93 protein-coding genes, 1 tRNA gene and 3 pseudogenes (1 of these 97 running past the window's edge) are annotated in these 100,819 nt (G+C 63.4%); 73 read left to right on the plus strand and 24 right to left on the minus strand.

The window, feature by feature from the left end; genetic code table 11:
- The 24 genes from flgG to NKH03_RS11805 all read left to right on the plus strand — a co-directional run.
- Window positions 1–104 carry the 3' end of a flagellar basal-body rod protein FlgG gene (gene flgG, locus NKH03_RS11690; protein ID WP_352863388.1) on the plus strand. The gene continues 685 nt to the left of window position 1, outside the view, so the window shows 104 of its 789 coding nt (coding positions 686–789); its start codon lies beyond the left edge, outside the window; it ends in the stop codon at window positions 102–104.
- Between the two features lie 6 nt (window positions 105–110).
- Entirely contained in the window at window positions 111–635 is a 525-nt protein-coding gene (flgA, locus tag NKH03_RS11695) for a flagellar basal body P-ring formation chaperone FlgA (RefSeq protein WP_352968553.1), read from the plus strand.
- The gene (locus NKH03_RS11700) at window positions 632–1,873 is read left to right on the plus strand and encodes a flagellar basal body P-ring protein FlgI (protein WP_352968491.1); all 1,242 of its coding nucleotides are present in this window, start codon (window positions 632–634) and stop codon (window positions 1,871–1,873) included. The genes flgA and NKH03_RS11700 overlap by 4 nt, the downstream gene beginning before the upstream one ends.
- Before the next feature lie 3 nt (window positions 1,874–1,876).
- Window positions 1,877–2,464 (plus strand): MotE family protein, encoded by a 588-nt coding sequence (locus tag NKH03_RS11705; protein ID WP_502910870.1) that lies wholly within the window; start codon window positions 1,877–1,879, stop codon window positions 2,462–2,464.
- Window positions 2,461–3,171 carry a flagellar basal body L-ring protein FlgH gene (flgH, locus tag NKH03_RS11710; protein ID WP_352863380.1) on the plus strand — a complete coding sequence of 237 codons (711 nt, stop codon included), beginning with the start codon at window positions 2,461–2,463 and terminating at the stop codon, window positions 3,169–3,171. The genes NKH03_RS11705 and flgH overlap by 4 nt, the downstream gene beginning before the upstream one ends.
- 19 nt (window positions 3,172–3,190) lie before the next feature.
- Window positions 3,191–3,685: a flagellar basal body-associated FliL family protein gene (locus NKH03_RS11715; RefSeq protein WP_352863378.1), complete on the plus strand. Its 495-nt coding sequence runs from the start codon at window positions 3,191–3,193 to the stop codon at window positions 3,683–3,685.
- On the plus strand, window positions 3,682–4,413 hold the full coding sequence (gene fliP, locus NKH03_RS11720; RefSeq protein ID WP_352863376.1) for a flagellar type III secretion system pore protein FliP: 732 nt from the start codon (window positions 3,682–3,684) through the stop codon (window positions 4,411–4,413). The genes NKH03_RS11715 and fliP overlap by 4 nt, the downstream gene beginning before the upstream one ends.
- A 233-nt stretch (window positions 4,414–4,646) precedes the next feature.
- On the plus strand, window positions 4,647–5,642 hold the full coding sequence (locus tag NKH03_RS11725) for a flagellin N-terminal helical domain-containing protein (RefSeq protein WP_352863374.1): 996 nt from the start codon (window positions 4,647–4,649) through the stop codon (window positions 5,640–5,642).
- A gap of 262 nt (window positions 5,643–5,904) precedes the next feature.
- On the plus strand, window positions 5,905–6,972 hold the full coding sequence (locus NKH03_RS11730; RefSeq protein ID WP_352877934.1) for a flagellin N-terminal helical domain-containing protein: 1,068 nt from the start codon (window positions 5,905–5,907) through the stop codon (window positions 6,970–6,972).
- A gap of 134 nt (window positions 6,973–7,106) precedes the next feature.
- Entirely contained in the window at window positions 7,107–8,753 is a 1,647-nt protein-coding gene (gene fliF / locus NKH03_RS11735) for a flagellar basal-body MS-ring/collar protein FliF (protein WP_352863371.1), read from the plus strand.
- Window positions 8,754–8,755: 2 nt separating this feature from the next.
- The gene (locus NKH03_RS11740; protein ID WP_352968492.1) at window positions 8,756–9,382 is read left to right on the plus strand and encodes a hypothetical protein; all 627 of its coding nucleotides are present in this window, start codon (window positions 8,756–8,758) and stop codon (window positions 9,380–9,382) included.
- Window positions 9,379–10,719 (plus strand): MotB family protein, encoded by a 1,341-nt coding sequence (locus tag NKH03_RS11745; RefSeq protein WP_352968494.1) that lies wholly within the window; start codon window positions 9,379–9,381, stop codon window positions 10,717–10,719. Before NKH03_RS11740 ends, NKH03_RS11745 begins: the two co-directional genes overlap by 4 nt.
- A complete protein-coding gene (locus NKH03_RS11750) occupies window positions 10,716–12,080 on the plus strand; it encodes a MotC family chemotaxis protein (protein WP_352968495.1) in 1,365 nt (454 codons plus the stop codon). Before NKH03_RS11745 ends, NKH03_RS11750 begins: the two co-directional genes overlap by 4 nt.
- Entirely contained in the window at window positions 12,077–13,480 is a 1,404-nt protein-coding gene (fliK, locus tag NKH03_RS11755; RefSeq protein ID WP_352968496.1) for a flagellar hook-length control protein FliK, read from the plus strand. Before NKH03_RS11750 ends, fliK begins: the two co-directional genes overlap by 4 nt.
- The gene (locus tag NKH03_RS11760; protein ID WP_352968497.1) at window positions 13,413–13,997 is read left to right on the plus strand and encodes a transglycosylase SLT domain-containing protein; all 585 of its coding nucleotides are present in this window, start codon (window positions 13,413–13,415) and stop codon (window positions 13,995–13,997) included. Before fliK ends, NKH03_RS11760 begins: the two co-directional genes overlap by 68 nt.
- Window positions 13,998–14,187: 190 nt before the next feature.
- Window positions 14,188–14,856, plus strand: coding sequence for a response regulator transcription factor (locus NKH03_RS11765; RefSeq protein ID WP_352632692.1), 669 nt, complete (start codon window positions 14,188–14,190; stop codon window positions 14,854–14,856).
- Window positions 14,857–14,935: 79 nt separating this feature from the next.
- On the plus strand, window positions 14,936–16,195 hold the full coding sequence (locus tag NKH03_RS11770; protein WP_352877924.1) for a flagellar hook protein FlgE: 1,260 nt from the start codon (window positions 14,936–14,938) through the stop codon (window positions 16,193–16,195).
- 27 nt (window positions 16,196–16,222) lie between these two features.
- Complete coding sequence (gene flgK, locus NKH03_RS11775) at window positions 16,223–17,674, plus strand: flagellar hook-associated protein FlgK (protein WP_352968498.1); 1,452 nt, start codon at window positions 16,223–16,225, stop codon at window positions 17,672–17,674.
- Window positions 17,675–17,677: 3 nt separating this feature from the next.
- Complete coding sequence (locus NKH03_RS11780) at window positions 17,678–18,721, plus strand: flagellar hook-associated family protein (RefSeq protein WP_031260869.1); 1,044 nt, start codon at window positions 17,678–17,680, stop codon at window positions 18,719–18,721.
- Window positions 18,722–18,752: 31 nt separating this feature from the next.
- Window positions 18,753–19,100, plus strand: a complete 348-nt coding sequence (flaF, locus tag NKH03_RS11785; RefSeq protein ID WP_352829119.1) for a flagellar biosynthesis regulator FlaF — start codon at window positions 18,753–18,755, stop codon at window positions 19,098–19,100.
- Window positions 19,097–19,540, plus strand: a complete 444-nt coding sequence (gene flbT / locus NKH03_RS11790) for a flagellar biosynthesis repressor FlbT (RefSeq protein ID WP_352654661.1) — start codon at window positions 19,097–19,099, stop codon at window positions 19,538–19,540. The genes flaF and flbT overlap by 4 nt, the downstream gene beginning before the upstream one ends.
- Window positions 19,540–19,947 (plus strand): flagellar hook assembly protein FlgD, encoded by a 408-nt coding sequence (flgD, locus tag NKH03_RS11795; protein ID WP_352863353.1) that lies wholly within the window; start codon window positions 19,540–19,542, stop codon window positions 19,945–19,947. Before flbT ends, flgD begins: the two co-directional genes overlap by 1 nt.
- Before the next feature lie 24 nt (window positions 19,948–19,971).
- A complete protein-coding gene (gene fliQ, locus NKH03_RS11800) occupies window positions 19,972–20,238 on the plus strand; it encodes a flagellar biosynthesis protein FliQ (protein ID WP_023761707.1) in 267 nt (88 codons plus the stop codon).
- A gap of 280 nt (window positions 20,239–20,518) precedes the next feature.
- Entirely contained in the window at window positions 20,519–22,162 is a 1,644-nt protein-coding gene (locus tag NKH03_RS11805) for an MFS transporter (RefSeq protein WP_352968499.1), read from the plus strand.
- Between the two features lie 46 nt (window positions 22,163–22,208).
- Here NKH03_RS11805 and NKH03_RS11810 read toward each other — a convergent pair whose 3' ends face one another.
- Window positions 22,209–23,990, minus strand: a complete 1,782-nt coding sequence (locus NKH03_RS11810; protein ID WP_352968500.1) for a chloride channel protein — start codon at window positions 23,988–23,990, stop codon at window positions 22,209–22,211.
- Between the two features lie 112 nt (window positions 23,991–24,102).
- Window positions 24,103–24,402: a putative quinol monooxygenase gene (locus NKH03_RS11815; protein ID WP_352968501.1), complete on the minus strand. Its 300-nt coding sequence runs from the start codon at window positions 24,400–24,402 to the stop codon at window positions 24,103–24,105.
- 148 nt (window positions 24,403–24,550) lie between these two features.
- On the opposite strand from NKH03_RS11815, the gene flhA reads away from it, so the two are divergent.
- The 3 genes from flhA to NKH03_RS11830 are packed head-to-tail and all read left to right on the plus strand — an operon-like array spanning window position 24,551 to window position 27,767.
- On the plus strand, window positions 24,551–26,638 hold the full coding sequence (gene flhA / locus NKH03_RS11820) for a flagellar biosynthesis protein FlhA (RefSeq protein ID WP_352968502.1): 2,088 nt from the start codon (window positions 24,551–24,553) through the stop codon (window positions 26,636–26,638).
- Window positions 26,635–27,387: a flagellar biosynthetic protein FliR gene (gene fliR / locus NKH03_RS11825; protein ID WP_352863345.1), complete on the plus strand. Its 753-nt coding sequence runs from the start codon at window positions 26,635–26,637 to the stop codon at window positions 27,385–27,387. Before flhA ends, fliR begins: the two co-directional genes overlap by 4 nt.
- Window positions 27,388–27,389: 2 nt before the next feature.
- Window positions 27,390–27,767, plus strand: a complete 378-nt coding sequence (locus NKH03_RS11830) for a hypothetical protein (RefSeq protein ID WP_352968503.1) — start codon at window positions 27,390–27,392, stop codon at window positions 27,765–27,767.
- Between the two features lie 70 nt (window positions 27,768–27,837).
- Here the strand turns inward: NKH03_RS11830 and NKH03_RS11835 are convergent, their stop codons facing one another.
- Together NKH03_RS11835 and NKH03_RS11840 are read right to left on the minus strand one after the other, a co-directional pair.
- Window positions 27,838–28,692: a DUF1194 domain-containing protein gene (locus NKH03_RS11835; protein WP_352968504.1), complete on the minus strand. Its 855-nt coding sequence runs from the start codon at window positions 28,690–28,692 to the stop codon at window positions 27,838–27,840.
- Window positions 28,676–29,674: a DMT family transporter gene (locus tag NKH03_RS11840; RefSeq protein ID WP_352968505.1), complete on the minus strand. Its 999-nt coding sequence runs from the start codon at window positions 29,672–29,674 to the stop codon at window positions 28,676–28,678. The genes NKH03_RS11835 and NKH03_RS11840 overlap by 17 nt, the downstream gene beginning before the upstream one ends.
- 294 nt (window positions 29,675–29,968) lie before the next feature.
- On the opposite strand from NKH03_RS11840, the pseudogene NKH03_RS11845 reads away from it, so the two are divergent.
- The 7 genes and pseudogenes from NKH03_RS11845 to NKH03_RS11875 all read left to right on the plus strand — a co-directional run.
- A pseudogene (locus NKH03_RS11845) lies at window positions 29,969–30,028 on the plus strand (hypothetical protein); the annotation flags it as partial.
- A 123-nt stretch (window positions 30,029–30,151) separates the two neighbouring features.
- Window positions 30,152–31,189: a BTAD domain-containing putative transcriptional regulator gene (locus NKH03_RS11850; RefSeq protein ID WP_352968554.1), complete on the plus strand. Its 1,038-nt coding sequence runs from the start codon at window positions 30,152–30,154 to the stop codon at window positions 31,187–31,189.
- A gap of 5 nt (window positions 31,190–31,194) precedes the next feature.
- Complete coding sequence (locus NKH03_RS11855) at window positions 31,195–31,812, plus strand: tetratricopeptide repeat protein (RefSeq protein WP_352968506.1); 618 nt, start codon at window positions 31,195–31,197, stop codon at window positions 31,810–31,812.
- A gap of 77 nt (window positions 31,813–31,889) precedes the next feature.
- Window positions 31,890–32,501: a rod-binding protein gene (locus NKH03_RS11860; RefSeq protein ID WP_352968555.1), complete on the plus strand. Its 612-nt coding sequence runs from the start codon at window positions 31,890–31,892 to the stop codon at window positions 32,499–32,501.
- Window positions 32,502–32,601: 100 nt separating this feature from the next.
- A complete protein-coding gene (locus NKH03_RS11865) occupies window positions 32,602–33,027 on the plus strand; it encodes a hypothetical protein (RefSeq protein WP_352968507.1) in 426 nt (141 codons plus the stop codon).
- A gap of 85 nt (window positions 33,028–33,112) precedes the next feature.
- Window positions 33,113–33,628, plus strand: coding sequence for a hypothetical protein (locus tag NKH03_RS11870; RefSeq protein WP_352968508.1), 516 nt, complete (start codon window positions 33,113–33,115; stop codon window positions 33,626–33,628).
- 199 nt (window positions 33,629–33,827) lie between these two features.
- Window positions 33,828–34,112 (plus strand): SCP2 sterol-binding domain-containing protein, encoded by a 285-nt coding sequence (locus tag NKH03_RS11875; RefSeq protein WP_027144782.1) that lies wholly within the window; start codon window positions 33,828–33,830, stop codon window positions 34,110–34,112.
- An 82-nt stretch (window positions 34,113–34,194) separates the two neighbouring features.
- Here NKH03_RS11875 and NKH03_RS11880 read toward each other — a convergent pair whose 3' ends face one another.
- Both NKH03_RS11880 and odc2 read right to left on the minus strand, forming a co-directional pair.
- Window positions 34,195–34,794, minus strand: coding sequence for a GNAT family N-acetyltransferase (locus tag NKH03_RS11880; protein ID WP_352863330.1), 600 nt, complete (start codon window positions 34,792–34,794; stop codon window positions 34,195–34,197).
- Between the two features lie 96 nt (window positions 34,795–34,890).
- On the minus strand, window positions 34,891–36,024 hold the full coding sequence (gene odc2, locus NKH03_RS11885; RefSeq protein WP_352863328.1) for an ornithine/lysine decarboxylase: 1,134 nt from the start codon (window positions 36,022–36,024) through the stop codon (window positions 34,891–34,893).
- Window positions 36,025–36,564: 540 nt separating this feature from the next.
- On the opposite strand from odc2, the gene NKH03_RS11890 reads away from it, so the two are divergent.
- The 5 genes from NKH03_RS11890 (at window position 36,565) to NKH03_RS11910 (ending at window position 41,377) form a co-directional block, all read left to right on the plus strand.
- A complete protein-coding gene (locus tag NKH03_RS11890) occupies window positions 36,565–37,761 on the plus strand; it encodes an amidase (RefSeq protein ID WP_352968510.1) in 1,197 nt (398 codons plus the stop codon).
- A gap of 2 nt (window positions 37,762–37,763) precedes the next feature.
- Entirely contained in the window at window positions 37,764–38,660 is an 897-nt protein-coding gene (locus tag NKH03_RS11895) for a LysR family transcriptional regulator (RefSeq protein ID WP_352863324.1), read from the plus strand.
- Between the two features lie 89 nt (window positions 38,661–38,749).
- A complete protein-coding gene (locus tag NKH03_RS11900) occupies window positions 38,750–39,418 on the plus strand; it encodes a DUF1007 family protein (protein WP_352968511.1) in 669 nt (222 codons plus the stop codon).
- Complete coding sequence (locus NKH03_RS11905; RefSeq protein ID WP_352968513.1) at window positions 39,415–40,608, plus strand: nickel/cobalt transporter; 1,194 nt, start codon at window positions 39,415–39,417, stop codon at window positions 40,606–40,608. The genes NKH03_RS11900 and NKH03_RS11905 overlap by 4 nt, the downstream gene beginning before the upstream one ends.
- Window positions 40,609–40,765: 157 nt before the next feature.
- Window positions 40,766–41,377, plus strand: a complete 612-nt coding sequence (locus NKH03_RS11910; RefSeq protein WP_352968515.1) for a hypothetical protein — start codon at window positions 40,766–40,768, stop codon at window positions 41,375–41,377.
- A gap of 22 nt (window positions 41,378–41,399) precedes the next feature.
- On the opposite strand, the gene denD is transcribed toward NKH03_RS11910, so the two are convergent.
- From denD to NKH03_RS11930, 4 genes are all read right to left on the minus strand, one after another.
- Complete coding sequence (gene denD / locus NKH03_RS11915; RefSeq protein WP_352968517.1) at window positions 41,400–42,377, minus strand: D-erythronate dehydrogenase; 978 nt, start codon at window positions 42,375–42,377, stop codon at window positions 41,400–41,402.
- Between the two features lie 16 nt (window positions 42,378–42,393).
- Complete coding sequence (locus tag NKH03_RS11920; protein WP_352632630.1) at window positions 42,394–42,606, minus strand: hypothetical protein; 213 nt, start codon at window positions 42,604–42,606, stop codon at window positions 42,394–42,396.
- A 78-nt stretch (window positions 42,607–42,684) separates the two neighbouring features.
- Window positions 42,685–43,668, minus strand: a complete 984-nt coding sequence (locus NKH03_RS11925) for a cation diffusion facilitator family transporter (protein WP_352968518.1) — start codon at window positions 43,666–43,668, stop codon at window positions 42,685–42,687.
- A gap of 26 nt (window positions 43,669–43,694) precedes the next feature.
- Window positions 43,695–44,381 carry a GNAT family N-acetyltransferase gene (locus tag NKH03_RS11930; protein ID WP_352968519.1) on the minus strand — a complete coding sequence of 229 codons (687 nt, stop codon included), beginning with the start codon at window positions 44,379–44,381 and terminating at the stop codon, window positions 43,695–43,697.
- An 83-nt stretch (window positions 44,382–44,464) separates the two neighbouring features.
- Here NKH03_RS11930 and NKH03_RS11935 point away from each other — a divergent pair, with 83 nt between their 5' ends.
- Both NKH03_RS11935 and NKH03_RS11940 read left to right on the plus strand, forming a co-directional pair.
- Window positions 44,465–45,649, plus strand: a complete 1,185-nt coding sequence (locus NKH03_RS11935) for a pyridoxal phosphate-dependent aminotransferase (protein WP_352968520.1) — start codon at window positions 44,465–44,467, stop codon at window positions 45,647–45,649.
- Window positions 45,650–45,699: 50 nt separating this feature from the next.
- Window positions 45,700–46,074: a YciI family protein gene (locus NKH03_RS11940; protein ID WP_352877893.1), complete on the plus strand. Its 375-nt coding sequence runs from the start codon at window positions 45,700–45,702 to the stop codon at window positions 46,072–46,074.
- On the opposite strand, the gene NKH03_RS11945 is transcribed toward NKH03_RS11940, so the two are convergent.
- The 3 genes from NKH03_RS11945 to trhO form a co-directional block, all read right to left on the minus strand.
- Window positions 46,075–46,830 (minus strand): SDR family oxidoreductase, encoded by a 756-nt coding sequence (locus NKH03_RS11945; protein WP_352877890.1) that lies wholly within the window; start codon window positions 46,828–46,830, stop codon window positions 46,075–46,077.
- 310 nt (window positions 46,831–47,140) lie between these two features.
- A complete protein-coding gene (locus tag NKH03_RS11950; protein ID WP_352968521.1) occupies window positions 47,141–47,878 on the minus strand; it encodes a tellurite resistance TerB family protein in 738 nt (245 codons plus the stop codon).
- A 124-nt stretch (window positions 47,879–48,002) separates the two neighbouring features.
- Window positions 48,003–48,923, minus strand: a complete 921-nt coding sequence (gene trhO, locus NKH03_RS11955) for an oxygen-dependent tRNA uridine(34) hydroxylase TrhO (RefSeq protein WP_352968522.1) — start codon at window positions 48,921–48,923, stop codon at window positions 48,003–48,005.
- A 200-nt stretch (window positions 48,924–49,123) separates the two neighbouring features.
- On the opposite strand from trhO, the gene NKH03_RS11960 reads away from it, so the two are divergent.
- Window positions 49,124–49,762 (plus strand): 2-dehydro-3-deoxy-phosphogluconate aldolase, encoded by a 639-nt coding sequence (locus NKH03_RS11960; RefSeq protein WP_352863303.1) that lies wholly within the window; start codon window positions 49,124–49,126, stop codon window positions 49,760–49,762.
- Window positions 49,763–49,943: 181 nt separating this feature from the next.
- On the opposite strand, the gene NKH03_RS11965 is transcribed toward NKH03_RS11960, so the two are convergent.
- Together NKH03_RS11965 and NKH03_RS11970 are read right to left on the minus strand one after the other, a co-directional pair.
- Window positions 49,944–51,773 carry a peptidoglycan L,D-endopeptidase MepK gene (locus tag NKH03_RS11965; protein ID WP_352968524.1) on the minus strand — a complete coding sequence of 610 codons (1,830 nt, stop codon included), beginning with the start codon at window positions 51,771–51,773 and terminating at the stop codon, window positions 49,944–49,946.
- Window positions 51,774–52,133: 360 nt separating this feature from the next.
- Window positions 52,134–53,669, minus strand: a complete 1,536-nt coding sequence (locus tag NKH03_RS11970) for a sigma-54-dependent transcriptional regulator (RefSeq protein WP_352968525.1) — start codon at window positions 53,667–53,669, stop codon at window positions 52,134–52,136.
- 160 nt (window positions 53,670–53,829) lie between these two features.
- Between NKH03_RS11970 and NKH03_RS11975 the strand changes: the two genes are divergently transcribed.
- The 13 genes from NKH03_RS11975 to NKH03_RS12035 all read left to right on the plus strand — a co-directional run bounded on the left by NKH03_RS11975 (window position 53,830) and on the right by NKH03_RS12035 (window position 68,485).
- Window positions 53,830–55,677, plus strand: a complete 1,848-nt coding sequence (locus NKH03_RS11975) for a M3 family oligoendopeptidase (RefSeq protein WP_352878039.1) — start codon at window positions 53,830–53,832, stop codon at window positions 55,675–55,677.
- 363 nt (window positions 55,678–56,040) lie between these two features.
- Window positions 56,041–56,820 (plus strand): helix-hairpin-helix domain-containing protein, encoded by a 780-nt coding sequence (locus NKH03_RS11980; protein WP_352968527.1) that lies wholly within the window; start codon window positions 56,041–56,043, stop codon window positions 56,818–56,820.
- A 202-nt stretch (window positions 56,821–57,022) separates the two neighbouring features.
- A complete protein-coding gene (locus NKH03_RS11985) occupies window positions 57,023–58,168 on the plus strand; it encodes an aminodeoxychorismate synthase component I (protein ID WP_352968528.1) in 1,146 nt (381 codons plus the stop codon).
- A complete protein-coding gene (locus NKH03_RS11990; protein ID WP_352968529.1) occupies window positions 58,117–58,779 on the plus strand; it encodes an aminotransferase class IV family protein in 663 nt (220 codons plus the stop codon). Before NKH03_RS11985 ends, NKH03_RS11990 begins: the two co-directional genes overlap by 52 nt.
- Before the next feature lie 14 nt (window positions 58,780–58,793).
- Window positions 58,794–59,081, plus strand: coding sequence for a YciI family protein (locus tag NKH03_RS11995; protein WP_352968530.1), 288 nt, complete (start codon window positions 58,794–58,796; stop codon window positions 59,079–59,081).
- The gene (locus tag NKH03_RS12000; protein ID WP_352968531.1) at window positions 59,078–60,010 is read left to right on the plus strand and encodes a heme-dependent oxidative N-demethylase family protein; all 933 of its coding nucleotides are present in this window, start codon (window positions 59,078–59,080) and stop codon (window positions 60,008–60,010) included. Before NKH03_RS11995 ends, NKH03_RS12000 begins: the two co-directional genes overlap by 4 nt.
- 129 nt (window positions 60,011–60,139) lie before the next feature.
- Window positions 60,140–61,585, plus strand: coding sequence for a homospermidine synthase (locus NKH03_RS12005; RefSeq protein ID WP_352968532.1), 1,446 nt, complete (start codon window positions 60,140–60,142; stop codon window positions 61,583–61,585).
- 186 nt (window positions 61,586–61,771) lie between these two features.
- Window positions 61,772–62,149, plus strand: coding sequence for an outer membrane lipoprotein Omp10 (gene omp10 / locus NKH03_RS12010; protein ID WP_352968533.1), 378 nt, complete (start codon window positions 61,772–61,774; stop codon window positions 62,147–62,149).
- Between the two features lie 190 nt (window positions 62,150–62,339).
- On the plus strand, window positions 62,340–64,373 hold the full coding sequence (locus NKH03_RS12015; protein ID WP_352968534.1) for a 5'-nucleotidase C-terminal domain-containing protein: 2,034 nt from the start codon (window positions 62,340–62,342) through the stop codon (window positions 64,371–64,373).
- A 136-nt stretch (window positions 64,374–64,509) separates the two neighbouring features.
- Window positions 64,510–65,574, plus strand: coding sequence for a ferrochelatase (hemH, locus tag NKH03_RS12020; RefSeq protein ID WP_352877874.1), 1,065 nt, complete (start codon window positions 64,510–64,512; stop codon window positions 65,572–65,574).
- Window positions 65,575–65,725: 151 nt separating this feature from the next.
- Window positions 65,726–66,970, plus strand: coding sequence for an NAD(P)/FAD-dependent oxidoreductase (locus tag NKH03_RS12025; RefSeq protein ID WP_352968535.1), 1,245 nt, complete (start codon window positions 65,726–65,728; stop codon window positions 66,968–66,970).
- A gap of 88 nt (window positions 66,971–67,058) precedes the next feature.
- Window positions 67,059–68,009, plus strand: coding sequence for an SPFH domain-containing protein (locus NKH03_RS12030; RefSeq protein ID WP_352863281.1), 951 nt, complete (start codon window positions 67,059–67,061; stop codon window positions 68,007–68,009).
- 11 nt (window positions 68,010–68,020) lie between these two features.
- Entirely contained in the window at window positions 68,021–68,485 is a 465-nt protein-coding gene (locus NKH03_RS12035) for an NfeD family protein (RefSeq protein WP_352968536.1), read from the plus strand.
- 4 nt (window positions 68,486–68,489) lie between these two features.
- Here the strand turns inward: NKH03_RS12035 and NKH03_RS12040 are convergent, their stop codons facing one another.
- Entirely contained in the window at window positions 68,490–69,491 is a 1,002-nt protein-coding gene (locus NKH03_RS12040; RefSeq protein ID WP_352968537.1) for a KpsF/GutQ family sugar-phosphate isomerase, read from the minus strand.
- Between the two features lie 251 nt (window positions 69,492–69,742).
- Between NKH03_RS12040 and NKH03_RS12045 the strand changes: the two genes are divergently transcribed.
- Window positions 69,743–71,530: an outer membrane beta-barrel protein gene (locus NKH03_RS12045; RefSeq protein ID WP_352968538.1), complete on the plus strand. Its 1,788-nt coding sequence runs from the start codon at window positions 69,743–69,745 to the stop codon at window positions 71,528–71,530.
- A 52-nt stretch (window positions 71,531–71,582) separates the two neighbouring features.
- Here the strand turns inward: NKH03_RS12045 and galU are convergent, their stop codons facing one another.
- On the minus strand, window positions 71,583–72,485 hold the full coding sequence (gene galU / locus NKH03_RS12050; protein ID WP_352968539.1) for a UTP--glucose-1-phosphate uridylyltransferase GalU: 903 nt from the start codon (window positions 72,483–72,485) through the stop codon (window positions 71,583–71,585).
- Window positions 72,486–72,694: 209 nt separating this feature from the next.
- Here galU and NKH03_RS12055 point away from each other — a divergent pair, with 209 nt between their 5' ends.
- The gene (locus tag NKH03_RS12055; RefSeq protein WP_352877865.1) at window positions 72,695–73,915 is read left to right on the plus strand and encodes a lytic murein transglycosylase; all 1,221 of its coding nucleotides are present in this window, start codon (window positions 72,695–72,697) and stop codon (window positions 73,913–73,915) included.
- Window positions 73,916–73,989: 74 nt separating this feature from the next.
- Entirely contained in the window at window positions 73,990–75,204 is a 1,215-nt protein-coding gene (locus NKH03_RS12060; protein WP_352968540.1) for an SGNH/GDSL hydrolase family protein, read from the plus strand.
- A 133-nt stretch (window positions 75,205–75,337) separates the two neighbouring features.
- On the opposite strand, the gene NKH03_RS12065 is transcribed toward NKH03_RS12060, so the two are convergent.
- Both NKH03_RS12065 and gltB read right to left on the minus strand, forming a co-directional pair.
- A complete protein-coding gene (locus NKH03_RS12065) occupies window positions 75,338–76,792 on the minus strand; it encodes a glutamate synthase subunit beta (protein ID WP_352968541.1) in 1,455 nt (484 codons plus the stop codon).
- Between the two features lie 140 nt (window positions 76,793–76,932).
- Window positions 76,933–81,684 carry a glutamate synthase large subunit gene (gene gltB / locus NKH03_RS12070; protein ID WP_352877859.1) on the minus strand — a complete coding sequence of 1,584 codons (4,752 nt, stop codon included), beginning with the start codon at window positions 81,682–81,684 and terminating at the stop codon, window positions 76,933–76,935.
- Between the two features lie 503 nt (window positions 81,685–82,187).
- On the opposite strand from gltB, the gene NKH03_RS12075 reads away from it, so the two are divergent.
- Window positions 82,188–83,237, plus strand: coding sequence for a threonine aldolase family protein (locus NKH03_RS12075; RefSeq protein ID WP_352968542.1), 1,050 nt, complete (start codon window positions 82,188–82,190; stop codon window positions 83,235–83,237).
- 70 nt (window positions 83,238–83,307) lie between these two features.
- Here the strand turns inward: NKH03_RS12075 and NKH03_RS12080 are convergent, their stop codons facing one another.
- Window positions 83,308–83,775, minus strand: coding sequence for an Hsp20 family protein (locus tag NKH03_RS12080; protein ID WP_352863269.1), 468 nt, complete (start codon window positions 83,773–83,775; stop codon window positions 83,308–83,310).
- A gap of 479 nt (window positions 83,776–84,254) precedes the next feature.
- Between NKH03_RS12080 and NKH03_RS12085 the strand changes: the two genes are divergently transcribed.
- Window positions 84,255–85,232: an alpha/beta fold hydrolase gene (locus NKH03_RS12085; RefSeq protein WP_352968543.1), complete on the plus strand. Its 978-nt coding sequence runs from the start codon at window positions 84,255–84,257 to the stop codon at window positions 85,230–85,232.
- Window positions 85,217–85,472 (plus strand): annotated as a pseudogene (locus NKH03_RS12090) (AraC family transcriptional regulator); the annotation flags it as partial. The gene NKH03_RS12085 and the pseudogene NKH03_RS12090, both read left to right, overlap by 16 nt.
- Before the next feature lie 9 nt (window positions 85,473–85,481).
- On the opposite strand, the gene hisN reads toward NKH03_RS12090, so the two are convergent.
- Window positions 85,482–86,255 (minus strand): histidinol-phosphatase, encoded by a 774-nt coding sequence (gene hisN, locus NKH03_RS12095; RefSeq protein ID WP_352968544.1) that lies wholly within the window; start codon window positions 86,253–86,255, stop codon window positions 85,482–85,484.
- A 355-nt stretch (window positions 86,256–86,610) separates the two neighbouring features.
- Window positions 86,611–87,552 (minus strand): N-formylglutamate amidohydrolase, encoded by a 942-nt coding sequence (locus NKH03_RS12100; protein ID WP_352968545.1) that lies wholly within the window; start codon window positions 87,550–87,552, stop codon window positions 86,611–86,613.
- A gap of 163 nt (window positions 87,553–87,715) precedes the next feature.
- Between NKH03_RS12100 and cpdR the strand changes: the two genes are divergently transcribed.
- Together cpdR and NKH03_RS12110 are read left to right on the plus strand one after the other, a co-directional pair.
- Complete coding sequence (gene cpdR / locus NKH03_RS12105; RefSeq protein ID WP_010911372.1) at window positions 87,716–88,078, plus strand: cell cycle two-component system response regulator CpdR; 363 nt, start codon at window positions 87,716–87,718, stop codon at window positions 88,076–88,078.
- 116 nt (window positions 88,079–88,194) lie between these two features.
- Window positions 88,195–88,269 (plus strand) — tRNA-Val (locus tag NKH03_RS12110).
- Window positions 88,270–88,418: 149 nt separating this feature from the next.
- Here NKH03_RS12110 and NKH03_RS12115 read toward each other — a convergent pair.
- Window positions 88,419–88,628, minus strand: coding sequence for a hypothetical protein (locus tag NKH03_RS12115; RefSeq protein WP_352968546.1), 210 nt, complete (start codon window positions 88,626–88,628; stop codon window positions 88,419–88,421).
- A gap of 228 nt (window positions 88,629–88,856) precedes the next feature.
- Window positions 88,857–90,011 (minus strand): dihydrodipicolinate synthase family protein, encoded by a 1,155-nt coding sequence (locus NKH03_RS12120; protein ID WP_352968547.1) that lies wholly within the window; start codon window positions 90,009–90,011, stop codon window positions 88,857–88,859.
- Between the two features lie 240 nt (window positions 90,012–90,251).
- Here NKH03_RS12120 and NKH03_RS12125 point away from each other — a divergent pair, with 240 nt between their 5' ends.
- The 10 genes and pseudogenes from NKH03_RS12125 to NKH03_RS12170 all read left to right on the plus strand — a co-directional run.
- Window positions 90,252–91,310, plus strand: a complete 1,059-nt coding sequence (locus tag NKH03_RS12125; protein ID WP_352877856.1) for a LacI family DNA-binding transcriptional regulator — start codon at window positions 90,252–90,254, stop codon at window positions 91,308–91,310.
- Entirely contained in the window at window positions 91,307–92,323 is a 1,017-nt protein-coding gene (locus NKH03_RS12130) for a Gfo/Idh/MocA family protein (RefSeq protein ID WP_352968548.1), read from the plus strand. Before NKH03_RS12125 ends, NKH03_RS12130 begins: the two co-directional genes overlap by 4 nt.
- The gene (locus tag NKH03_RS12135; protein ID WP_352968549.1) at window positions 92,320–93,921 is read left to right on the plus strand and encodes an acyl CoA:acetate/3-ketoacid CoA transferase; all 1,602 of its coding nucleotides are present in this window, start codon (window positions 92,320–92,322) and stop codon (window positions 93,919–93,921) included. Before NKH03_RS12130 ends, NKH03_RS12135 begins: the two co-directional genes overlap by 4 nt.
- Window positions 93,914–94,690 (plus strand): enoyl-CoA hydratase/isomerase family protein, encoded by a 777-nt coding sequence (locus NKH03_RS12140; RefSeq protein WP_352968550.1) that lies wholly within the window; start codon window positions 93,914–93,916, stop codon window positions 94,688–94,690. Before NKH03_RS12135 ends, NKH03_RS12140 begins: the two co-directional genes overlap by 8 nt.
- Before the next feature lie 9 nt (window positions 94,691–94,699).
- On the plus strand, window positions 94,700–96,211 hold the full coding sequence (locus NKH03_RS12145; protein ID WP_352968551.1) for an aldehyde dehydrogenase family protein: 1,512 nt from the start codon (window positions 94,700–94,702) through the stop codon (window positions 96,209–96,211).
- A 58-nt stretch (window positions 96,212–96,269) separates the two neighbouring features.
- On the plus strand, window positions 96,270–97,523 hold the full coding sequence (locus NKH03_RS12150) for an ABC transporter substrate-binding protein (RefSeq protein ID WP_352863254.1): 1,254 nt from the start codon (window positions 96,270–96,272) through the stop codon (window positions 97,521–97,523).
- Window positions 97,524–97,612: 89 nt separating this feature from the next.
- Window positions 97,613–98,569, plus strand: a complete 957-nt coding sequence (locus tag NKH03_RS12155) for a carbohydrate ABC transporter permease (RefSeq protein WP_352863252.1) — start codon at window positions 97,613–97,615, stop codon at window positions 98,567–98,569.
- Complete coding sequence (locus NKH03_RS12160; RefSeq protein ID WP_352863250.1) at window positions 98,566–99,510, plus strand: carbohydrate ABC transporter permease; 945 nt, start codon at window positions 98,566–98,568, stop codon at window positions 99,508–99,510. Before NKH03_RS12155 ends, NKH03_RS12160 begins: the two co-directional genes overlap by 4 nt.
- 4 nt (window positions 99,511–99,514) lie before the next feature.
- Window positions 99,515–100,630, plus strand: a complete 1,116-nt coding sequence (locus NKH03_RS12165; RefSeq protein ID WP_352863249.1) for an ABC transporter ATP-binding protein — start codon at window positions 99,515–99,517, stop codon at window positions 100,628–100,630.
- A gap of 5 nt (window positions 100,631–100,635) precedes the next feature.
- A pseudogene (locus NKH03_RS12170) lies at window positions 100,636–100,819 on the plus strand (GMC family oxidoreductase); the annotation flags it as partial.

Here is a 100,819-nt window from a genome sequence, read left to right on the forward strand (position 1 = left end):
AAATCACCGAGCTGATCTCGGCGCAGCGCGCCTATGAGATGAACTCCAAGGTCATCCAGGCCGCCGACGACATGGCCTCCGTCGTCTCCAAGAACATCAGGTAACGGATGATGGCCATGCCGATCTCCTGCTCAGCATTCCGCCGCACCGCGCTCGTCCTTGCGCTGGTGACCGGTGGCATGCCGGCGTTTGCCCAGGAATCGACAAACCAATCAGCCACCCAGATCGCCAGCAATCAACCTGTCGGCGAGGTGGTGCTGATACCCAACCGGGTCATCTATCCCGGCCAGACCATCGAACTTACGGCCTTGAAACAGGTGATCCTCATCGCCGGCAAGCACAAGCCGGACGGAGTCGTCACACGGGCCGAGGAACTCGACGGCAAGGTCGCCAAGCGCACCCTGCTGCCCGGCCGCTACATCCCTTCCACCGCCATCCGCGTGGCCTGGCTGGTCGAACAGGGTGCGTCCGTGCAGGTCTTCTTCATCGCCGGCGGACTGACGATCTCGGCGACCGCCGTGACGCTGCAGCCGGGTGCCGCGGGCGACCTCGTCAAGGTCCGCAACATCGACAGCGGCAAGATCCTGTCCGGCACGGTGATGGCGGATGGAACCATCCAGGTCAGCGCTTCATGATGCGCGGACTTACCCTGGTATTGGCAGCCGTGCTTGGCCTGCAGCCGGCACTGGCCGACGGCCTGACGCCGAAGGCCAAGCGCGAGCTCGCCGCCAAGAATGGCGGCGTCTACAACGATCCCGAATATGATCCGGCCACCACCAGCCGCATGTTCCGGGTTTCCACCGGGCCGAGTTCCCTGCCGCCGGGCCAGGTCGCCTCGCGCATCAAGGACATCGCCCAGCTGCAGAGTTCGCGCGACAACCAGCTGGTCGGCTACGGCCTGGTCATCGGCCTTGCCGGATCGGGCGATAGCCTACGCAACTCGCCGTTCACCGAACAGTCTATTCGCGCCATGCTCGAAAATCTCGGCATCGCCACCGAAGGCGGCCGCGCGCGCGCCAAGAACGTCGCCGCCGTCATTGTCACCGCCAACATGCCGCCCTACGTGCAGTCGGGCGCCCGCATCGACATCGACGTCTCCTCGATGGGCGACGCGACCTCGCTCGCCGGCGGAACGCTGATCATGACGCCGCTGAAGGCGGCGGACGGCGAGATCTATGCCGTTGGACAGGGCTCGGTGATCGTTTCCGGCTTTACCGCCAAGGGGCAGGCCGAGCAGCTGACGCAAGGCGTGCCGACCTCCGGCCGCGTGCCGAACGGTGCCATCGTCGAGCGTGCTGTCCAGGCCGAGTTCGACGATCAGGCAACACTGACGCTGCAACTGCGCAATCCCGACTTCTCGACCGCCATTCGTATCGCCGATGCCATCAACGATTACACCAGCCAGCGCTTCGGCGCGCGGGTGGCGGCCGAGCGCGATTCACGCACCGTGCAGATCAGAAGGCCAAAGGGTGTTTCGGCGGCCCGCTTCTATGCCGAGATTGAAAACCTGGTGGTCGAATCCGACACGCCGGCCCGTGTCGTCATCGACGAGCGCACCGGCACCATCGTCATCGGCAACGACGTCAAGATCTCGCGGGTCGCCATCAGTCACGGCACGCTCACCGTGCGCATCACCGAAGCACCGCGCGTCGTGCAGCCCGAGCCCTTCTCCAAGGGCGAGACCGCCGTCGAACCGTTCACCGCCATCGAAGCCAGCCGGCCCGATGCCCGCGTTGCCGTGCTTGATGGTCCCGATCTCCAGACCCTGGTTTCCGGCCTCAACCGGCTCGGCGTCAAGCCGGACGGCATCATTGCCATTCTGCAGGGCATCAAGTCGGCCGGCGCCCTGCAGGCCGACCTGGTTCTGCAATAGGCTATGCCGATGACGCGCTCGTTCTCACGCCATGAAAGATATCGCCCCGTCGCAATCCTGCTCGTGACCGCCGTTCTCGCGGCGCTGCCCTTTGCCAGCGATACCGCACGTGGTGAGGAGGCGGTCCGCCAGGTCTTGCCGGGAGCACCGGTCGTAGCGCCCCCGCAGCAATTGGCGCGAGAGAAGGCACCCGACCAAAGCGAGATCGAGCGTTTTTGCTCCAATATCGCCGACGCCGCCCGCGACCGCCGCTATGTCTTGCAGGCGGAGGAACTGAAGCAGCTCCAGGCCGGCATCGACCAGCGCATGAAGGCACTGGAGGAAAAAAAGGCCGAATACGAGACCTGGCTGAAGCGACGTGAGGTTTTCCTGGCCCGGGCCGAAGACGGCGTGGTCCAGATCTATGCCGGCATGAAGCCTGACGCCGCCGCCGAGCGGCTGGCCATCGTCAACGCCGATCTGGCGGCGGCCATATTGATGAAGCTCGATTCCCGCAAGGCGAGCGTCATCCTCAACGAAATGGACCAGAAGGCGGCGGCGACGCTCACCGGCATCATGGCCAGCGCAGCCCGAAGGGTAGACCCGTCATGATCCGCAAGATGCTCGTCCTGTGCGCGGTCGCCATGTTGTCCGGTTGTGGAACCAACCTGAAGGAGGTCGGCAGGGAACCGGCTCTGTCACCGGTCGGCTCCGGCATCGACGACGGCAGCGCCTCTTCCCTCTATCGCTATCCGGAAACGCCGCCCGCGCCGCCCAGGAAATTCTCGTTGTGGGATGACCGCCAGAGCCGATTGTTCACCGATCCGCGGGCGCTGTCCCAGGGCGACATCCTGACCGTCAAGATCAGGATCAATGACCGGGCCAACTTCAAGAACCAGAACGACAGGAGCCGCACCGCCAACCGCAAGCTCGGTTTCGACATCAGCGCGCAATGGGACAAGATCGGCAGCACCGCCGGCAAGGGTGCTGGCGCTCTGAACTCCACCACGGACACGACGGCCGATGGCGAAATCAAGCGATCGGAAACCCTGGAGCTCAATGTCGCCGCCATCGTCATCGATGTCCTGCCGAACGGCAATTTGATGATCAAGGGATCGCAGGAAGTGCGCGTCAACGCCGAACTCAGGGTGCTGACCATCGCCGGCATCGTGCGGCCGGCCGATATCGGCGCCGAGAACACCATCCCCTACGAACGCATCGCCGAAGCGCGCATCTCCTATGGCGGACGCGGCCGCATCACCGAGGTCCAGCAACCTGCCTATGGCCAGCAGGTTCTCGACCAGGTTCTTCCGTTCTAGGATTGGGGAACACCGCGCCGTGGCAAATGTCGAACAGGTTCAGCCCCGCAAGGGTCCTTCGCTCGCCGTCCAGGGCGGCATGCTGCTGGTGGTGACGGCGGCCGCCATCGGCATGGGCTGGATGTCCGGCGGCTATCTCAAAGGCGTCGATGCACCTGCGTCGGTACCGGCGGCGCCTGAGAACGAAGGCAAGGCCGAGCAGCCGGCTTCGGCCGACCAGCCAGGCGTGGGGCCGACGCTCGTCGTGCTGGCGCCGATCACCACCAATATCGCTTCGCCCGCCGATACCTGGATCAGGATGGAGGTGTCCGTCGTCTATGATGGGCCGCAGCCACAGGCAATGTCGGACGACATCCACCAGGATCTTCTGGCCTTGGTGCGCACCTTGAAGATGCATCAGATCGAGGGCGCCAGCGGCTACCAGCACCTGAAGGCCGATCTCGAGGAACGCGCCTCGATCCGCAGCCAGGGTCACGCCAAACAGGTTCTCATCAGGACATTGCTGCTCGAATGAGAAAGTTCCTTCTCGCCACGGCGATGATCGCCGCCGCCACCTCCGTCGCGGCGGCCCAGCAGCTCGATCTCGGCGGCATCGGCAAGGCCGATGGCACCACCGTCGGCTACATCATCCAGATGTTCGGCCTGCTGACCGTGCTGTCGGTGGCCCCGGGCCTGCTGATCATGGTGACCAGCTTCACCCGCTTCGTCATCGCCTTCTCGATCCTGCGCGCAGGCATCGGCCTGCAGTCGACGCCGGCAAACCTAATTTTGATTTCTCTGTCGCTGTTCATGACCTTCTATGTCATGGCGCCGACCTTCGATCAGGCCTGGAACACCGGCGTCAAGCCGCTGATGGACAACCAGATCACCCAGACCGAAGCCTTTGACAAGATTTCCGATCCGTTCCGCACATTCATGCTGCGTAATGTGCGCGACAAGGACTTCGACCTTTTCGCCGATCTCGCGCGTGAGCGCGGCCAGACCGTTTCGCGTGACACCGTCGACCTGCGCATCCTGGTACCCGCCTTCATGATCTCGGAGATCCGGCGCGGCTTCGAGATCGGCTTCCTGATCGTGCTGCCATTCCTGGTCATCGACATGATCGTCGCGACGATCACCATGGCGATGGGCATGATGATGCTGCCGCCGACAGTGGTGTCGCTGCCGTTCAAGATCCTGTTCTTCGTCCTGATCGACGGCTGGAATCTGCTTGTCGGCAGCCTTGTGCGCTCCTTCAACTGACCCCGGCAACTGAATCCCGCAGCGCCGCTCTGGCGCGCTGCTCCGGCGCAGAATTCACGCAATATATTTTCGATTAACCGTCCGGTTTAGCCCTTTGGTAGGGACTTGCCCGCATATTCGCTCGCAGATGGCGGGTGATCGAATTCCAGAGATCATTGGCATGATGCCGCACCGTCATACCGGTAGAGCCGGTATGTCAAAAAAACACGTGTAAAATCAGGGTACGAGTAGCCATGTCCAGCATCATGACGAACACTGCCGCGTTGACGGCACTGCAGAGCCTGAACTCCACCAACAAGAACCTCGAAGCCACCCAGTCCCGCATCTCGACCGGCTACAAGGTCTCGCAGGCCTCGGACAACGCCGCTTACTGGTCGATCGCGACCACGATGCGTTCCGACAACCAGGCAATGTCCACCGTTTCGGACTCGCTCGGCCTCGGCGCCTCGAAAGTCGACACCGCCTACACCGGCATGAACAGCGCGATCACCACCATCAACCAGATACAGCAGAAGCTGACTGCATCTTACGGCCAGACGGATGCCTCCAAGGAAAAGACCCAGGTCGAAATCGCCGCTCTTCAGAAGCAGTTGAAGGCCTATGCCGATGGCGCCACCTTCTCCGGCACCAACATGCTGTCCGTAAACAGCGGCGCGACAGCCACGACGGCGGCCGACGTCAAGATCGTTTCGGCCTTCAACCGCAGCGCCACCGGCGCGGTTTCGATCTCGACGATCGACGTCAACGTGGAAAGCATCAAGCTGTATGAAGCTGGTACCACCGCGACACTCGCGAAGGGCATCCTCGACACGCTCCGCGTTGGCTCCACCGGTACGGCCACCCTTACTGCCTCGGCCCCGACCCTGGGCGCCGCGGCTGCAGGCACCGACACCTATTCGGTCGCCTCGCTGACCATCTTCGCGGGTGGCGTCGCTGCCAGTGATAGTCAGATCGCGCAGCAGATGACCGTCGTCGACGCGGCGCTCAAGGACATGACCAACGCCGCCACCAAGCTCGGCGCGGCCAAGAGCAGTATCGACCTGCAGAAGACCTTCACCTCGAACCTGATGGACTCCATCGATCGCGGCATCGGCCAGCTCGTTGACGCCGACATGAACAAGGAATCGACCCGTCTGCAGGCCCTGCAGGTCCAGCAGCAGCTCGGCATCCAGGCGCTGTCGATCGCCAATGGCTCGTCGCAGTCGATCCTGTCGCTCTTCCGCGGCTAATCGCTCTCAATCGACTACAGCTAGACAATCGGGCCGCGCCAAAAGCGCGGCTCGATTTGCGTTTTTGCTCCAGCCCCGCGCAACCGTCACTCCTTAACTCTCGAAAGCCAGCGCTTAACAAGCTGTTAACCATGTCGCGCTAGTTATGGTTAACCAATAGCTTACAACAGTTGGCGAATCGGCCCTACCGGCACGATAGCAGCGTTGAACGGGCCTATCCGGCATGTCTGAGCATGTCGGCTTTTGAGAAGGAGCGACTTTCTTGGCGAGCATCATGACAAACGCTTCGGCGTTAACCGCGCTTCAAAGCCTCAGCGCCACCAACAAGTCGCTCGAGCAGACGCAGGCTCGTATATCGACGGGCTATCGGGTCTCGCAGGCCTCCGACAACGCCGCCTACTGGTCGATCGCCACCACGATGCGCTCGGACAACCAGGCCCTGTCGACGGTGCAGGATGCGCTCGGCCTCGGCGCCTCGAAAGTCGATACCGCCTATACCGGCATGAACAATGTGCTGACGACCATCGGCCAGATCAAGACCAAGCTGCTTTCGACCGTCGGCCAGACGGATGCAGCCAAGGCAAAAACCCAGACCGAGATCAAGGCGCTTCAGGCGCAGATGAAGTCCTTTGCCGATGCGGCCACTTTCTCCGGCTCCAATTTCCTTGCGGTGACCTCCAAGCAGGTCGCGGCCAACTATGACGGCGTCCAGCCCGACTCCCAGATTGTTTCTTCATTCAATCGCTCCTCATCCGGCGCCATCTCGATCGGAACGATCGACATCGATGTCGAGAGCACCAAGCTCTTTGACTACGGCCTTGCCACCGACGTGAAGAACTATGGCACCCTCGATCGCCAGACTTCCATCTATTCCACGGGAGCCGCCCAGACGGAGTATGACACAGCCTATGCTGCCGCGATCGCCGGCGGAGGGACTGATATCGCCGCGAACACCGCGGGCCAAGCCGCTGTTACCGGCACCCCCGCCAAGGTCGACAACATCTCGGCCTACAACCTCGACATCACCGCACCTGGGATAACCGACGATATCATCACGCAGATGGTGAACAGGATCGACAAGGTCATGGCTCAGCTGACCGACTCCGCCACCATCCTCGGCTCCGCCAAGAGCAGCATCGACCTGCAGAAGACCTTCACCCAGAGCCTGATGGACTCCATCGATCGCGGCGTCGGTCAGCTCGTCGATGCCGACATGAACAAGGAATCGACCCGCCTCCAGGCGCTGCAAGTGCAGCAACAACTCGGCGTCCAGGCGCTGTCGATCGCCAACAGCGCCTCGCAGTCGATCCTGTCGCTGTTCAAGAACTAGTCACTGGCGCCACCGGCGCGATCCCTACTCATCCCGATTGACGGGCCGCGCCGCAAGCGCGGCCCGATTTCATTTTCGCACAAGCTTCGAGGACTACTGTTCCGGCGGACAATCATGCTGGGAGTCGTCGAACCGTGCCGGAACAGATCCAGAGCATCATCTCGAATCTCCGCGGGTTTGGCGTGAAGCGCCTTGCCATGCTGGCGGGCATCGCCGTTCTGGTGATGGGCGTCATCGGCATCGCCTCGGTCTATCTCAACCGCCCCGCCTACGACACGCTCTATGTCGGGCTCGACCGCGCGGACGTGAACCAGATCGGGCTGGTGCTGGGCGAAGCCGGCATCGGCTTCGACGTCGGCGCCGACGGAACCTCGGTGCTGGTGCCGGCCGGCACCACCGCGCAGGCGCGCATGCTGCTTGCCGAAAAGGGCCTGCCGACGAGCGCCAATGCCGGCTACGAACTGTTCGACAATGTCGGTTCACTCGGCCTCACCTCCTTCATGCAGCAGATCACCCGCGTGCGCGCGCTGGAAGGCGAGATCGCCCGCACCATCCAGTCGATATCGGGCATCAAGGCGGCGCGCGTCCACATCGTCATGTCCGAACGTGCCAATTTCCGCCGCGACGAGCAGCAGCCTTCCGCCTCGGTGGTCATCCGCTACGCCGGCATCGACGCCGAGAAGAGCGCCATGTCGATCCGCCATCTGGTCGCCGCCGCCGTCCCTGGCCTGTCGGCCGACAAGGTGACGGTGCTCGATTCCAGCGGCAATCTGCTGGCCGCGGGCGATGATCCTTCCAACACCAGCGCCGCCCGCACGCTCGGCGTCGAGCAGACCGTCGAAGCGCAGATCGGCGACAACATCCGCCGTGCCCTGACGGCCTATCTCGGCCCTGACAACTTCCGCGCCAGCGTCAAGGCCGAGGTCAACACCGACACCCGTCAGACCGAAGAAACCATCTTCGATCCGAACTCCCGCGTCGAGCGCTCGGTGCAGTCGGTGCGCGCCAACGAGAACAACAACCAGAAGCAGGCCTCGACCCCGGCCAGCGTCGAGCAGAACCTGCCCGAGACCCAGGCAACCGCCACCGATGGTCCACAATCTTCTTCGCAGAACGACCGCAGGGAAGAGATCACCAACTACGAGATCAATTCCAAGAAGATCGCCACTGTCTCCAACGGTTACACCGTCACCAAGATGTCGATTGCCGTCGTCGTCAACCAGCAGCGGCTGATGACCATACTCGGCAAGGACGCCACGCCGGAGCAGATTGCCAAGCGTGTCGCCGACATCCAGAAAATGGTGACCTCGGCCACCGGCCTGGACGAGAAGCGCGGCGACGTCATCGACGTCTCGGCTGTCGAGTTCATCGACGGGCTGGATGGCGAGGCGGTCCCTCAGGCTGGAATGCTCGATTCCATTGGCCAGCATGCCGGCACTTTGATCAATGCCGGCGCTTTCATCGTCGTCGTGTTCCTGGTCGCCTTCTTCGGTCTGAGGCCGATGGCGTCGGCGCTGACGGCGAAGGCGACACCGGCCCTGTCAGGTCCCAGCTTCGATGACGTGCAGCGCTCGCTGCCGACGCCGGAAGCAACGGCCGCCGCCGACAATGCCGCGGTCGCCGCCCTGCCCGGCTCGCGCCCAGGTCCGACGCCGCTCGACGATCTTCGCCAGAAGATCAGACCTGCGCCGCAGGATCGGCTTGCCCGAATGGTCGACCTCAACGAGGAGCGCACCGCGCAGATCCTGCGTAAATGGGCAGCCCAGGAAGTTGCGGTGTAACCATGCCCTCCGCAGCCCTCTTCGACCTTCTGCCTGATTTCGGCACACGCACGCAACGTGCCAGCAAGGCCCAGGCCACGGTCGATCCCCAACACAATCCGGAGACGCCGGCCCCGCAAGCCGATATCGGCACGCTGATTGCGGAAGCGGTTGTCCAGGCCGAGGCTGCGCTTGAGGCGCGCCTTTCGGTTGCGCATGAAGCAGCGCTCGAAGCCGAACGCCAGGCCAATGCAGAGGAAGCAAGGGTATTTCTAGAAAGCCTCGGCGACGATGTCGGCAGGGCGGTCTCGTCGCGCATCGATGCCATGGAGGCGCGTGTCACCGGGCTTGTCGCCGCCACGGTCGCCCGCATCATCGGCGGCATCGTCAGCGACGACTTGCAGAAACGTTCGATGGAGGCACTGGCCGGCGCCGTACGCGAAGCGGTCGGCGATGCCGAAGCGGTGCGCATCGTCGTGCGCGGGCCTCTCTCACTGTTCGAAACACTGAGGGCATCGCTTGGGCTCCGCGCCGCCAATCTCGACTTCGTCGAGGCACCGGGTTTCGACCTCACCGTCGCCATCGACGAGGCGGTGTTCGAGACGCGCATGGCCGAATGGTCGACGACCCTTTCAGAGGTCCTGGCATGAGCGTCGCCGAGGCCGGACACACACCCCACGAAATCATCATAGTGCGGCGTGGTCATGACGACCATGACGAGGCCCACCATGGCGGCGTCTGGAAGATCGCCTTCGCCGATTTCATGACGGCCATGATGTGTTTCTTCCTGGTCATGTGGCTGATCAACGCCGCCAACGAGCAGACCAAGGCAGCCGTCGCCAGCTACTTCAACCCGGTCAAGCTGGTCGACCGCAATTCGAGCCGCAAGGGCCTGGAGGATCTCGGCGACGGTCCGCGCGCGATCGGGACGACGGCCGACAATCCGAAGAAGGCGACCAACAAGGCCGGTCAGGACGGCGACGGCTCGGCGGACCGCAAACAGGACAAGCAAGAACTCCCGCAGGCGGAACACTCCGACGAGCATCTGTTCGCCGATCCTTACGCGGTGCTTTCGGAAATCGCCACCGATACCGGTGTCATGCAGAACGTCAGTCAGAAGGGCGACGGCGGCGCGCAGGCCGCCGGCCCGGCGACAGGCGCCTCCGGCGGCGCCTCCTATCGCGATCCCTTCGAGCCTGATTTCTGGTCGCAGCAGGTGGCGGCGCCCGCCGCCGAGGCTAGTGCCGAGCGCACCAGGATCGAGGGCGATCCGGCCAAGCCCGGCGACAAGGCCGCCGAAACGCAAGTGCTCAAAGTCAAAGCCGTACCGCCTGTCGCGGCCGCACCGCTCGAGCCGCTGGCCCAGGATGCGACCGGCAAGCAAGCCATGAACCTCGCCAAGGCCGGCGACACGAAGCCAAGCGAGATCAAACCGGACGAGATGAAACCGGACTCAGCCAAGGGCGAGCCCGAAGCGCAGAAGGCCGCCAAGCCCGACGCCGGCGAGAAGGCGCCGACCGCCGCCGCCATCAAGGCCGCGGCCGACGTCAAGCGGCAGTTGGCCGATGCCTTCAAGCCCGGCGACAAGCTGCACGACGGCGTCTCGGTTGAAGCCACCGACAAGGGCGTCGTCATCTCGATCACCGACCAGTTCGACTTCGGCATGTTCGAGGTCGGCTCGGCGCTGCCGCGCCGCGAACTTGTGCTGGCGATGGAGAAGATCGGCCGCATCGTCAACGCCCAGAAAGGCACCATCAGCATCAACGGCCACACCGACGCCCGGCCGTTCCGCAGCGATAGCTACGACAATTGGCGACTGTCGACGGCGCGTGCGCATTCCGCCTACTACATGCTCGTGCGCGGCGGCGTCGACGAACGTCGCATAACCGAGGTCGCCGGCTTCGCCGACCGCCATCCGAAGGATCCCAAGGATCCATTGTCGGCCGTGAACCGCCGCATCGAAATCCTGATGGCGACCGGCGGATGAGGCGAGCAGCCGTCACCAGCCGGTTGATTGGCCTGCTGCTGCTGGCCGGCGGACACCCGTCGACCGGCTTCGCCCAGGACGCGCTGCAGCCGTATCAGCTGGTGCGCTCGCTGCAGCTCATCCAGGACCGCATAGCCGTCGGCGATCATGCCGCCCTGCCGATGCAGGCCAAGCTGCTGGAGATGGCGGATGCGCGCCTGCGCGCGGCGGATGCCGAGGATTACAAGGATCCCAGGAACTTTCGCGCCCTGCTTGTCTACGGCATGAGCGGCGGCAATCCGGTGACCGTCGAGGTCGCCACGTCGCGCGCCACGACGGACCCGCAAAGCCTTGTCATAGCCAAAGGCGTGATCGACTACCTGACCGGCCGGCCCGGCGAGGCGATCGAAGCCTTGAGGCCGATCGATCCGCTGGCACTGCCTCCCGATCTCGGCGCTTTCCTTGCCCTGGTCAAAGGCTCGCTGCTTGCCGGCGACCAGCCGGCGGCCGCACTCCGTCTGCTCGATGAGGCAAGATTGCTCGGCCCCGGCACGCTGGTCGAGGAAGCGGCACTTCGCCGTTCGGTCGGCATTGCAGTCGCGCAAGGTGACGCGGCACGCTTCGCGCTTGCCTCCACCCAGTATGTCGAGCGCTACCTCCATTCGCCCTATGCCAGCCAGTTCGCCGACTCCTTCGTCTCCGGCGTCATCGCGCTGCATATGTCGATCAGCCAGGACAAGCTGGGCGACATCACCTCGATGATGGATTCCGAGCGCGAGAAGGTGATCTATCTGCGCATCGCCCGCCGCGCCGCGATCGATGGCCTGAACGACCTGTCGGCTTTTGCCTCGGCGCGGGCCGAGCAGGGCCGCGACGGCAACACCAACCAGGACGATCCTCGCGCCCTGCTCTATGCCAGCCTTTCCACCGTCACCTCGGGCACCATCGAGGACGTCCGCGCCAAGCTTGGCAAGATCGACCGCAGCCGGCTGTCGGAAGGCGATCGCGCCTTGCTCGACGCCGCGCAAGCTATTGCCGGCGAAGTCGTCGCGCCGCCCGCCGCCGTTCCCGAGGAAAGGCCTGCCCCTGTCGCGGCCGAGCAACCACCGGTGCCCGAGATCGCCACGGCGCAAGGCGCCGATGACAGCGGACTGCCACCGGTCGAAGGCGCGATCCCGGAGCAACCCGCCGTCACCGCGGCTTCCAACGGACCAGCCGCCAATGCGGCGGTTGCGGCGGCGTCTGGCGACGTGGCGACTGTCGTGCCGGCCTCGGCGCCATCGCCCGCTGCCGAGCCCACCGATCCGACCGACGCCGCCATGACCAGAACACGTCGACAGCTCGACCTTATCGACCAGATGCTTGGAGCCGCCCCCAAATGACCACCAGCCTCGGCTCGGCCCTGCCAGGATTTGCCTCCACGCGCGCGACGTCGGAGCAACCGGCCGCGAATGGCAGGAACGACGACGACGGCTTCGGCAAGATGCTGCACGGCGACACCGGTCCCGCCCGCCAAGAACGGCAGCCGACGACGGAAGCGGGATCTCGCGACCAGCGCTGGGGCAAGCTCGCTGCCGGTCTTGCCGGGCATGCCGGCAAGGCCGAGCCGCCATCGGCCGATCCAGAAAAGATCGCCTCGGTTAAAGGGCCGACCGTGAAAGCCAGCAAGGATGACCTGGAAGCAAAGTCGCACAAGGACGATGCCGACGCCGAAGAGACGGCTCCGGACGCCGATGCCGAGCCGCTTCAGGACGACCTGCCGCTGCTGATCGCATTTCATGACCTGCGCCATTTCTCGACATCGTCCAAGGCAGCCGGGCGCGATGCGGCACTGGGCGAGAGCCCGTCGGACCCGGCGCTCGACCGGCAGGCTCCACCGCCAAAGACCCACCGGTCAAAGTCCACGACCGGACAAGAGGCTCTCGAAACCATGTCGAAGCCGGAGCAGGCTTCGATCGCCGACGGACCTCTGACGGAACTTGACGCTCAGCCACAGAGCGCCGCCGGTGCTGTCTCGAGTGCGCCGAAACGCGACAACACGGTGGCAACCCAGAAGCAGCCGGACGCGCCGGCTGCCGACGTGCCCGGCGTACGGCCGAGGCACGCCGCATCGACGATGAAGAGTATCGAGGATGTCCAGTCCGCGATGCGGCCCGAGGCGGGAAAACAATCCCTGTCCGCCGCTCGCATCGACGTGGTGTCCGAACAGAGCTACCCGGCACCGCCGCAAAGTCCCATCAGCCAGGCAGCCCTCGATGTGATCAACGCCATAGCCGCCGACAACGGCCCGCAAAAGGCGCTTTCAGTCTCATCCGCGGCCACTCAGCCGGCCAGCCCTGTGGCCGTTCCGACACATGTGTTGAAGATCGAACTTCACCCCGCCGAACTCGGCATGGTGACGGCCAATCTTCGCCTCTCCGGAGAACAACTTTCGATTGAGCTGAAGCCCCAAACACATGACGCCTACCGTCGGCTGTCCGCCGACAGCGAGGCCATCGTCAAATCGCTGCGCGGGCTCGGGTTCGAGGTTGACAAGGTCACGATCCTGCAACCTTCGGTAGCAGTTCCCTCCACTGCCCGCACCGATGCAACCGCCCCTTTGCCGTCGGCAACAGGCCGCGATCCATCGTCCTTTCAACCGGGGAATTCGGGAACTGGCAGTAGTGGAGCCGGCGGCCAGCAACCGGGCCGGCAGTCCACGGGGAACCGCAACGATGACGCGCAGGACTACGGCCGCGGCACTTCGCCTTCTCGCGAGCGCGCTGGCGATATCTTTATCTAGCGTCGCGAGTGCCGCCGCTGCCACCACCAACCCATGCGAGCCGGAGATCCTGCGCGCCGCCGATCGCTATGGCGTGCCCGCCGGCATCCTCTACGCGGTCGGCTTGACGGAGACCGGCAACAAGGGCAGCCTTCAACCCAATGCCTTGAATATAGAGGGAAAAGCGGTCTTCCCACGAAGCCGGGCCGAAGCGCTTGCCGCCTTCGCCGACGCCCGCCGCGAGGGCAAGACGCTGATCGACCTGGGCTGCATGCAGATCAACCATCACTACCACGCGTCGCATTTTCGCAGCGTCGAGGACATGCTCGACCCACGCCAGAACGTCGACTACGCGGCGCGCTTCCTGGCCAGCCTCCATGCCCGCCACGAGACCTGGTCGATGGCCGTCGCTCGCTATCATGCCGGTCCCGACAACGATCCCGCGCAGAAGACCTATGTCTGTCGCGTCATTGCCAACATGGTCGCCACCGGCTTTGGAAAATGGACCGCGAACGCCCGCGGCTTCTGCAACCCATAAGCGTATTTTCAGCTTCTAATAAAGCAACCGCACAACCCCCCGAAAGCATATCTGGCTGCGAGCTAATGCAACCGATACGATTCCAGACTCCCAAGAAACTAGCTACAAGAAATGACGGTTGTTCAGGATTCTCCCCAGCGGTTACGCCTCTTTTCACGGGGCAAATGATTTGATTCGGAAGGCGGGGCCGATGATTGTGATCGTTGACGAGCGCGAGCTCGTAACAGAGGGATACAATTCACTTTTCGATCGTGAGGGCATCGCCTGTGCAGGCTTTGCATCCGGCGAATTCGGTGAGTGGGTGAGCTCGGCCGCCGACACCGATCTGCGCTCGGTCAGGGCCTTCCTCATCGGCGACTGCCGCGAAGGCTCCATCTCTCCCCGTCAGATCCGCGACCGCACCGGCGCTCCGGTCATTGCGCTCAGCGAGCAGCATTCCCTGGAGAACACGCTGCGGTTGTTCGAGAGCGGCGTCGACGACGTCATTCGCAAGCCCGTCCATATCCGCGAGATACTGGCCCGCATCACCGCCATCCGCCGTCGCGCCCAGGAAGACGTCGCCTACACCGAGATCGGCGCCATGCGCATCTTCATGGACGGCCGTGACCCAGAGATCGACGGTCAGCCTCTGCCCCTGCCGCGTCGTGAGCGCCGCATCCTCGAATATCTGGCGAGCAATCGCGGGCGTCGCGTCACCAAGACCCAGGTTTTCAACGCCATCTACGGCATCTTCGACGAAGAGGTCGAGGAGAACGTGGTGGAAAGCCACATCAGCAAACTGCGCAAGAAGCTGCGCGAAAAGCTGGGCACCGACCCGATCGATTCCAAGCGTTTCCTGGGATACCGGCTGGTCTTCTGATGCAGCGCCGCGCCAGCCTCGCGCAAGAAAACACGCGTAGCCTCGTAGCCAGTGGCATGGACACAGCGGAGACGTTTCGATGAGCCTCTATGGAATGATGCGGACCGGCGTGTCCGGCATGAACGCGCAGGCAAACCGCCTGTCGACGGTCGCCGACAACATCGCCAATTCCGACACCACCGGTTACAAGCGGTCCTCCGCCGAATTCTCGACGCTGGTCATGCCGTCGACGGGCGGCGCCTACAATTCTGGCGGCGTCACCACGACGATCCGTCAGGCGGTCAGCGATCCGGGCGTGCTCCAGTACACGACCTCGGTCTCCGACCTTGCCGTCAGCGGCGATGGTTTCTTTGTCGTTCAAGATCCGAGCGGTACGCCCTACCTGACCCGCGCTGGCGCCTTCGTTCCCGATGGGCAGGGCAGGTTGGTCAACTCGGCCGGCTTCCAGCTGATGGCCTACAGCTACGACAACGGCGTACCGGCGGCAACGGTCAACGGTTTCGAGGGATTGGTCCCGGTTGTCATCTCCGACCAGGGAATGACCGCGACGCCGAGCACCGAGGGTAGCTATGCCGGCAACCTGCCGGCGGGCGCGACACCGGTCGCGACCGCCAACCTGCCCGCCGCCAACGCTGCGGGCGCGCAATACACGTCGAAATCCTCGATGGTCGCCTACGACAACCTCGGCAACAAGAAGTTGCTCGACGTCTATTTCACCAACACCGGCGCCGGCACCTGGCAGGTGGCGGTCTTCGATCAGTCGAAGGCCACCCCTGGAACATCGTTCCCCTATACCGCCGGCGGCTTGCTGGGCTCGGCCAACCTGACCTTCGACACCACCACCGGCAAGCTCACCGGCACTCCCACCGGCGTTTCATTTACCGTGCCGAACGGCGCCAGCCTCAATCTCGACCTGTCGGCGCTGACCCAGCTCGGCACCGGCTTCACCGTTTCCGATGCCCAGGTCAACGGCAACGCGCCGAGCACCATCGACAAGGTCCAGATCAGCAAGGACGGCACCATCTACGCCCAGTACAAGGACGGTTCCACCAAGCCGCTCTACAAGATCCCGCTGGCCGACGTGCAGAGCCCGGACCAGCTCACCGCACTGCCCGGCAACGTCTACTCGCAGGGCACCGAATCGGGCGCGGTCCGTGTCGGCTTCGCCAATGAAGGCAAGCTCGGCTCCATCATCTCGGGCGCGCTCGAGAATTCCAACGTCGATATCGCCGAAGAACTGACCAACATGATCGCGGCGCAGCGCAGCTACACCGCCAATTCGAAAGTCTTCCAGACCGGTTCCGATCTGATGGACGTCCTTGTCAACCTGAAGAGATAAGACGGGCGCCGCCCGCGAAAGACCCGCATGTCACTGTCTACCGCATTGAGTATCGCCCAGTCGGCGCTTATGAACACCGCGCGACAGACCAGCGTCGTCTCGCGCAACGTCGCCGACGCTTCCAATCCGGACTATTCGCGCCGCCAGGCCATCGTCACCAGCACGGCGCCGGGCGCGCGTTCGGTTGATATCCAACGCGTCACCAACGACCTCTTGTTCCGCCAGAACCTCGGCGCGCTGTCTGTCTGGAGCGGCCAGAACGCACTCTTCAGCGGCATGGATCAGCTGGGCGTTGCGGTCAACGGCGTCGACAATGCGTCCTCGCCCTCGACCGCGATCGCCAACCTGCAGCAGGCGCTGCAGCTCTACGCCACCTCGCCGTCCAACCAGAACCTCGGCGCCAGCGTCATCGACGCCGCCAAGCAGGTTGTGCGTTCGCTGAATGAGGGCTCCAAGGCCGTCCAGGATTTCCGCACCCAGACCGACGGCCAGATCGCCACGGCGGTCGACGACCTGAACTCGCTGCTCAGCCAGTTCCAGGATGCCAACACGGCGGTCATGTCCGGAACCCGCTCCGGCAACGACGTTTCCGACGCGCTCGACCAGCGCGACGCGCTTTTGAAGAAGATTTCGAACTATGTCCCGGTATCGACCTTCACGCGTGGCGACAACGACATGGTCATCACCACCGGCGACGGCACGACATTGTTCGAGACGATACCGCGCGCGGTCAGCTTCGCGGCGTCGGCCGGCTACACCGCGGGCGCCGCCGGCAATGCCGTCTATATCGACAATGTGCCGATCTCGGCGGGAGCAGGCGGCAACACCAGCGCCAGCGGCACGCTTGCCGGCCTGCTGCAACTGCGCGACGGCGTCGCCACGACCATGCAGAGCCAGCTCGACGAGACCGCGCGCGGCCTGATCACGGCCTTTGCCGAAACCGCACCGGCAATGCCCAATGCCGCGGGCCTGTTCACATGGTCGGGCGCGCCGGCCGTGCCGGCAGCGGGCACGCTGATCAACGGCCTCGCCGCATCCATCAGCGTCAATGCGGCGATGGACCCGAGCGCCGGCGGCAATCCGACGCTGCTGCGCGATGGCGGTGCCAACGGCGCGGCCTATGTCGTCAACACCGGCGGCGCATCCTATTCCACCCTGCTGATCGCCTATGGCGATCGGCTCGACCAGCCGATGACCTTCGACCCCGCCGCCGGGGTTTCGGCAACGTCCAGCGTTTCCGATTACGCGGCCAACTCGATCGGCTGGTTCGAGGGCGTGCGCCAGCAGGCATCGACCGCTTCCGACGCCAAGGAAGCACTGGCCTCGCGCAGCGCTGAGGCGCTGTCCAACGCGACCGGCGTGAATGTCGACCAGGAAATGTCGCTGCTCCTCGACCTCGAGCACACCTATCAGGCGTCAGCCCGGATGATGAAAACCGTCGACGACATGATGGCGGCCTTGCTCAACGCGGTGGGATAATCCATGACTTCCGTCTCGTCAGCCGCCATATCGAATGCCATGCGCTCCCAGCAGATGCGCATGCAGGCCGATCTCGTCAAAGCCACGAAGGAGTCCTCAAGCGGCAAGGTCGCCGATGTCGGCCTGGCTCTCGGAGGGCGCACCGCCCAGTCCGTCACCTTCCAGCGCGATCTCGACCGGCTCAATGTCATCATCGACTCCAACGGCCTGGTCGGCGCCCGGCTTTCCTCGACGCAGACCTCGCTTGGCCAGCTCTCCGGCGCCGCTCAGACATTCCTGTCCGCCCTGACCACCGCCTCATCAAGCGATTCTTCCAACAGTCTTACCCGGGATTCCGGCAAAGCGACCATTCAGCAGCTGACCTCGATCCTCAACACCAGCGTCAACGGCGAGTACCTGTTCGCCGGCACCAACACCGACGTCAAGCCGATCAACGACTTCAGCGCCGCGGGCTCGCCGGCAAAGGCGGCATTCGATGCTTCCTTCGTCACCAATTTCGGTTTCACCCCGGATGACCCGGCAGCCGCCAATATCACTGCCGCGCAGATGGACGATTTCATCACCAACGATGTCGTGCCGCAGTTCATGGGTCCGGGCTGGCAAGGCAACTGGTCGAACGCCACCGACCAGCAGATCGTCAGCCGCATCGCGCTCAACGAAACCACACCGACCTCGACCAGCGCCAACAGCGACGGTATCCAGAAGCTCGCCATGGCGGCAACCATGGTTGCCAGCCTGATGTCCAGCAACATCAGCCAGGCTGCGAAGAACACGGTCGTCAGCCGCTCAACGTTGCTGGTCGGCGAAGCGCTGAGCGGCATTGCCCAGGTTCAGTCCGAGACCGGCATCGTCCAGAAGCGGCTGTCCGATGCAAACGACCGTATGAAAACACAGACCGATCTATTCGAACGGCATATTGTCGATCTCGTTGGCGTCGATCCAGCCGAAGCCGCGACCCGCGTCGCCGACCTGACGCAGCACATCGAAACGTCCTTCGCGCTGACCGCACGCCTGCAGCAGCTCAGCCTGCTGAATTACCTGACCTGACAACGCTTAACGGAACGGTAGAGCCCCAACGATGTACCAATTCTCCTACGCCGACATCCAGAGCACCTCCGTAGCCGATGCGAAGGATCGCGAGCGGGAACTGCTGACCCGCTCGATCGACATGCTGGCGGCAGCGGCGGCGGCCGGCCACGGTTCGATGGAGGCGATCGAGGCGCTGAATTTCACCAACCGTGTCTGGACCGCTTTCGTCGAGGACCTCGGCTCCAGCGACAACGCCCTGCCCAAGGAACTGCGCGCCAACCTCATTTCCATCGGTCTGTGGCTGCTGCGCGAGGCGGAGGACATTCGCCAGGGCCGCACCAACAATTTCGAAGGGCTGATCGAAGTGTCCCAGATCATCAGGGACGGCATTCAATGACCAACACGCTGAAGATATCGCTCAAGCCGAATGAAAAGATCTACATTAACGGCGCCGTCATCCGTGTCGACCGCAAGGTCACCGTCGAATTGATGAACGACGTGCAGTTCCTGCTCGAAAGCCACGTGATCCAGGCCGAAGATGCCTCGACGCCGCTCAAGCAGCTGTATTTCATCCTGCAGGTCATGCTGATGAATCCGGCCGGCGCGGCCGCCGCGCGCGACATGTTCCGCCGCTCGCTGCCGTTGCTGCTTGCAAGCTTCGAGGACACTCAGATCTGCGGCGCGCTGAAACAGATCGACCGCATGGTCGGCGAGGATCATATTTACGAGGCGCTGAAGGCAATTCGCGCGCTCTATCCGCTCGAACGCCGCGCGCTGGGTGGCAATGACGACGTTCCGGGTGCCGAGCGCCCGCTGGCTGTGGGAGCACGATACTGATGAACGTGGACATGACGACGACGATACCGACCGGCACCAACCAGGCCACCGCGTCGACTTCGAAGACAGCGGTCGACTACCAGTCCTTCCTGAAGCTTCTGATCGCCGAGATGAAGAACCAGGATCCGACGAAGCCGATGGACTCGACGCAGTACGTCGCCCAGCTCGCCACCTTCTCGCAGGTCGAGCAATCGGTGCAAAGCAACACCAAGCTCGACCAGATCATGCAGTCGTCGGCGCTGTCGCAGGCCGACGCGCTGATCGGGCGCTCGATAACCTCCGCCGACGGCAAGACGACGGGCACGGTGGCGTCGGTGCGCCTCGCCAGCAGCGGCCTCATCGCCGTGCTGCAGAACGGCACCGAAGTCGCGGTCGGCCCGGGAGTCTCGGTCAAGGCAGCGAGCTGACGTTTTCGACAGAGAGCCAGTCCCATGAACGAGGCCGACGCTCTCGACATCGTCCAGTACGCGGTGTGGACGGTGCTCACCGCATCCGCCCCGGTGGTGCTTGTCGCCATGGTGGTCGGCATCGGCATCGCCCTCATCCAGGCGCTGACACAGGTCCAGGAGATCACCTTGACCTTCGTGCCGAAGATCGTCGCCATCATGCTGGTGGTGGCGCTGACCGGCCCTTTCATCGGCAGCCAGATATCGGCCTTCACCAACGTCATCTTCGAGCGCATCCAGAACGGGTTCTGAGCGGCAGCTATCCGTCCGGATTGTGTTGAAACGAATGCCAACGCTTGCGCGCGGCTGGGGCTAGCTAGATTGCCGTTTTGCATTCGGGTAGGTCGGTTGCCGGCCCGATGCATCCTCGGATCTGGCGGCGGACAAGGGCGTGGACCTCCTCTATCCCATTGTTGGACCATGGGCTTTTTCGAAAGACATTCGCCCTTTGCGGCGCCATGCCCTACTTTCGGCAAACGGTCTGAGCAAACGGATCGCCTGACGAATCGGCACGACATGGCAGGAACCCCCGATGATTGACGAAAAGCCGGACAGCGAGAGCGTCTCGGCGCTGGCGCCTTTCCGGCACGGCATTTTCCGCGCCGTATGGGGCGCAAGTCTCATCTCCAATTTCGGTGGCCTGATCCAGGGCGTCGGCGCCGCCTGGATGATGACCACGATCGCCACCTCGCCCTATCAGGTGGCTCTGGTCCAGGCTTCGACCACCTTGCCGATCATGCTGTTCGCGCTCGTCGCCGGCGCCATCGCCGATAGTTTCGACCGGCGCAAGGTGATGCTGGTCGCCCAGACCTTCATGCTGGTCGTCTCGGTGCTCCTGACCCTGTTCACCTATTCGGGCCTGATCACGCCGTGGACGCTGCTTGCCTTCACCTTCCTGATCGACAGCGGCACCGCGCTCAACAGCCCGTCATGGCAGGCTTCCGTCGGCGACATCGTCCCCCGCAACAAGGTGCCGGCAGCCGTCGCGCTCAACTCGATGGGCTTCAACCTGACCCGCAGCGTCGGTCCTGCGATCGGCGGCATCATCGTCGCCGCGGCCGGTGCGGCGGCCGCGTTTGCGGCCAACGCGGTGAGCTATATCGGCCTGATCGTCGTGCTGGCGCGCTGGAAGCCGGACGTGCCGGTATCGACCTTGCCGCGCGAGTCGCTGGGCGCCGCCATGGGCGCCGGCCTGCGCTATGTCGCCATGTCGCCCAACATCGGCAAGGTGCTGGTCAGGGGCGCGGCTTTCGGCTTCAGTGCCGGCGCGGTGCTGGCATTGCTGCCCCTGGTGGCGCGCGATGTCGTCAAGGGCGATGCCCTGACCTACGGCATCATGCTTGGCGCCTTCGGCATCGGCGCGGTCGGCGGCGCCTTGATCAGCGTCAGGCTGCGGCAGCTGCTCTCCAGCGAGACAATGGTACGCTCAGCCTTCGCCGGCTTCGCCGTCTGCGCCTTCAATGCCGCCGTCAGCCATCATGCCTGGCAGACCTCGCTGGGCCTGCTTGTCGGCGGTGCCTGCTGGGTGATCGCGCTTTCGCATTTCAACGTCACGGTGCAGATGGCGACACCGCGCTGGGTGGTCGGCCGGGTGCTGTCGGTCTATCAGACCGCGACCTTCGGCGGCATCGCGCTCGGCAGCTGGATCTGGGGCGTCGTCGCCGATGCGCATGGCGCCGAAACCGCGCTGATCGCCGCCAGCATCGCCATGCTGGCCGGCGGCGCCATCGGCCTGCTTTTGCCGCTGCCGCAACAGCAGGTGCTCAACCTCGACCCGCTCAACCGCTTCAGGGAGCCGCATCTCGCGCTCGACCTGAAGCCGCGCAGCGGGCCGATTGCCATCATGATCGAATACATCATCCGCGACGAGGACGTACCCGAGTTCCTGGCCATCATGGCCGAACGCGGCCGCATACGCCGCCGTGACGGCGCCCGCAACTGGACGCTGGCGCGCGACCTGGAAAATCCGGCGATCTGGATCGAGCATTATCACACGCCGACCTGGATCGAATATGTGCGCCACAATGGACGCATCACCCATGCCGACGCCGTCATCGGCGAGCGCATCCGGGCACTGCACAGCGGCGACGAGCCGCCGCGCGTGCGGCGCATGATCGAGCGCCCGACGACCGCCGGCACGGCTCTCGTGATGGCCAAGGGACCGATCGAGCATTAGGCTTCGCAACCGCGCCTGCCCTCTCTGGCATCCGGCTTGGCTTCCCCTACCCCTCGCCCGACAGGTCCCGGCGCGCCTTATCGAGTTCCTCGGCGTAGCGCCGCATCAAATGACCTTCGGTCAAAAGCCCCAGCACGATATGGTCGGTGAAATCCTCGACCACGGCGAGTTCTTCGGCGCCCGCGCGCTGGAACGTTTCGGCGGCGGCCTGCACGTTCATGCTCGGCACCAGCACCGCGTCCTTGTACTTGGCAAGATCGCGCACCGGCACCTCGCCGTCGGAAGGATCGCTGTGCAGTTCAGCCACGATCAGCACGCCGACATAGCGATCACCCGCGTCGACGGCTATGACGCGCTGGGCCGAGCCTAGCGTCACTTGCTTGCGGAAGGCGGCCAGCGTCGTCGAGGCATAAATGGTCTTGATGTCCTTGCGCATCATCGAGCCTACGGTGAGGCTGCGCATCCAGCCGACATCGTGAGCGCTGCGGATGGTCTCGCCGCGCAGATGGAAGCGCCACGTCGAGAAGGAGTAGCCAAAGGTCTCGCGCACCAGGATCGCCGAAATGATCGAGGCCGCAAGCACGACACCGGTCAGCGTCAGGTCGCGGGTCGATTCCAGCGCCAGGAAGGTCATCGTCAGCGGTCCGCCGACGACGCCGACGGCGAGCGACGTCATACCGACGACGGCGGCGACGGCTGGGTCGATGCCGGTTGCCGGGGAGACGACGACCATCACATCCGCAAACGCCTTGCCAAGCAGGGCGCCAAGGAACAGCGAGGCAAAGAACAATCCGCCGCGAAAGCCCGACCCCAGCGAGACCGCCGATGCCGCCAGCTTGAGCACGAAGACGCTGGCCACCACGGCCAGCCCGTAGTTCATCGAGAATTCGCGATGCAGCGCGCCATGGCCGCTGGACAAGACCTGTGGCGTGATCAGCCCCAACAAGCCGACGACGACGCCGCCGATGACGGGGCGCAGCGACGCATCGATCGATAGCCTGGCAAAACCACGCTCGATCAACGTCACCAGATGCATGATTGCGATCGAGGCGGCGCCGCCCAGCAAGCCAAGCAGCAGGAACGGCACGTACTGGCTGGCGGTGAGCGCCGGCAGGCCCGAAAGCTCGAGCGGAAAAGGCACGCCGCCGAACATTTCGGCGGTCAGCGAGGCTGAGATCGCGGCGGTCATGACCGGCGCGACATTGGCGACCGAATAGATGCCGATGATCAGTTCGAAGCCGTAAAAGGCGCCGGTCAGCGGTGCATCGAAGGCGGCCGCTATGGCGCCGGCCGCACCACAGCCAACCAGGATGCGGACATCGTTGCGGCGCAGCCTGAAGAAGCGCGCCAGCCATGACGCCAGGCCGGACCCGACCTGCGTGTAGCCGGCTTCCAGCCCGACCGAGGCGCCAAAACCGCTGGAGATCATCGTCTGGCCGGCGATGATGAAGGTGTCGGTCAGCGACATGCGTCCGCCATAGAGCGCGTTGGCTTCGATCGGGTCGATCGGGGTACGGAATTTCCGGATTCTGAGCCAGATCACCGTTAGCCCGAGCAGGATGCCGCCGATCGCCGGTACCAGCGCCTGCACCGGACTGGTGAGCGAGAACATGCCTGAAAGCCGACCACCGGGCTGGACGCCGAACAACAGCCCGTGCAGGCCCTGCACGATCTGGCTCATCGCCGTGACCAGCACGCCCGCCATCACGCCGACGGCGCCGGCCAGAATGACCACCGCGATGCCGCGCGCCTCGAGCAGCGGCACCGATCGGATCAGCACCGCGCGCAGCCGGCGGGCGTAGACTTCGCTGTGGTTTCTGGAAAGCACCGGGGCGGCTCGCCGACATCACAAAAGGCAGTGGAAGGCCCGCCTGATACGCCCGGCGACAGGGCATGGCAACCGCAATGGCGACAGACGAGGCGCCATTGTGGCAAACCGATCAGGTCGGCATGGGCTCGCCGGCTTCATAGAGCACGAGGTTGCGCTCGCCGATGCCAAGCGCCGGCCAACTCGCACGCCAGTCCGCAATGTGCGGCGAGGCGAAATGCGCGTCCAGTGCTGCCCGGTCGCTCCAGACTTCGGTGACCCGAATGAGCCCGGCATCGAGCACATCCTGCGCGTAGGAATATTGGACACAACCGGGCTCCGCGCGGCTGCCGGAAACCATGCGTTCCATGGCGGGCTTGGCTTCCTCCAATTTGTTCGGCGGCAAGCGGATGGTGCCGATGATCAAAAGCATGGGGTTTTCCTTCTTTCGCAAAGTCGGCCGGCGCGAATGACCCGCGCATGATCGCCCGAACTAGCCAGTCTCCCACCCTCGCGCAAGCTTGGCGGGCTACCCTCACAGGGCTGTCGCGCGCTCGGCAGTCTATGGTTTTGGGGACGACATGGCGATCAGCGAAAGCATCCAGCCCGGCGCGGTGGCCAAGAACGGTCGCGACGTCTTCTTTGCCATCGGCATCGTCATCATCCTGGCCGTGCTGTTCCTGCCGATCCCGGCCTTCCTCATCGACATCGGCCTCGCCTTCTCGATCGCGCTTTCGGTGCTGATCCTGATGGTGGCGCTATGGATCCAGCGGCCGCTCGATTTCTCGTCATTCCCGACCGTGCTGCTCATCGCCACCATGCTCAGGCTATCGCTCAACATCGCCACCACGCGCATGATCCTGTCGCATGGAAACGAGGGTACGCACGCCGCTGGCTATGTCATCGCCGGCTTCTCCAAGCTGGTGATGGCCAGCGACTTCGTCATCGGCCTCATCGTCTTCATGATCCTGATCGTGGTGAACTTCATCGTCATCACCAAGGGCGCCACCCGTATCGCCGAAGTCGGCGCCCGCTTCACCCTGGACGCCATCCCCGGCAAGCAGATGTCGATCGACGCCGACCTCTCCGCCGGTATGATCGACGACAAGACCGCGCAGTTGCGCCGTCGCGAGTTGGAAGAGGAATCCTCCTTCTTCGGCTCGATGGACGGCGCCTCGAAATTCGTCCGCGGCGACGCCATCGCCGGCCTCATCATCACCGCCATCAACATAGTCGGCGGCATCGCCATCGGCTACATCAGGCATGGCATGGGCATGGGCGAAGCCGCCGACGTGTTCATCAAGCTGTCGGTCGGCGACGGCCTCGTCACCCAGATTCCGGCGCTCATCGTCTCATTGGCCGCCGGCCTGCTCGTCTCCAAGGGCGGCACCCGCGGCTCGACCAACCAGGCGGTGTTCGGCCAGCTCGGCGCCCACCCGCGCGCCCTCTACGTGGCGGCATCGCTGCTCGTGCTGCTCGGCCTGATGCCCGGCCTGCCGCTGTTCCCGTTCTTTGCGCTCGCCGCCGGCATGGCCGGCCTCGGCTATGTCATCCCGATGCGCGCCAACCGCGTCCTCGCCGAAGCCGAGGCGATCAAGGACCAGGAGAAGGCGACCAAGGTCGAGGAGGAGAAGAACTCGGTCAAGGCCTCGCTCGCCACCGCCGAGATCGAACTCTTGATCGGCAAGCAGCTGTCGACAAGGCTGCTGACGTCGCATCAGGAACTGGTTTTCCGCATGGGGAAGATGCGCAAGAAATTCGCCACCCAGTACGGCTTCGTCGTGCCGGAGGTGCGTGTCGCCGACGATTTCGCCATCCCGCCGAAGAGCTATCAGATCAAGGTGCATGGCACCGTGGTGGCCGAATACCAGATGCGCGTCGGCGAGATAATGGTGCTGCTTGGCAACCGCGACATACCCGAAATACCGGGCGAGGAAATCCGCGAGCCGGCCTTCGGCATGCGCGCCTATTCGGTGGTCGAAACCTTCGCCGAGGATCTGAAGCGCGAGAACTACACCTTCGCCGACAACATGTCGGTGCTGCTCACCCATCTCTCGGAGGTCATCCGCAACAACCTGCCGCAGCTTCTGTCCTACAAGGACATGAAGGCGCTGCTCGAACGGCAGGACCAGGAATATCGCAAGCTCGCCGACGAGATCTGCACCACGCACATCTCCTATCCCGGCCTGCAGGCGGTGTTGAAGCTGCTGCTCGCCGAGCGGGTCTCGATCCGCAACCTGCATCTGATCATCGAGGCGATCGCCGAGATCGCGCCGCATGTGCGCCGCACCGAGCAGATCGTCGAACATGTCCGCATCCGCATGGCCCAGCAGATCTGCGGCGACCTCTCCGAGAGCGGCGTTTTGAAGGTGCTGCGCCTCGGCAACCGCTGGGACCTCGCCTTCCACCAGAGCCTCAAGCGCGACGCCAAGGGCGAGGTGCGCGAGTTCGACATAGACCCACGCCAGCTCGAGGAGTTCGGCCAGGACGCGACCAAGGCGATCAAGAAATTTCTGGAAGCCGGCGAGCGTTTCGTGCTGGTCACCGCGCCCGACGCCCGCCCCTATGTGCGCATGATCATCGAGCGGCTGTTCACCACGCTGCCGGTGCTCAGCCACGTCGAAATCGCCAAGGGCGTCGAGATCAGGGTGCTCGGAACCATATCGTGAGCGTGCTCTCGCAAGGCGTCGTCATCGCGGCGTTCCTCGCCTTCTGCCGCATCGGCGCCTGCTTCATGCTGATGCCGGGCCTGTCCAGCGCCCGCGTTCCGGTCCAGGTCAGGCTGTTCGTGGCGGTCGCCGCCACCGGCGGCCTGCTCGCCTTCCTGTGGGACAAGATCTTTCCCTTCGTCGACCCGCGCCCGCAGATCCTGGTGCCGATGATCATCTCGGAACTTCTGGTCGGCGGCCTGATCGGCGCCATGACCAGGCTCTACATGGAAGCCCTGCGCTTCATGGGCTCGGCCATCGCCATGCTGATCGGCTATGGCGGCAGCGGCGGACCGGCGATCGAGGAGCCCGAACCCCAGGCGGCCCTTGCCGCCATCATCTCGTTTTCGGCGCTGCTGATGCTGTTTGTCTTCGATTTCGACCACGAGATAGTACGCGCGCTGGTTTCTTCCTACACGGTCGCGCCGGTCAATATCTTCTTCAACCCGCAGGCGGCACTCGTCGATGTCACCGACACGGTGTCGGACACGTTTTTCCTGGTCATCCGCCTCGGCAGCCCGTTTGTCGCCTATGCCATTCTCGTCAATCTGACGATCGGCTTCGTCAACAAGCTGACCCCGCAGATCCCGATCTATTTCATCTCCCAGCCCTTCATCATCGCCGGCGGCATGATCATCTTCTACTTCGCCATCGGCACCATGCTGTCCTTGTTCGTCGACGGCTTTGTCGACCTGACGCTGGCGAGATAGAAATGAGCACGCGCAAGGACCGCCTCAGGAAACTGGTCAAGGTGCAGGAGCAGCTGAAGGCGCTGCACGAAACCCATCACGCCACCTTCCTTGCGGCAGCCAGCGCCGCCGAGGCCGAAGCCCGTGATCTGGTCGGACATTTCGACCAGGCCGATTCGCTTTCCGGCCTGTTCCCCGATCTCTACCATCGCCGCATCGCCCAGGCCGTCGTGCGCCAGGAGGCGAACCTGGCAAGCGCGAAGCAGGAAGCCAGCCTCATCGCCGCCGCGACCGCGCGCACCAACATGGTCGAGCGCGCCTACAAGAACGTGCGCAACCGCGACGAGCGCGAACGCTCCGACCGCGAACGGCTGGATATCATCGCGCAGAAGCGGCCATGAGCAGTGCCGAGTCCTGATCGTTGGCCAAACCCATCAAGCTGATCCTCTCAAACGTACGGAATTGCGGTTGCTAAAAGCGCCCATCCGCCTGTTGCGGGAATTGCCGGCCGACGTCCATGCTTACTTCAGTGACCAGCTTGCGGCGAAGGGCCATGGCGTAGTCGTTTGGCCCCTTCGGCGTTATGACGAAGGCTTGCGAACCGCCAATGACCGATTTGGCAAAATAGGATGCCAACGGTTGATCGGGATCCTCATCTTGCGTTGGAATGGCGATCGCGTTGATCGTATACCCCTTGGCAATGGCGTTCAGCCTGCTCGGCTGAACAGGAAGTCCGTCGTTGTTCTCACCATTGGAGGAGATGTCGATTACTTTCTTCGCTGCCTTTCCCGGAAACTGGTCAAGCAGAAGACTACCGACGTCAATAGCGGAGGAAACGGATGTTCCTCTTCGCCCTCTACGGGTGAAGCCTGTATCGCCTTTCTTGCTGATCACCGACGCGGCCGCTCTGGCATCCTCCAGCCCGCAGATGCTTGTCCACGGCAGCACAATGCGTGTGTGCCCGGGACTCGACCATTCAAAGTAGGCCACGCTGATGCAGCCAGCGTAGTTCCGCGTGATGGCCGCGATGATCTCTGGCGAAGTGAGCGCCGCGGCATGACCCTCGCGCTGTAGATCGGCAATCTCTGGATCGATCGAGGACGAGAAGTCGACAGCGAATACAACGGCAACATCAACGTCGGCTGCGTGTGCCTGCAGTCCCCAAAACACCGAAGCTGCAAGTATCCCCGCCACTCTCAAATACGAATTGATCCGTCTTGCCGGTTCTCTGGTCGATCGCCGAACCTGCCGGCGAAAGCCGGCCGCTGCAGACGTGCTGGGCGGCCGTCGGGTTGGGAATACGTTCGCATCAACCGCAAGGGTCATCACATTCCTCCATTGGACCTGAATTGGCGGCGGCACGATCGTCCGGCCAGGCTGCTGGAGTAGCGGCAATGGCAAAGGCCGCGTCGAAGGGTTGAACCGGGCGGGCCAGCAAGGGCGCGCATGCCTGCGGCGTTCGGTTCGACATTGCGACGGACAGGATCGCACCGAGAATGATCGCTGCACCCAGTGCGCCCGCGGGTGAGTACCGTTCGCCGAGGAAGATCGCCGCGCCCAACGCCCCGAAGACGCTTTCGGCACTGACGATCACGGCGGCATGACTGGCCGGGGTGAAGCGCTGGGCGGCAATCTGTATGCCGAAGGCGATTGCGGTGGAGAACACGCCAAGGACCGCGAGTTCCGGGCCGGCCGCAAGTGCAGCGGCCAGCGACAGGTTGCCTTGCAGTGCCCCGAGCGGCAGGGCAAAGGCGGCGGCGCCGAGGAACTGTGTCGCCGCAGCAGTGAACGGCCGCGCATGGGCCTGCATGTGCCGGCCAAGCTCGACCATCCAGAGCGCATAGCAGGCAGCCGACAGGATGGCGGTGAGATCGCCGCTGCCGAGGCCGGCGATCCCGCCGGACAAGAGCATGGCACCGACCATTGTCAGCCCGGCGGCGGCGGTGAGGCTCGCTGTCGGACGTTCGCCGATGAGCAGCCAGGCGGCCAGCGGTGTCATCACCGTTGCCGTGCTCACCAGGAAGCTTGCATTCGTGACCGTGGCGCCGAGATAGCAAAGCTGCTGAAGCGTGATGGAGATGGCAAACAGAACGCCCATCCTGGCCAGGCTGGAAAGATAGCCCGGCCCGGCGGGCAGTCGCCTTTCGGTCAAGACGAAAGGCAGCACAAGCAGCCCACCGATCAGGCAGCGCAGGCCGACGGCATTCAGCGGGTCGAGATGAGCAAGCACCGTCTTTTGCGCGACATTGCCGAGGCCCCACAAAGCGGCTGCAAGAAGCAGCAGCAAATTGGCTCTAGTCTTGGACACCCGCCCCCCTCGAGCCAAAGCCAGTTGTTGGCTCGGTGACCCTAATTTAGCACAGCCTAAATGACCTGCCGTCACGACAGCGCTTGAGTGCGGGGCGCTACAGTTTGCGAAGCGTTAGTTTTGAGTTAGAATTTCGTCAGGCTGGGAGAGCAAATGCAAAATGAGGGCGGCGGCGCCACAAATAGAATCTCACTCTTCGGTGGTTTCCGGATCGAAAATGGAACGGCTGATCCGCTTCGGCTGACCGGAAAACGGGGTCCTGCGATCGTTGCTTATCTGGCCCGTAGTCCCGGCATGGTGGCGACAAGGGAGAGACTGGCTGATCTGTTTTGGGGTGACAGCGATAGCGAACACTCGCGCAACAGCCTGCGGCAAACCCTCAGCGTCCTGCGTCGGGATCTGTCACGCGCCGGTGTGGATATTATCCATTCCCGCGGGGAATTGATCGGCCTCGCGCCAGACGCGGTTCGAGTTGACGTGGAGGAATTCGAAGCAGGCCTCTCGGCCCGTTCCGTGCAGGAACTCGAAAGGGTTCTGGCGAACTACACCGGGCCATTCCTCGACGGACTTTATCTGGGGAGCAGTGGATTCGATGACTGGGTCGCATCCGAACGCGACAGGCTGCTCAGCCGCGCTCTTGAGGCCTTTGAAAAACTGGCTCGTCTCGTCGACGCGGAAACCGGGGTCATCCTGGTCGATCGTGTTCTGGCCATGGAGCCGACGCGGGAAGAATCCTATCGGCTCAAGATGGAATTGCTCCTCGCATGTGGCCAACGCGACAGGGCGCTCAGGACATACGAGGCTTGCAGAAGCATGCTGAAGAAGGAGTTCGGCGTCGACGTCGGCCCGCAGACGCGAGCGCTTTGGCAATCCGTGCTCTCTGCCGCCGACACGGCGCCAAATGTGCAGTCGGCAAATACTGTTCCAGCCAGCCAGCGCTTCGGGCGCCCATCGATCAGCGTTGCCGACTTCATCAATCTGACCGGAAAGCAAGGCGACGACTTTTTCGCCAAGGGACTCGTCCAGGACATCACCACGGCCCTCTCCGAGGTAGCCGATTATGTCGTGCTCTCCGCGCTGCCACCCTCGGAGAAGAAAGGCCCTGCCGAAGAAGCCAAAGCCCCGGGAACGCTCCGGGCGCAATATGTGCTCAGCGGCAGCGTCCAGAGATCCGGCAATGGGCTGAGGGTGAACATCCAGCTTGTCGATGCCGCCGGCGGCCACAACGTCTGGGCCCAGAAGTTCGACGGCCACTCCGAGAACGCGCTCGAATTCCAGGACAGGATCGCGCAGTCTGTTGTTCTGGCCGTGATCCTCGACCTTCAACTGACCAACTGGAAAGTCCGCGACAAGAGCCCGCCCGGTCCCCCTGAAGTGCGCAGGCTGGTGAACGAAGCTCTCATGAAATATTTTGAAATGACCCGGGATTCGCTGTTGATCGGGATAGAGCTTGCCGAGAAGGCTGTCGCGATAGGTCCCGACAACGCTCTGCGAAGCGAACGCTCTCGATCGTAATTTCCATGGGCGTGGCGTTTGGCTCGCTGCCACGGGAGCCAGGGCAGATCGAGCGTGCGGTCGAGCTTGCGGAAGCAGCGGTGCGGGCAGTGCCTGACGACGAAATTGCCCGCTGCATCCTGTCATTCGCTCTCGAAAGTTCCGGTCGCATCGACGAGGCGATCGCCGAGTGCCAACATGCGATCAGCCTCAACCCGAGCTATCCGACCGGCCACGGCGACATTTCGATGCTTTTTGCGTTGCGCGGACAGGTCAGCGAAGCAGTGCGTGAGGCCAACGAGGCAATCCGGCTCGGAACGCATGACGTCATCGACTTCTGGCGTCACCATGGCCTGGTTGTCGCACTGTTCGCCGGCGGAGACGATCAGCGGGCGCTCGAAGTCGCCCGCAAGGTGGTCAGGACAAAGCCGGGATTCGTTCGCGGCGCCCTTTATTGGGCTGCGGCCGCGTCGGCAACCGGGAACAACGAAGAGGCGTCGCGGGCCATCCATCATTGCCTGTCACAACTTCCCCATCTCAACCTGGGTAATGTCTGCCCCGGCTTTGTGCCGCGCTATGTGAAGGATCATTATCACGCGAGATTCCTTGAAATGCTGTCGAGGGCCGGCCTTCCTGCTTCCTAGTGGAACCTGGCTACGCGACCGGGATCCAACCAGATCAAGCCTGCCGCTTGGCAAGCCTGCCACAAGCTTGTTGAGGCATTGTCTGGCTAAGGAAAACCGACAAAAGGCGGACTTTCTTGGCGATTTCTCCACCCAGCGACATCGTTATGGATGTGGCCCGAGCCGTCGACCCGACGGATATCGAGGCCGCCCGTGCCGCGCTGACGAAGCGGTCCGGTGGTGCTGCGGGTGCGTTTTCGGTCGACAGCGCCGCTTCGGTCGATGCCGGCTCGGTCCTGTCGCGCGCTACTGCCGACAAGGCCGCCGCCGCAACCGATCCCGCCAAGAAATTCAAGAAGTTCGAGGCGATGGTGCTGCAGACCTTCATCCAGAACATGCTGCCCAAGGACACCGAAGGCGTCTACGGCAAGGGCCTGGCCGGCGACATGTGGAAATCGCAGCTTGCCGAGCGGGTGGCCGACGTCATGGCCGAACGTGGTGGCATCGGCATCGCCAAGTCGATGCTCGCCGACCACTATGTCGAAGGCAAGCGCATCGTGCCGGTCGGTCCGGTTTCGGGCGGGCCGGAAAGGACCGAGATGGATCAACAGAACAGCCTGTCGACCTCGCTGGTGCATGAATTGCAGCGCAGGGCGGCGCGGTCGATCACCGGTGACGAGACCAACGTCAAGACAGACATCAAGATCTAGGACATAGGCCAAGAACCGGTACCCCGGTTTTGGGAAAGATCCTGCTCAACCAAGCAGATAGTGCGTATCCGAGTTCAATCTAACCAGACCGGGATTTCTCATGGCCGACTTTTCGGAATTCACCGCCAACCTGCCAGCCCGCACGACCGCGTCGGAAGCGCCGATCCCGTTCGCGCGGCCTGGCAACCTCGCCGCCATCATCGGACGTATCGAGGAAGTGGTCGAGGAAGAGACGGCCGGCATCCGCAACGCCACCAACTATGATCTCAAGGCATCGAACGCCCGCAAGAGCCGCTATCTCTACGAGCTGACCCGCGCCATGAAGGGCGGCAGCGAAGCCGAATTTCTCGAACAGCACCGCGACGGCCTGACCCGGCTGCGCCACAAGCTGGCGAAGAACGAGGCGGCGATCCTGGCGCACCTCAGCGCGGTCAACGAAGTCGCCAACCTGCTGCGGCACGCCATCCAGCGCGCCGAAACCGACGGCACCTATTCGGCCGGCGAATTCGGCTGGGCAAAGGCATGATCCCGAACACAGGGAACGCATTTGCGATCCTGCTCAGGCAGGAGGGCAACGCCGCGTTGGCATCTCAAGGCCGTGACGAGGCCCGATGATCAAGGTCATCGCCATCGCCGTCTGGATCTGCGCCGCCACGCTCGGCGCGGTGTTCTATTCGTTCCAGGCCGCGGGCGAAAAGGGCGTCGGCGAAACGCCGAAGCCGATGCTGGGCGGCCTCGACTACGTCAAGACCGATATCATTTCGGTGCCGTTGATCCGCGATTCGCAGATCGGCGGCTATTTCCTGACAAAGCTCGTCTACACGGTCGAACCCGAGCAGATAAAGAAGCTGTCCATTCCGGCGGAAGCGCTGATCACCGACCAGGTCTATTCCTACCTCTATTCCAATCCGCAGATCGACTTCACCAAGAAGGCGACGATCGATCTCGATGCCTTCCGCGCCGCCATCCGCGATACCGTCAACGCGCGTGTCGGCGCCCCTTTGGTGCATGAGGTTCTGATCGATCAGGTCAATTTCCTGTCGAAGGACGAAATCCGCGACAACTGGCTGCGCCGCAAGAAAAGCGAGACGGCTGCGGAAATGACCAGGGCGTTCAAGGAACACTGAGTTGCCCTGCTCATGGGTTCCGACCAAATCGGGCCTCACCTGCCGCGAGGGCAGGAACCAGCCACCGGAATCCGCGTTGACGTAAACGTCAACGCAAAGCTATATGCGGGCAGCGACCGTGATCGCGAAGCCGCGGCATGGGCTTCGGCCGGATTGAAGCGCCGTTGCGAGACAGATGCAACCAGACAAGGAGAACAGCGTGAGCGTTCAGGAGATTGCCGAGAAGATCAAGTCGCGCGTGGCAAGCAGCGGGTTCGATCGTTCCGTGAAATTCGACACCGGCAGCGACGGCGTCATCGTCATCGACGGCGCGACCGTTTCGACCACCGACGCACCCGCCGACTGCACCATCAAGCTCTCGCTCGACGACCTGGATTCGCTGATCGCTGGCGATCTGAATCCGACGATGGCCTTCATGACCGGCAAGATAAAGGTCGAAGGCGACATGACCGTCGCCATGGCCCTCAGCCAGCTGATCGGCTGACCACTATCAGACAAACCAACGCTGCCCAATGGGCGGCGTATTGTTTTGAATGAAGACGCGCCGCTTCAGGCGGCCTGAAGCATCAGGCCGCCGAATTCAGTTCCTGCGTCTTCAGCTTGCGCCCCGCCGCCTTCAACGTGCCGTGCACGCCATCGAGCGCGCCGTCCACCAGTTCAAGCGCCAGCAAACGGTGCCGCTCGTAAGGTCCCGGCATGGCGAGCGAACCGGTCCTGGCGGCGGAGAAGCCGAAGCGTCCGTAATAAGGCGCATCACCGACCAGCAGGATCGCGGCGTGGCCAAGCCGCGCCGCCTCGGCGATGGCATGGCGCATCAGCGCCGAGCCGATGCCGGCACTCTTGAGCGATGGATCGACGGCGAGCGGTCCAAGCAGCAGCGCGGCCGGACCACCCTCGCCCAGCGTGACATCCCACAGCCGCACGGTGCCTGCCACGTCGCCCGAAGCATCGTGGGTGACAAAGGCCAGGCCTTCAGAGGGCCGACGACCACGCCGCAGCTTCTCCGACGATTTTTTCCGCCGCTTCGGCCCCATGGCCCGATCGAGCAACGCCTCGCGCGCCGCGACATCGGCGGCGGTTTCGGCAATGACGGCAATGGCACTCTCCCCCCTTGAGGGGGAGATTCCGCGCGCAGCGCCTTCAACAATGAAATTTGCAATGTCCATTTCCGCGATCCTTCACGAGCGGAGGTTGTTCCACAGGCGAACCCGGATGGGCGACAGACGCCCACCTGGGATGATCTGACCGGTTCTTTCGAACCGTCAGATCACGTAGGATCGGAGAGGCTCGAAGCCGTTGAAGGCGACCGCCGAGTAGGTGGTCGTGTAGGCGCCGGTGCCTTCGATCAGCACCTCGTCACCGATGGTCAGCGAGAGCGGCAGCGGGTACGGCGTCTTCTCGTACATCACGTCGGCCGAATCGCAGGTCGGGCCGGCGAGCACGCAAGGTGCGGTCTCCGTGCCGTCATGGCGGGTGACGAGTGGATAGCGGATAGCCTCATCCATCGTCTCGGCCAGGCCGCCGAACTTGCCGATGTCGAGGAATACCCAGCGCACATTGTCGTTGGCGGCCTTCTTCGAGATCAGCACGACTTCCGACTTGATGACGCCGGCGTTGCCGACCATGCCGCGCCCCGGCTCGATGATGGTTTCCGGGATGGCATTGCCGAAATGCTTGCGCAGCGCCGAGAATATCGACTGGCCATAGGCCTGGGCCGCCGGCACGTCACGCAGATAGCGCGTCGGGAAACCACCGCCCATGTTGACCATCTTCAAGACGATACCTTCCTCGGCGAGCGTCGCGAACACCACCTTGGCGTCGGCCAGCGCGCGGTCCCAAGCGGTCAGGTCGGTCTGCTGCGAGCCGACATGGAACGACACGCCATAGGCGTCGAGGCCGAGTTCCTTGGCATGGCGCAGCACGTCGACAGCCATCGCAGGCACGCAGCCGAATTTGCGTGACAGCGGCCACTCGGCACCCTCGCCATCGGTCAGCACGCGGCAGAACACGCGCGCGCCGGGAGCGACACGGGCGATCTTCTCGACCTCTTCGACGCAGTCGACCGCGAACAGGCGGATGCCGAGCTGGTAGGCGCGTGCGATGTCACGCTCCTTCTTGATGGTGTTGCCGAAGGAAATGCGGTCCGCCGGCGCACCGGCGTCCATCGCCATCTCGACTTCGGCAACGGAAGCGGTGTCGAAGGACGAGCCCATCGCGGCAAGCAGGCGCAGGATTTCCGGCGCCGGGTTTGCTTTCACCGCATAGTAGATTTTCGAATCGGGCAGCGCCTTCTCGAAGGCGCGAAAATTGTCGCGCACGACGTCGAGGTCGACGACCAGGCAAGGGCCGGTCGGACGTCGGGTGGCGAGGAAGTCAAGGATGCGCTGGGTGGCCATCGGGGTCTCTCCATCAGCGCCTTTCGGCGCGCCATAAGGCTGCGGGACGCAGGCTGTCAGCCTCGCGAACACGCGGTGGACAAAGGCGGGACGGAAATCCATGGAACCAGCCGGTGGAGACCCCGGAACCATGAAGCGCCGTCTCGCGGCGGTGAACCTTGGCCTTGCCCGGCCTCGGTTCGCTTTGTCTGCCTTGGCTTGGATGGGAGACCCGTCCGCACTGCCGGCAATGAAGGTGTGCCTCTTCAGTAACCCCGGTTTTTGGACAACCGGCAGAACACCAGAAAGGCCCGCACCGTCGTTGCTTCAAGGTGTCCTCGGGCTGGCGGTTGGCCGCTAGACCGACTGGAGGGGTTAGCTCCAGTTACCTTACCGATTTCCCTCACCATTCGAGGACCGGCGGACACCCACAGGCACGTGCGACTTTGGGCAAGCGCGATATAAGGGCGATGGGTTTCACAATCAATAAAAATCGCATCCGAGGTTGTAAAATTTCTGGCATCGAACGATGTTGCGGCAACCGTATCCGGATAGCGAACGATGACAGGCACCCACGGCCCTCTCAATGCCTTTCTCGATCTTCGCCAGATGCCGGTGGCGCATGCCGAGTTCGGCCCGGTGGCCGGCCTGCGGCTGGCCGTCAAGGACATCTACGACGTCGCCGGCTATCGCACAGGTTGCGGCAACTTGCAGAAGTTTACTGACAGCCACGCCGCCTCGCGCACGGCCGCGGCCGTGCAGATGATTCTCGATGCCGGCGCGCGCTTCGTCGGCAAGACCCAGACCGACGAGCTTGCCTTCGCGCTGTTCGGCCAGAATGCGCATTTTTCGTTTCCAGTGAACCCGGCAGCGCCCGACCGCGTCACCGGCGGCTCGTCATCAGGGTCGGCGGCGGCGGTGGCGGGCAGGCTGGCCGACATCGCCACCGGCTCCGACACCGGCGGCTCGATCCGCGCGCCAGCGAGCTTTTGCGGTCTCATCGGGCTGCGCACCACGCATGGGCGCATTTCGCTCGATGGCACGATGAAGCTGGCGCCGAGCTTCGACACGTTCGGTTGGTTCGCCGACGATATCGAGACCTACGAGACCGTCGGCAAGCTGCTGCTCGGCCGCGACCCCCACCAGCACGCACTGGACCGGCCGCTGACGCTGGAATGGCTGGACGCGCTGGTCGCCGGCCCGGCGGTTGCCGAATATGCTCGAATGAAGGCACTGGCGAGTACGGTCTTCGGCGCGCCGGCGACGGCAGCGACGCGCTTCACCTCGTCTCCGGATGAACTCTACTGGTGCTTTCGCCGGCTGCAGGCCAAGGAGGCCTGGGCGGTGCATGGCGAATGGATCACCAGCGGCGAGCGCGACCTCGGCCCCGGTGTCGAGGAGCGCTTCGGCTTCGGCCGTGCCGTCGACGACAAAACAGCTCAAGCCGAGAAGGTGCGCCGGCTGACCTTTCGCGGCGAACTGAGCGCCTTGCTGGGCAAGGACGGCTTCCTTGTCGTGCCGACGGTGCCGGGCCCAGCTCCCTACGTGGACAGCACGCCGGAGCAGTTCCAGGCCTATCGCGAACGAGCGCTTCAACTTCTGTGCCTGGCCGGCCTGTCCGGTTTTCCACAGATCACCTTGCCCATCGGGTCGGTCGCCGGCGCCCCGTTCGGCCTGTCGCTGCTTGGCCCTTCCGGCAGCGACATTGCCCTGATACGGCTCGGCCGGAAACTTCTCGACGCGGCACGAAAGGCCTGACCATGGACACACTGACCCGCATGCGTGCCTTCATCGACGTGGTCGAGGCCGAGGGCTTTTCGGCGGCGGCGCGAAAGATCGGCCGCTCCAAGGCCCTTTTGTCGAAATATGTGCGCGAGCTGGAGGACGAACTCGGCGCCCTGCTGCTCAACCGCACCACGCGCCAGTTCTCGATGACCGAGGCCGGCCACACCTACTACCGGCGCGCCTCGGAGATCGTGCGCGAGGTCGACAGCCTGGCCGACGCCGTGCGCGAATCCTCCGGCGATGTGCGCGGCCGGATCAAGCTGTCGGCGCCGCGCACCTTCGCCGATGCACCGATCGGACAGTCGCTGATCGATTTCGCCAAGCAGCATCCCGACATCGTGCTCGACATCCAGCTCGACGACCGCTTCGTCGATCTGGTCGAGGAAGGGTTCGACCTCGCGGTGCGCATCTCGCGGCTGGAGAACTCGTCGCTGATCGCCAGGCGCCTGGCGCCGTTTTCGATAAAACTCTGCGCCTCTCCCGAACTGATCGCCAGGCATGGCATGCCGACACGGCCGCAGGATCTCAGCCGCATGCCCTGCATCGTCGACACCAATGGCCGCGGACTGAACAATTGGCCATTCAAGGGCGACAATGGCGATCCGGTGAGCGTTTCGGTGTCGGGTCCCATCGAGGTCAACAGCCCGATGACGGCGAGAGCCGCGGCCGTAGCCGGGCTCGGATTTTCCGTCCTGCCGGATTTCATCGCCGCGCCCGACCTCGCGAGCGGCCGGCTGGTGTCGGTGATGGATGACCGCATCCTGTCGGGCGGCGGCATCTTCGCCGTCTACCCGCACCGCCGCTACCTGCCGGCCAAAGTACGCGTTTTCGTCGACTTCCTGGTGCAGTGGTTCAGAACGCGTGAAGCCTGATCTATTCAGTCGAGTCCCGGTCCCAATTTCGCCCCCTTTCTGATAACTCTCGACATCTCATCCGAGGCCCAATGGAATCGCGACCGAGAATGCACCTGAAACGGCACGCAATCATGCTGGCTTCGGCCTTGGCGGCGACATTTGCCGCCACCGGACCGGCTGAGGTGCATCCCCACGTCTTCGCCGAGGCCCGCCTCGACGTGATCCTCTCCCCGGATCACCAAAGTGTGAAAGCGCTGCGTCATCTCTGGCGCTTCGACGATCTCTTCTCCAGTACGGTGATGATGGAGTTCGACAAGAACTCCGACCTGAAGCTCGACGACAACGAGCTCAAGGAAGTCGCCGACACCGTCCACGCCTCGCTGGCCGAGTTCAATTACTTCCAGCTCGTCACCGTCGACGGCAAGGACGTGGCGATGACGCCGCCGCCGCATCTGATGGCCAATTTCGACAACGACCAGTTGATCATCCTGTTCGAATCCGAGCCGAAGGAGCCGATCAAGCTCAACGGCAAGATCGACATCGGCGTCTACGATCCGACGTTCTACACGGCGATCGACTTCACCGAGGACGCCAACATCACGGTTGAAGGCCTGCCGTCGAACTGCACCAGCAAGGTGATCCGTCCGGACCCGGACGAGGCGATCAAGGAAAACCAGAAGACCCTCACCGATGCCTTCTTCAACGATCCGACCGGCACCGACATGAGCAAGATCTTTGCCACCAAGCTCGAACTGACCTGTCAGCCAGAAGGATGAAGCCGGTGACGAAACCGTCCCTGCGTTTGGCATTCGGCCTGTTAGCCCTCACTGTTGCCATGATGCATTTTGCCAACGCCGCCCATGCCCAGAGTTCGCTCGGCATCGGCGTCAATGACGGCATCGCGCCCAGCGCCGGCCCCTTCGCCCACATCCTGATGTGGATCAATCTGCGGCAGCAGGAATTCTATCGCGCGCTGGCAACCGCGATGAAGGCGATGCGCCAGGACGGCAGCAAGATTTGGATACTCGTCGGCCTGTCCTTCGCCTACGGCATCTTCCATGCCGCCGGCCCCGGTCACGGCAAGGCGGTGATCTCGTCCTACATGGTCGCCAACGAAGTGGCGCTGCGGCGCGGCATCCTGCTGTCCTTCGTCTCGGCGCTGCTGCAGGGGCTGACGGCGGTCGCGGTGATGGGGGTCGCCTATTTCGTCTTGCGCGGCACCTCCGTGTCGATGACGGACGCGGCCTGGTTCATGGAGGTCATGAGCTTTGTCTTCGTCACCCTGTTTGGCGCCTGGCTGCTGTGGCGCAAGCTCGGCCCTGCCGTCCTGCGCTTGTTCGGCAAAGGCCCCTCCTACAGCCTGTCGGCGGCGCACGCCGGTCATTCTCATGGTGGCCATTCGCATGCAGGTCATTCGCATGCCGCTCACAGCCATTCGGCGCATGCCCATTCGCATGCGCTGCAGGTGCATGACGATCACGACCACGTGCACAACCATTCCCACGATCATCACGACCACGGAACGCATGACCATGATCACGCCACCCGCGATCATGCCCATCACGATCATGCGGCGGGCGAGGTCTGCGATACCTGCGGCCATTCGCATGCGCCCGACCCGGCGCTGCTGTCGGGCGATCGCTTTGACTGGCGCACGGCCTGGTCGGCGGTGGCGGCGGTCGGCATCCGCCCCTGCTCCGGGGCGCTGATCGTGCTCAGCTTCGCGCTTCTCAACGGGCTCTGGCTCGGCGGTCTGCTGTCGGTGCTGGCGATGTCGCTGGGGACCGCGATCACCGTCTCGGCGTTGGCCACACTTGCGGTGACCGCCAAGAACTGGGCGGTGTACTTCGCCGGCGACGGCCGCATGGGCAACCGCATCCACTCGATCGTCGAGATCGGCGGCGCCGCCTTCGTCTTCCTGTTCGGACTGTTGCTGCTGTCGGCGAGCTTGGCGTCAGGCGGATAGATCGAGATTGCCGACGCCCCCTGATACGAGCCGATCAAGACACGATGTCGACCGTGTTTTTCCATGCCGACCATCTAGATATTGCTTAGAGTCGATTTTGCTTGACGATTAGCCTGCGGCACCATGATCTGCCTGACAAAGACCGTGGAGGGCAAGAATGGTCGATATTCCGGTATACTGTCCCAACTGCGGTAACCTCTTTGCCTCAAGAGCGATCTCTATACGCGGCGACGTGCGCAATCTTGTGCTTGAAGGCAACACCGAGTCTTGTCCACGCTGCGGTCGGATGGCGTCAATAATCGAAGGCAAATTCGACGTCGTGGATGGCGTCCTTCAAATGCTGAAGGGCTCACAACTGTCTACAGCAATGCTGAAGCAGTTTGTCAGCGTATTGAAGCAGGCTCAGAGAGACGAGATCTCAACTGACGATCTGATCGCGCGAACCCAAGAGATTAACCCTGATCTCGGCAAAGCCATCGCACCACTTCGCGGTCGAAAGAAGAGCGCCATAGCCGTCACGGTCATGATAATCATTGCAGCATTGCAAAGTTGCAATTTCAACCTTTCCGCTAGCGTAGACCTCAACCAGTTAGTTGATCAAGCTGTCGAGATTCTTGAGACCACGGAGCAGCCGATGTTACCGGGCGCGGCGCCTATCCCCACTAGTCGACCAAGTGACCACGACGGCGTGGGCCAAGAATCGCGCCAAGTGCGACGGCAAAACGAGCGACGTGCCGCAAAGGCCCAGGCCCCACGATCCAGCAGATAAGCGAAACCCGGCCCCAGTCGCTTTAACCTGCGATCTTGCCGTCCAGCTCATCCTCGATATGCGCGCGGATGATCTCGTCAAAACTCTTTTCGGCGGCAAAGCCGAGTTCCCTCGACCGCCGCGCCTCGAACCTTGTCGGCCAGCCCTTGACGATCGCCCAGATCGTCTCGTCCGGCTCCTCACGGATCAGGCTCGCCGCCTTCGGCCCGGCGATACGCTCCAGCGCCTCGATCTGCTCGCCGACGGTAACGGCGACGCCGGGCATCGTTAGGTTGCGGCGCGGCCCGACGGCGGCGCCATCGATCTGCGCCGCATGGATCAGGAAGTTGACCGCCGAACGCGGGCTCGCGTGGGTGTGCACGACGGAGCGCGGCACCGGCAGGATCGCCTCGTGGCCGCTCAAGGGCTCACGGATGATGCCTGAGAAGAAGCCGGACGCCGCCTTGTTCGGCTTGCCGGGCCGCACGCAGATGGTCGGCAGCCTGATGCCGATGCCGTCGAAGAAACCGCGCCTGGAATAGTCGGCCAGCAGCGCTTCGCTCATCTGCTTCTGCGTGCCGTAGGAGGTCAGCGGCGTCGGATGGAAGTCATCGGGTATGACATCCGGGAACGGTGCACCGAACACCGCGATCGACGAGGTGAAGACGACACGCGGTGCAAAGCCCGCCAGGCGGATGGCATCGAACAGCGCCCGCGTGCCGTCGAGATTGACGCGGTAGCCGAGTTCGAAATTCGCCTCCGCCTCGCCGGACACGATGCCGGCGAGATGGAAGACGACATCGGGGCGCGATGCGACCAGGCGTTCGGTGGCACCCGCCTCGGCAAGATCGCTGGTGTGGAGGGTGATGCTGACCCCGTCCATGACCGGCGCCTGCGGCGGCACGATATCGTGCAGGTCGAGCGCGGTGATCTTGCCGCCGCGCAGCATGCCGTCCTTGGCCAGCCGGGCGATGAGCTTGCGGCCGACCATGCCCGCGGCGCCGGTGATCAGAATGCGCATGTCGAAAATCCCTTGCCTATTTACCCTGGTTTTTGCGTTGGTTGCGCGCGCGCAGCCAGAACACCGAGAAAAACGCCAGCACGAAGACGATGCCGAAGGCGCCGGCCAGCACGGTCGAAAGGCTGCCGAGGGCCAGCATCACGGTCGGCAGATAGTAGGCGCCGATGCCGAACAGAAGCATGATCCACACCGCTGCGATGGCCGCATTCCTGGTGTCACGATCCATCATGACGCGTCCGGGCAGTGGGCGTTCATCAAGCTGGTTTTCAAGGTTTGGAACTCCTGAGGCAGGACCAATCGATCGGTCCTAGTGATGGTGGTCGTGGTGCGCGGTCGCTTCATGCCCGTGGCCGTGCTCGTGGCCGTGGCTATCGTCGGCGCATTGTCCGAATTCCGGTTCCACGGTGGCATGGCTGATGCCGTGTTCGCTGGCAAGCCGCTTCTTGACGGCGCTGACCGCCTGGTGCGCGTCGACGCCCTCGTCGAGACAGGCATGCAGCGTCGCCATGTTGCTGGTTCCGTCGAGCGACCAGACATGCATATGGTGCACCTCACGCACGCCCCGGACCGTCGCCTCGATGTCCCTGGCGATCAGATCGCGGTCGAGGCTGGGCGGCACGCCCTCGAGCAGGACATGGGCGGCGGCGCGCATAAGCGACCATGCCGTATACAGGATCAGCAGCGAGACCAGGACCGACAGGATCGGGTCGATCGGCGTCCAGCCGGTCGTCAGAATGACCAACGCCGCCGCGATGGCGGCGGCTGAGCCGAGCAGGTCGCCCAGCACATGCAGGATGGCGCCGCGCATGTTCAGGTTTTCACGATCGCCGCCATGCAGCACCAAGAAGGACCCGATATTGACCAGCAGGCCGAGGATCGCCACCACCAGCATCGGCCCACCAAGCACCGGTGCCGGCGCCTGCAGGCGCCCCCAAGCCTCGTAGACGATCCACAGCGCGATGACGAAGATGGCGATGCCGTTTGTATAGGCCACAAGCGTCTTGACCCTGCCGAAGCCATAGGTGAGGCGAACGGTCGCCGGACGTCCCGCGAGATGAAACGCGTACCAGGCAAGGCCGAGCGCGATCGAATCGGCGAGCATGTGGCCGGCATCGGCCAGCAGCGCCAGCGACCCGGTGAGGATACCGCCGAGCGCTTCGGCGACCATGAAGCCGCCGGTCAGGCAGGCAGCGATAAGCACGCGTTTCTTGTCGGTCGAGCCATGCACATGACCTGGCCCATGATCATGCCCGCTGTGATCATGCCCGCTGTGATCGTGGGTGTGGGCCAATGGCAACTCCCGTTACGCGCCTGATCTCACGCACCGAACTGCGCGCGAAAATCCTCAAGCCGTCGCTTCTGCTGGCCGTCGCCATCGAAATTGGCCGGATCGAGCCACGCTTCATAGGCCTTGCGCAAGGCTGGCCACTCCTTGTCGATGATCGAATACCATGCCGTATCGCGGTTTTCACCCTTGACGATCAGATGCTGGCGGAAAATGCCCTCGAACTTGAAGCCGAACCGTTCGGCGGCCCGCTTCGACGGCTCATTGCGGTTGTTGCACTTCCATTCGTAGCGGCGATAGCCGAGTTCGTCGAAGATGTATTTCATGAACAGGAACTGCGCTTCGGTCGCTCCCGGCTTGCGCGAGATGAGCGGGCCCCAATAGATGTTGCCGATCTCGATGACGCCGTAGGCCGGATCGATGCGCATCAGGGTCTGGCGCCCGGCGACCTTGCCGCTGGCCTTGTCGATGACGGCAAAGAACAGCGGATCCTCGCTGGCCTCGACCTTGTCCAGCCAGGGTTGGAAGGCAGCGCGGGTTTCAGGCGGATAGTCGGGCAGCCAGGCGAAGCGGCCATCGACATCGGACACGGAAGACGCCTCATAGAGCTCATCGCCGTGTTTTGCGGCGCTCAGCGGTTCAAGCCGGACATAACGGCCGTCGATCGCCTTGCGCTCGGGTCGCGGGCGCGGTTGCCAATCTTTCAGATTTTCCGTCACCGAAAGCTCCAATCCGTTTGACTTTTGCCAGCCGAAGCTCACAAAAACGCGACCCAACAGCAAGAACCACACGGACGGGAAAAATGCTCCACACGATTTCGGCTTTCGACCGTCTCGGCGAGGAAAATGCCTTCGCGGTGCTGGCACGGGCAACAGCACTGGCCCAACAGGGCCGCGACATCGTCAATCTCGGCATCGGCCAGCCCGACTTCAAGACGCCGCAGCACATCGTCGAGGCGGCGATCAAGGCGCTGCGCGACGGCCATCACGGCTACACGCCGGCCAATGGCCTGCTGGCAACGCGCGAGGCGGTGGTGCGGCGCACGCTGACCACCACCGGCGTCGAGATATCGCCTGAAACGGTGATGATCCTGCCCGGCGGCAAGCCGACCATGTTCGCCGCGATCTTGATGTTCGGCGAGCCTGGCGCCGAGATCCTTTACCCCGATCCGGGCTTCCCCATCTACCGCTCGATGATCGAGTTCACCGGTGCGGCACCTATTCCAGTACCCATGCGCGAGGAAAACGGCTTTGCCTTCTCCGCCGAGGAGACGCTGGCGCTGATCACCTCGAAGACCAGGCTGTTGATCCTCAACTCACCTGCCAACCCGACCGGCGGCGTCACGCCGCGGGCCGAGATCGAGAAGCTGGTCAAGGGGCTGGAGGCGCATCCCCAGGTCGCCATCCTCTCCGACGAAATCTACGACGTGATGACCTATGACGGCGAGACGCATTGCTCGCTGCTTGGCTTTCCCGAGATCCGCGACCGGCTGATCGTGCTCAATGGCTGGTCGAAGACCTGGGCGATGACCGGCTGGCGCATGGGCTGGTCGATCTGGCCGAATGGCGACAAGGGCGCTCACCTCTACGACAAGGTGCGCAAGCTAGCGGTCAATTGCTGGTCCTGCGTCAACGCGCCGAGCCAGTTTGCCGGCATCGCGGCCATCGACGGCCCGCAGGACGATGTCGACAAGATGATGCGCGCTTTCGACCGCCGCAGGAAGATCGTGGTCGAGGGATTGAACGCCCTGCCCAACATTTCCTGCATCACGCCCAAGGGCGCGTTCTATGCCTTCCCCAACGTCTCGAAGACCGGCTGGAAAGCAAAGAAGCTCGCTTCGGCGCTGCTCGACGAGGCCGGCGTGGCATTGATCGGCGGCCCCGATTTCGGCATTCTCGGCGAAGGCTATATCAGGCTCTCCTACGCCAACTCCGAGGAGAACATCTTGCGGGCACTGGAGCGGATCGGAGCATTCTTGGGCAAGTGAGGCTGTGCGACCGGCGCTGGATGTTTGCAATCACGACAGAAGGTGACTCGATGTTTTACGCCATCCTCGCCTACCATGTGGAAGGAGCCATCACCGCGCTGACGCCGGAGCAGGACGCGGCATTGATGGTCGACCTGCTCGAAATTAACGATCGGCTTTACCGGGAAGGCAATCTTGGCCCATCGGCGCGGCTTGGGGCGACCCAGTCGGCCTGCACCTTGCGCGGACCGGGCGACGGAACCGTTTTTGACGGGCCATTCGCCGAGACGAAGGAGCAACTCCTCGGTCTCTATGTCGTCGACTGCGCGACACGTGACGATGCGATCGTTATCGCCCGCGACCTGCGCCGCGTTAATCCGACCGCCGTCTACGAAATCCGTCCAATCGCGCTCTACCTGCCGGGCGTGCCGTTGGCCGGGAAATAGCTACCCACGCCCCACAAACGGCATCTTGGTCGCCATCACCGTCATGAACAGCACGTTGGCGTCGAGCGGCAGGCTGGCCATGTGGACAACGGCGTCGGCAACGTGCTGAACGTCCATCACCGCTTCGGCGGCGATCAAGCCGTTGGCCTGCGGCACGCCGACCGTCATCGGCTGCGCCATGTCGGTCAGCGCGTTGCCGATGTCGATTTGCCCGCAGGCAATGTCATAGGGTCTTCCGTCCAGCGCCAGCGTCTTGGTCAGCCCGGTGATGGCATGCTTGGTTGCCGTGTAGGGCACGGAGCCTGGGCGCGGCGCGTAGGCCGACACCGAGCCATTGTTGATGATGCGGCCGCCCATCGGCCGCTGCTTGCGCATGGCGCCAAAGGCGGCGCGAGCGCACAGGAACGAACCGGTGAGATTGACGCCGACGATATCGTTCCACACCTCGACCGGGATCTCGTCGATGGGCGTCGATTTGTAGCCCATGCCGGCATTGTTGAAGAGCAGGTCGACGCGGCCGAAGGCCGCCGCCACCGTCTCGAACAGATCATCGACCTCGCCGGCCTTGCTGATATCGCAGGCAACCGCCAATGCCTTGGCGTCGGTGCGGCCGGCCTCGGCGACCGCGGCATCCAGCACCGACTTGCGGCGCCCGCAGAACACCGTGTTCCAGCCGGCCTTGAGCAGCGCCGTGGCGACGCTCTTGCCGATGCCGGTGCCGGCGCCGGTGACGATGGCGGTTCGTTTTACGGTCATGGCTGTTGTCCTCCGGCAGCAACGCGCGCACGCACTATTTTCCGGGTTTGCGCAAGAAGCAAAGGCATCGCAAATGATGGCGGCGATGGCAAGCCGAAGCACAAAGCATGATCCGAAAATTGGAATCCGATTTTTGCTGGAGATCATGCTCAGGCGAGCAGATCGTGCCGACAAAAAGGGCGGTCATTGGCGACCGCCCTGATCTGAACCGGGCTTGGGAGGAGGAAAAGCCGATCCGACTGCATAAAATCATGCGCTTCCTGAGTTAACGAAAGGTTAACGCCCGAAAGGCCGCCTGTGCCGTTTTGACCTACCAGCGCGGATTGGGTGAAGTCCCGGCCTGGGCCGGCACCTTGGCCGCCGAAACCGTCGCCTCGACATGATCGACCAGCGCATCCGGCAGACCGAGCCGGCCGGCGAGCAGGTCGAGATAGCCGCGCTCGGCGCGTGTGTCGGGATCGATGGTCAGGCGCGACGCGGTGTAGAGTTCGAGCTTCTGCGCATCGGTCTGGGCGCCAGCCACCAGCGCGTCGAGGTCAAGCGGGCTCGCCAGCTCCGCCATCAGGAATTTTTCGGCGTCGGAGCCGATCCCCGAAAGGCTGAGCTTGCCGGCGACCTTCTGGCGCTCGTCATCGTCGATATGGCCGTCGGCCTTTGCCGCCGAGATCATCGCCCGCACCAGGGTCAGCGTGAATTCGTCCTCGCCTTGCGGCGCCTGCGACGGGTGGAAGGCGGTGTCCTTGGGCGGCGGCAGCAATTCCGGCTCGCCGGCCACCGGCGCCTCGGCCGGTGCATTGCCGGCCTTGTAGTTCTGGTAGGCCTTGTAGGCGAGGCCGCCGATCGCGGCCAATCCACCGAGCTTCACCGCGGTACCCGTCACCTGGCGGCCGGCACCGGTTCCGAGCAGCACCGCAGCGAGCGCTCCAGCGGCCAGCGGATTGTCCTTGGCCATCTGCACCGCCTGGCCCGCCTTGTCGCGAACGGTGCCACTAGTGCCGGGGATTTGCGAGCCGAGCAGATCGTCGAGAAGCTTCTTGGGATCGAACATTCAGTACCTCCAGGATTTGCCCGGCCGGACGGGCAGGTTTCGAACGTCGAAGACGTAGGTCCCGAACCCTTGCATTACAATGACAAACCGTCGCTGAGCCGTAGCTGTCGATAACAGAGCGGACCTACGATCCGATGTGCGGATCCCTGCCCCGCGCCTGCGCAAGCTCGACCTGCCGCTGACGCTCGGCATAACGCTGGCGGTCCATGTCCGAACGCGCATCGAAGCAATGCGGGCACGAAACACCGGCGGCAAATCTGGGCGATGTCAGGTCGCTCGGCGTCAGCGGATGGCGGCAGGCTCGGCAGAGTTCCGCCTCGCCCTCGGCAAGTCCGTGCGACACCGAAACCCGTTCGTCGAAGACGAAGCACTCACCTTGCCAGAGGCTCTGTTCGGCCGGAACCTCCTCGAGGTATTTGAGGATGCCGCCCTTGAGATGAAAGACGTCCTCGAAGCCGAGCGATTTGACATAGGCGGTCGCCTTTTCGCAGCGTATGCCGCCGGTGCAGAACATCGCGACCTTGCGGCCTTCGAGCTCCGTCCGGTGCGCTTCCACCCAGGCCGGGAACTCGCGAAAGCTGGCGGTAGTGGGGTCGATCGCGCCCTTGAAGGTGCCGATCGACACTTCGTAGGCGTTGCGCGTGTCGATGATAACAGTATCGGGCTCGGAAATCAGCGCATTCCAGTCGGCCGGCGCGACATAGGTTCCGGCGCTCGTCGCCGGATCGATATCGGCGACGCCCATGGTGACGATCTCGCGCTTCAGCCGCACCTTCATGCGATGGAACGGCATTTCCGCGGCGACGCTGTATTTGACCTCGAGGCCGGCGAGACCTTCCACGGCTTCGAGATACTCGATCAGTTCGCCGATCGCCGTTTCGCTGCCGGCGACGGTGCCGTTGATGCCTTCATGCGCCAGGAGCAGCGTGCCCTTGATGCCGCGCCCGCAACAGAAGGCAGCGAGCGGCGCGCGGAGCTCCTCGAAGGCGTCGAGCCGGGCAAACCGGTAGAGCGCCGCGACGCGAAGGGGTTGAAGTGATGTCATGGCCGAAGCCACTAAACGCTCACGCAAGCCGATTCAAGGCAGCGCCGGAATCCAGGCAGGTATCGGCCGCGCGTGACATCGCGACACGCTTCGTTTCATGGACAGAAAAACACCCGTCTGCTAATCGGTTGAATTGCCGTCAAGCGCGTCGCGCCGAAACCAATTCATGCGACACGCCTTAGCTAGGATACGGAGAGCAGATGCCCAGCAAGACCGAAAAACTCCTGTCGCTTCTCAACGGCCAGCCGGTCATCCCGGTGTTGAAGATCGCCAATGTCGCCGACGCCGTGCCGCTGGCCCGCGCCCTGGCACGCGGCGGCCTGCCGGCGATCGAGATCACGCTGCGGACCGCCGACGCGCTTGAGGCGATCCGGCGTGTGGCTGGTGAGGTCGAGGAAGCCATCGTTGGCGCCGGCACCATTCTCGATATCAGGCAGTTCGAAGAGGCAGCGAGCGCAGGCTCGCGATTCATCGTCAGCCCCGGCATTACCCGCGAGCTTCTGGCGGCAGCCGCCGACAGCGATGTTCCGCTGCTGCCCGGCGCCATCACGCCCGGCGAGATCATGGCCGCACGGGAAGCCGGCTTGCGCTTTCTCAAATTCTTCCCGGCCGAGCAGTCGGGCGGCATCGCTTCACTGAAGGCCTTCGCCTCGCCGCTCGCCGATGTGAAATTCTGCCCAACCGGCGGCATCACCGGCAAGAACGCGGCCGACTATCTCAGCCTGCCCAATGTCATCTGCGTCGGCGGCTCCTGGGTGGCGCCCGACGAAATGGTCAAGGCCGGCAGGTGGGACGAGATCGAAGCCCTGGCTCGCGCGGCGAGCAAGCTCGCGAAATAAGGCCTTCGTCACGGCATGAAAACCCGGCCGACTTGCGTCGAGCGAGTCGCGGTTTTCCTGTTGCAAGCAGGATCCGTCGCAGGTTTCGAGCCGTCCACGATCACTGCAATGTCAGACCGGGTGGTCTCGCAGCAAAAAGCCGCGCCGGTTGCCCGGCGCGGCTTTGTCGATTGCTGATCGCTTACTTGGTCTGGAAGCGGGCGACCGAGAGGAACTTGACGGCATTGCCGGTGAAGCGGTTGGCGTCGGCCAGTTGGTAGCCCTGCTGGAAGCCGGCCGTGTAGACCTCGCTCGGCGCCGTGTGCACGATGCTGTAGGCGTAGCCCGGCGCCGTCGTCGCGCTGGAAACGGTGGCGACATTCTCACCGCTGGTCAGTGCCCAGCGGGCGGCCTGCGGTGCGGCGGCAACCACCATCGCCTTGGGGCCTGGCTTCAGGTCGCGCGCGGTGGCTCTCGATTCCTTGCGGGTGGTCTTCACGCCGGCGCCGATCGCGGCGGCCGGATCGGAGCCGGCCGGGCGGGCAACGACAGCCTCGCGCGGCGATGCGGCACCATTGCCCGACGGATCGTTGAAGGCCGAACGCGGCTCGGACGCGGACAAGGAAGCAACCTGGTATTCGTCGGCCGCGCCGACCTGGGCATTGGCTTCGTCGAGAACGGCCTTGACGGCGTCCGGCTGGGCCATCTCGGGGCGCGCCGTCGGCAGCACCGAGAACGCATCGGTCCCGGTCTTGCCGTGCTCAGCCGTATCGGCCAGCGCCATCAGCACAGTCTTGCTGGGCGACGCAGCCAGAGCGGCTGGCAGCGAAGTGTCGGGGCGCCATGTCGGCAACGGTATGTTGTTGACGGCAATTTGGGCCGGATCAGCCGAAGCCGTTGCATCGGCCATGCCGAAAGGAACGGTCGCCGGCGCCTGTGCGGTCGCCACGGCCTGCTCGGTGGTGGCTGTCGCGTCCGCCATCCCAAAAGGAACGTTTTCAGGCGGCTGAGCGCCGACATCGGCCTTCGGTCGTGGTGCGAAATCAGGCAACGGAACGCTGCGTGCAGGCAATGCCGCTATGATCGTCTCCGGCGTGTCCTGTTCCGGCTCGGGGGCCTGCTCCTCGGTCACCTGCGGAATCGCGGCGCGCTGCGCGTTCTCCGGCGCCACGATGGCGATGCCCGGGAGGTTGCTGGTCTTGGCTGCCGCGGCCGGCTTCAAGTTTCTCGCCTTGGGCGGAGGTGCGGCCGAAGCGGTCTCGACATCGGCGCTGTCGTCGGCCTCGTCGTCGCCGCCGCCAAAAAAGGCCGACAGGAACCCGCCTGATTTCTTGCTGCTACCACCGGCGCTGGCCAACTCGATGGCCGGCGAGCCCGAACCCTTGCGCGCCTTGTAGGAGGCGAGCGCCTGCTCAAAGCCGGGCAGCGGCCTGCCGTCGCTCGGCACATGCAGCGTCTTGCCATTGGGGAACAGGCTGACCAGTTCCTGGCGGCTGATGCCGGGCCAATGGCGCACATTGCCGACATCCATATGGACGAACGGCGAACCGGAGGACGGATAGTAGCCGATGCCGCCGCCCTGCATCTTGAGACCGATATTGCGCAGCTTCTTCAGCGGCACGCCGGGAATGTAGAAGTCCATCGCCTTGCCGAGCATGTGCTGGCTCTTCTCGGCGACGCCCCGGCTGCGGCTGCGCAGCATCGAGTTCGTCGACGGCGAGCGATAGCCGCAGACGACCTGGATGTAGTCCGTGGCGCCGGCTTCCCGGTACGCTTCCCAGACCAGATCGAGCAGACGCGGATCCATCTTGGTCGGCTCGTTGCGACGCCAGTCGCGCAGAATGATGTTGATCTTCCTGAGACCCTCCGGGACGTAGCGGCCGTTGCGCTTGTAGACGATCTCGGCCTTCTCGTGTGTGTGGAGGTGATAGAGCTTCAGCGAACGTGTTTCGGCGTTGGCTCCGGTCCCAGCCGCGGCGACAAAACCAAATGCGACAATCAACGCCGCCAGCCACTTCGGCCAGACGCTCACTTGATGGTGCCGCCCGTTTGTGTGTCGTTCGATTCTGTTCAAATCAAAAGGCCTTGCAGGCTGCCGTTTGTCCCCGGATTTGTCCAAACGGATGTGTCGTGATCACATCCGAATATCGATCCTAATGGTTAATCATCGCTTATTGAAGTCGAAATGCGGTAACACCGTGGCGATATCCCGTCAAAAATTGTACACAGGGTTACTTGGTAAACCACTGGTTTAGATCATGTTTCCGCCGTTGCGCGGAACACGATCTGTTACCGTTAGCCTTAATGCGTGAACAGCGTTGTGCCGCCACAATCCGCCAACGGCCGGTATACTGCCTATTGTGGCATTGCGTACTGGCGCCGCCCTTGTGCCTCAGGAAGCGAGCCGGTCGACGCGGCCGGTCTCGGGATCGATGCCGTATTCCTTGAGCTTGCGATAGAGCGTCGAGCGGCCGATGCCGAGTCGGCGGGCGACTTCGCTCATTTGGCCGTTGTAGTGGTCGATGGCAAGCTTGATCATCTCGAGTTCGACATCGGCCAGCGCGCGTACATTGCCGCGATCGTCGAGCGCCCGCAACGTGCCGAAGCGGGGCGGCAACCTGGCCGGCGCATCGGACCCGGTTGCCGGGCTAGCCTCGCCGGGCAGGGCTTCTTCTTCGTACCCCTCCGGAGGCAAGGACGGCGACGGCGCATCGTCGTCCGTGTCGAGGTTGACGGTGCCTTCCACCTGCGCCCGGATCTGCGGGAAGTCCTCCGTGGTCAGCACATCGCCTTCGCAAAGCACCGAGGCCCGGAAGACGGCATTTTCGAGCTGCCGGATGTTTCCGGGCCAGTCATAGGCCTGCAGCACGGCGAGCGCCGCGGCCGAAATGCCTTGCAGGCGGCGACGCGGGTCGGCCGGCGCGACCTTGTCTATGAAATGGCTGACCAGATAGGGGATGTCGTCGCGGCGGTCGCGCAGCGGCGGTACGAAGATCGGGTAGACGTTCAACCGATAGAACAGATCCTCGCGGAACTTGCCGTCCTTGACCTGCTGCAGGAGGTTGCGGTGCGTCGCCGAAATCAGCCTGATGTCGACCCTGACGGTCGAGCGCCCGCCGACCGGGTCGACCTCCCCGTCCTGCACGGCGCGCAACAGCTTGACCTGCACGTCGAGCGGCAGGTCGCCGATCTCGTCGAGAAACAGCGTGCCGGAATGCGCTTCGACGAATTTTCCGGTGTGCTTGTCGGTCGCGCCGGTGAACGAGCCCTTCTCGTGGCCGAACAGGATCGATTCGACCAGATTGTCGGGAATGGCGCCGCAATTGACGGTGACGAAGGGTTTCGAGCGGCGGTCGCCGCTGCCCTGGATGGCGCGCGCCACCAGTTCCTTGCCGACGCCGGACTCGCCCTCGATCAGGATCGGAATGTTGGATGCCGCCGCTTTCTGGCCGAGGCGGATCACCCTGTCCATGGCCGGGCTGTGCGTGATCATGTCCTTGAAGGTCAGAAGGCCGCTGCGCCGGCGCGACGTGCGCTTGACCTCGCCCTCGACGGCCTCGACCTTGAGCGCATTGCCGATCGACGCCTGCAGTCTGTCCGGAGACGCCGGCTTGACGACGAAATCGAAGGCGCCGTGGCGCATCGCCGACACCACGGTCTCGATGCCGCCCTGGGCGGTCTGCACGATGGCCGGGACATTTATGTCGCGCTCGCGCATCGCCTTCAGCACGCCGATGCCGTCGAGACCGGGCATGACCAGATCGAGGATGACCACCGAAACCTCGCGGGCGCTGGGCCCGTCGAGGACATCGAGAGCAGCCGCGCCGCCATCGACGACGATGGCCGTGTAACCGAACCGAGTCACCGCCGCTTCGAGCAGCCGGCGCTGCACGGGATCGTCATCGACTATGAGTATGGAACCTGTCATGACTGGTATGACTGCCCGCCCGAGGAATTCTGCCCTGTGGACCATCTTGGCACAGGGTTCTAAATAAGGTTTCAAAAAACCCGGTGAATGAATTCCTTAGGATTTGACCGGCTTCTCGTTTCCCCTTGAATCTCGGCCACGGAAGGTGTCGGCGATGCACATGGTTTCTGGGCACACGGTTTCCGCTCGGCGGCTTGCGGCGCCAGCGTCCGGCCAGGGCGCGGCCGAGCTTGGCGACCTGCCGGAATGGAACCTTGCCGACCTCTATGCCGGCATGGACGCGCCGGAGCTGAAGCGCGATATCGCCAAGGCGGCCACCGATGCGATCAGCTTCGAGAGCCGCTGGAAGGGCACGCTGGCCGCCGAGGCCGAGCGCGGCAGCGGAGGCAGGCTGGGCGAGGCGCTTGTCGCCTACGAGGCACTGGAGGAACTGATCGGCCGCATCGTCTCCTATGCGGGACTGGTCTATGCCGGCAACACCGCCGACCCGCAGCGCGCCAAGCTCTATGGCGACATCCAGGAGAAGATGACCGACGCCAGCGCGCACCTTCTGTTCTTCGCGCTCGAACTCAACCTGATCGATGATGCCGCCATCGAAGGCGCGCTCGCCGGCGATCCCGCATTCGGCCACTATCGGCCGTGGGTGCTCGATCTGCGCAAGGACAAGCCCTACCAGCTCGAGGACCGTGTCGAGCAGCTCTTCCACGAAAAATCGATCACCGGACGCGGTGCCTGGAACCGCCTGTTCGACGAGACGATGACCGACCTTCGCTTCGCCATCGACGGCGAGGAACTGACGCTGGAGCCGGCGCTGAACCGCCTGCAGGACGCCGATAGCGAGGTGCGCCGCCGGGCGTCCGAGGCGCTGGCCACGACCTTCCGCAAGAATTTGCGTACTTTCACGCTGATCACCAACACGCTGGCCAAGGACAAGGAAATTTCAGACCGTTGGCGCGGCTTCGAGGACATCGCCGATTCACGCCATCTCGCCAACCGCGTCGAGCGCGGCGTGGTGGATGCCCTGGCGTCCGCCGTGCGGGATGCTTATCCGCGCCTGTCGCACCGCTACTACGCGATGAAGGCGCGGTGGCTCGGCGTGGAGGTGATGAACCATTGGGACCGCAACGCGCCGTTGCCGGATACGCCTCAGGCGATCATCGGCTGGGACGAGGCCAGGAACACCGTGCTGTCCGCCTATCAGCGCTTTTCGCCCGACATGGCGGAGATTGCGCGAACCTTTTTCGACCGCAACTGGATCGACGCGCCGGTGCGTCCGGGCAAGTCGCCCGGCGCCTTCGCGCATCCGACCGTGCCGTCGGCGCATCCCTATGTGCTGCTCAACTACATGGGCAAGCCGCGAGATGTGATGACGCTGGCGCACGAACTTGGCCATGGCGTACATCAGGTGCTGGCCAGCGGCCAGGGCGCGCTGATGGCCTCGACGCCACTGACACTGGCCGAGACGGCGTCCGTCTTCGGTGAGATGCTGACCTTCCGCTCGCTGCTCGACCAGACCACCGACAGGCGCGAGCGCAAGGCCATGCTCGCCCAGAAGGTCGAGGACATGATCAACACGGTCGTGCGCCAGATCGCCTTCTATGAATTCGAGCGCAAGGTGCATGCCGAGCGCAAGAACGGCGAACTGACCTCCGACAGGCTCGGCCAGTTCTGGCTCGAAGTGCAGGCCGAAAGCCTGGGTCCGGCGATCAAGCTGCGCGAAGGCTACGAGGTGTTCTGGACCTACATCCCGCATTTCATCCATTCGCCCTTCTATGTCTATGCCTATGCTTTCGGCGACTGCCTGGTGAACTCGCTCTATGCGGTCTACCAGAACGCCGAGCGCGGCTTTCAGGACAAGTATTTCGAAATGCTCCGCGCCGGCGGCACCAAGCATCATTCAGAGCTTCTGGCGCCCTTCGGCCTTGACGCCACCGACCCCGCCTTCTGGCAGATCGGGCTTGGCGTCATCAGCGGCCTGATCGACGAGTTGGAAGTGCTCGACACGTGAAATGCGTCCCGCGGGCGTCACCAAACAGTTTAGCCGGAATGCATATTGGTATGGCTGTATTCTTGCTCTGAATATCTGTTCTTGAAGTACTCTCCACCGAAGTTTTTCCGATAGCTTTCCACGAGCTCTATGATAGCCTTCGCTACAAGCTCAGCCGGAGCGCATGCGGATCTGCGAGGAAATATCTCAGCCGGCCGTAGCACTCAGGCGAACGCGACGATGGCCGTTGGCCATGGCAAGCAAGGCCGATTGCCGACAGCTCGAACCGAAGCCGGCTGTTCCGCGAACCGCGGAACCACCATCGAGTAGTCCTTCGCCGAAGGTCATGACCCCACGGCAGACGGATCTGACTGGAGAGACACAATGGGCACTTTTTTCTACATGCTCCTGGCGTTCCTGGTAGGCGTGCTGGTGGGCTGGTTCCTGTGGGGCCGCCTGCGCGGTGAGTTGGACAGCTTGCGTGGCGACATCGACCGCACACGCGGCGAGCGCGACAGACTGCGCGCCGACAGCGACCGGCTGACCGGTGAACTCAATGCATGCGGCAAGACTCGCGCCGACCTTGAGCGCCGGCTGCGCGATGCGCAGGCAGCACCCGCTGCCAGTGCCAAGACAAACGCTGCCCCCTCGGCCGTGATGTCGACACCTTCGACGGCTAAATCCGCGCCCGTAAAGCCGGCGCCTGCCAAACGGGCGGCCGCGAAGGCCGCCCCTGCAAAGGCGGTGGCTGCGAAATCGGCGGCGCCAAAGCCGGCAGCGTCGAAACCTGCGGTCAAGTCCGCGGCGAGCAAGCCGGCAGCCGCGGCCTCGGCAGCCAAGAGTTCGACCGCACCAAAGGAAGCCCCAGCCAGGAAAGCCGCACCGGCACCGGCCAAGCCAGCATCCGGCAAGCAAGACAATCTGCGTCGGCTGATCGGCATTGGGCCGGTCAACGAGAAGCTGCTCAAGGCGCAAGGCGTCACCAGCTTCGCCCAGATCGCCGGCTGGACAGCCGCCGATGTCAAGCGGATCGAGGACGTGATGAATTTCGACGGCCGCATCGCACGCGAGCGCTGGATCGAGCAGGCCAAGCTGCTCGCCGCCGGCAACGAAAAGGAATTCGCCAAGCAGTTTCCAACTGCGGGAACCGCCAGCAACACTTGAGCGGCAGAGGCAATATTGTTGCAAACGGCGGTGCCCAGGGCGCCGCCGTTTTGTTTTTGGCCCGCAATATTGACCCGGAAGTGGCCTTGAGATCGGCCCAAAGGTCGGCTTTGAGTGGCAGCGTGCCGTTCCCTCGATTGCGCGCGAGCGGCCCCCCATATAGAGCGGTCGACGGCTTCATCGACCGCAGCATCCGAGTCCCATGTCCGTGCCCGCCGCCATTTTCCGCAACGACGAAAGCGCGCGCCAGCTCGTTTTCGACCGGCCGGCCGATGTCATCTTGGCGCATGAGGCGAAGGATTTCCTGCCGGCACTGGAAGCAGCGCAAGCCGCGCACGACGCCGGCAAATGGCTTGCCGGCTATTTCTCCTATGAGACGGGGTATCTGCTGGAACCCAAGCTCGTTCCCTTGCTGCCGGACGGGCGCCGCGCTCCCCTCGTGTGCCTTGGCGTTTTCGATGCGCCGGTCGAAGAGGCGGTGCCGCCCCGCAACACCGCGGCGACCAATGGCCCGATCTTCGACGCCCGCGCGACGTGGTCGCCCAAGGACTACGAGAAGCGCTTCTCGCGGCTGCACCAGCACATCAGGCAGGGCGATTGCTACCAAGGCAATTTGACCTTTCCGGTGCATGCGCAATGGTCAGGCGACCCGCTGGCCGCCTTCGATGCGCTGACCGAACGCCAGCCGGTAAAGTATGGCGCGCTCGTCGCTCTCGGTGAACCCATCGTGCTGTCGCGCTCGCCGGAACTCTTTTTCGAAATCGACGCCGGGGGCATGATCGAGACGCATCCGATGAAGGGCACGGCACCGCGCGGCGCGACCAAGGCCGAGGACGAGCGGCAGAAGATCTTCCTACGCAATGACGAGAAGAACCAGGCCGAAAACCGCATGATCGTCGATCTCCTGCGCAACGATATCTCGCTGATCAGCGAGGTCGGCACGCTGGACGTGCCGGCGCTGTTTCGCATCGAAACCTATCCGACCGTCCATCAGATGGTGAGCGACGTCAGGGCCAAACTGCTTCCGGGTCTCTCCATCCGCCAGATCTTTGCGGCGCTATTTCCTTGCGGCTCGATCACCGGCGCGCCAAAGATTCGCGCCATGGAAATCCTGCACGATCTGGAAGGCACGCCGCGCGATGTCTATTGTGGCGCCATCGGCTGGATCGCGCCCGGCGGCACGATGCGCTTTTCCGTGGCGATCCGCACCATCTCGCTCTTTTCCGGCGGCGAGGCCGTCTACAATGTCGGTGGCGGCGTCGTCTTCGATTCGACGGCGCGGGAGGAGTATCAGGAGTGTCTGCTGAAAGCGCGCTTCGCGACGGGAACACCGCCGATTTCCAGCTGATCGAGACCATGCGCTGGGAACCCGGCTCGGGCTTCCTGCGCTTCGATCGTCATCTCGCCCGCCTCTATGGCTCGGCGGCTGAGCTCGGCTTCCGCTGTGATCCGGGCAAGGTCGGCGACGTGCTGAGCAGCGCGGTCAGCGGGTCCGGCATTGCCATGCGCACCCGCCTCGTCCTGTCGCATGACGGCGAGGTGACCGCCTCGGCACACCCCTACGAACCGCTCGCCGCCGACAAGGTCTGGTTGCTGCGGCTGGCGCGAACGAGGCTCGATTCGCACGATCCGCTGCTGCGCCACAAGACCAGCCGGCGGCAGCTCTACACGCACGCCCGCGCCGAATATCTCATCACCCAGGCCGACGAGGTGATCCTGGCCAACGAGCGCGGCGAAATCTGTGAAGGCACCATCACCAATGTCTTCGCCGATTTCGGCGACGGCGCGCTGGCGACGCCCCGGCTCGACTGCGGCCTGCTGCCTGGCGTATTGCGCGCCGAGCTTCTGGATGAAGGCCGCGCCCGTGAAGCGATCTACAGCTTGGACGATCTGAAATCCGCAAGGACGCTGTTCGTCGGCAATTCGCTGCGCGGACTGATTCCGGCCAAACTTACCTGAGAGAAGCCCGGACAATGTTTGTCGTCTCGCTGAACTACAAAGTGCCGCTGACCGAGATCGACCGCTTGCAGGCCGCGCATGTCGAATGGCTGAAGGCCTGCTATGCGGACGGCATCTTCGTCGCCTCTGGGCCGAAGAAGCCGAGGACCGGCGGCATCATCATCGCACGTTGTCCGCGCGAGGTGCTCGACGTCAGGCTGGCCGCCGACCCTTTCGCCAAGGCAGGCGCGGCCGACTATGATGTCACCGAATTCCTGGCGAGGATGACCGCCACCGGCCTCGATCATTTCAAGGAAGCATGAGCGTGGCCGAGGTGCTCCCCGCCCACACGCCCTACGACGGTTCGTCGAAACTCTTCAGCATCGGGCTGAAGCCGCTCGATCCGGCGGACTGGATCGAGGTCGACGATCATCTGCTGCCTTATCTCGCCGAGAAGCGCCGGCTCTATGCCGAAATCCCCGATCGTGTTTTCGTCGAGGAGGATGGCACGCGGGACGCCCAGCAGGAAGTGCTCGATTTGCTCGATGCGCATCTGCTGGAGAGGTTCCCCGAAACCTATCGGCGCACCGGATCGGGGGTCGAGGCCGTGGGCGCGGCGGGCCGCCTGCCTGCTTCCCTCGCCGATGCTCCGCTGGCTAGGGCCTCACAGCTCGTCCAGGAAGACCTGATCCTGATGCGCCGTAGCGACGCCGGCTGGCGGCTCGTTGCCGGCTCGCTGTGCTTTCCCTCATCCTGGTCGCTGCTGGAAAAGTTCGGTAAGCCGCTGCAGGACATCCACGCGCCGGTGCCGGGTTTCGGCCCGGGCACGCGTCCGGCCGAGCTGATCCACCGGATGTTCGATGGCCTCCAGGGACAAGCCGTCGAGCGCTACAACTGGTCGATCCAGTCGGGCGACGCGCTCTATCATCCGCTCTCCGACCTGCAGCGCATGGACCGCGCCACCAACCGGCCGTCGCGCTTTCCCGATGGCGATATCGACGCCCATGCCTTCATCCGCGTCGAGCGGCAAACCCTGCGGAAACTACCGGTTACACGTGACATCCTGTTCACCATCCGCATCCATCTCGACCCCCTCGCCGTGCTCGCCCGGCATCCGGATCGGGCAACGCTGGCTGTATCTTTCGCCGGCCAGCTCGAAGCGCTCGATCTCGCCCAGCTCGACTACAAAGGCCTGACATCAGACCGCGACCGGCTGATCGTGGTCCTTAACCGCATGGCCAATGACGGCTAGCCGCTGGTTGGCGCTTTTCGCTGGTTTGTGACAATGATCTGTGATGTAGCGCATGGCCGCCGGGCAAAGATGCCCGGTTTTGTGTGCGTTTTTCCCAGCTTCCTGGGCTTTGAAGGAGTGTTCGATAAAATGGCGACTGAAAACTGGCCCGTTTACGGTGAGATCACCGGCCCTGTCGTGATGATCGGCTTTGGTTCGATCGGCCGGGGAACGCTGCCGATGATCGAGCGCCATTTCCAGTTCGACAAGTCGCGCATGACGGTCATCGACCCGCGCGACACCGACCGCAAGCTGCTCGACGAGCGCGGCATCGCCTTCGTCCAGGAAGCGGTGACCGAGAAGAACTACAAGAAGCTCTTGACGCCGCTTCTGACCAATGGCGGTGGTCAGGGCTTTTGCATCAACCTGTCGGTCGATACCGGCTCGGTGGATCTGATGCGCCTCTGCCGCAAGCTCGGCGTGCTCTACATCGACACCGTCGTCGAGCCATGGCTCGGTTTCTATTTCGATGCCGAGGCCGACAATGCCAGCCGCACCAACTACGCGCTACGCGAGGCGATGATCCAGGAAAAGCACGACAAGCCCGGCGGTGCGACGGCCATCTCCACCTGCGGCGCCAATCCAGGCATGGTCTCTTGGTTCGTCAAACAGGCGCTGGTCAATCTCGCCACCGATCTTGGCCTCGAGTTTTCGGAGCCTGCGCAGGACGACCGCGAGGGCTGGGCCAAGCTGATGAAGAAGGCCGGCGTCAAGGGCATCCACATCGCCGAGCGCGACACCCAGCGCGCCAAGAAGCCGAAGCCGATGAATGTGTTCTGGAACACCTGGTCGGTCGAGGGCTTCATCTCCGAAGGCCTGCAGCCCGCCGAGCTCGGCTGGGGCACGCATGAGAAGTGGAAGCCGAAGAACGCCAAGAAGCACAAGCATGGCTCCAAGGCCGCGATCTACCTGGAGCAGCCCGGCGCCAACACGCGCGTGCGCTCATGGTGCCCGACGCCCGGCGCGCAATACGGTTTCCTGGTCACCCACAACGAGGCGATCTCGATCGCCGATTTCTTCACCGTACGCGGCAAGAAGGGCAAGGTGCACTACCGCCCGACCTGCCACTATGCCTACCATCCCTGCAATGACGCGGTGCTGTCGCTACACGAGATGTTCGGCGCCGCCGGCAAGGCTCAGCCTGTGCACCACGTGCTCGACGAGAACGAGCTGGTCGACGGCCTCGACGAGCTTGGCGTGCTGCTCTACGGCCACGACAAGAATGCCTACTGGTACGGCTCGCACCTCTCGCTCGCCGAGGCGCGCAAGCTGGCACCCTATCAGAACGCCACCGGCATGCAGGTCACCTCGGCGGTTCTCGCCGGCATGGTATGGGCATTGGAAAACCCGGAGGCCGGCATCGTCGAGGCCGACGAGATGGACTACCGGCGCTGCCTGGAAGTGCAGTCCCAGTATCTCGGGCCGGTCGAGGGCCACTACACCGACTGGACGCCGCTCGATAACCGCCCCGGCCTGTTCCCGGAAGACCTCGACCGGGACGATCCGTGGCAGTTCCGCAACATCCTCGTCCGATAGCGGTGCGTTCCATAGCGCCCATTGCCTTGCAATCGCCCGGAAATCGGGCGATTGAAGGATGCGGACGAGAGCGACGCGTGCCCGTTTGACGGCACGGCGTACGCTCTGGAAACTTGGATGCGCGCATCGTGCTTTCCGAAAATCGATTTCGATTTTTCGGCCGATGCGAGAGGAGAGGATTTTCACATGACTATCGCGCGCAAAGTTCTTTCTATGAGTTTGGCGGGGGCCATTGCGGCGATGCTTGCTGCTTGTGCCACCAGCGGCCCCGATGAACCGCCGATGGCGGCGTCGCCGAAAGGCGTTGAAGGCTCCTGGATCGACGCCAAGGGCACCGGCCTGTCGACCTTCGCCGGCGGCACCTTCACGACCGTCGCCACCGACACAGGCCAGAAGCTTGCCGATGGCAGCTACACGATGACCGGCGCCACTTCGGTGCAGATCAACGGCACCTCGCTGATCCGCCAGACGCCAGTCAGCTTCAACTGCCTGATGGTTTCGACAAGCCAGCTCAACTGCACCAGCGCCAGCGGCCAGAATTTCGTGCTGACACGGCGCGTCTGAACCAGCGATCATTTCGCTCCGCTAAGGACGGCGGCCGGTTGGCCGCCGTCCTTTTTTATGCCGGCAAAGGTTCCCGGATTTCCGCTTGCGTCATCTGGAACGCGATGGGAACATGGCCAAAGCGCCGACTGTAATGTTCCAGTCAAGCAAGAGCGTTAAAGGCCTCTGATCAGCTTTCCGGGAGACGAAGATGAAGAAGTTTGCTGCCGTTGCCGCCCTGTCCGTCTCAGCTCTCGGCCTGTCGGCTGGCGCATCCTTTGCCGACTACACGCTGAATATCCTGCACATCAACGACTGGCACAGTCGCATTGAGGGCAACAACAAATACGAGTCGACCTGCTCGGCCGACGAGGAGACCAAGGGCGAATGCATCGGCGGCGCGGGTCGGCTGATCACCGCTATCGCCCAGGAGCGCAAGAAGCTGGAAGGCCAGAATGTGCTGCTGCTCAGCGCCGGCGACAATTTCCAGGGCTCGCTGTTCTACACGACATACAAGGGCAAGGTCGAAGGCGAATTCCTCAACCAGATGAAGTTCGACGCCATGGCGCTCGGCAACCATGAATTCGACGACGGCGAAGTGGCCCTGGCGCCGTTCCTCGACATGATCGGATTTCCGGTGCTGGGTGCCAATGTGAAGGCCAACGCGCAATCCAAGCTCGGCGACCGGGTCAAGCCGTCTGTTGTCGTCGAGGTCGGTGGCCAGAAGATCGGCATCATCGGCGCTATCACCAACGACACGCCGGACCTCGCTTCCCCCGGCCCCAACGTCACCATCGAGGACGACGTCAAGTCGATCACCGCCGAGGTCGAGAAGCTGAAGGGCGAGGGCATCAACAAGATCATCGCCGTGACCCATATTGGCTACAGACGCGAGCGCGACGTCATTGCAAAGATCCCGGGCATCGATGTCGTCGTCGGCGGACACAGCCATTCGCTGCTGTCGAACACCGACCCCAAGGCTGAAGGCCCCTACCCGACGATGGTCGACAACCCGGACGGCTACAAGGTGCCGGTCGTGCAGGCGGCGTCTTATTCGAAATATCTCGGCGAGTTCAAGGTGGTGTTCGACGACAATGGCGTCGTCAAATCGGCCAGCGGCGACCCGATCTATCTCGACAAGTCGATCACGCCCGACCCGGCCGTGCTCGCCCGCATCAAGGAGCTTGGCGCGCCGATCGAGGCGCTGAAGAACAAGGAAGTGGCCGAGACCACCGACGTGATCGACGGCAGCCGCGAGAGCTGCCGTACCCGAGAATGCGCGATGGGCAACCTCGTCTCCGACGCCATCCTCGACCGCGTCAAGGGACAGGGCGTCGAGATCGTCATCTCCAATGGCGGTGGGCTGCGCGCATCGATCGACAAGGGCACAGTGACCATGGGCGAGGTGCTGACCGTGCTGCCGTTCCAGAACACGCTGGCAACCTTCCAGATTTCCGGCAAGGACCTGGTGGCCGGTCTTGAGAACGGCCTCAGCCAGGTCGAGGACGGCGCCGGGCGCTTCCCGCAGGTCGCCGGCCTGAAATATTCCTTCGACAAGTCCGCCGCACCCAATGCCGGCCGCGTCAAGTCGGTGGAGGTCATGGAAGGCGGCGCCTGGACGCCGCTCAATCCGGACAAGGACTATCTGGTCGCCACCAACAATTATGTCCGCCAGGGCGGCGACGGCTACAAGGTCTTCGCCGACAAGGCGAGGAACGCCTATGACTACGGTCCGGGTCTTGAACAGGTGGTTGCCGACTATCTTGGCGCCCACCGGCCCTACACGCCGAAGCTCGACGGCCGCATCACCGAGATCGCGGCGACCGTCGCGGCGGCACCCGCGGCCGAACCAGCCAAGCCGGCCGAAGCAGTTCCGGCGACCCCGGCACCCGCACCGGCCGAAGCCGCCAAGCCGGCGGACGCGGCGCCTTCAATGCCTGAATTGCCGGCCAACTCGGGCGATATCGCCAACACACCGCCGGCCATATCGACTGAGACAGCGCCAGCCCCGCCTGCGGCACCGGCCGAAGCGGCAAAACCGGCTGAAGTGGCACCGGTTCCTGCCCCTGCGGCACCGGCACCGGCCGAAAGCAGCCATGTCATCGTTGCCGGCGATACCTACTGGGATCTGGCGGTGAAGGCCTATGGCGACGGCACCAAGTGGAAAGTCATTTCGGACGCCAACAAGGGCTACGAGCCGCGTCGGCTTCCGGTCGGCGCGACCCTGACCATCCCGCCGAAATAACCTCGCTTCGATGCCTGAAAGACACCGCCCGCCCGAGAAACCGGGCGGGCGTCCTGTTTTCGGGATAAGGTGCGGCCAGACGCTGCATTGAAAGCGCACACAAGATGGTTAGGTTCGCGTCTCCCGGAGAACCCTTATGACGCTATCCACCCCTGTCGATCCCAAGGCCGCGAAGGCACTTGGCCCGTTGCCCGCCGGACACCCGCCGGTCAAGGCGGGCAAGATCGGCATCATGCTGGTCAATCTGGGCACGCCTGACGGCACCGATTTCAAGTCGATGTGGCGCTATCTCCGAGAATTCCTGTCCGACCCACGCGTCATCGAGCTCAACAGGGCGATCTGGTATCCGATCCTCTATGGCCTGGTGCTCACCAGGCGGCCGAAAACGTCGGGCGCCAACTATGCCCGGATCTGGAACCGGGAGAAGAACGAGTCGCCGCTGCGCACCTACACTCGCGGCCAGGGCGAGAAGCTGGCCGAAGCGCTGCGCGACCTGCCCGAAATCGTCGTCGATTGGGCGATGCGCTATGGCAATCCTTCGACCGAAAGCGTTGCCCAGCGTCTGGTCGACCAAGGCTGCGACCGCATTCTTTCGTTCCCGCTCTACCCGCAATATTCGGCGACGACCACGGCAACCGCCAACGATCAGCTGTTTCGCGCGCTGATGAAAATGCGCCGTGCACCGGCCATCCGCAGCGTGCCGCCTTACTACGACGAGCCGGTCTACATCGAAGCGCTGGCGCGCTCGATCGAACAGCATCTGGCGACGCTTGATTTCGAGCCGGAGGTGGTCGTCACCTCCTATCATGGCATCCCGAAACCCTATTTCGAGAAGGGTGATCCCTATTATTGCCATTGCCAAAAGACGACGCGATTGTTGCGTGAACGGCTCGGCTGGGATGACAAGAAACTAATCATCACCTTCCAGTCGCGCTTCGGCGCGCAGGAATGGCTGCAGCCCTATACCGACAAGACGGTCGAGAGACTCGCGCAGGACGGCGTGAAGTCGATCGCCATCGTCAATCCGGGTTTTTCCGTCGACTGCATCGAGACGCTGGACGAGATCGGCCGCGAGGCGGCCGAGACCTTCCATCATGCCGGCGGCAAGAACTTCGCCCATATCCCTTGCCTCAACGACAGCGCCGAGGGCATGGCGGTGCTCGAGGCGACGGTGCGGCGCGAACTGTCCGGCTGGGTCTAAAGCAATTCCAGGAAAAGTGTGAAACGGTTTTCCGTCCGGAATTGCTTCAAACAAGAGTCAGAGCGGCTCGCCGCTTCCGTGACGCGGTGAGCCGCTCTGTAGCGGAACAACACAAGCTCCGGGGCGTTAAGGCGCGCCCCCGGAGAATTCGATGCCCCGCAAGCTCGACCTGAGAACCGGACGGCCCGTCTGGTCCGCCTATCGCGCGCCTGCGGTGCCGACGGACAGCCTGACCCGCGACGTCAAGACAGATGTGCTGATCGTCGGCATGGGCATCAGCGGCGCCATGATGGCGGAAGCTCTGACGGCACAGGGCCGTGCGGTGATCTGCATCGACCGGCGCGGCCCGCTGAAAGGCTCGACGGCCGCGACCACCGCGCTGGTGGAATTCGAGCTTGATCAGCCGCTTTCGACCCTGTCAAAGATGATCGGCAGAGACTCGGCGAACCAGGCCTGGCGACGCTCGCGGCTCGCCATTTCCAATCTTGCCGCCCGCATCGCCGAACTCGGCATCAATTGTGGTCTGAGCCGCACGCCTTCGCTCTATCTGGCCGGCACCTTGCTCAGCCCATCGCAACTACGTGACGAGGCCGACGCGCGGCGGCAAGCCGGCATCGGCGCGACCTACCTCACACCGGCGGCGCTGGCGGAAAATTTCGGCATCGATCGTGATGGCGCCATCCTCAGCCATGGCAATATCGCACTCGACCCGCGCAAGCTGACGGCCGGCTTGTTGCTCAAGGCCGCGGAGCGCACGGCACGTTTCTATGCCCCCGTCGAAGCGACGGTGATCGTGGACAGCGCCGACGCGGTTGTCGTCGCGACCAGGGATGGCCCGACCATCACCGCGCGACATGTTGTTCTGGCCACCGGCTACGAACTCGTCGATATCGTGCCGGCAGCAGTCCACCAGATCGTCTCGACCTGGGCGATCGCGACACGACCGCAATCGCGAAAGATCTGGCCTCGGGCAGCCTTCATCTGGGAAGCGTCGGACCCTTACCTCTATCTGCGCGCGACAGCCGACGGCAGGGTCGTCTGCGGCGGCGAGGACGAGGACTTTGTCGATGAGACCCAGCGCGACGAGCTGATCGCTGACAAGAGCGCACGCATTGCCGAAAAACTTGGCCTGATATTTCCGCATCTCGACACCAGGCCTGAATTCGCCTGGACCGGTTCTTTTGGCACCACGACCACCGGCCTGCCCTATATCGGCGCCATTCCCAGGCATCCTCGCATCCATGCCGTGATGGGCTACGGTGGCAACGGCATCACCTTTTCGCGGATCGCTTCCGAGATTGTCTCGGCTTCGATCAACGGGCTGGACGATACGGATGCAAGGCTGTTTTCTTTCAACCGTAGGGTGCAATTCGACAAACAATCCATCATCACCTGATTGTAACGCGTCTGAAATACACTTAAGCCTTTGGTGAAGTCGGTTGCGCGAGAATGGCTTGTGCGGCCTACGCCCGAGGGAGAGCCAAATGGATTTCAGTGGTTTCGATATTGCGGTTGGTGCACTTGCCCTTCTGGTATTGGTGCTTCTGATCAAAGGCATTAGGACGATCCCGCAAGGCTACAATTATACGGTGGAGCGCTTTGGCCGTTACACCAAGACACTGAGCCCGGGCCTCAATTTCATTTTCCCGTTCGTCGACCGCGTCGGCGCCAAGATGAACATGATGGAGCAGGTGCTCGACGTTCCGAGCCAGGAAATCATCACCCGCGACAACGCCATCGTCGGTGTCGATGGCATTGCCTTTTTCCAGATCCTCAATGCGGCGCAGGCCGCCTACCAGGTTGCGGGCCTGCAGAACGCCATCCTCAATCTGACGATGACCAACATCCGCACCGTCATGGGTTCGATGGATCTGGACGAGCTGTTGTCGAACCGCGACGCCATCAACGAGCGGCTGCTGCGCGTCGTCGACGAAGCAGCGCATCCGTGGGGAATCAAGATCACCCGCGTCGAGATCAAGGATATCAACCCGCCGGCCAACCTCATCGAATCGATGGGTCGGCAGATGACGGCGGAACGCAACAAGCGCGCGCAGATCCTCGCCGCCGAAGGCCTCAAACAGTCGCAGATCCTCGAAGCCGAAGGCCGCAAGGAAGCCGCCTTCCGCGACGCCGAGGCACGCGAACGTTCGGCCGAGGCGGAAGCCCGCGCCACGCAGGTGGTGTCGGAAGCCATTTCCAAGGGCGACGTGCAGGCGCTGAATTACTTCGTCGCCCAGAAATACACCGAAGCGCTGGGCAAGATCGGCACGGCCACCAACAGCAAGATCGTGCTGATGCCCTTCGAGGCGTCGTCGCTGATCGGCTCGCTCGGCGGCATTGGCGAGATCGCCAAGGAGGTTTTCCGCAGCGAAGGCACGACCGGCGCGCAAAGGCAGGCCGCGCGCCCGCCAGTCGTTCGCCCGACCGATAACTGAGCTCGAAACCCATGATCGACCGCATCATTTCCGAACTTGGCCCGTGGAACTGGATGGTTCTCGGCTTCGCCCTGCTGGTGATGGAAATCATCGCGCCCGGTATCTTCATGCTGTGGATCGGCATCGCCGCCCTGATCATCGGCGCGGTGTCGCTGCTGATCTGGGACACCGCTTTCTGGACCTGGCAGGTCCAGGTCCTCGCCTTCCTGGCGCTGTCGATGGTCTCGGCCTATATCGGCAAGAGACTGGTCGGCAGTCGCAATGACCCGACCGACCAGCCGCTGCTCAACCGGCGTGGCGCGCAAATGGTCGGCAGGATGGCGACACTTGCCGAACCGATCCGGGATGGACGTGGCCGCATCAAGCTGGGCGACACGCTGTGGCGTGTCTCCGGTCCGGATCTGCCGGCCGGCACGCAAGTGCGCGTGACGGGTGCGGCCGACACCGATCTGGAGCTGACGGTGGAGCCCGTCTGAACGTTCAGGCCGCGCCGATCCGCAAGAGATCGTGCAGGTGGATGAGGCCGACTGGTTTGCGGCCCTCCACCACCATGAGGCTGGTGATGGCTGAATTGTTGATCGTCTGCAGCGCCGTCGCCACCAATGTGTCAGGCGCCGCCGTCTTCGGTCTTTTTGTCATCACCTGATCCACCGTCATCGCCAGCAGATTGCTGCCGATATGACGGCGGATGTCGCCATCGGTTATGATGCCGACCAGCGCACCGTCGGCGTCGGTGATCGCCACGCAGCCAAATCCCTTGCGCGACAGTTCCAGGATCGCGTCCTGCATGCCGGTGCCGGTGACCACCAGCGGCAGCCTGTCGCCGACATGCATGATCTCGCGGATCTGCGTCAGATTGGCGCCGAGTTGGCCGCCTGGGTGGAAGGTGCGAAAATGGTCCGGCGTGAAGCCGCGCGCTTCGAGCAGGGCGATCGCCAGTGCATCGCCCATTACCAGTTGCAGCAGCGTCGATGTCGTCGGTGCCAGGCCGTGCGGGCAGGCCTCCGGCGCGCGCGGCAAAAGCAGCACGACGTCCGCGGCCCGAGCCAGTGCCGATGTCTCTCCGGCGGTGATGGCGATAAGTGGGATGGAGAAGCGCCTGGAATAGGCGACGATGCCCATCAGTTCCTTGCTTTCGCCCGACCACGACATGGCGATGATGGCGTCGTCCCTGGCGATCATGCCGAGATCGCCGTGATTGGCTTCGGCGGGATGGACAAAGAAAGCCGGCGTGCCGGTCGAGGCCAGCGTCGCCGCGATCTTCGAACCAATATGGCCGCTTTTGCCGACACCGGTGACGATGAGCCGGCCTTCAATCCCGGAGATCATGTCGACGGCTTGGGCGAAAGGCGCGGCCAATCCGTTCTCCAAGGCCTCGGCAAGGGCCGCGACCCCCGCCTGTTCGGTCGCCACCGTCCTCAGCGCCGAAGCGATCGACGCTTGCCTGTCCAAAGGCTTGTTATCCAGGGATTCCGCATGCATGGCTGAAGCGATTAGCGCTTTGCCGGCGCGCTGTCCAACGGAAATGGCCCTGGGCATGTCGCCCGAATGTGTGCGGCGGTTTGCGACAACGACAGGCATGGAGACCAAAAAGCTTAACGCGCGCCGTATGAATCCCTTGGGAAGTCAGCGCTTCAGGCGGCCAACGGCCTGCCGCCTCAACCCTCCGTTAACCATCCCCATTTACGGTTCGGTAAGTATGGCGCGCGTGCGCCGCGCAAGCAGTGGTGGCGATGTCCGGGGCCCAGCCAGAAAAATCGAGAGGATGTGAGGGCAAGGCGGTCTGCGCCTTGCTGCTGGCGACCAGCATGTTTGCCCTGCTGCGCCCAACGGCGCTCCATGCGCAGGAAACGGAACTGCGCGGCGAGGTTTCGGAATCGGCGATCCTGTCCGACCAGCAGCGCAAGGCGAGACAGCTCGCTTTGGCGGCGCGGGGTCGGGTCCCGACCAATGCGGCGCAAGACAATGCGCTGGCCCGCACCTATCTGCCGGCCAGCGCCGGCGCTGTGCCCGACGATACGGACACCGGTGACGCAACCGCGACCGGCAGCGTTTTCGACCCGCCGGGAGCCACCGACGATACTTCCGCCGACACCGCGGCGCCGCCCAAGCCTCGCCGCCGCTCATCGACCGCCGGGCAGAATGCGGCCGACCAGGCCAGGGACAAGGCCGCGGACAAGTCGAAAAAGAAGAAGTCGACGGCGGCAGCCACCGACATCACCGCTTCCACGACCGCCTCCACGACGGATGCCAGCGATAGTGCAGGCACCGACGAGGAAACGGCCAACCGCCGCGCCCTCACCATCGACAGCGCCGACAAGCAGAAGCTCGACCCAGGAGCGGAGCGCACGAACGCCATCGAAGGCCAGAAAAAGAAGCCGGAGGATGACCCGTTCGCCGCCACCGGCGTCAAATGGGGCTCCTTCGTCATCCGACCGACGATCGAACAGGGCCTGACCGCCACGTCGAACGGCGATTCGAGCAATGCCGGCAAGTCGGCACTGCTGTCCGAGACGGCGCTGCGCTTTTCCGCCGCCTCCGACTGGCGCGAGAACTCCGCCACGATCGACGGCTATGGCCTGTTCCGCGAGACCGTCTCGGGTTACCCGGTTCACAATGAGCAAGGGCGCATCGAAGGCCAGCTCAATGTCGACCTCGACAATGAACTGCGCGCCATCGCCAAGCTCGGCTATGAGGCCGTGCCGGAATCGGCCTCGTCGCCGGACGCCATCGCGGGCGTCAGCAAGCAGCCGCTGCGGCAGACCGTCGACGGCAGCCTCGCCGTCGAAAAACACGTCGGCAAAATGCAGTACACGCTCACCGGCGCGCTCTCGCACGACTTCTATGGCGACGCCAGGCTTTCGAACGGCACCTCGCTGTCGCAGAAGGATCAAGACTCCACGCTCTACACCGCGACCTTGCGCACCGGCTACGAGATCTCCCCCGCCCTCACCCCTTTCACCGAAATCGAGGTCGGCCGCCGGGCCTATGATCAACGCATCGACAATGAAGGCTTCGAGCGCTCGTCGACGCGGCTAGGCGCCCGCGCCGGCCTTGCGCTCGACATGGGTGAGAAACTGTCGGGTGAATTCTCGGCCGGCTGGCTCAGGGAAGCGATCGATGACAAAGATTTGGATGCGATTTCGGGTGCCACCATCAACGCCGACCTCAAATGGTCGCCCGAACGCGGCACCACGATCGGCTTGACCGGGCGGACCACCGTCGAGCCCACGACCACGGCCAATGAAAGCGGCGATATCCTCTATTCCGGGCGCCTGACCGCCGAACGTCGGATTCGCGCCAACCTCACCGGAAATGCGGCTTTGGGCCTGGACTGGCGTGATTATGTCGGCATCGACGGCCACGACAGGATCTTGAGCGCCGAGGCGGGCATGACCTTGTGGCTGAACCGCTATGCAGGCCTGACCACAAGGGTGAGGACCGAAAAGCTGACCAGCAATCTACCGGGCCGCGACTACACCGCCAACAGCATCTTCCTCGGCGTGAAAGTGCAGAGATAGGAAATCTAGGCAGCACAGTCAGGCAAAGCGATGTATCGCTAGCTTGACTGCCTTAAGCGACGCCGAGCCGCTCCGATGGTCTTATCTCATCAAGAAGGGTGCGGATCACGCCGGCCATGTTCTCGTTCATGTCGCTGCGCCACAGTGCGAAGGCGACATTGGCCTCGACAAAACCTTCCGGCGATCCGCAATCGAACGTGCGGCCCCGATAGTGGTAGCCATAAAAGGCCTGCTGCTTTTCCAGCTTCAGCATCGCGTCGGTGAGCTGGATCTCGTTGCCGGCGCCCTTTTCCTGGCCTTCGAGGATCTTGAAGATCTCGGGCTGCAGGATGTAGCGGCCGTTGATGTAGAGATTGGACGGCGCGGTGCCGGTCTTCGGCTTTTCCACCATCTCGGTGATGCGGAAGCCGTGATGCGTGTCCTCGCCACGGCCGACGATGCCGTATTTGTGGGCTTCGGCGGGATCGCATTCCTGCACGGCGATGATGTTGTTGCCGGTTTCCTCGTAGAGCTCGACCATTGCCTTCATGCAGCTCTTCTCCGACTGCATGATCATGTCGGGCAACAAAAGCGCGAACGGCTCGTCGCCGACGAGCTCGCGGGCGCACCAGACGGCGTGGCCGAGCCCCATCGGCACCTGCTGGCGGGTGAAGCTGGTCTGCCCCGGCGCCGGCTGCAGCCGTTGCAGGCGAGCGAGTTGGTCGTCCTTGCCGCGCTGGGCCAGCGTGTCATAGAGCTCGAACTGGATGTCGAAATGGTCCTCGATGACGGCCTTGTTGCGGCCGGTGACGAAGATGAAATGCTCGATGCCGGCCTCGCGCGCTTCATCCACCACATACTGGATGACTGGTCGGTCGACGACGGTCAGCATTTCCTTGGGGACAGCCTTGGTGGCCGGGAGAAACCGTGTGCCGAGACCGGCGACCGGGAACACTGCCTTGCGAACTCTCTTCATGCAGTCAATTATCCGTTTGATGGGCAGCTCCGCAATCCCCGTTGCAAGACATTTTCACGCCGGAATTGAGGATTACTGGGCGACAGGGCAGGAGCGTTCGCCGGAAACCTTCGAGACGTCTTTTCGTTCGCGGCGGCACCTATGGTAAACTAATTCCTAACCTGGTTCGGCGATGAATGGTCTTTCCTGAGACAGAGAAGGAGGAAAAGATGTCCGTTCGCAATGCCGCAAAACTTTTTGCCAGCGTCATAGCGGCAGCCAGCCTCTCGCTCGCTCTGCTGATGCCTGGCCCCGCTTTCGCCGATGCCGGCTTCCGGCAATGGGTTGCCGGCTTCCGCGCCACCGCCGTGCAGAGCGGCGTTTCCGGCGCCCTCTACGACCAGGCCTTCAGGGACATCAAGGATATTGACCCGGTGGTGCTGGAAAAGGCGCGCACGCAGCCTGAATTCACAGCCCCTGCCTGGGACTATTTCGACAACCGCGTCCATGACCAGTCGGTCTCGGTCGGGCAGCAGATGGCCAGGAAATGGAAGCCGTGGCTAGACAGGATCGAGTCACGGTTCGGCGTCGACCGCTACGTCCTGCTGGCCATCTGGTCGATGGAATCGAACTATGGCGAAATCCTCAAGCGCGACGACATCATGCGCAATGTCGTGCGCTCGCTGGCGACCTTGGCCTATGCCGATCCGAAACGGGCGAAATTCGCCCGCACCCAGCTGATCGCCGCGCTGAAGATCCTGCAGACCGGCGATATCGACGAAAGCCATCTGAGCGGATCGTGGGCGGGCGCCATGGGCCACACCCAGTTCATCCCGACCAGCTACCTGCACTATGCCGTCGACATGGACGGCAACGGCAAGCGCGATATCTGGAATTCTATTCCCGATGCGCTGGCGACCGCCGCCAACCTGTTGAAGAAGAATGGCTGGCAGGCGGGCAAGACCTGGGGCTACGAGGTCGCCCTGCCCGCCGGCAAACTTCCCGGCGGTTCCAAGACGCTGTCGCAATGGCAGGCTCTCGGCGTGGTCAGGGCCAATGGCAAGCCGTTCAAGAACGGCTCCGACAAGGCGACGCTAAAGGTGCCGGACGGCCGCAGCGGGCCAGCCTTCCTGATGATCAAGAATTTCTCGGTCATCAAAGCCTACAACAATGCCGACAAATATGCGCTTGCCGTCGGTCTTCTTGCCGACGAGATCGCCGGCTCCAGCGGTCTCGTGCAGGACTGGAAGCGGCCTTTCACCAAGCTCACTTTCGAGGAAAGGCAGGAGCTGCAGAAGCGGCTTTCCCAGCACGGCCTTTACGACGGCAAGTTCGACGGCAAGATCGGCGACGGTTCGAAGTCAGCCATCATGGCGTTCCAGGCCAGCGCCGGCTTGGCCCAGGATGGCTATCCGAGCATGGAAGTGCTGAAGTGGCTCCGGCGGAAATAGAGCCACCTGCGGTGCCGCGCGGCCTTTCGGGCGCGCAAAGGACTGTAGCGATCTGCCAGGGATGGAGGAAACGATTGGCTTCGGCTGCGCGCATCGCAGGGCTTGTTCGCCGCATGCCGGTGCTCATTCTGGCCGTCATCGTGCTCGCCGTCGGTATGGCCGGCGCATTTCATGCACCGGCCATGGCGCAGGAGCAGCAAGACCGTGGCTGGTCGTTGCGCGACCTTCTGTTCCCGCGCCGCAGCGAGCGGTTCGAGCCGCCGCTGGATATCCAGAAGGCAAGGCCCAGGCCCAAGGTGAAAAAACCCCGGACGCCGCGCCCGCCCGCGGAACCGGAAACCCCTGTAGTCGAAAAGGCGCCGGATGCCCGCACCGTCCTGGTGGTCGGTGACTTCATGGCGGCCGGTCTCGCCGAAGGCCTCGACACCGCCTTTGCCGAGAATGCCGGCGTCAGGATCGTCGTTCGCGGCAATGGTTCGTCCGGCTTCGTGCGCGACGACTTCTACAACTGGCCCGAACAGATCAAGTCACTGATCGAGACCGAAAAGCCCGCCGCCGTAATCGTCATGCTGGGCTCCAACGACCGCCAGCAGATGAAAATCGGCGACGTCCGCGAACAGCCGCGATCCGAAAACTGGACCAAGGAATACGAGCGTCGCACCGACGCGTTCGGCAAAGCCATTACGGAGGCCAAGGTGCCTTTCCTTTGGGTCGGCATGCCGGCCTTTCGGGTACAGAAGATGACCTCCGACATGCTTGCCTTCAACGACATCTACCGTCAGGCCGCCGAAAGCCATGGTGGCGAATTCGTCGATATCTGGGACGGCTTCGTCGATGAGAACGGTGCCTTCGTCACCAGCGGCCCCGATATCAATGGCCAGCCGGTGCGACTGCGCGCCGATGACGGCATCAACGTCTCGAAGGCAGGCAAGCGCAAGCTTGCCTTCTATGCCGAAAAGCCGCTGTTGAAGATCCTCGGACTGACCGCGCCGGGGAGCGCGGTCACGGCATCCGCCCCGGCGGGCGCTCCCGTGGAGGCGCCGGCGCCGGCCGCGGCCCCCATTGTCATCGACCGAACCGCACCGATGCTGCTCAGCGATCCGGCACTCGATGGCGGCACCGAGCTGCTTGGCGCGGCACCGCTGGCGAAGGCTAATCCGGACCTGCCGGGTGAAAAGCTGGTAATCGAGGGCAAGGCACCAAATGCCTCGCCCGGCCGCGCCGACGATTTCTCCTGGCCGCCTAAGGCCGCCGCCGCGACCGACACCACGACCGCGATCAATCGTTAATGCATGTCGCCCAAAAGTGACCTCGGTTTTGGGAGAACGACATGCATAAAAACAAAGACCTAAAGCGCGTCGACTGAATCCGTTCAAACGCGACGCGCTTTAGTGTCGCGGAGCGGCCCCGAGGCCGTTTGGCTCAGCGCGGGAGAACGCTCGATCCCATCAACGACTCGTCGATCGAGCGTGCCGCCTGGCGGCCCTCACGGATCGCCCAGACGACCAGCGACTGGCCGCGACGCACGTCGCCGGCCGCATAGAGCCTGTCGACGCTGGTCCTGTAGTCACGGTCGTTGGCCTCGACATTCCTGGAGCGGCGGTTGTCGGTGACGATCTTCATCTTACCGTCCAGCTCCGTCGCCACACCAGCCTTCGCCGGACCAGCAAAACCGATGGCGATGAAGGCGAGATCGGCGCGGATGACGAATTCGGTGCCGACGATCGGCTTGCGCTTGTCGTCGACCTCACAGCACTTGACGCCGGTCAACTGGCCTTCCTCGCCGATGAATTCGAGCGTTGCCACCTGGAATTCGCGCTCCGCGCCTTCGGCCTGCGAGGACGAAGTGCGCATCTTGGTTGCCCAGTAGGGCCAGACCGAAAGCTTGTCTTCCTTCTCCGGCGGCTGCGGACGGATGTCGAGCTGGGTAACACGCACGGCACCCTGGCGGAAGGCGGTGCCGACGCAGTCGGACGCGGTATCGCCGCCGCCGACGACGACGACATGCTGACCGCCCGCGATGATCGGATGCGACGGCCACGCCACAGACTGGATCGGTTCGCCGCCGACACGCCTGTTCTGCTGCACCAGGTACGGCATCGCGTCATGCACGCCGCCGAGATCGTCGCCGGGAATGCCGGCCGCACGCGGCGTTTCCGACCCGCCGCAATAGAGCACGGCATCATGTTCGGCGAGCAGCTCGGCAACCGGCTTGTCGACACCGACATTGATGCCGCAATGGAAGGTGACGCCCTCGCCCTGCATCTGCTCGATGCGGCGGTCGATATAGTGCTTCTCGATCTTGAAGTCGGGAATGCCGTAACGCATCAGCCCGCCGGGCCGGCTCTCGCGCTCATAGACATGGACGTCGTGGCCGGCGCGGCCGAGCTGCTGGGCAGCCGCCATGCCGGCCGGGCCGGAGCCGATGACGGCGACACGCTTGCCGGTCTTCTTCTCTGGCGGATAAGGCCTGATATGGCCGGTTTCATAGGCCTTGTCGGCGATCGCCTGCTCCACCGTCTTAATGGCGACGGGAATGTCCTCGAGGTTCAGCGTGCAGGCTTCCTCACAGGGCGCGGGGCAGATGCGGCCGGTGAACTCCGGGAAATTGTTGGTCGAGTGCAGGTTGCGGATCGCGTTGTCCCAGTCGCCATTGTAGACGAGGTCGTTCCAGTCGGGGATCTGGTTGTGGATCGGGCAGCCCGTCGGTCCGTGGCAGTACGGAATGCCGCAATCCATGCAGCGCGCGGCCTGTTTCTCGACCTCCTTGTCCGACATCGGCAGCGTGAATTCACGGAAGTGCCGGATGCGGTCGGAGGCCGGCTGGTACTTGTGCACCTGCCGGTCGATTTCGAGAAAGCCTGTTACCTTGCCCATAGTCCAGTTCCTGCTGTCCAGATGGTGCGGTTTTCGCCGCACCCGTTAACCTCTTGAGGCAGCCATGGCAACCTTTCGCACGAGGTCAAACTATCGATGAAGATGGGCCGGGAAACCTGGGCCTCCCGGCAATTCCAAATCTATTCTGCCGCCACGCCCATGCGCATGCGTTCCATCTCGATCAGCGCGCGACGGTATTCGACCGGCATGATCTTGCGGAATTTCGGCCGGAATGTCGTCCAGTCGTCGAGTATCTCGCGACCGCGCACCGAACCGGTGTAGTGAACATGGTTCGAGATCAGCTGGTAGAGCCGCTCCTCGTCATGGCTGGTCATGTCGCCGGACACGTCGACGCGACCCTTGTGATCAAGGTCGCCGCCATGGTGCAGCAGCCTTTCCATCAGGTCGTCTTCTTCCGGAACCGGCTCCAGCTCGACCATCGCCATGTTGCAACGCTCGGCGAAATCGCCGGCCTCGTCGAGCACATAGGCGACGCCACCCGACATGCCGGCGGCGAAGTTGCGGCCGGTCTGGCCGATGACGACGACGATCCCGCCGGTCATGTACTCGCAACCATGGTCCCCGACGCCTTCGACGACGGCCGCCACGCCCGAATTGCGCACGGCGAAACGCTCGCCGGCGACACCGGCGAAATAGGCCTCGCCCTCGGTCGCGCCATAGAGCACCGTGTTGCCGACGATGATGGAGTCCGCCGCGACGATCTTGGCCTCTTCCGGCGGCCGGATGACGATGCGGCCGCCCGACAGGCCCTTGCCGACATAGTCGTTGCCGGCGCCGACAAGCTCGAACGAAATGCCACGCGCCAGGAAGGCGCCGAAGGACTGGCCGGCGGTACCGGTCAGCTTCACCGAGATCGTGTCCTCGCGCAGGCCCTTGTGCTTGAAGCGCTTGGCCACTTCGCCCGACAGCATGGCGCCGGTCGAGCGGTCGACATTGCGGATGTCGACCTCGATCTTGACCGGTTGCTTGCTTTCGAGCGCGGGCTTGGCCAGTTCGATCAGCTTGCGGTCGAGCACGTCGTCGATCGGATGCTTCTGCCGCTCGGTCCAGTGCACCGCTTCATGCGGCGCATCCGGCTTGAAGAACATCTTCGAGAAGTCGAGCCCGCGTGCCTTCCAGTGCACGATCAGGTCGCGCTTTTCCAGGAGGTCGGTGTCGCCGATGATCTGGTCGATATGGGTGTAGCCCATCTCGGCGAGCAGACCGCGAACCTCTTCCGCCACATAGAAGAAGAAGTTGATGACATGCTCCGGCGTGCCCTTGAAACGCTTGCGCAACACCGGATCCTGCGTCGCGACTCCGACCGGACAGGTGTTGAGATGGCACTTGCGCATCATGATGCAGCCGGCCGCGATCAGCGGCGCGGTCGAGAAGCCGAACTCGTCGGCGCCGAGCAGCGCGCCGATGATGACATCGCGGCCGGTGCGCAAGCCGCCGTCGACCTGCAGTGCAACGCGTGACCGCAAGCCGTTCAGAACCAGCGTCTGGTGTGTCTCGGCGAGGCCCATTTCCCACGGACTGCCGGCATGCTTGAGCGAGGTCAGCGGCGAGGCACCGGTACCGCCATCATAGCCGGAGATGGTGATGTGGTCGGCGCGCGCCTTGGCGACGCCCGCCGCAACCGTGCCGACGCCGACTTCCGACACCAGCTTGACCGACACGTCGGCCGCCGGGTTGACGTTCTTCAGATCGTAGATCAGCTGTGCCAGATCCTCGATCGAATAGATGTCGTGATGCGGCGGCGGCGAAATCAGGCCGACGCCCGGCGTCGAATGCCGGACCTTGGCGATGGTCGCGTCGACCTTGTGGCCGGGTAGCTGGCCGCCCTCGCCGGGCTTGGCACCCTGCGCCACCTTGATCTGCATCATGTCGGAATTGACGAGGTATTCGGCCGTGACGCCGAAACGCCCGGAGGCGATCTGTTTGATCGCCGAGCGTTCGGGGTTCTTGCCGCCGCCAGGCAGCGGCAGATAGCGGTCGGCCTCTTCGCCGCCCTCACCGGTGTTCGACTTGCCGCCGATCTGATTCATGGCGCGCGCCAGCGTCGTGTGCGCCTCGCGTGAGATCGAGCCGAACGACATCGCCCCGGTCGAGAACCGCTTGACGATGTCGGCCGCCGACATGACGTCGTCGAGCGCGACCTTCTTTCGGCCAGTCTCCTCGGCCAGCTTGAGCCTGAACAGGCCGCGAATGGTCTGTGCGCGGGCCGTCTCGCTGTCGATCTGGGCGGAATAGTCCTTGAACGTCTCCCACGATCCCTGGCGCACGGCGTGCTGCAATGTGGCGACCGCGTCGGGCGACCATATATGCGCCTCGCCTCGCATGCGGAACATGTATTCGCCGCCGACCTCGAGGCTGTTGCGCAGCACCGGGTCGTTGCCGAAACCGTCATTGTGGCGGCTGAGCGTCTCGGTCGCGATCTCGTCCAGCCCGACGCCTTCGATCAGCGTCGCTGTGCCGGTGAAATATTGCTGCACGAAATCGGTCTTCAGCCCGATGGCGTCGAAAATCTGCGCGCCGCAATAGGACTGGTAGGTCGAGATGCCCATCTTGGACATCACCTTGAGGATGCCCTTGCCGATCGACTTGATATAGCGCGAGACGACCTCGTAGGCGTCCACTTCCTTCGGCAGCTCGCCACGCTTGTGCATGTCGAGCAGCGTGTCGAAGGCGAGGTAAGGATTGATCGCCTCGGCGCCATAGCCGGCGAGGCAGCAGAAATGATGCACCTCGCGCGGCTCGCCGGATTCGACGACGAGGCCGACCGAGGTGCGCAGCCCCTTGCGGATCAGGTGATGATGGACCGCGGCCGTCGCCAGAAGCGCCGGGATGGCGATGCGGTCCGGCCCGACCTGGCGGTCGGACAGGATGATGATGTTGTAGCCGCCGGCGACCGCCGCCTCCGCCCGCTCGCACAAGCGGTCGATGGCGCCCTGCATGCCCGCGGCCCCTTCGGCGGAGCCATAGGTGATGTCGATCGTCTTGGTGTCGAAGCGGTCCTCGGTGTGGCCGATGGAGCGGATCTTTTCGAGATCGCCATTGGTCAGGATCGGCTGGCGCACCTCGAGCCGCTTGCGGCGCGAATTGCCGACCAGGTCGAAGATGTTCGGCCGCGGCCCGATGAAGGACACAAGGCTCATCACCAGTTCCTCGCGGATCGGATCGATCGGCGGGTTGGTGACCTGGGCGAAGTTCTGTTTGAAATAGGTGTAGAGCAGCTTCGACTTGTCCGACATGGCCGAGATCGGCGTGTCGGTACCCATCGAGCCCACGGCTTCCTGGCCTGTCGTCGCCATCGGCGACATCAACAGCTTGGTGTCTTCCTGGCTGTAGCCGAACGCCTGCTGGCGATCGAGCAGGCTGACGTCCCTGCGCAGTTCGCGCGGCTCGACCGGCTTCAGATCTTCCAGGATGAGCTGCGTATTGGCGAGCCAGGTCTTGTAGGGATGCTTGGCCGCGATCTCCGACTTGAGCTCCTCGTCGGAAACGATGCGTCCCTTCTCCAGGTCGATCAGCAGCATGCGGCCGGGCTGCAGCCGCCACTTCTTGACGATCTTCTCCTCCGGCACCGGCAGCACGCCGGCTTCCGAGGCCATGATGACGCGGTCGTCGTCGGTAACGATGTAACGCGCCGGGCGCAGTCCGTTGCGGTCGAGCGTGGCGCCGATCTGGCGGCCATCTGTGAAGACCACCGCCGCCGGTCCGTCCCACGGCTCCATCAGTGCCGCATGGTATTCGTAGAAGGCCTTGCGATCGGCATCCATCAGCTTGTTGCCGGCCCAGGCTTCCGGGATCAGCATCATCATGGCGTGGCTGAGGCTGTATCCGCCCTGGAACAGGAACTCGAGCGCATTGTCGAAGCAGGCGGTATCGGATTGGCCGTCATAGGAGATCGGCCAAAGCTTCGAGATGTTGTTGCCGAACAGTTCGGAATCGACGGACGCCTGCCGCGCCGCCATCCAGTTGTTGTTGCCGCGCACGGTGTTGATCTCGCCATTGTGGGCGACCATGCGATAGGGATGCGCCAGCTTCCACGATGGGAAGGTGTTGGTCGAGAAGCGCTGGTGGACGAGGATCAGTGCCGTCTCGAAGCGCGGATCGATCAGGTCCTTGTAATAGGCACCGACCTGATAGGCCAGGAACATGCCCTTGTAGACGATGGTGCGCGCCGACAGCGACACGCAATAGGCGCCGATGTCCTTGTTGTCGTTCTCGGCATAGATGCGGCCCGATATGACCTTGCGCAGCAGATAGAGCCTGGCCTCATACTCCTCGTCGTCGGTAATGTCCGGCGTGCGTCCGATGAAGATCTGCCGGTGGAACGGCTCGGACGCCACGATATCAGCCGCCTTCGACAGCGACGAATTGTCGACGGGCACGTCACGGAAACCGATGAGCGGAAGCCCCTCGGATTGCGCCGATTCGGCGATGATGTCCTCGATATGGGCGCGAAGCGCCGCGTCCTGCGGCATGAACCAATGTCCGACTCCGTACTGGCCCGCCGGTGGCAGGTCGATGCCCTGGGCCGCCATTTCCTCGCGGAAGAAACGATCGGGAAGCTGCACCAGCACGCCGGCGCCATCGCCGACCAGGGGATCGGAACCGACGGCGCCGCGATGCGTCAGGTTTTCAAGCACGGCCAGCCCGTCCTTGACGATCTGATGCGACTTCACGCCCTTCATATTGACGATGAAGCCGACGCCGCAGGCGTCATGCTCGTTGCGCGGATCGTAGAGGCCTCGGGCGGAAAAGCCGTTGCCGGTGCGGCCAATGTTGGATCTACCGATATTGGTCAGGGACGTATTTTTGACGGCTGCCGCTTTCGTCTGCGCGGCCTGGCCGTTCGTCGCAGAGTGCGTCATGTCCGTCATCTCCTGTCCTCCGTTCCCAGCCCGTCGGGCGCTGGTTTGCCTCGGCAAGCGCTTGGCTCACCCTGATCCTTGCGGCACGTCTTGCGAAATCCTTGCCGGACCAGGCGGCTTTCCGCATGGTTCGTATCGTACAGGCCAGATTGAGGCCGTCCACCTGTCGCTCGCGGCAACAGCCGGAGAGGCCAAATGATACGCCAATCCAGCTCGTTTTGTGCGACAAAATAAGACAGCACTACTGTCCTAAATTTTTATGACAGAAATCCCGTACGCATACAAGACCGATTCACAAAAAACTTGGGCCTTTCGCGACAGAAAATTACGTGAAGCCGGGTAAAAACGTAACGTTCAGTCGCCAACCTCTGCCCTGCCAGCCTTGGCTGGCGTTACCGATTTTCCGGCGCCTGGCCCCTTGCGATCAGCACGCGAAACCGGTCAAGTTCAGGCTGACTTCCCCAAAACCCCGATTTCCCCAAAACCCCGATTCCCTAGACATAGGCAGATGCATGTTCTTCGCTTCCGACAATTGGGCAGGCGCCCATCCCAATATCGTTGCTGGCCTGTCGGCCAATGCCGGCGGCTTTTCCAACGCCTATGGCGACGGTGCGCTCGACCAGGCAGTCTATCAGCGATTCAATGAGATTTTCGAACGCGAGGTCGCGGTGTTCTTCGTCGCAACCGGCACTGCCGCCAACTCGCTGGCGCTGACCGCCTATAACAAGCCTGGCGGCATCTCCTTCGCCCACCGCGAATCGCATGTCATCGAGGACGAATGCGGCGCGCCGTCATATTTTTCCGGCGGCTCGCGCCTGCATGAGATCGATGGCGCGCTTGGCAAGATCGACCCGCACAATCTGGAACGGACCATCGGCCGTTTCGCGCCCGAAATCGTCCATTGGGGACGGCCGATGGCCGTTTCGATCACCCAGTCGACCGAGGTCGGCACCATCTATGGGCTAAATGAGATCGAGACGATCTCGGTGATCGCCAAACGACATTCGGTGCCCCTGCACATGGATGGCGCCCGCTTCGCCAACGCGCTCGTCGCGCTCGACACAACGCCAGCCGAAATGACCTGGAAACGCGGCGTCGACATCCTCTCCTTCGGCGGCACCAAGAACGGCTGTTGGTGCGCGGAGGCGATCGTGCTGTTCGATCTCGACCGCGCCAGGGAATTGGCCTTCCTGCGCAAGCGCGCCGCCCAGCTGTTTTCGAAATCGCGCTTCGTCGCGGCGCAGTTCGAGGCCTATTTCAAGGATGGATTGTGGCTGGACACCGCCCGCCACGCCAACGCCATGGCCGCGCGCCTTGCGGCGGCGATCGAGGATTCGGCCACGGCAAAGCTGGCCTGGCTGCCGCAGGCGAATGAGGTGTTCGCGGTGATCAAGAAAGCCGACGCCGAAAAGCTGCAGGCAGCCGGCGCTGCCTTCTACGACTGGCATAAGCCACATGGCTTTGACGGCCACATCAGCGAGGACGAGCTGCTCTATCGCTTCGTCACCAGCTTCGCCACCACGGCAGGGGAAGTCGACCGCTTTGGTCAGTTGATCGCTTGATAATCGATGTCCCGGACAACAAAAAAGGCGACGCCTTTCGGCGCCGCCTTTGCCTTGGGAGGCTACAGGTTTAATTGGCGGACTTGGCTTCGATCTGCTTGGCCTTGGCCGGAGCCGAGGTGATCGCAATCTTGCGCGGCTTCAGTTCCTCGGGAATGTTGCGCGTGAGGTCGACGAAGAGCAGGCCATTCTTCAGCGCGGCGCCGACAACTTCGACGTGATCGGCAAGCTGGAAGCGGCGCTCGAAAGCCCTCGAAGCGATACCGCGGTAGAGCAGTTCGGACCCTTCGCCGGTGCCTTCGTCCTTGCGCTCACCCTTCACGGTCAACACATTGCGATGGGCTTCGATCGAGATTTCCTCGTCCGAGAAGCCGGCAACCGCCATCGAGATGCGATAGGAATCCTCGCCGGTGCGCTCGATGTTGTAGGGCGGATAGGTCTGCGCGCCATCCGGCTGCGCAAGCGAATCGAGCATGGTGAAGAGACGGTCGAAGCCGACGGTCGAACGATAAAGCGGGGAAAAATCAACGTGACGCATGAGGTGTTCTCCTGTTGAGCAACATGGCTTGCGCATGGCCGGTGCGAAACCCTTGAGCGGCGTTTCGGCTGGACCAGCGGCCCCAACATTGGCGGCCGCATCAGACATTTGGGGAGCGCTCGAATGCATTTCAAGATTACATCCGGTGGCAAAGAAGCCGTGCGGCTGGTGCCTTGATGAACGGCAGATGAACCGTCGCTTCGGCGCGTGTTCAGACAACCGACGCTAAAGTACATTCCAGGATCAAGGATTGGCGGCGCCGATTGCACAACAGGCACCGCAACGAGGCCGACCGGGTGTCAACGTCCCTTCCTCCCGGATCGACAGAGGCCGGAAGCATGCTTTCAAGCGGCTTCCGGCCTTCCCCGTTGCAGCCCCCGTTGCCGTGAATTGCTTTGCTTTTGGCGCATGGGCGTCTATCACCTTAGCGAGCGGGCCGGCACAGGCAGGCATGCGAGACGCCAAACACGAAGCGCCGAATGACGGATCTTTTCAACGACAACCCCCTTTTTCACGAAATTGAGGGCAATCCGCGGCCGGAAAACGCTTCCGCCGGCTTCTTCACCACGCGCGACGGCAAGAATATCCGCTACGGCCTGTTCGGCGCGGTCGCTCGCCCGACGAAGGGCACCGTGGTCCTGCTGTCTGGCCGCAACGAGTGCATCGAGAAATATTTCGAAACCATCCGCAACCTCGCCGATCGCGGCTTTGGCGTCGCCACCCTCGACTGGCGCGGCCAGGGCGATTCCGATCGGCTGATCCGCGATCGCCAGCGCGGTTATGTCAGGAGCTTCGGCGACTATACCGCGGACCTCGAACAGTTCTTCGAGGAGATCGTGCTGCCCGACTGCCGGGGTCCCTACTACATCCTGGCGCATTCGGCGGGCGCGTTGATCACCCTGCTTGCCGCGCGGTCGATGGTGAACCGCGTGCGGCGCATGGTGCTGATCGCGCCCTTCCTGACGCTGCCCGATCTGCCGGTCTCGATATCGACCGTTCGCCGCGTGTGTTCGCTGTTTTGCGCTCTCGGCCTCGGCCGGCTCTATGCCGCCTGGGGCCCGCGGCCGAAGGTGACGGCCCCGTTCGAGACCAACAAGCTGACGAGCGACCCGGTGCGCTATCGGCGCAACACGCGGATCTACGAAGAGTACCCGCAACTGGCACTTGGGGGCCCCACGATCCGCTGGCTGCGGGCAGCCGCGAAAGCCTCTGAAGCCGTCAGCGATCCCGATTTCATGGCTCGGATCCAGATTCCGCTGCTGATAATCGCGGCCGGCGCCGATCAGGTCGTCTCGACCAAGGCCGTGGAAGCCTACGCCAGGCGTCTGCGGCTCGGTTCGCTGCTGATGATGGACGGTTCCCGTCACGAAATCCTGCAGGAAGCCGACATCTACCGTGAGCAGTTGCTCGCCGCCTTCGATGCCTTCATTCCCGGCAGCGACGACCCGACTGCCTGATAAGCGCCGATCGCTGGTTGTCACGGCGCTGGACATTGGCTGACATTGCCGCCGAGGTCGGCGTCTCGCCGGTCTATCTAACGCAAGTCTTCCAGCAGGTCGAGGCCATGCCGCTCTACCGCTACCATCTGCGCCTGCGGCTGGCGCGCGCTCTCCAGCCACAGCCATTTCAGTTCCGCTTTCAGACAGGTTTACGGCCGCACGCCAGCGGAATTCCAGCGCTCGATAAGGTCGCGCTGAAATATAATATCAGCCGCGCAAGGCGGCCATGGCAGCCGCGTGAAGCTCCGGCGTTGCTGCGGCGAGCACGTCACCGCCCTGTTCCGCTGGCCCGCCATCGAATGTGGTGACGACACCACCGGCCTTCTCGATGATCGGGATCAGCGCCACGATGTCGTAGGGCTTCAAACCGGGATCGGCGACGATATCGACGCTTCCCGACGCGATCATGGCAAAGGCGTAGCAATCGGTGCCGTAGCGAGCGAGCTGAACCTGTTTCTCGAACTGGTCGTAGCGATTGCGCGCCTCGTCCTTGAACAGTGCCGGCGTGGTGGTGAACAGCGTCGCCTCGGCCAGCTTCGTCGTCTTGCGGGTTGTCAGTTTTCGCGGACCGCCTGGACCCTCATAGTGAGAGCCGGAGGCGTTGGCGTAGAAAAGCTCACCGGTGAAGGGCTGTGACATCATGCCGGCCACAGCATCGCCATCGACCATCAGCCCAACCAGCGTCCCCCATACCGGCAGGCCGGAAATGAAGGCGCGGGTGCCGTCGATCGGGTCGATCACCCAGACATGCCGGCTCGAAATGTTCTCGCTGCCGTGCTCCTCGCCGAGGATACCATGGTCGGGATACCGCGCCGATATCAGCGTCCGGATGGCGCGCTCGGCCTCGCGATCGGCCTCGGTGACCGGGTCGAAACTGCCCTTTTCCTTGTTGGCGACAGTCCCCTGGCTGCGAAAGCGCGGCAAGGTCTCCGCCGCCGCTGCCTGCGCGATGCGGCGCATGAAATCGATGCTGATGTCCAACTGATTCTCCCGCATTGCAGCATGCTCGAGCCGTGCTCTGCCGCCAGTTTTGTGCCAAAACAAGGGTGTCCGACGATTTTTCCGCAGCGCCATCTGTTGCCTGGATGTCACACAAGCATCGTCGAAACGCAATTTCCACATCAGAGTGAATTAAAAAAGCCTGAAGGTCGCTTGACATTTGTGCAGCGCACAATACCCTCATCCTCGGACAGGTTTTCCTGTCCATGCCCTCCTTGGGCGTTTCCTCCCTAGACTTCGACCGTATCGTGCAAACGATGCGGTCTTTTTTTACGCCGCGATTTCCAATGCATGTCGCCCAAAAGCATGGGCAACGACATGGCATACAAGGCGGATTTCACTCCGCGGCCAGTGGCAGGTCGACGAAATGATGGTCGGGCATCGACATCAGGTCTGCTGAAAATCGCGCCAAATCGTCGGCCAGCGCGTCGAAGCCGGCTGCCTTCTCGAATGTCCGCTCGTTCATGTAGAGCCCGCGATTGACCTCGATCTGCAGCGCATGCAGATGGCGCGCCGGGCGGCCATAGTGCTCGGTGATGAAGCCGCCGGCATAAGGCTTGTTGTGGGCGACGGTATAGCCCATGGCGGTGAGCAGGCCGATCGCGGTCTCGGTCAGGGCCGCGGTGGCCGAGATGCCGAAACGATCGCCGATGATGAAGTCGGGCCGCAGGCCGCTGTCGCCGACACGGATGCTCGCCGGCATCGAGTGGCAATCGATCAGCACGGCAAAGCCGAAACGCGCATGAGTCCTGGTCAAAAGCCGCTTCAGCGTCTCATGATAAGGCTTGTAGACGGCCTCGATGCGGGCGACCGCTTCGGCCAGCGGCAAGCGGCCGGGATAGATATCGAGCCCCTCGCCGACCAGCTTCGGCACCGTGCCAAGTCCACCGGCCACCCGCGCCGAGCGGATATTGCAGAAGGACGGCACCGGCTCGGCGAACATACGCGGATCGAGCTCCCACGGCTCGCGGTTGACGTCGAGATAGGCCCGCGGGAAATTCGCCGCCAGCATCGGTGCGCCGAGCGCGACGGCGCCGCCGAACAGCTCATCGACGTAACAGTCTTCCGATCGGCGGATGGCGTTGCGGTCCAGCCTCGCCATGGCCAGGAAGCGTTCTGGATAGTGGCGGCCGCTATGCGGTGAGTTGAAGAGGAAGGGGACGCGCTGCTCGGCGCCCAACCGGATTTCGAAGGGTGGAAAGACCGAAAAATCCTCGGCTGCCGTCTTCAATTTGAACGAACCCGAAAACACCAGTGCATCATCATGTGAAAGTGCCACCTTGCTGGCCGCGTGTCCAGCATTTCAGCGGCCGCGCAGCCGGGGCAAATATGGATCATCGCCTTCCGCGTTCACTTGATGTTTACCCTCACCTCCTCATATACAGGATGGTTAACGGGCTTGCCCAACGGCAACCTCGGGCGGGTGATTCGGACGGGATATCATGGCACGCATTCTTCTGGCGGAAGACGACGACGATATGCGTCGGTTCCTCGTCAAGGCGCTTGAGCGCGCGGGTTACCAGGTCAGCGATTTCGACAATGGTGCCAGCGCCTATGAGCGGCTGCGCGAGGAGCCGTTCTCGCTGCTGTTGACCGACATCGTCATGCCGGAGATGGATGGCATCGAGCTGGCACGCCGCGCCACCGAGATCGATCCTGATTTGAAAGTCATGTTCATCACCGGTTTCGCCGCCGTTGCGCTGAACCCGGATTCCAAGGCACCGAAAGACGCCAAGGTGCTGTCGAAGCCGTTCCACCTGCGCGACCTCGTCAACGAGGTCGAGAAGATGCTGCACGCGGCCTGAGCCGCTTTCCAAGCGAGGCGCCGCACCTCTTCGCCACTGCGGCGAGACGACGCCTTCTTTCCTTTTTCCTGCTATTGACGCGCTGGATCAAAAATGGTGTATGCGCGGCTTCGGATGGGCGTGTAGCTCAGCGGGAGAGCACTGCATTGACATTGCAGGGGTCACAGGTTCAATCCCTGTCACGCCCACCATCCAATCCAGACAGTCAGATCTTAAAGCGGCACCCTGGCTCGACAGAGCCGGCTGACGTCTTTCGCAAGGGAAGCTGGGCGCGACGGATGTTTTCGGTCACGCAACGCGCCCGTCCCGGCGTGACCGGGACGAGCCACAGTGGCTCAGATCAATTCGGCTCTGGATCGGGCCTATTTCCCGGCCTGTCCGGCGTGCCGCCCTTGCCTTCGCGACAAGGCTCGCCGGTGCCGCGGCATTTGCCGTTGTAGGTTACGCCGGGCTTCAGCCTGTCGCATTCCCTGGGACTGGTTGTCTTGCAGCCGGCCAGCACCGAAACGGCGATGGCGGCCAAAAGGACGTTTCTCGAAACAGTAAACATGAGACGTTCTACTTGATGGACCATGTTTGGACACATCGCTTGGTCGCACCTCGGGAGAAATTGGTTCAAAAGAAATTGCCTATGCGAATATTATTCCGTGCCCGCGCGACGACGGAGGGGCCGATGAGACCCCCATGCGCGCAAGCCATCATTTGAGGCAGGTTCGGCGATCGCGTGACAGCAAGTCCCGCACGACCGACTGCTTCGAGGGCCAGCCTCGTCGCGGACCTAGACACCCGCGACGGCGCAGAGGCTTCTCATCCTGGCAACCGCCAATTCCGGATCGGCCAGCAATCCGGCTTGGTCGGCAAGGCGGAAGACATCGGCATAGTGACGGATGCCGCGCGCCGACTGCATGCCGCCGACCATCGCAAAATGGTCCTGATGGCCGTTCAGCCAGGCCATGAAGACGATGCCGGCCTTGTAATATTCGGTCGGCGCCTCGAAGATCTTTCGCGACAGCGGCACGGTCGGCGCCATCAATGCGTCATAGCCGGCGCGGTTCCCATCCGCCAGTTTCGCCAAGGCTGCATTGGCGACCGGCGCGATGGCGTCGAAAATGCCGAGCAGCGCATGCGAATGCCTTTGCTCGTCGCCGGCGATCAGTTTGGGGTAGTTGAAGTCGTCACCGGTGAACATGACGACGCCCTCCGGCAGGCGGTTCCTGAGCGCGACCTCCTTGCCGGCATCGAGCAGCGAGATTTTTATCCCTGCCACCTTGTCGGCGTGGCGTTCGATGATGGCGACGACTGTGTCGAGCGCGGCCTCGAAATCGCTGCTGCCCCAATAGCCCTTGAGCGCCGGATCGAACATGTCGCCCAGCCAGTGTAGGATGACCTTGCCGGATGCCTGGGACAGGATGCGGTCGTAAACACGCGCATAGTCATCCGGGCCCTTGGCCGTCGCCGCGAGCGCCCGGCTGGCCATCATGATCGCCTTGCCGCCGAGCCCTTCGATGAAAGCGAACTGCTGCTCATAGGCGGCGATCACGTCATCGAGCGTCCTGACAGCGGCCGGCGCCAGATGATCGGTCCCAGCGCCCGAGGCGAGGTCGGCGCCGTCGACGGTACGCGCCTCGGCGATCGAGCAGCGTATCAGTTCCTGAGCGTTTGTCCAGTCGAAGCCCATACCGCGCTGCGACGTGTCCATCGCCTCGGCGATGCGGAAGCCGAGCCGCCACAGATGGCGCCGGAACGCCATCGTCCTGTCCCAGTCGACCGCCGGCCTGGACCACGGATCGGTCATCGCAAGCGGATCGGCAACGACATGCGCGGCGGCATAGGCGATGCGCGAAAACCGCGCGCCGATCACAGGCTGCACCGGCTGGCCGGCAAGCGCGTAGCGGGCGCTGCGGCCATCCTCACCAGGCAAGGAAATGTCCATCGATCTCTCCTTTCCCGCGCCTATAAATGGAACGTTCCAATAAATCAAGAAGCTTTAAGATTCAGAGTTCATTTACGGGCGAATGCTGCATTGCAACACAGAAAGCCTTATACGGCATGCCGTTTGAGCGCATACAGTCGATCATTCAGCACCATTAAAAAATCCGGATTGACTCGGGATCGATGCGATGATTAGAACGTTCCAATAGATTTGACCATCAAATCGGAAGGGTGCATCTGAATGGCCAGCCGGGCCAAGGCGACGATATTCGACATCGCCCGCGAAGCGGGCGTGTCCAAATCGACGGTATCGCTCGTGCTCCAGGGCAGCGGGCTGATCCGGCCTGAGACCGCAAGCAAGGTGCGCAAGGCGATCGAGGATGTCGGCTACGTCTACAACCGCGGCGCCGCCAATCTGCGCAAGGCTCACTCCAATGTCATCGGCATGGTCATCAACGATCTCACCAATCCTTTCTTCGCGGAACTGGCGGTCGGCATGGAACGCGTCTTTCAGTCGGCCGGCATCGTGCCATTCATCGCCAACACGGCGGAAAATCCGGTGCGCCAGGAAGAAGTGCTGAAGTCGCTGATGGAGCAAGGTGTCGCCGGTCTCATCGTGTCGCCGGCGCGCGGCACGACGCCGGGCGCCTTCCGCAGGATCGAGACGGCGGGCTTGCCGGTGGTCTTCGCCATGCGCCGGCTACCGGAAAGCCGCATCCCCGTGATCGCGCCCGACAATCATCGCGGTGCCTATCTCGCCACCGCTCATCTGATCGGCAAGGGACATCGCCGGCTGGTCTTCTTCGGCGGCTCGTCCGATCTGGTCGTCTATCACGAGCGGCTTGGCGGATTTCGCGAAGCCTGCGAGACGCAGGGCATTGCCGCCGGTGACGCGCTTGTCGTCGAAGGCGAGACCAGCCGCAGAGGTGGTATCGCGTGCCTGGAGACCGCTCTCACGATGGCTGAACCGCCGACCGCGGCACTCTGCTTCAACGACGCCGTTGCCTTTGGCGCCATGCTGGCTCTGCGCAAGCGTGGGCTGGAGCCGGGCGCTGATTTCGCCATCGTCGGCTTCGACGACGTGGCCGAGGCCGAGCATTACATGCCGGCTCTGACCAGCGTCGCGGTGGACTCGGCGGGCCTCGGCGAACGTGCCGCCCATGTGATGCTGAAAATGATCCAGTCGCGCACCACGCGGGCCGAGGATCATATCGGCGCGGTCAATCTCGTGGTCAGGGAAAGCTGCGGCCCGGATCGCCGCGCCCGAAACAGGCCCGCGGGTTCGGGGGACGCGGCATGAGCGTCAGATGGGGGTTGATCGGCGCCAGCACGATCGCCAGACAGTTCATGATCAACGCCATCCGTGCGCAAGGCGATGGCGAGATCGCGGCGGTGATGAGTTCCAGCTTGGAGCGAGCCACGGCCTATGCCAGGGAAAACAACATTTCGCTTGCCGTCTCGACGCTCGATGCCCTGCTCGGCGCCGACATCGACGCCGTCTACATCTCGACCACCAACGAATTGCACCTCGAGCAGGCGCTCGCCGCGATCAAGGCGGGAAAGCACGTTCTGTGCGAAAAGCCGCTGGCACTGAGCAGTGCCGATGCGCGCACGATGGTCGCTGCCGCCAGGGCCGCTGGCGTCGTACTCGGCACCAACCATCATCTGCGGAACGCCGGCGCGCATCGCGCCATGCGCGAGGCGATCGCCGCCGGCCGCATCGGCAAGCCGATCGCCGCGCGTGTCTTCCATTCCGTCTATTTGCCCGAAAACCTGCAGGGCTGGCGCATTGCCAAGCCCGAGGCAGGCGGCGGTGTGGTGCTCGACATCACCGTGCATGACGCCGACACGCTGCGTTTCGTGCTCGGCGACGACCCGGTCGAGGTGTCTGCTTTCACCCAGTCGGCCGGCATGGCCGGCAGCGGGCTGGAAGATGGCGCCATGTGCATCTGGCGCTTCAAATCGGGCGTCATTGCCCAGTCGCACGAGGGCTTCACCACCAAATTCGCCGGCACCGGTTTCGAGGTGCATGGCTCGGAAGGCTCGCTGATTGCCGGCAACGTGATGACACAGAGGCCGGTCGGCTCGGTGATGCTTCGCACCGCGGCAGGCGAAGAGGAATTGAGCTTCGACCGCGAGCATCTTTATGCGCGCTCCGTGCGCCAGTTCCACACCGCGATCCGTGGCGAGGGTCAGCCCTCCGCCACCGGCGAGGACGGCATTTGGTCGCTGACCGCTGCCGAAGCAGCGCTGCAATCTGCCAGTTCCGGCAAGTCCGTCAAGATCGACCCGAAACTCGGGAGCATGAATTGAGCAAGGTCGTTTCCGCAGCTGAAGCCGCCGGCCTGATCAAGGACGGCATGGTCGTGTCCGTGTCCTCATCCAGCGGCCTCGGCTGCCCGGACGCCGTGCTGGCCGCCATCGGCGAGCGCTTCGATGGGGAAGGCCACCCAAAGAACATCACCACACTGCATCCGATCGCCGCCGGCGACATGTATGGCATTAGGGGTATCGACCATCTGGCCAAACCCGGCCTGCTGAAGCGGACTTTGTGCGGCTCCTATCCGTCCGGCCCCTCCTCTTCCGAACCGCCGCAGATCTGGAAGATGATTGGCGACAATTCGGTCGCCGCCTACAACGTGCCGTCCGGCATCCTATTCGATATGCACCGCGAAGCCGCCGCCAAGCGGCCGGGCGTGCTGACCAAGGTCGGTCTCGATACCTTCGCCGACCCCCGACACCAGGGGTGCGCCATGAACGCCGCCGCCAGCGAGCCGATCGTTTCGGTGCAGCAGTTCGATGGCGAGGAATGGCTCTATTTCCGCTCGATCGTGCCTGATGTCTCGATCATCCGCGCCACCACCGCCGACGAGCGCGGCAACCTCACTTACGAGCATGAGGGCGCCTATCTCGGCGGGCTGGAACAGGCGCTCGCCGCCCGCAACAATGGCGGCGTCGTCATCGCGCAGGTCAAGCGCGTCGTCGAAAATGGCACACTGAAACCGCACGATGTACGCGTTCCCGGCGTGCTGGTCGACCATATCGTCGTTGCGCCAGACCAGTTGCAGACGACACTGACACCCTATGATCCGGCAATCTCCGGAGAGATCTTCCGGCCGCTGTCGAGCTTCCGCACGCCAGAGATGAACGTCCAGAAGGTGATCGCGCGCCGCGTCGCCATGGAGCTGCGCGACGGCATGGCCGTCAACATCGGCTTCGGTATTTCCGCCAATGTGCCGCGCATCCTTCTCGAGGAAGGCCAGCACGGCAAGGTCACCTGGGTGATCGAACAGGGCGCGGTCGGCGGCGTGCCGCTGCTCGACTTCAAATTCGGCTGCTCATCGAACGCCGACGCCTTCATGCCCTCGCCGCACCAGTTCATCTACTTCCAGGCCGGCGGCTTCGATGCCTCGCTGCTGTCCTTCCTGCAGATCGACCGCCACGGCTCGGTCAACGTCTCGAAGCTTTCGGCAAGGCCGCACGTCACCGCCGGTGCCGGCGGCTTTGTCGACATCACCGCACGGGCGAAGAAGATCGTCTTCTCCGGTTTCTTCAATGCCGGGGCCAAGCTGTCACTGGCCGATGGCGGCATCCGCATCGACGCGGAGGGCAAGGTCAAGAAGGTGGTCGCGGAGGTCGAGCACATCTCGTTCTCGGGCAAGCGCGCGGTCGCGCAGGGACAGGACATCACCTACGTCACCGAGCGCTGCGTGATGAAGCTGACGCCGGACGGGCTGGTGGTAACCGAACTCGCACCCGGCATCGATCTGCAGCGCGATGTGCTGGCGCAGGCCGAATTTCCGCTAGGCATTACCAAGGACCTCAAGACGACACCGAGCGCGCTCTACCTGGACCAGCCGATGGGCCTGTCGCTGAATGGCGCCGCCTCGCTCGGAGGCGCGCATGGCTGAGCGTCTCGTCACCTTCGAGCAGGGTGGTGCCATCGGCATCGTCACGCTGCGCCGGCCGGAGAAATTCAACGCGCTCGACATCCCGATGCTGCGGGCGCTGGAGACGGCGCTCGACGCGGCCGAGATGGCGGAAGGCGTACGCGTCGTGCTGCTGCGCGGCGAAGGCAAGGGCTTTTGCGCCGGCGGCGATGTCGAGGCCTGGGCGCGGATGAGTGCCGCCGATTTCCAGGTGCAATGGGTGCGCTATGGCCATCGCGTCTTCGACAGGCTGGCGCGGCTCAGGCAACCGACCATCGCCGTTCTGTCCGGCCATGCGCTGGGCGGCGGGCTGGAACTGGCTGTGGCTTGTGATTTCCGCGTCGCGGAAACACATGTGAAATTGGGCTTTCCCGAAACCTCGATCGGCGTTGTTCCCGGCTGGTCCGGCACGCAGCGCGCCGTGCGCCGCTTCGGTGCGCAGACGGTGCGCCGCATGGCACTGGGCGGCGAGATCTTTCTCGCCCCTGAAGCACTGGCCCTGGGTGTGGTCGACCGGGTGGTCGAGACCGGCGAGGCGCACGACGAAGCCAAGGCATGGGCCGAAAAGATCGCCGAGCGCGGTCCGCTGGCGACGGAAGCCGCCAAATTGATGATCGCTGTCGCCGAAGGCGAGGAAAGTGCCGCCGCCACTGAAGCGCTGGCCAGTGGCTTAATCGCCATGACGGGCGATCTCAAGGCCGGCGTCGGTGCTTTCAAGGCCAAGCAGAAGCCGGCCTTTTCGAGATCCTAGAGGAAACACATGAACGCACCCCTCAAGATTTCCATGCCGGCCGAGGCGTCCGCGGCGCCGAAAGCCTACAGGCTGCTGATCGACGGCAAGCATATCGATGCCCGCGACGGCCGCACGATTGCTCGCAATAGCCCCGGCCACGGCTTCACCGTCTCGCACTATGCACAAGCCGGCGAGGGCGAAGTGGAAGCCGCGGTGCAGGCTGCTCACAAGGCGTTCGAAACCGGCCCGTGGCCGCGCATGAAAGCGGCCGAACGTGCCGCGATCCTGCTCAAGGCGGCCGACCTGATCGAGGCGCGGCTGGAAGAGATCGCCCGGCTCGACGCACTGGAATCGGGCAAGCCGATCGCCCAGGCGCGCGGCGAGATCGGCGGCGCCGTCGACATCTGGCGCTATGCCGCATCGCTCGCCCGCACGCTGCACGGCGAATCCTACGCCAATCTCGGCGATGCCATGCTGGGTGTCGTGCTGCGTGAACCGATCGGCGTCGTCTCGATCATCACACCGTGGAATTTCCCCTTCCTGATCGTCAGCCAGAAGCTGCCCTTCGCGCTCGCCGCCGGCTGCACGGCGGTGGTCAAGCCGAGTGAGATGACCTCGGCCTCGACCTTTGTGCTCGGCGATATCCTGATGCAGGCCGGCCTGCCCGCCGGCGCGGTCAACATTCTCGCCGGCCTCGGCGCTGATGTCGGTGCGCCGATGGTCAGCCATCCCCTGGTCGAGATGGTGTCGTTCACCGGCTCCACCCGCATCGGCAAGATGACGATGGCCTCGGCCGCGCAGTCGCTGAAGAAAGTTTCGATGGAGCTCGGCGGCAAGAACGGCCAGATCGTCTTCCCCGACGCCGACCTTGATGCGGCCGCCGACGCGGCGGTGTTCGGCGGCTTCTTCAACGCCGGCGAATGCTGCAATGCCGGCAGCCGGCTGATCGTGCACGAGGCGATCGCCGACGATTTTCTCAGCGCTGTCAAGGCGCTCACGGCCAGGGTGACGGTCGGCGATCCGCTCGACGACCAGACCAAGGTCGGCGCGATGATCTCATCCGACCATTTGACCAAGGTGGCGGATTACGTGGCGGCAGCTGCCAACGAAGGCAGCAGCGTCTACAGCGGTGGCAAGCAGTTGGCCTCCAATGCCGGCCAATACCTCGATCCCACCATCATCCGCGGCGTCACCGAGGATATGGCCATAGCGCGCGAGGAAGTGTTCGGACCGGTGCTCTCGGTGCTGACTTTTGAATCGATTGAAAAGGCGTTGCACATCGCCAACAACACGCCCTATGGTTTGTCGGCGGGCGTGTGGAGCGCCAGCATCGACACTTGCATGTCGGTGGCGCGTGGGGTGCGTTCGGGGACCGTTTGGGTGAACACATTCATGGAAGGTTATCCCGAACTGCCTTTCGGAGGCTACAAGCAGTCCGGTCTCGGACGCGAACTCGGCAAACGCGCCGTTGAGGATTATACCGAAGAAAAGACAATCCAGTTTCATCGTGGCCAACGCACCGGATGGTGGGTCGGCTGAGTTGAGAAGAACCCGGTGGGCTTCCACCGGTCGTGTAATGCAACAAGGGAGGAAGTACATGTTGCGCAAACTGCTTATCGGAACGGCTCTCGCATCGGGTCTGGCTTTCGCGGCTCATGCCGAGGACGTCAAGGAAGTCCAGATGCTGCATTGGTGGACGTCGGGCGGCGAAGCGGCTGCTCTCAACGTGCTCAAGGGTGACCTAGCCAAGGAAGGTTACGCCTGGAAGGACGTGCCGGTGGCCGGCGGTGGCGGTGACGCTGCCATGACCGCGCTGAAGGCAATGGTCGCGGCCGGCAATTACCCGACCGCCTCGCAGATGCTCGGCTACACCGTGCTCGACTATGCGGCGGCCGGCGTCATGGGCGACCTGACCGAGACGGCGAAGAAGGAAGGCTGGGACAAGTCCGTTCCGGCCGCCCTGCAGAAGTTCTCGGTCTATGAAGGCAAGTGGGTCGCGGCTCCGGTCAACGTCCACTCGGTCAACTGGCTGTGGATCAACAAGGCCGTCATGGACAAGATCGGCGGCACCGAGCCGAAGACCTTCGACGACTTCGTTGCCCTGCTCGACAAGGCCAAGGCGGCAGGCGTGATCCCGCTCGCCCTCGGCGGCCAGAACTGGCAGGAAGCCACCATGTTCGACTCGGTCGTGCTGTCGACCGGCGGACCTGAGTTCTACAAGAAGGCCTTCAACGACCTCGATGACGAGTCCCTGAAGTCCGACACGATGAAGAAGTCGTTCGACAACCTGGCCAAGCTCGTCACCTATGTCGACCCGAACTTCTCGGGCCGTGACTGGAACCTTGCCACCGCCATGGTCATCAAGGGCGATGCCCTTGTGCAGGTCATGGGCGACTGGGCCAAGGGCGAGTTTAACGCCGCCAAGAAAACGCCGGGCACGGACTTCCTGTGCTATCGCTTCCCGGGCACCGAAGGCTCGGTGGTCTACAACTCCGATATGTTCGGCATGTTCAACGTTCCGGACGACCGCAAGGCCGCCCAGATCGCATTGGCCACAGCCACCCTGTCGAAGAGCTTCCAGTCGGCCTTCAACGTCGTCAAGGGTTCGGTTCCGGCTCGTACCGACGTTCCGGACACCGACTTCGACGCTTGCGGCAAGAAGGGCATCGCCGACCTGAAGGCAGCCAACGAGGGCGGCACGCTGTTCGGTTCGCTGGCCCAGGGCTATGGCGCGCCTCCGGCGGTCGCCAATGCCTACAAGGATGTCGTCTCCAAGTTCGTCCATGGTCAGATCAAGACCTCGGACGAGGCCGTGACCGAGCTGGTCAAGGCCATCGACGACGCCAAGTAAGCGCCACACACAAAAACGCCTTCCCCGTTCCGGCGGGGAAGGCTCCGATCCGCGAAGCTGGATGGCCGCGTGTCGACGGGAGGAGCCTCATGAGCACGGTAGCGACAAGCCAGATCAAGCTGACGCCGGAGCACGCGCGCCCGCGCGCCTCGGTGCGCTCGCGCCTGCAGGATGCGCTGCCTAAGATCGTGTTGGCGCCGAGCTTCGCCATCACCATCGTCTTCGTCTACGGCTTCATCCTGTGGACGATCTATCTGTCCTTCACCAATTCCAAGACCTTCCCATCCTATGTCATCACCGGCCCGCGCGCCTATCAGCGGCTGTGGGGCTGGACCTTCGACACCGACCCGCCATCGAGCTGGTACACGTCGATCACCAACATGGGCATCTTCGGCTTTCTCTACATCTTCATCTGCCTGGCGCTCGGCCTGTTCCTGGCCATCCTGCTCGATCAGAAGATCCGCGGCGAAGGCGTGTTGAGGCCGATCTATCTCTACCCGATGGCGCTGTCCTTCATCGTCACCGGCGTTGCCTGGAAATGGTTCCTCGACCCCGGCCTCGGCCTCGAGCAGACCTTGCATCAGTGGGGCTGGACGAGCTTCCATTTCGACTGGATCAAGAACAAGGATTTCGTCATCTACACGGTGGTCATCGCCGGCGTCTGGCAGGCCTCCGGCTTCATCATGGCGATGTTCCTGGCAGGCCTGCGCGGCATCGACGGCGAGATCATGAAGGCGGCGCAGATTGACGGCGCCACCACCTTCCAGCTCTACCGCCGTATCGTCATTCCGCTGCTGCGGCCGATCTTCCTGTCGGCCTTCATCGTCCTCGCACACCTCGCCATCAAATCCTACGATCTGGTCGTGGCTCTGACCAGCGGCGGACCGGGCGGCTCGGCCTGGCTGCCCTCCAATTTCATGTACGAGTACACGTTCAAGCGCAACGAAATGGCCGTCGGCTCGGCCAGCGCCGTGATCATGCTGATGACCATCGTCGCCATCATCGTGCCCTATCTCTATTCGGAACTCAGGGAGAAGCCGCGATGAGCGCCGTCACCACTCCCGCCCGTCAGGCTTCAGGCGTCGTCAACGTCAAGATCGTCAACCGCATCGTCATCTACGGACTGCTGGCGCTGTTTGCGCTGTTCTACCTGATGCCGCTGTTCGTCATGCTGGTCACCTCGTTCAAGACCATGGACGAGATTCAGAACGGCAACATGCTGGCATTGCCCCAGGCGCCGACCTTCGATCCATGGCTCAAGGCCTGGGGGGAGACCTGCGTCGGCCTCACCTGCGCCGGCATCAAGGGCTATTTCTGGAACTCCATCAAGATGGTTGTTCCGGCCGTGCTGATCTCGACGATGCTCGGCGCCCTCAACGGTTACGTGCTGACCAAATGGCGCTTCCGTGGCGCGACGCTGGTGTTCGGACTGATGCTGTTCGCCTGCTTCATTCCGTTCCAGTCGGTGCTGTTGCCGATGGCAACCATCCTGGGCAGCCTCGGCCGCTTCGGCGTCATGCTGCGGAATTCGGTCGGCACGAGCTTCGGCCTCGGTAACCCGACGGTCAACCTCGTCTTCGTCCACGTCGTCTACGGCATCGGCTTCACCACGCTGTTCTTCCGCAATTACTACGAGGCGTTCCCGACCGAACTGGTCAAGGCGGCACAGGTGGACGGCGCTTCGTTCTTCCAGATCTTCCGTCGCATCATGCTGCCGAATTCGATGCCGATCTTCGTCGTCACGGTGATCTACCAGTTCACCAACATCTGGAACGACTTCCTGTTCGCCTCGGCTTACGCCGGCACCGGCGACTCGATGCCGATGACGGTGGCGCTCAACAACGTCGTCAACACCTCGACCGGCGTCGTCGAATACAACGTCAACATGGCCGCCGCGATGATCGCGGCTCTGCCCACCCTTCTAGTCTATGTGCTCGCCGGCCGCTACTTCGTGCGCGGTCTCATGGCTGGCGCCGTCAAAGGATAATCTGATGGCTTTTCTGGAAATTGATGGTCTGAGAAAGCGCTTCGGCCAGGTCGAGATTCTGAAAGGGATCGATGTCGAGCTCGAGAAAGGCGGCTTCCTGGTGCTGGTCGGCCCGTCCGGCTGCGGAAAATCCACTTTGCTCAACACCATCGCCGGGCTGGAGACGATCACGTCGGGTGAAATCCGCGTCGACGGCCGCCAGATCAACGATCTGCATCCCTCCAAGCGCGACATTGCCATGGTGTTCCAGAGCTACGCGCTCTACCCGAACATGACGGTGGCCGGAAACATCTCGTTTGGCATGGAGATGCGCGGCGTGCCGGCGGTGGAGCGCCAGAAGGCGATCGACAAGGTGGCTAAGGTGCTGCAGATCGGTCACCTGCTGCAGCGCAAGCCGAGCCAACTTTCGGGCGGCCAGCGCCAGCGAGTCGCAATGGGCCGGGCCCTGGTGCGCGACCCCAAACTGTTCCTGTTCGATGAACCTTTGTCCAACCTCGACGCCAAGCTGCGCGTCGACATGCGCATCGAGATCAAGCGCCTGCACGCCACCACCGGCACCACCATCGTCTACGTCACCCACGACCAGATCGAGGCGATGACGCTGGCGACCAAGATCGCCGTCATGCGCGACGGCGAGGTACAGCAGTTCGGCACTCCAGCCGAAATCTACAACAACCCGACCAATCTCTTCGTCGCAGATTTCATGGGCTCGCCGGCGATGAACCTGATCCCGGCGACCATCGGCACCAACGGCAACGCGCTGTCCGTTGTGCTCCAGCGCGAGGCGCGCGAGCCGATCAACCTGCCGATGGCCAATGCACCGGCGGGCCTGTCGGCATTCCAGGGCAAGCCGATCATCTTCGGCGTCCGCCCTGAAGCGCTGACCGACCCGGAAGGAGCCGAGCGCAATGCGTCGAACATCGCCACCGCCGACTGTCACATCGAGGTCATCGAACCGGCAGGCTCCGACACCTTCGCCGTCACCAATCTCGGAGGCAAGGGCGTGGTGGCGCGGCTGCGTGCCGACGCCAACATCCAGCCGGGCACCAACACGCCGCTCGCCTTCAACCTGACAAAGGCTGTGTTCTTCGATCCGGCGACCGAGAGCCGCATTCGCTGACGGCCATGACAAATCCGGACATCGTCATCATCGGCTCCGGCATAGGCGGCGCAACGATCGCCTCCGGCCTTGCCGGCCGCGGCGGCGCCCGACTGGTGGGGGGGGGGTGCGGGCCGCAGGCCGCGACGCCGCAGGAGGGGGGCCCGCGGTGGCACGTCGTCGACCGCCCCGAACGGCCGCAGGGGGTTT

The sequence above is a fragment of the Mesorhizobium sp. M1406 genome, from assembly GCF_040317555.1.
In the GTDB taxonomy this organism is placed as follows: Bacteria; Pseudomonadota; Alphaproteobacteria; order Rhizobiales; family Rhizobiaceae; genus Mesorhizobium.

Excerpts from the sequence above, each read along its gene's own strand:
- flgA (WP_352968553.1), top strand. The coding sequence starts at position 111 with ATGGCCATGCCGATCTCCTGCTCAGCATTCCGCCGCACCGCGCTCGTC.
- NKH03_RS11700 (WP_352968491.1), top strand. The coding sequence starts at position 632 with ATGATGCGCGGACTTACCCTGGTATTGGCAGCCGTGCTTGGCCTGCAG.
- NKH03_RS11705 (WP_502910870.1), top strand. The coding sequence starts at position 1,877 with ATGCCGATGACGCGCTCGTTCTCACGCCATGAAAGATATCGCCCCGTC.
- flgH (WP_352863380.1), top strand. The coding sequence starts at position 2,461 with ATGATCCGCAAGATGCTCGTCCTGTGCGCGGTCGCCATGTTGTCCGGT.
- fliP (WP_352863376.1), top strand. The coding sequence starts at position 3,682 with ATGAGAAAGTTCCTTCTCGCCACGGCGATGATCGCCGCCGCCACCTCC.
- NKH03_RS11725 (WP_352863374.1), top strand. The coding sequence starts at position 4,647 with ATGTCCAGCATCATGACGAACACTGCCGCGTTGACGGCACTGCAGAGC.
- NKH03_RS11740 (WP_352968492.1), top strand. The coding sequence starts at position 8,756 with ATGCCCTCCGCAGCCCTCTTCGACCTTCTGCCTGATTTCGGCACACGC.
- NKH03_RS11745 (WP_352968494.1), top strand. The coding sequence starts at position 9,379 with ATGAGCGTCGCCGAGGCCGGACACACACCCCACGAAATCATCATAGTG.
- NKH03_RS11750 (WP_352968495.1), top strand. The coding sequence starts at position 10,716 with ATGAGGCGAGCAGCCGTCACCAGCCGGTTGATTGGCCTGCTGCTGCTG.
- fliK (WP_352968496.1), top strand. The coding sequence starts at position 12,077 with ATGACCACCAGCCTCGGCTCGGCCCTGCCAGGATTTGCCTCCACGCGC.
- NKH03_RS11760 (WP_352968497.1), top strand. The coding sequence starts at position 13,413 with ATGACGCGCAGGACTACGGCCGCGGCACTTCGCCTTCTCGCGAGCGCG.
- NKH03_RS11765 (WP_352632692.1), top strand. The coding sequence starts at position 14,188 with ATGATTGTGATCGTTGACGAGCGCGAGCTCGTAACAGAGGGATACAAT.
- NKH03_RS11770 (WP_352877924.1), top strand. The coding sequence starts at position 14,936 with ATGAGCCTCTATGGAATGATGCGGACCGGCGTGTCCGGCATGAACGCG.
- flgK (WP_352968498.1), top strand. The coding sequence starts at position 16,223 with ATGTCACTGTCTACCGCATTGAGTATCGCCCAGTCGGCGCTTATGAAC.
- NKH03_RS11780 (WP_031260869.1), top strand. The coding sequence starts at position 17,678 with ATGACTTCCGTCTCGTCAGCCGCCATATCGAATGCCATGCGCTCCCAG.
- flaF (WP_352829119.1), top strand. The coding sequence starts at position 18,753 with ATGTACCAATTCTCCTACGCCGACATCCAGAGCACCTCCGTAGCCGAT.
- flbT (WP_352654661.1), top strand. The coding sequence starts at position 19,097 with ATGACCAACACGCTGAAGATATCGCTCAAGCCGAATGAAAAGATCTAC.
- flgD (WP_352863353.1), top strand. The coding sequence starts at position 19,540 with ATGAACGTGGACATGACGACGACGATACCGACCGGCACCAACCAGGCC.
- fliQ (WP_023761707.1), top strand. The coding sequence starts at position 19,972 with ATGAACGAGGCCGACGCTCTCGACATCGTCCAGTACGCGGTGTGGACG.
- NKH03_RS11805 (WP_352968499.1), top strand. The coding sequence starts at position 20,519 with ATGATTGACGAAAAGCCGGACAGCGAGAGCGTCTCGGCGCTGGCGCCT.
- NKH03_RS11815 (WP_352968501.1), bottom strand. The coding sequence starts at position 24,402 with ATGCTTTTGATCATCGGCACCATCCGCTTGCCGCCGAACAAATTGGAG.
- flhA (WP_352968502.1), top strand. The coding sequence starts at position 24,551 with ATGGCGATCAGCGAAAGCATCCAGCCCGGCGCGGTGGCCAAGAACGGT.
- NKH03_RS11830 (WP_352968503.1), top strand. The coding sequence starts at position 27,390 with ATGAGCACGCGCAAGGACCGCCTCAGGAAACTGGTCAAGGTGCAGGAG.
- NKH03_RS11835 (WP_352968504.1), bottom strand. The coding sequence starts at position 28,692 with ATGACCCTTGCGGTTGATGCGAACGTATTCCCAACCCGACGGCCGCCC.
- NKH03_RS11855 (WP_352968506.1), top strand. The coding sequence starts at position 31,195 with ATGGGCGTGGCGTTTGGCTCGCTGCCACGGGAGCCAGGGCAGATCGAG.
- NKH03_RS11865 (WP_352968507.1), top strand. The coding sequence starts at position 32,602 with ATGGCCGACTTTTCGGAATTCACCGCCAACCTGCCAGCCCGCACGACC.
- NKH03_RS11870 (WP_352968508.1), top strand. The coding sequence starts at position 33,113 with ATGATCAAGGTCATCGCCATCGCCGTCTGGATCTGCGCCGCCACGCTC.
- NKH03_RS11880 (WP_352863330.1), bottom strand. The coding sequence starts at position 34,794 with ATGGACATTGCAAATTTCATTGTTGAAGGCGCTGCGCGCGGAATCTCC.
- odc2 (WP_352863328.1), bottom strand. The coding sequence starts at position 36,024 with ATGGCCACCCAGCGCATCCTTGACTTCCTCGCCACCCGACGTCCGACC.
- NKH03_RS11890 (WP_352968510.1), top strand. The coding sequence starts at position 36,565 with ATGACAGGCACCCACGGCCCTCTCAATGCCTTTCTCGATCTTCGCCAG.
- NKH03_RS11895 (WP_352863324.1), top strand. The coding sequence starts at position 37,764 with ATGGACACACTGACCCGCATGCGTGCCTTCATCGACGTGGTCGAGGCC.
- NKH03_RS11900 (WP_352968511.1), top strand. The coding sequence starts at position 38,750 with ATGCACCTGAAACGGCACGCAATCATGCTGGCTTCGGCCTTGGCGGCG.
- NKH03_RS11905 (WP_352968513.1), top strand. The coding sequence starts at position 39,415 with ATGAAGCCGGTGACGAAACCGTCCCTGCGTTTGGCATTCGGCCTGTTA.
- NKH03_RS11910 (WP_352968515.1), top strand. The coding sequence starts at position 40,766 with ATGGTCGATATTCCGGTATACTGTCCCAACTGCGGTAACCTCTTTGCC.
- denD (WP_352968517.1), bottom strand. The coding sequence starts at position 42,377 with ATGCGCATTCTGATCACCGGCGCCGCGGGCATGGTCGGCCGCAAGCTC.
- NKH03_RS11920 (WP_352632630.1), bottom strand. The coding sequence starts at position 42,606 with ATGATGGATCGTGACACCAGGAATGCGGCCATCGCAGCGGTGTGGATC.
- NKH03_RS11935 (WP_352968520.1), top strand. The coding sequence starts at position 44,465 with ATGCTCCACACGATTTCGGCTTTCGACCGTCTCGGCGAGGAAAATGCC.
- NKH03_RS11940 (WP_352877893.1), top strand. The coding sequence starts at position 45,700 with ATGTTTTACGCCATCCTCGCCTACCATGTGGAAGGAGCCATCACCGCG.
- NKH03_RS11945 (WP_352877890.1), bottom strand. The coding sequence starts at position 46,830 with ATGACCGTAAAACGAACCGCCATCGTCACCGGCGCCGGCACCGGCATC.
- NKH03_RS11950 (WP_352968521.1), bottom strand. The coding sequence starts at position 47,878 with ATGTTCGATCCCAAGAAGCTTCTCGACGATCTGCTCGGCTCGCAAATC.
- trhO (WP_352968522.1), bottom strand. The coding sequence starts at position 48,923 with ATGACATCACTTCAACCCCTTCGCGTCGCGGCGCTCTACCGGTTTGCC.
- NKH03_RS11960 (WP_352863303.1), top strand. The coding sequence starts at position 49,124 with ATGCCCAGCAAGACCGAAAAACTCCTGTCGCTTCTCAACGGCCAGCCG.
- NKH03_RS11970 (WP_352968525.1), bottom strand. The coding sequence starts at position 53,669 with ATGACAGGTTCCATACTCATAGTCGATGACGATCCCGTGCAGCGCCGG.
- NKH03_RS11975 (WP_352878039.1), top strand. The coding sequence starts at position 53,830 with ATGGTTTCTGGGCACACGGTTTCCGCTCGGCGGCTTGCGGCGCCAGCG.
- NKH03_RS11980 (WP_352968527.1), top strand. The coding sequence starts at position 56,041 with ATGGGCACTTTTTTCTACATGCTCCTGGCGTTCCTGGTAGGCGTGCTG.
- NKH03_RS11985 (WP_352968528.1), top strand. The coding sequence starts at position 57,023 with ATGTCCGTGCCCGCCGCCATTTTCCGCAACGACGAAAGCGCGCGCCAG.
- NKH03_RS11995 (WP_352968530.1), top strand. The coding sequence starts at position 58,794 with ATGTTTGTCGTCTCGCTGAACTACAAAGTGCCGCTGACCGAGATCGAC.
- NKH03_RS12000 (WP_352968531.1), top strand. The coding sequence starts at position 59,078 with ATGAGCGTGGCCGAGGTGCTCCCCGCCCACACGCCCTACGACGGTTCG.
- NKH03_RS12005 (WP_352968532.1), top strand. The coding sequence starts at position 60,140 with ATGGCGACTGAAAACTGGCCCGTTTACGGTGAGATCACCGGCCCTGTC.
- omp10 (WP_352968533.1), top strand. The coding sequence starts at position 61,772 with ATGACTATCGCGCGCAAAGTTCTTTCTATGAGTTTGGCGGGGGCCATT.
- NKH03_RS12015 (WP_352968534.1), top strand. The coding sequence starts at position 62,340 with ATGAAGAAGTTTGCTGCCGTTGCCGCCCTGTCCGTCTCAGCTCTCGGC.
- hemH (WP_352877874.1), top strand. The coding sequence starts at position 64,510 with ATGACGCTATCCACCCCTGTCGATCCCAAGGCCGCGAAGGCACTTGGC.
- NKH03_RS12025 (WP_352968535.1), top strand. The coding sequence starts at position 65,726 with ATGCCCCGCAAGCTCGACCTGAGAACCGGACGGCCCGTCTGGTCCGCC.
- NKH03_RS12030 (WP_352863281.1), top strand. The coding sequence starts at position 67,059 with ATGGATTTCAGTGGTTTCGATATTGCGGTTGGTGCACTTGCCCTTCTG.
- NKH03_RS12035 (WP_352968536.1), top strand. The coding sequence starts at position 68,021 with ATGATCGACCGCATCATTTCCGAACTTGGCCCGTGGAACTGGATGGTT.
- NKH03_RS12040 (WP_352968537.1), bottom strand. The coding sequence starts at position 69,491 with ATGCATGCGGAATCCCTGGATAACAAGCCTTTGGACAGGCAAGCGTCG.
- NKH03_RS12045 (WP_352968538.1), top strand. The coding sequence starts at position 69,743 with ATGTCCGGGGCCCAGCCAGAAAAATCGAGAGGATGTGAGGGCAAGGCG.
- galU (WP_352968539.1), bottom strand. The coding sequence starts at position 72,485 with ATGAAGAGAGTTCGCAAGGCAGTGTTCCCGGTCGCCGGTCTCGGCACA.
- NKH03_RS12055 (WP_352877865.1), top strand. The coding sequence starts at position 72,695 with ATGTCCGTTCGCAATGCCGCAAAACTTTTTGCCAGCGTCATAGCGGCA.
- NKH03_RS12065 (WP_352968541.1), bottom strand. The coding sequence starts at position 76,792 with ATGGGCAAGGTAACAGGCTTTCTCGAAATCGACCGGCAGGTGCACAAG.
- gltB (WP_352877859.1), bottom strand. The coding sequence starts at position 81,684 with ATGACGGACATGACGCACTCTGCGACGAACGGCCAGGCCGCGCAGACG.
- NKH03_RS12075 (WP_352968542.1), top strand. The coding sequence starts at position 82,188 with ATGTTCTTCGCTTCCGACAATTGGGCAGGCGCCCATCCCAATATCGTT.
- NKH03_RS12080 (WP_352863269.1), bottom strand. The coding sequence starts at position 83,775 with ATGCGTCACGTTGATTTTTCCCCGCTTTATCGTTCGACCGTCGGCTTC.
- NKH03_RS12085 (WP_352968543.1), top strand. The coding sequence starts at position 84,255 with ATGACGGATCTTTTCAACGACAACCCCCTTTTTCACGAAATTGAGGGC.
- cpdR (WP_010911372.1), top strand. The coding sequence starts at position 87,716 with ATGGCACGCATTCTTCTGGCGGAAGACGACGACGATATGCGTCGGTTC.
- NKH03_RS12115 (WP_352968546.1), bottom strand. The coding sequence starts at position 88,628 with ATGTTTACTGTTTCGAGAAACGTCCTTTTGGCCGCCATCGCCGTTTCG.
- NKH03_RS12120 (WP_352968547.1), bottom strand. The coding sequence starts at position 90,011 with ATGGACATTTCCTTGCCTGGTGAGGATGGCCGCAGCGCCCGCTACGCG.
- NKH03_RS12125 (WP_352877856.1), top strand. The coding sequence starts at position 90,252 with ATGGCCAGCCGGGCCAAGGCGACGATATTCGACATCGCCCGCGAAGCG.
- NKH03_RS12130 (WP_352968548.1), top strand. The coding sequence starts at position 91,307 with ATGAGCGTCAGATGGGGGTTGATCGGCGCCAGCACGATCGCCAGACAG.
- NKH03_RS12140 (WP_352968550.1), top strand. The coding sequence starts at position 93,914 with ATGGCTGAGCGTCTCGTCACCTTCGAGCAGGGTGGTGCCATCGGCATC.
- NKH03_RS12145 (WP_352968551.1), top strand. The coding sequence starts at position 94,700 with ATGAACGCACCCCTCAAGATTTCCATGCCGGCCGAGGCGTCCGCGGCG.
- NKH03_RS12150 (WP_352863254.1), top strand. The coding sequence starts at position 96,270 with ATGTTGCGCAAACTGCTTATCGGAACGGCTCTCGCATCGGGTCTGGCT.
- NKH03_RS12155 (WP_352863252.1), top strand. The coding sequence starts at position 97,613 with ATGAGCACGGTAGCGACAAGCCAGATCAAGCTGACGCCGGAGCACGCG.
- NKH03_RS12160 (WP_352863250.1), top strand. The coding sequence starts at position 98,566 with ATGAGCGCCGTCACCACTCCCGCCCGTCAGGCTTCAGGCGTCGTCAAC.
- NKH03_RS12165 (WP_352863249.1), top strand. The coding sequence starts at position 99,515 with ATGGCTTTTCTGGAAATTGATGGTCTGAGAAAGCGCTTCGGCCAGGTC.